The organism is Planomonospora sp. ID82291, assembly GCF_015711645.1.
In the GTDB taxonomy this organism is placed as follows: domain Bacteria; phylum Actinomycetota; class Actinomycetes; order Streptosporangiales; family Streptosporangiaceae; genus Planomonospora.
In genome coordinates, this window is sequence record NZ_JABTEX010000004.1 from 1 (window position 1) to 115,343 (window position 115,343).

The window sequence follows — 115,343 nt, forward strand, 5'->3', positions numbered from 1 at the left end:
GGCTCTCTGCGGTGCCCGGCCCTGAGCTCCTTCCTGACAGAGCGGCCGCAGGCGACGGCGAACCGCCCTGAACGGCCCTGGACGGATCGCTTCAGCGCCGGTGAGGACACCGGGCGGCCGGGAGAGGAAGCCGCTACGGCCCGCATGAGTGTGACGGTGCAGCGGTGCACGGAGGCGGGCCGGTGGTCCTGTCGGCGTATAAAGCACCGAACCCCGCGCGCCCGAGCCCAGGCCGGAGGCCGGAGACCACCAGGGCTCAGCTGAGACGGCCGGCAGGACCACCGGCCCGCCTCCGTGCGCACCCACCCCGGCCACCACGAACCACCGGCCCACCCGCAGCGCACCCCCACCCCGGCGACCGCGCGAACGGGACCCGGCCGAACCACCGCGCGAACGGGACCGGATCCCGGCGAAGGAGGAGGCGGTGGGGTGGTCAGTCGGCGGGGTGGGCGGTGCGGTGGCGGAGGAGGAGCATGGCGGCGTCGTCGGCCAGCGGGCGGCCGACGTGGCGGAGGAGGTCGGCGCGCAGGGCGTCCAGGGCGAGCTGGGGGTCGGCACCGTCCAGCAGGTGGGCGCGGGAGTCCAGGGGATAGAAGCGGCCCGAGCGGTCCCGCGCCTCGATGACCCCGTCGGTGTAGAAGAGGACCTGGTGACCGGGTGCGAACGGGATCTGGTACGGCACCGGCTCCCCGGCCTTCAACGCGCCCATGCCCAGGGGGAGCGCGTCCTCCGGCGGCTCGGCGAACCAGTGGCCGCCGGCGGCGGTGAGCACCATGGGCGGCGGGTGACCGCAGTTCAGGACGGTGATGGAGGCGCCGCCGGTGATCTCGGCGAGCACGGCGGTGACGAACTGCTCGCCCGACAGCTCCCGGCTCAGCGCGTTCTCCAGGCGGGACACCACGCCCTGGAGCTTGGACTCGTCGTAGGCGGCCTCCCGGAAGGCGCCGAGCACCACCGCGGCCGTCTCGACGGCCTCCAGCCCCTTGCCCTGGACGTCGCCCACGATGATCCGGACCCCGTGCGGGGTGGTGACCACCTCGTACAGGTCACCGCCGATCCGGGCCTCGGCCGTGGCGGAGGTGTAGGAGACGGCGACGCCGATCCCCGGCCCGGCGCGGCGCGGCACCGGCCGGAGCAGGACGCGCTGGGCGGCCTCGGCCACCGAGCGGACGTCGGCGAGCCGCCGCTCGTGGCGGAGCCGCCCGGCGCTGGCCAGGACGCTGGCCATGGTCACGCCGAGGATGGCGATGACGGTGACGTTGGTGCGGGAGGTCCAGAGGATGTCGTTGTAGGCGCCGAGGGCCACGCCGAGCAGGAGGGCGATGACGCCGACGAGCGTGGTGCGGGCCAGGCCGCACGCCACGCTGGCGAAGGCGGGTCCCAGGGCGAGCAGGGGGAGGAGCCCGGTCGTCGGGCCCGTACCGAAATCGATCAGGGCCACGACGGCCATCACGATGAACGGCAGCAGCTTCAGGACGGCGTGCGTCTTGCCGGTCTCGACGGAGGAGAGGAGCCTGCCGAGGGCGCGGGCCCTGGCCGAGGAGAGCGAGGCGCCCAGGGAGGCGAGCCGTTTTTCCGGGCGTGGTGGAGAGCGATCCTGGCGGTCGTCTCTCCTGAGCATCTCACCACGTCTCGTTAAACAGCGTGTTTGTTTTTTCCTACCACAGCGATGGGCATCGGCGGTGGACTACACGCGGAGTTCGACGCGGGAACGCATCCGTGGCCGGATGGGTACGCCGGAGCCGGCGTACCCATGAGACGGCCGGGGATCAGAACGAGTCGACGGCGCGGCGCGCCTCGGGGTCCAGGACGCCCCAGTTGATGAGCTCCTCGGTGAGCTCGCTGGGGGACTTGTCGTAGATCACGGCGAGGGAGCGCAGGTCCTCCTGGCGGATGGACAGCACCTTGCCGTTGTAGTCGCCACGCTGGCTCTGGATGGTCGCCGCGTAACGGGCGAGCGCACCGGCCTTCTCCTTGGGAAGCTGGGAGAGGCGCTCAAGGTCGATGACAAGCTTCGGCGTGGGGCCCAGCGGGCTCGGGGCCGCGCCTCCGGGCAGCAACTCCGAGACGGGCACCCCGTAGAAATCCGCGAGCTCGGCAAGCTTCTGCACCGTGACCGCACGGTCGCCACGCTCGTAGGAGCCGACGACGACCGCCTTCCAACGTCCTCGGGACTTCTCTTCGACTCCGTGCAGGGACAACCCCTGCTGGGTGCGAATGGCGCGGAGTCGTGCACCCAGCGACTTGGCGTATTCAGACGGCATCGTGTGGCCCCCCGGCTCTCTAATGTACTGCTTTCACTTGATTGTGCTACCTCACGTCGTATGCTCCGGTCACCGGGTCGGCGCCCAGGGGTAGGCGCCTCGCGCGACCGGAGAGTGAGGACCCGTCCGGCGATGTCACGACGTGTGGTTACGGACAGTGACGGTAAAGGGATGGGCGCAGAAGGTCAAGCTGATTGGAAAAAAGAGGTCGAATCCGATCCGGTGTGATCTGTGCAAAACGTCGCTCTTATCCCTTCTGGAAGGGCGGGCCCTCCCGTCGGTCCGCGGCTCTCATCGTTCCTCCGTCGCCGTCCCGGCGCGGTGGAGGCGGGAGTGGCGGTAGCCGTACAGGAAGTAGACGGCCAGGCCGACCGCGGTCCACAGGGCGAAGGCGATCCAGGTGCTCCCGTCCAGCTGGAGCATCAGCAGGACGCAGAAGCCCGCGCCGAGGAGCGGGGTGAGGGGGGAGAACGGGGCCCTGAAGCTGCGCGGCAGCTCGGGGCGGGTCCGGCGGAGCACCAGGACCCCGACGTTGACCAGGGCGAAGGCGAACAGGGTGCCGATGCTGGTGGCCTCGGCCAGCTGCCCGAGGGGGATGAGTCCGGCCAGGACGCTGACGAACAGGCTGACGATGAGCGTGTTGGCGGCCGGCACCCGGCGGCGCGGGTCGACCCGCTGGAAGATCTTCGGGATCAGGCCGTCGCGGGACATCGCGAACAGGATGCGGGTCTGGCCGTACAGGACGGTCAGGACCACGCTGGCGATCGCGATGACCGCGCCGAAGGAGACGACGAGCGCCGGCCAGGTCGCGCCCGTCGCCTGGCCGGCGATCAGGGCGAGGGAGGCCTCGGTGCCGTCGGAGTCGAACTCCCGCCACGGCATGGCCGCGACGGCGGCCAGCGCCACCAGCACGTAGACGACGGTGACCAGGGCGAGGGAGATGATGATCGCCCATGGCAGGTCCCGGGTGGGGTTGCGGGCCTCCTCGCCGGCGGTCGAGGCGGCGTCGAAGCCGATGTAGGAGAAGAACACCTGGCCGGCGGCCGCGGTGACGCCCGCGACGCCCATCGGGGCGAACGGCGCCAGGTTGCCGGCCCGGAACGCGGTGAAGGCGACCGCGCAGAAGAAGAGCAGCACCGCTATCTTGACGAGGACGAAGAACGCGTTGACCGCGGCGCTCTCCGAGGCGCCGCGCAGCAGCAGCCAGGTCGCCAGCGCGACGATCAGGACGGCGGTGACGTTGACCACGCCGCCCTGGTCGCCGGGGGAGTGGATGATCGCCGCGGGCAGCCGCAGGCCGGACACGTCCTCGATGAAGCGGTTGAGATACTCTCCCCAGCCGACCGCGACCGCCGCCACCGAGACGGCGTACTCCAGCATCAGGCACCAGCCGCACACCCACGCGGTGAACTCGCCCAGCGTCGCGTAGGCGTAGGAGTAGGAGGAGCCGGAGACGGGGATCGTCCCGGCCAGTTCGGCGTAGGACAGGGCGGAGAACAGCGCGGTCAGCGCCGCCAGCGCGAACGAGGCGACCACCGCGGGCCCGGCCAGGGGAACGGCCTGGCCGAGGATGACGAAGATGCCGGTGCCGAGCGTGGCGCCGACGCTGAGCATGACGAGCTGCCACAGGGTCATGGTCCGGCGCAGCCGGGCGCCCTCGCCCTGACCGCCCTCGGCGACGAGGTCGGCGATGGGCTTGGTACGGAGCAGCCGGTACGGCACGGCGGACGGGTCCTTTCTCTCGGGGGGCGTGGAGTGGTCCGCCGCGGGGGGACGGCGGGACCGGTGGATCACAGGATGCTGGTCGGCGGCCGGGTCGCGTTGGGCGTGGTGACGGTGCCCGCGGTCCCCTCCAGCCCCGCTGGGGCGACCCGGACGCGCATCGCTCAGCTCCCCAGGGTGGCGACCATGACGGCCTTGATCGTGTGCAGCCGGTTCTCGGCCTGGTCGAAGACGATGGACCGCGGCGACTCGAAGACCTCCTCGGTCACCTCCAGCGCCTCCAGGCCGGTCTTGGCGTACAGGTCCTCGCCGACCTGGGTCTCCCGGTTGTGGAAGGCCGGCAGGCAGTGCAGGAACTTCACCGCCGGGTTGCCGGTCGCCTTCACCAGCTCGGCGTTGACCTGGTACGGCAGCAGCAGCCCGATGCGCTCGTCCCACACCTCCTTCGGCTCTCCCATCGAGACCCACACGTCGGTGTAGAGGAAGTCGACGCCCCGCACGCCCCCGGCGACGTCGGCGGTGAGGGTGAGCCGGGCGCCGGTCTGCTCGGCGAGCTCGCGCGCCGGGCGCACCACCGTCTGCTCGTCCGGCCACAGCGCCTCGGGCGCGACGATCCGCACGTCCATGCCGAGCATCGCGCCGGTGACCAGCAGCGAGCTGCCGACGTTGTTGCGGGCGTCGCCGAGGTAGGCGTAGGAGATCTCCCCCAGCGGCTTGTCGCTGTGCTCGCGCATGGTGAGCACGTCGGCGAGCATCTGCGTGGGGTGCCACTCGTCGGTGAGGCCGTTCCAGACCGGGACCCCGGAGTAGGCGGCCAGCTCCTCCACGTGCGCCTGCCTGCGGCCGCGGAACTCGATGCCGTCGTACATCCGGCCGAGCACCCGTGCGGTGTCCTTGACCGACTCCTTGTGGCCCATCTGCGAGCCGCTCGGGTCGAGGTAGGTGACGTGCGCGCCCTGGTCGTGGGCGGCGACCTCGAACGCGCAGCGGGTGCGGGTGGAGGTCTTCTCGAAGATCAGCGCGATGTTCTTGCCCGTCAGCCGCTGCCGCTCGGTGCCGGCGTACTTGGCGGCCTTGAGGCCGGCCGCCAGATCGATCAGGTGGCGGAACTCGTCGGGAGTGAAGTCGAGCTCCTTCAGGAAGCTCCGGTTGCGAAGGTTGAATGCCATGGTGCGTCGTCCTTAGGTGATGGTGGGGAGCCGGTCGGCCGGGCGGGACTAGATGCCGTCGCGCTCGATCGGGCAGCTCATGCAGCGCGGTCCGCCGCGTCCCCGGCCCAGTTCGCTGCCGCGGATGGTGATGACCTCGATGCCGTTGGCGCGCAGGTGGTTGTTGGTGGTGGTGTTGCGCTCGTAGGCCACGACCACGCCCGGCTCGATGGCCAGCACGTTGCAGCCGTCGTCCCACTGCTCGCGCTCGGCGGCGTGCACGTCCTGGGTGGCGGTCAGCACCTTGATGTCGTCCAGGTCCAGCGCGTCGGCGATGGCCTTGTGCATGTCCTCCGGCGCGTGATCGGTGATCTTGAGTTCCTTCTCGCCGCCGCCCGGTTCGATCGTGTAGGACGGCAGCATGCCGAGTCCGGCGTACTTGGTGAACACGTCGACGTCGACCTGCGTCATGACCGTGTCCAGGTGCATGAACGCGCGCGCCTTCGGCAGGTCCAGCGCGACGATCTTCTTGGCCCCGCCCCTGCCGAACAGGCTGCAGGCGAGCATCTCCACGGCCTGGGGCTGGGTGCGCTCGCTCATCCCCACCAGGACCGCGCCGCGGCCGATGACCAGCACGTCGCCGCCCTCGATGGTGGCCGGGGCGACGGCGGTGCCGGGCATCCACACGTGGTAGCCGTTCTCGGCCTCCGGCCGGTCGTAGCCGCCGGCGAACATCGGGTGGTAGCGGTAGAGCGCCTCGTAGTTGACGGTCTCGCGCCGGCGGGCCTTCTTGCGCATCGCGTTGATCGAGACGCCGTCGTAGATCCAGCACGAGGTGTCGCGGGTGAACAGGTGGTTGGGCAGCGGCGGCAGGATGAAGTCGTCCATGTCCATGGCGTGGAAGGTCAGGCTCCGGGGCTCGGGGGAGAACTCCAGGAACTCGCGCTTGGTGAGGCCGCCGGTGAGGAAGGGCTGGAGCGTGGCCGGGTCCATCGCGTCGAGCGTGTTGCGGACGGCGTCGGTGGCCAGCGGCCCGAACCGGTGCGCGTCCACGCTGCCGTCGAGGATGTGCTTGCGCGCCTCGGGCAGCTCGGTGATCGTGCGCATCAGGTCGGAGAGCATGTGGACCGTGACGCCGCGGTCCCGCAGGACCTGCTGCCACTCCTCGTGCTCCTCCATGGCGCGCTGCACCCACAGCACGTCGTCGAAGAGCAGGTCGTCCTTGTTGGTCGGGGTCAGGCGCTTCAGGGCCAGCGCGGGCCGGTGCAGCAGCACCTGGCGGAGCCTGCCCACCTCGGAGTCGACGTGGAAGGTCATGTCCGGGCTCCTCGTTCGGTGTGAGGCGGGTCAGGAGGACGGAGCCGGAGCCCCGCCCCGCGGGCCGCACCCGCCTCGTCCGGCCTCGGCCCAGGGGGAGCCCGGGGTTCCGGCGAGCGTCGTCGGGAGGCCGATGGCGATCGTTTCGGTGCCGGTGCCGGTGCCGGTGCCGTCCGTCGTCCGGGAGGCGGCCGGTACGGCAGGGACGGCCGGGACCGCGGTGACGGGGGCGGCCGTCACGGAGCCTCCGGCGGACCGGCCCGCGGTGTCCCCGGCGCGTGCGGCCGGTCCCCGCCGGTGCGAACCGGATGTCTCCCCCATCGCGCGCCCCCTGACGCAGATTTGCGGCATTGTCCGTATTCACGGGCAATGCTGGCTGAGATTCCCAAGCGGGGACGGGGCGAAACGTACGGCCTCCGCCGGGGCGGAGGCCGTCGATGCGGGGGAGGCCGGGGAGCCGGGGATCAGGCCCGGGGCAGGGCGTGCGAGGTCGCCGCGGAGGCGTTCCCGGTGTTCCCGAGAGCCGGGACGGCCACCGCCAGCACGACCAGGACCACGGCCAGCATCGCCACGAGGAACAGGTGGCGGCGGGAGGGCAGGACTTCCGCGGTGATGGCGCCGCCCGCGAAGGAGCGGAGGGAGTGCGCCAGGTCGGGCTCCTCCGCCCGGATCAGGCCGGCGATCCCGGCGAGGGCGCGCTTCTCGCGAGCGGACAGACCCATGCGTGCTTCCTCCAGGCGGTAGGCGGGGTCCAAGTTTTTTACCTCTTCTCCTGATTTTTTCCAAGCGGGGGCACGGTAGATCTTTCCTCCGGTCCGCCGGGTCCTCGGTCCTCGGTCCGCCGGGTCCTCGGTCCTCGGTCCGCCGGGTCCTCGGTCCTCGGTCCGCCGGGTCCTCGGTCCTCGGCCCTCGCCCGGCAGGGCCGGCGCCGCTGTACCGCCGGTGATCCCGCCCGGCGCGGCGGCGGTCCCCGTTCGCGGGCCGGCGCCGGCCGGCGAACGGGCGCCGGGTTCGGGACGGTGCCGGCGGCCGGCGTGATCGTGATCACGTTTTGTGACTATTAGTGCAATAAACGCCCGATTCTGAGCGGCCGTCCTCCTGCTGATACCTTGAGGGCGTCGACTCCCTTTAAGACCCGTCCCGTGAGGCGGGAAAGGTGGTGTTCCCTTGACCGATGCCGTTTCGCATGCCCGCGACCAGATCCGCGGCCCCGCGCACGCGGTCCTCGAAGGCCCCGACATCAACCGGGCGCTGATCCGCATCTCCCACGAGATCCTCGAACGCACCAAGGGCGGCCAGGACGTCGTCCTGCTCGGGATCCCCACGCGCGGCGTCCACCTGGCCCGCCGCCTGGCCGAGCACATCCGGCAGTTCGAGGGCCGCGCCGTCCCGGTCGGCTCCCTCGACATCACGATGTACCGCGACGACCTGCGCACCAAGCCCGCCCGCCCGCTCGGCCGCACCGAGCTGCCGGCCGACGGGGTCGACGACAGGACGGTCGTCCTGGTCGACGACGTGCTCTACTCCGGCCGCACGGTCCGCGCCGCGCTCGACGCGCTGGGCGACCTGGGCCGCCCGCGGGCCGTGCAGCTCGCCGCGCTGGTGGACCGCGGCCACCGGGAGCTGCCCATCCGCGCCGACTACGTGGGCAAGAACCTGCCCACCTCCAAGAGCGAGATCGTCAAGGTCTACCTGGAGGAGAACGACGGCCGGGACGCGGTCGTGCTGCTGAAGGAGGGCGACAAGTGAGACGGCACCTGATCTCGGCGGCGGACCTGAGCCGCGACGACGCCCTGCTGATCCTGGACACCGCCGACGAGCTGGCGAAGATCTCCGAGCGCTCCATCAAGAAGCTGCCGACCCTGCGCGGACGCACGGTGGTCAACCTCTTCTTCGAGGACTCCACCCGGACCCGGATCTCGTTCGAGGCCGCGGCCAAGCGCCTGTCGGCCGACGTGATCAACTTCTCCGCCAAGGGCTCCAGCGTCTCCAAGGGCGAGTCGCTCAAGGACACCGCGCTGACCCTGGAGGCGATGGGCGCCGACGCGGTGGTCATCCGGCACGGGGCCTCCGGCGCGCCGCACCGCCTGGCCGGCTGGGTGCGCGGCAGCGTGGTCAACGCCGGCGACGGCACGCACGAGCACCCCACGCAGGCCCTGCTCGACGCCTTCACGATGCGCCGCCGCCTGGGCCCGCTGGACGGCCGGCGGGTCACGATCGTCGGCGACGTGCTGCACAGCAGGGTGGCGCGCTCCAACGTGCTGCTGCTGGCCACCCTCGGCGCCGAGGTGACGCTGGTGGCCCCGCCGACCCTGCTGCCGGTGAGCGTCGGCTCCTGGCCGTGCGCGGTCTCCTACGACCTCGACGCGGTGCTGCCCAAGTCCGACGTGGTGATGATGCTGCGCGTGCAGCGCGAGCGGATGAACGCCGCGTTCTTCCCCACCGAGCGGGAGTACAGCCGCCGCTACGGCCTCGACCGCGACCGCGTCGCCAAGATGCACGACGACGCCATCGTGATGCACCCCGGGCCGATGAACCGGGGCATGGAGATCGCGGCGGAGGTGGCCGACTCGCCGCGCTCGACGATCGTCGAGCAGGTCGCCAACGGGGTGACCACCCGCATGGCCGTTCTGTACCTGCTGCTCGGCGGCGCCAACCTCGGGGGAGAAGACCTGTGAGCTCGGAGACCAGCGTGACCACCGTCATCAAGGGCGCCCGGATCCTCGGCGGCGAGCCGGCCGACATCCTGATCGACGGCGGCGTCATCGCCGCGGTCGGGCCGGACCTGAGCGGCGAGGCGACCGTCGAGGCGGCGGGCCTGATCGCCCTGCCCGGCCTGGTGGACCTGCACACCCACCTGCGCGAGCCGGGCCGCGAGGACGCCGAGACCGTCGAGAGCGGCACCCGCGCCGCGGCCCTCGGCGGCTTCACCGCCGTGCACGCCATGGCCAACACCTCCCCGGTCGCCGACACCGCGGGCGTCGTCGAGCAGGTCTGGCGGCTGGGCCTGGCGGCCGGCCACTGCGACGTGCAGCCGGTCGGCGCGGTCACCGAGGGCCTCGGCGGCGAGCGGCTGGCCGAGCTCGGCGCGATGGCCGACTCCGCCGCCCGGGTCCGGGTCTTCTCCGACGACGGCAGGTGCGTCTCCGACGCGGTGCTCATGCGCCGCGCCCTGGAGTACGTCAAGGCCTTCGACGGCGTGGTCGCCCAGCACGCCCAGGAGCCGCGGCTGACCGAGGGCGCGCAGATGAACGAGGGCGCGGTCTCCGGCCGGCTCGGCCTGACCGGCTGGCCCGCGGTCGCCGAGGAGGCGATCATCGCCCGCGACTGCCTGCTCGCCGCGCACGTCGGCTCCCGCCTGCACGTCTGCCACGTCTCCACGGCGGGTTCGGTGGAGATCATCCGCTGGGCCAAGTCCAAGGGGTGGAACGTCACCGCCGAGGTGACCCCGCACCACCTGCTGCTCACCGACGACCTCGTCGAGGACTCGCCGGTCGGCGCCTACAACCCGATCTACAAGGTGAACCCGCCGCTGCGCACCCGCGCCGACGTCGAGGCGCTGCGCGCGGCCCTGGCCGACGGCACGATCGACGTGGTGGCCACCGACCACGCCCCCCACCCGGTCGAGGACAAGGAGACCGAGTGGGCCGCGGCGGCGATGGGCATGATCGGCCTGGAGACGGCGCTGGCGGTGGTCCAGGAGGCCATGGTGGAGACCGGCCTGCTCGACTGGGCCGGCGTGGCCGAGCGCATGTCGTACGCCCCGGCCAGGATCGGCCGGCTGTCCGGCCACGGCCGTCCGCTGGAGGCCGGCTCGCCGGCCAACATCACCCTCTACGACCCGTCGGTGCGCGCGCAGGTGGACCCGTCCTCCTACGCCTCCAAGAGCCGCAACACCCCCTATGAGGGCCGGTCCCTGCCCGGCCGGGTCGTGGCCACCTTCCTGCGGGGCCGCCCGACCGTCCTCGACGGCAAGCTCGCGTGACGATCGCGCCCGCCCGCGCCGGGCTGGCGGGCGTCCCACATCGTGGAGGCGCCCCCCGCCCGCGCGCCGGATATTTCATACTTTCAGAAGTATTGACCGAGATGAGTGGGATGTTCTGTGAGTGAGCGAAGCGAGCGGACCGGAGGCCGCGCGGCGGACGACGGCGGGGCCGGGACCGCGGTCCTCGTGCTGGAGGACGGGCGCGTCTTCCACGGGACCCCGTACGGCGCCCGGGGCGAGACCTTCGGCGAGATGGTCTTCAACACCGGGATGACCGGCTACCAGGAGACCCTCACCGACCCCTCCTACCACCGCCAGATCGTCGCGATGACCGCGCCGCACATCGGCAACACCGGCGTCAACGACGACGACCCCGAGTCGTCCCGCGTGTGGGTGGCGGGCTACGTGGTCCGCGAGCCCGCCCGGGTGCACTCCAGCTGGCGCGCCACCCGCTCCCTGGACGACTACCTCGCCGACTCCGGCGTCGTCGGGATCGCCATCCCCGGCACCCGCGCCCTCACCCGCCACCTGCGCGAGCGCGGCGCGATGCGCGCCGGGATCTTCTCCGGCGGGGCGCTGGCCCCGGCGGAGGAGCTGCTGGAGCGGGTCCGCCTCAGCCCCCCGATGGAGGGCGCCGACCTGGTCGGGCAGGTCTCCACCGCCGAGCCGTACGTGATCCCGGCCGTCGGCGAGAGGAAGTACACGGTGGCGGCCGTGGACCTGGGCATCAAGTCCATGACCCCGCACCGGATGGCCGAGCGCGGCTGCGAGGTGCACGTCCTGCCCGCCACCGCCACCGCCGCCGACATCCTCGCGCTCGACCCCGACGGGGTGTTCTTCTCCAACGGCCCCGGCGACCCGGCCACCGCCGACGGGCCCGTCGAGGCGCTGCGCGGCGTGCTGGACGCGGGCCGGCCGTTCTTCGGCATCTGCTTCGGCAACCAGATCTTCGGCCGCGCCCTGGGCCTGGGCACCTACAAGCTGCGCTACGGGCACCGCGGGGTCAACCAGCCGGTCCAGGACCGGCGCACCGGCAAGGTGGAGATCTCCGCGCACAACCACGGCTTCGCCGTGCGGGCCCCGCTCGACGGCCCGTTCGACACGCCGTACGGCCCGGCGGAGGTCAGCCACGTCAACCTCAACGACGACTGCGTCGAGGGGCTGCGGCTGGTCGGCCGGCCCGCCTTCAGCGTCCAGTACCACCCCGAGGCCGCGGCCGGCCCGCACGACTCCGCGGGGCTCTTCGACCGGTTCTGCGCTCTGATGGAGCGGTCGAGGGGACGAGCGAGCGGAGTGGCCGGCGAGGGACGAGCGGTCCGCGCAGCGAGCGAGGAGCCGGGCGCGACCACGGACACAGGGGAGAACGAGAGTGCCTAAGCGCACGGACATCCAGTCGATCATGGTGATCGGCTCCGGGCCGATCGTGATCGGGCAGGCCTGCGAGTTCGACTACTCCGGCACCCAGGCGTGCCGCGTGCTGCGCGCCGAGGGCTTCCGCGTGATCCTCGTCAACAGCAACCCCGCGACCATCATGACGGACCCGGAGTTCGCCGACGCCACCTACGTCGAGCCGATCACCCCCGAGTTCGTCGAGAAGATCATCGCCAAGGAGCGCCCCGACGCGCTGCTGCCCACCCTGGGCGGCCAGACCGCGCTCAACACCGCGATCGCCCTGCACGAGGCGGGCGTGCTCGCCGCGTACGGGGTCGAGCTCATCGGCGCCGACGTGGACGCCATCCAGGCCGGCGAGAACCGCGAGAGGTTCAAGGAGATCGTCGCCAAGGTCGCCGCCGAGCGCGGCCTGAACGCCGAGTCGGCCCGCTCGGTCGTCTGCCACACCATGGACGAGTGCCTGGCCGCGGCCGGGGGGCTCGGCTACCCGCTGGTCGTGCGGCCCTCCTTCACCATGGGCGGCGTCGGCTCCGGCTTCGCGCACGACGAGGACGGCCTGCGCCGCATCGCCGGCGCGGGCCTGGACGCCTCGCCGACCACCGAGGTGCTCCTGGAGGAGTCCATCCTCGGCTGGAAGGAGTACGAGCTGGAGGTCATGCGCGACCGGGCCGACAACGTCGTCATCGTCTGCTCCATCGAGAACATCGACCCGATGGGCGTGCACACCGGCGACAGCGTCACCGTGGCCCCCGCGCTGACGCTGACCGACCGCGAGTACCAGAACATGCGCGACGTCGCCATCGCGGTCATCCGCGAGGTCGGCGTGGACACCGGCGGCTGCAACATCCAGTTCGCGGTCGACCCGAAGACCGGCCGCATGGTCGTCATCGAGATGAACCCGCGCGTGTCGCGCTCCTCGGCGCTGGCCTCGAAGGCCACCGGCTTCCCGATCGCCAAGATCGCCGCCAAGCTCGCCGTCGGCTACACCCTCGACGAGATCCCCAACGACATCACCCGCGAGACCCCGGCGTCGTTCGAGCCGACGCTCGACTACATCGTGGTGAAGGTGCCGCGCTTCGCCTTCGAGAAGTTCGCCGGGGCCGACCACACGCTGACCACCCACATGAAGTCGGTCGGCGAGGCCATGGCCATCGGCCGCTCCTTCCCCGAGGCGCTGCAGAAGGCGCTGCGCTCGCTGGAGAAGAAGGGCGCGCCCTTCTCCTGGACCGGCGAGCCGGCCGGCAAGGACGAGCTGCTGGCCGCCTGCCGCACCCCGCACGACGGCCGCCTGACCACCATGCAGCAGGCCATCCGGGCCGGGGCCACGGCCGCGGAGCTGTTCGAGGCCACCGCGGTCGACCCGTGGTTCATCGACCAGCTGATGGCGATCGACGAGGTCGCCGCCGAGCTGCGCGAGGCGCCCCAGCTGGACGCCGCCGCGCTGACCAGGGCCAAGCGGTACGGCTTCTCCGACGCGCAGATCGCCGGGATCCGCGGCATGGACGAGGCGCGCGTGCGCGACCTGCGCCACGCGCTCGGCGTGCGCCCGGTCTACAACACGGTGGACACCTGCGCCGCCGAGTTCGCCGCCCGCACGCCGTACCTCTACTCCACCTACGACGAGGAGACCGAGGTCCCCTACGGCGACCGGCCGAAGGTCCTCATCCTCGGCTCCGGCCCCAACCGGATCGGCCAGGGCATCGAGTTCGACTACGCGTGCGTGCACGCCTCCTTCGAGCTGTCGCGGGCCGGCTACGAGACCGTCATGGTCAACTGCAACCCCGAGACGGTCTCCACCGACTACGACACCTCCGACCGGCTCTACTTCGAGCCGCTCACCCTGGAGGACGTGCTGGAGGTCGTCCACGCCGAGCAGCAGACCGGCCCGGTCGCCGGCGTCATCGTCCAGCTCGGCGGGCAGACCCCGCTCGGGCTGGCCCAGGCGCTCAAGGACGCGGGCGTGCCGATCGTCGGCACCTCGCCCGAGTCCATCCACCTGGCCGAGGAGCGCGGCGCGTTCGGCCGCGTGCTCGCCGCGGCCGGGCTCCCGGCGCCCAAGCACGGCACCGCGGCGACCGAGGCCGAGGCGCTGGGGATCGCCGCGGAGATCGGCTACCCGGTCCTGGTGCGGCCGAGCTACGTGCTGGGCGGCGCGGGCATGGCCATCGTCTACGACGACGCCACCCTGGTCACCTACATGGCCAGGGCGGGCGCCGCCAGCGACCACCCGGTGCTGGTGGACAAGTTCCTCGACGAGGCCGTCGAGATCGACGTGGACGCGCTCTTCGACGGCGAGGAGCTGTACCTCGGCGGCGTGATGGAGCACATCGAGGAGGCCGGCATCCACTCCGGCGACTCGGCCTGCTCGCTGCCCCCGATGACGCTCGGCGGCTTCGACATCAAGCGCATCCGCGCCGCCACCGAGGCCATCGCCCGGGGCGTGGGCGTGCGCGGCCTGCTCAACGTCCAGTACGCCATGTCGGCCGGGGTCCTGTACGTGCTGGAGGCCAACCCGCGCGCCAGCCGTACCGTGCCGTTCGTCTCCAAGGCCACGGCGGTGCCGCTGGCCAAGGCGGCGGCCCGGGTGATGATGGGCGCGACGGTGGCGCAGCTGCGCGCCGAGGGCATGCTCCCGGCCTCCGGCGACGGCGGCACGATGCCGCTGGACGCGCCGATCGCGGTCAAGGAGGCGGTGCTGCCGTTCAACCGCTTCCGGGGCGTGGACACCATCCTGGGCCCGGAGATGCGCTCCACCGGCGAGGTCATGGGCGTCGACGCGTTCTTCGGCACCGCCTACGCCAAGTCGCAGGCCGCGGCCTACGGCTCGCTGCCGACCAAGGGACGGGCCTTCGTCTCGGTCGCGAACCGGGACAAGCGGGCCATGATCTTCCCGGTGAAGGCCCTGGCGGACCTCGGCTTCGAGATCCTGGCCACCGAGGGAACGGCGGAGGTGCTGCGCCGCAACGGCGTCCATGCCAAGATCGTGCGCAAGCAGAGCGACGGAACGGGTCCCGACGGCGAGCCGACGATCGGCAGGCGGATCCTGGACGGCGAGGTGGACCTCATCGTGAACACGCCCTTCGGCAGTCCCGGCCAGGCCGGGCCGCGGCTGGACGGCTACGAGATCCGCACCGCGGCGGTGCTGCGGGGCGTCCCCTGCATCACGACCGTCCAGGGGCTGGCCGCGGCCGTTCAGGGCATTCAGGCCATCGTCCGCGGCGACATCGGCGTACGGTCCCTTCAGGAGCACGCCCACAGGCTGCGGGGATGATGCCCTGAGCGGGAGGTGAGCAAGACGCCTGTCACTCCGGTACAGGTCACGGGCACGGTGCTGACGACGCGCCGGGTCGACGCCTACCATGCGCTGACCGTGGTCGCGCCCGGCATCGTCGAGCGGTTCCGCCCCGGCCACTTCGTGGGGGTGGCCGTGGGCGGACCGGGGACGTCGATGCTGACGCGCCGCGCCTTCTCCGTCCACGACGTCAAGCCCGACTACGGCGGCACGGTGGAGTTCGTCTTCACCGCCGGCGGTCCGGGCACGACCTGGCTGGCCGAGCGCCGCGCCCGCGACACGCTGGACCTGGTGGGCCCGCTCGGCCGCCCGTTCCCGCTGCCCCGGGACCCGGTGACCTGCGTCCTGGTCGGCGGCGAGTACGGCTCGGCGATGCTCTTCGCGGTCGCCGACGCCCTCCAGCGGCGCGGCTGCCGGGTGGACTTCGTGCTCGGCGCGGCCTCGGCCGACCGGGTCTTCGGCGCGCTGCGCGCCCGCCGGATGGGGGAGACCACCACGCTGACCACCGAGGACGGGTCGCTGGGCATGCGCGGCCGGGTGACCGACGTGCTGCCCGGGGTGATCGCCGACGTCCGCGCCGACGCGGTCTACGCCTGCGGCCCCATGGAGACGCTGCGCGGGGTGACCGCCGTGGCCGTCGAGTTCGACATCCCCGTCCAGGTGGCCGTGGAGGAGCGGATGGCCTGCGGGATCGGCGTGTGCATGACGTGCGTGCTGCCGGTCATCGGGGACGACGGCGTCACCCGGATGGTCCGCGCCTGCGTCGAGGGCCCGGTCTTCCGGGGCGAGCGCGTCCGCTTCGACGACGTGGGAACGATCCCGTTCGACGCGCTGGGGGCGCCCGGTGGAGGCACACGGCATGCCGGTTGACATGCGGACCTACCTCGGGCACGTGGAGCTGGCCAACCCGATCACCACCGCCGCCGGGTGCGCGGCCTCCGGCGCCGAGCTGGCCCAGTTCTTCGACCTGGGCCGGCTGGGGGCGGTGACCACCCGGTCGATCACGATGGCGCCCAGGGCGGGCCGGCCGACCCCCCGGATGGCCGAGACCCCTTCGGGCCTGCTGTCCGCCGTGGGGCTGCAGGGGCCCGGGGTGGACGCGTTCCTGGCGCGGGAGCTGCCCTGGCTGGCCCAGCGCAACGTCAGGACCGTGGTGTCCATCGGCGGCGGCACCGTCGCCGAGTACACCGCGCTGGCCCGCAGGCTCACCGACGCCCCCGGCGTGACCGCCGTGGAGGTCAACCTGTCGTGCCCCAACATCGAGGATCGCGGGCGCGTCTTCGCCCTCGACGGCGCGGCCTCGGCGGAGGTGGTCGCCTCGGTGCGCTCGGTGATGCGCTACGACGTGCCGGTGGTGGCCAAGCTCTCCCCGGACGCGCTGGACGTGGTGGCCGTCGCCCGCGCGTGCGTGGACGGGGGCGCCGACGCGCTGTCCATGATCAATAATCCGCTCGGCATGAGCGTCGACACCGACGCCATGCGTCCCGCGCTCGCCGCGGTCACCGGCGGCCTGTCGGGACCGGCGATCCGGCCGCTGGCCGTACGATGCGTCTGGCAGGTCCACGCGGCGCTGCCCGGCGTGCCCATCATCGGCATGGGCGGCGTGCTGACCGGCCGGGACGCCTTCGAGTTCGTCCTGGCCGGCGCCTGCGTCGTCGCGGTGGGCACCGCGCTGTTCCACGACCCCTACGCCGGTCTGCGCGTCGTGCGCGAGCTGGAGGAGATCCTGGCGGCGCGGGGGTTCCACCGGCTGGCCGACGCGGTCGGACTGGCCCACCGCCCGCCGGGGGCGACCACCCGGCACCGTACGGACTTCGAGGAGAGCCCGCTGTGATCCCCGCCCCCATCGCCGTCGCCCTGGACGCGCCCGACCTGGAGACCGCGGCCCGCTGGGCGAGCCTGGTGACCCCGCACGTCAGCACCGTCAAGATCGGTCTGGAACTCTACCTGCGCTACGGGCCGGACGTCATCGCCTCGGTGCGGGGGGCGAGCGGCGTGCAGGTGTTCCTCGACCTGAAGCTGCACGACATCCCCAACACCGTGGCGGGCGCGGCGCGGTCGGTGGCCCGGCTCAAGCCCGCCATCCTGACCGTGCACGCGGCCGGGGGGGCCGCGATGGTCCGCGCGGCGGTGGAGGCCGCCCCCGCGGCGCGCATCGCGGCCGTGACGGTGCTCACGTCGCTCTCAGAGGCCGATCTTGAGCGGGCCGGTGTCGCGGGACCCCCCGGCGACGCCGTGCGCCGTCTGGCGGTCCTGGCCGTCGGGGCGGGCGCCCAGGCGCTGGTGTGCTCCCCCCGGGAGGTGGCCGCGGTGCGGGCGGAGGTCGGGCCGGGCGTCACGCTCATCACGCCGGGCGTGCGCCCGGAGGGGGCCGACACCCAGGACCAGGCGAGGGTGGCCACGCCCGAGCGGGCGCTCGCCGACGGCGCCGACCTCCTCGTGATCGGCCGTCCGATCACCGGTTCGGCGGACCCCGGCGCCGCGGCCGCCGGCATCGCCGCGGCGCTCCGCAAGGCCTCCGCCGGCGCGGTCCGGAACCTGTGATCTTCGTCGCGGAAAACCCCGGGCCGGGCGTCATTCGACCGACAATGAGCGATCCATCTACTACGCAGGGTGAAGAACGGGGCTTTCTGGGCGCGGAAACCGGGGTTGACGTTGCTTGGATCGCGATGACCAGCTAGTTTCCCTTCCCGTCCGAGTACATCGACAGGAAATTCGAGGTGACCCGGCGTGGCTCTTCCTCCCCTTACCCCCGAGCAGCGCGCCGCAGCCCTGGAAAAGGCTGCCAAGGCCCGCCGAGAGCGTGCCGAGGTCAAGAACCGCCTGAAGCACGGTGCGGTCTCTCTGACTGAGGTGCTCAAAGACGGGCAGGCCGATGACGTCATCGGCAAGATGAAGGTGTCGGCCCTTCTGGAGTCGCTCCCCGGCGTGGGCAAGGTCCGCGCCAAGCAGCTCATGGAGCGGCTGGGCATCGCCGAGTCCCGCCGCGTGCGGGGCCTGGGCGCCAACCAGCGCGCCTCCCTGGAGCGTGAGTTCGGCGGGGCCGAGAGCTAGGACTAGTCTCGGTTCCACAGTTCGCACGCTTCGCCCCGCCCAGGCGGGGACCGCACCACGGGGGGTCTGGAGTGACCGGAACGTCAACCGGAGCATCGCGGCCCGACGGAGGCCGGGTTCCGGATGAGACCGCGCAGAGCGGATCCGGTGGCTCCACACCCCCGGCCGGGGACCCGGAGGAGGCGCGAGCCTCCGCCGGGCCGACCGGCAACCGCCTGACGGTCCTGTCCGGGCCGTCGGGCGTCGGCAAGTCCACGGTCGTCGCCGAGCTTCGGCGGGCGCACCCCCAGGTGTGGCTGTCGGTCTCGGTGACCACCAGGAAGCCCCGCCCCGGCGAGACCCACGGGGTGGAGTACTTCTTCGCCGACGACGCCGAGTTCGACCGCCTCGTCGCCTCCGGAGGGCTGCTGGAGTGGGCCGAGTTCGCCGGCAACCGGTACGGCACGCCCCGCGCGCCCGTCCTCGACAAGCTCGCAGCCGGGATCCCCACCCTGCTGGAGATCGACCTGCAGGGCGCCCGCCAGGTCCGCGCGACCATGCCGGAGGCGCTGCTGGTCTTCCTGGCCCCGCCGAGCTGGGAGGAGCTGGAGAAGCGCCTGCGCGGGCGCGGCACCGAGCCGGAGGACGTCATCGCCCGCCGGCTGGCCGCCGGCCGGATCGAGATGGCGGCCGAGCGGGAATTCGACCTGACGCTGGTGAACACGTCGGTCCAGGACGTGTGCCGGCGGCTGATAGCCTTGCTGGCTGGTGCTCCCGAGGCTTCGAGCCCCGGACGTTCAACTAGCTAGGGGGACACGACGTGGCAACCAACGCCGCATACAGCGAAGGCATCACCCACCCGTCGATCGACGCGCTGCTCGACATCGTCGACAGCAAGTACAGCCTGGTGATCTTCGGATCCAAGCGGGCCCGCCAGATCAACGCCTACTACTCCCAGCTGGGCGAGGGCCTGCTGGAGTACGTCGGCCCGCTGGTGGAGACCCACGCGCAGGAGAAGCCGCTGTCCATCGCGCTGCGCGAGGTCAGCGAGGGCCTGCTCACCGCCGAGCCCATCGAGGGCTGACGACCCGCCCGATGCGAACGTCCCAGGGCGCGCCCGCCCGGCCGAGCGTCGTGCTCGGGGTGAGCGCCGGCATCGCCGCCTACAAGGCCTGCGAGCTGCTCCGCCTGTTCACCGAGTCCGGCCACGACGTCCGCGTCGTCCCGACCCGGGAGGCGCTCCGCTTCGTCGGCGAGCCCACCTGGGCGGCGCTCTCCGGCAACCCGGTGACCGCCGACGTCTGGGACTCCGTGCACGAGGTGCCGCACGTGCGCATCGGCCAGGGCGCCGACCTGGTGGTGGTGGCCCCCGCCACCGCCGACGTGCTGGCCAAGGCCGCGCACGGCATCGCCGGCGACCTGCTGACCACCACCCTGCTGACCGCGCGCTGCCCGGTGGTGTTCGCCCCGGCGATGCACACCGAGATGTGGGAGCACCCGGCGACGCAGGCCAACGTGGCCGTCCTGCGCGAGCGCGGCGCGCTCGTCCTCGACCCGGCCGTGGGACGCCTGACCGGCGCCGACACCGGCCGCGGGCGGCTGCCCGACCCCGCGGAGATCTTCGAGGTCTGCCGCCGGGTCCTGTCCGGCCGCCCCCTCGACCTGGCCGGGCGCCACGTGGTCGTCTCCGCGGGGGGCACCCGCGAGGCCATCGACCCGGTCCGCTTCATCGGCAACCGCTCCTCGGGCCTGCAGGGGTACGCCCTGGCCCGGACGGCCGCCGCCCGCGGCGCCCGGGTCACGCTGGTCGCCGCCAACGTCGCGCTGGCCGACCCCGCGGGGGTCGCGGTGGTCCGGGTCGAGTCGGCGCTCCAGCTGCGCGAGGCCGTGCTGGAGGCGGTGGCCGACGCCGACGCCGTGGTCATGGCCGCGGCGGTGGCGGACTTCCGGCCCGCGGCGCGGAGCGGTTCGAAGATCAAGAAGACCGCGGCCGAGCCCGACGCCGTCCACCTGGTGAAGAACCCGGACATCCTCGCCGAGCTGGGGGAGCGCCGCCGCGCGGGCGCCGCGCCGTACCCCGTGGTGATCGCCGGGTTCGCGGCGGAGACCGACGACGTGCTCGCCAACGGGCGGGCGAAGCTCGCCCGCAAGGGCTGCGACCTGCTCGTCGTCAACCAGGTCGGAGAGGGCCTCGCCTTCGGCACCCCCGACAACGCGGCGGTGGTCCTGTCCGCGGACGCGGAGCCGGTGGAGATCCCGCGCGGGCCCAAGGAGGCGCTGGCCGACGCGGTCTGGGACCTGGTGGCCGAGCGGCTTCCCTGAGCCGCTTGCCGGAGATCGCCTCCCGGCGGATACTGCCTGCGACAGAGCGATCCGCGACGCCGTGTCAGGGAGGGGTCCGAGATGCCGGTGCCGGCCTCCGTCAGGGCGCGCTGCCGCGCGCTGCTCCCTCCCGGGCAGGACATCCGCTACGTCCTGCCGGCGCTGTCGGTGGGGCCGCCGGGGACGGCGGCCTTCCTGGTCGTGGTCTCCGACCAGGCGATCCACGTGCTGTCCACGGCCTTCTTCGACCGGAACGTGCCGACCGCGATCCACTCCACCCACGCCCGGCGGACCCGGATCGGTCCGGTGGAGTTCGCCGCGGGCGCGGCCATCGAACTCGGCGGCACGGTGTTCGAGATCGACGAGGAGTACGCCGCGGTGGTCCACGCCGCCGACGCCGAGGTCTTCGCGCCCGAGACGCTGCCGCCCGACCCGCTCCCCGACCTGTGACCGGTCGGCCCGCTCCCCGACCTGTGACCGCCCGACCCGCTCCCCGACCTGTGACCGGTCGGCCCGCGCAGGGCGGGGCCGTGCGATGAGCGCCCGGGAGCGGTTCGGGTGCGAAGACCTCGGCGTCGGGAGGGCGGATCCCCCGGGCGCACCGCCTTCCCGCGGGCCGGAGGCGGGAGGGAGAATCGCGGACGGCCGGTGAGCGGCTAGACTTCGGCGAAGCGCTCGCGGTGCGCCCCCGCACCGGAGCCCCGTCGCCAGCAGCCGCTGCATGAGGAGCCACTGACTTGTCCCGTCGCCTGTTCACCTCCGAGTCGGTCACCGAGGGCCACCCGGACAAGATCGCAGACCAGATCAGCGACGCGATTCTCGACGCCATGCTCAAGGGAGACCCCAAGAGCCGGGTCGCGGTCGAGACGCTGATCACCACCGGTCAGGTCCACGTCGCCGGAGAGGTGACGACGGAGACCTACGTAGACATCCCGGGTCTCATCCGCGAGAAGATCCTCGAGATCGGCTACGACGCCTCGCACAAGGGCTTCGACGGCGCCTCCTGCGGTGTGTCGGTGTCCATCGGCGCGCAGTCCCCCGACATCGCGCAGGGCGTCGACGCCGCCTACGAGGCCCGCGAGGGCGAGGCCGGCGACGAGTTCGACCGCCAGGGCGCCGGCGACCAGGGCCTCATGTTCGGTTACGCCTGCCGGGAGACCCCCGAGCTGATGCCGCTGCCGATCCAGCTCGCGCACCGCCTGGCCGAGCGCCTGTCGCAGGTCCGCAAGGACGGCACGGTCCCCTACCTGCGCCCCGACGGCAAGACCCAGGTCACCATCGAGTACGACGGCGACACGCCGGTCCGCCTCGACACGGTGGTCGTCTCCACCCAGCACGCGGCCGAGATCGACCTCAAGGAGATGCTCGCGCCGGACATCAAGGAGCACGTGGTCGACCCGGTCCTGGCCGGGCTGGAGCTGGAGACCGAGGGCTACCGGCTGCTGGTCAACCCGACCGGTCGCTTCGAGATCGGCGGCCCGATGGGCGACGCCGGACTGACCGGTCGCAAGATCATCGTCGACACCTACGGCGGCATGGCCCGCCACGGCGGCGGCGCCTTCTCCGGCAAGGACCCGTCCAAGGTCGACCGCTCGGCCGCCTACGCCATGCGCTGGGTCGCCAAGAACATCGTGGCCGCCGGTCTGGCCGACCGCGCCGAGGTCCAGGTCGCCTACGCCATCGGCAAGGCCCACCCGGTCGGCGTGTTCGTCGAGACCTTCGGCACCGAGAAGACCGACGTCGCCGCGATCCAGGCCGCCGTGCTCCAGGTCTTCGACCTGCGCCCGGCCGCGATCATCCGCGACCTCGACCTGCTCCGCCCGATCTACTCGGAGACCTCTGCCTACGGCCACTTCGGCCGGCCGGAGTTCTCCTGGGAGGCCACCGACCGCGCCGACGCCCTGCGCGCCGCCGCCGGCCTGTAGTCCCTGTACGGCCAGAGCCCCCGGTGGAGCCGTTCCACCGGGGGCTCTGGCCGTGTCACCGCTCCCGCCGGCGGACCACGGGCCGGCTCGCGCCTAGTCTCTGGCCATGTCCTCTCTGCTGCTGCGCAACGCGCGGATCGGCCCCGGCGGCCCGCTCCGCCACGTCCTGATCGCCGCCGGCCGGGTCGAGCAGGTGCTCCGGCCCGGTGACGGCGCCCCTCTCCGCGAGGAGTCGGCCGACCTGGAGGGGGCCACGCTCCTGCCCGGCCTGTGGGACGCGCACGTGCACTGCGTGCAGTGGGCGCAGGCCCGGCGCCGGATCGACCTGAGCGGCGCCCGGTCGGCGCGCGAGGCGGCCGCCCTGGTGGCCCCGCACGCCGGGGAGGCCGGCGTCACCACCGGCTACGGCTTCCGCGACGCCCTGTGGCCGGACGCGCCGCACAAGTCGCTGCTGGAGGCGGCGGCCCCCGGCCGGGCGGTCGTGCTGGTCGGCAACGACCTGCACACCGCCTGGTTCAGCCCCGCGGCGCTGGCGGTGATCGGCCGGGGCGGGCATCCCACCGGGGTGCTGCGGGAGCAGGACTGCTACAACGCGATGGCGGAGCTGCCCGCGCCGCCGCAGGAGGAGCTCGACCGCCAGGTGGCCGAGGCGGTCACCGCCGCCGCGGCCAGAGGCGTGGTCGGCCTGATCGACTTCGAGTTCGCCGACAACGTCGCCGACTGGACGCGGCGGGCACGGCGGCACCGGATCGACGCCCGGGTGCGCTGCTCGATCCCGGGGGACCGGCTGGAGGAGGCGATCGGGCGGGGGCTGCGCACCGGGCAGGAGGTGGCCGGATCGGGCGGGTTGCTGGAGGTCGGGCCGGTGAAGATCTTCACCGACGGCTCGCTGAACACCCGGACCGCCTACTGCGAGCACCCCTATCCGGGCACGGACTCCCACGGCCTGCTGGAGACGGCGCCGGACGAACTGCACCGCCTGATGGCGCGGGCCGCCGCGCACGGCCTGCATCCGGCCCTGCACGCCATCGGCGACCTGGCGGTGGGCATCGCGCTGGACGCCTTCGAGCGGGTCGGCTGTCCGGGCCGGATCGAGCACGCCCAACTGGTCCGCCCGGCCGACTTCGCCCGGTTCGCCCGTCCCGGCCTGGTCGCGGGCGTGCAGCCCGCGCACGCCCCCGACGACCGGGAGGTGGCCGACCGGCACTGGTCCGGCAGGACCGGCAGGGCCTTCGCCTACGCCGGTCTGCTCGCGGCCGGCGCGACGCTGGAACTGGGCTCCGACGCCCCGGTGGCGCCGCTGGACCCGTGGGACGGGATCGCCTCCGCCGTGGAGCGCACCGACGACGGGCGTCCGCCGTGGCACCCCGAGCAGGCGATCGGCCTGCCGGAGGCGCTGGCGGCGGCCTGCGGGGGCCGCAGCGGCGTACGGCCGGGCGATCCCGCGGATCTGGTGATCGTCGAGCGGGACCCGGCCGCCCTGCGCGGGGAGGAGCTCCGTCGCACGGAGGTCCTGGGGACCCTGCTCGGCGGCCGGTGGACCCACCGGCGGTCCGTCTGAGGCGCGGCGGCGGTGATCCGGGTGGCGGTCCCGGCGGATCGGTGAGAGGCGCCCGCGAGGTCTGGTAGGACATGGGGGTGACCCACACGACCCTCTCCCCGGACGACGGCGCCCTGCTCCCGCTGGACGCCGTCCGCGAGCGGCCCGCCCCCGCGCCGCGGAGCGCCGGGCCGGTGCGGGGCGTGCCGGAGCCGGCCGCGGAGCTGCCGGTCGCGCGGGTCGCCGTGGACACGCCGCTGCCCCACCTGGACCGGCCGTTCGACTACCTCGTCCCGGCACCCCTGGACGCCGCGGCCGTCCCGGGCTGCCGGGTCCGGGTGCGCTTCGCGGGCAAGCTCGTCGACGGGTTCCTGCTGGAGCGGGCGGAGACGAGCGGGCACCCGGGGAAGCTGGCCCGGCTGGAGCGGGTGGTCTCCGCCGAGCCGGTGCTGACCCCGGAGATCGCGGCGCTGGCCCGCGCCGTCGCCGACCGCTACGCCGGGACCCTGGCCGACGTCCTGCGCCTGGCCGTCCCGCCGCGCCACGCCAGGGTCGAGGCCGAGCCGTGCGCCCGCGAGCCGGAGGAGGCGCCTCTGGAGGCCGCCGGGCCGGGTCCGTGGGCGCACTACCCGGGCGGGGAGGCGTTCCTGGCGGAGCTGGCCGCCGGGCGCGCCCCGCGGGCGGTGTGGACCGCGCTGCCGGGGACCGGCCCGCGCGGCCCGGAGTGGCCGGAGGCGGTGGCGGTGGCGGTGCGCGAGACGCTGCGCGGCGGCCGGGGCGCGCTCGTGGTCGTCCCCGACGGCAAGGACGTGGCGCTGGCCGGGGCGGCGCTGGAAGAGGTCCTGGGCGCGGGGCGGCACGTGGCGCTCACCGCGGACCTGGGGCCCGCCGAGCGCTACCGGCGCTGGCTGCGGGTGCTGCGCGGCCAGGCCCGGGTGGCGCTGGGCACCCGGGGGACCGCGTTCGCCCCGGTGCGGGACCTGGGCCTGGCGGTCGTCTGGGACGACGGCGACGACCTGCACGCCGAGCGGCTGGCGCCGTACCCGCACACCCGCGAGGTCCTGGCGCTGCGGGCCCACCGGGGGGCGGCGGGCCTGCTCGTCGGCGGCCACGCCCGCACCGCCGAGGCCACCCGGCTGGTGGCCACCGGCTGGGCGGCCGCCCTGGCCGCGCCGCGCGAGGCGGTCCGGGCCCGGGCCCCGCGGGTACGGCCGGCCGGCGACGACGCGGAGCTGGCCAGGGACGAGGCGGCGCGGGCGGCCCGGCTGCCCAGCCTCGCCTGGCGCACGCTCCGGGCCGGTCTGGAGGACGGCCCGGTGCTGGTGCAGGTCCCCCGGCGGGGCTACCTGCCCGCGCTGTCGTGCCAGGACTGCCGGGCCGCGGCGCGCTGCGGGCACTGCGCGGGACCGCTCGCGCTGCGCGGCGGCCACGCGGCGCCGTACTGCCGCTGGTGCGGGCGGATCGCGGGGGAGTGGCGCTGCGCGGCCTGCGGCGGGAGGCGGGTGCGGGCCCGGGTCGTGGGCGCCCGCCGGACGGCCGAGGAACTGGGGCGGGCCTTTCCCTCGGTCCCGGTCAGGACGTCGGGCCGGGACGGCGTGCTGGCCGCGGTCGGACCGGCCAGGGCGCTGGTGGTGGCCACCCCGGGGGCCGAACCGGTGCCGGAGGGCGGTTACGCGGCGGCGGTGCTGCTGGACGGGTGGGCCCTGCTGGGCCGGCCGGACCTGCGGGTGGCCGAGGAGACGCTGCGCCGGTGGTTGAACGCCGCCGCCCTGCTGCGGCCCGGGGCCGAGCTGGTCGTGCTGGCCGACTCCTCGCTCTCCGTCGTGCAGGCGCTGCTGCGCTGGGACCCGGTCACGCACGCCGAGCGGGAACTGGCCGACAGGACAGAACTCGGTTTCCCCCCGGCGATGCGGATGGCGACGCTGACCGGGTCCCCGGCGGCGGTCAGGGAGATGCTGGGGGAGACCGCGCTGCCGGAGGGGGCGCGGGTGCTCGGCCCGGTGCCCGTGGAGACGCCCCGGGGCGATCAGGTGCGGGAACGCGCCATCGTGCGGGTGCCGTGGGGGGCCGCCCCGGTGCTCGCCTCGGCGCTGAAGGGGGCCGCCGGCGTGCGGTCGGCGCGTAAGGCGCCGGAGGTGGTCAGAGTATGCATCGACCCTATGGACGCCATTTGAGCAGTTTCCCCGATTCGCGGTGCTGACAGTAAGCCGTTAATTTCTCCCTGTGTCGATTGAATGGGTGAATCGGGCCATCGACGATCTTCGGGCGTGGGGGCGTGCGCACGGCCGCGAGGTCGACGCGGACGAGGCGCGTCTGCTCTGCGACTACGCCAGCGACTACCTGGATGTGAACGAGCTGGGGGATTTCACCTCGGTCACTTTCGAGGAGCTGCTGCTCAACATCTATCCGCGCAAGGTCATCGCCCCTCCGGAAAGCGCTCCGGAGACGGTCGCCGCCGCCCGGACCCTCGTCGACTTCCTCCTGGAGACCGAGGAGATCGGCGGGAAGATGGCCGCGCGCATGCGCGCCACCCTGGACCGGATCGAGCCCGAGATGCCCGTCGCCCTGGCCGACACCTCCCGGTTCGGCATGGCCAAGAGCCTCTTCAGCGCGATGGGCGCCGACGCGCTGGACGGCGAGCCGGACTCCCCGCCCGCCGAGGACGGCCGGCAGGGGGAGTTCTGCGAGTGCCCGGGCTGCTCCCCCCTGCCGCCGGTACGGCTGGCCCCCCGCGAGGCGCTGGCCGAGGCCGCGCTGCGGGTCCCCCTGCTGACCGACGTCCGCCGCCTGGTCCAGTGGATGCTGGCCGGAGGGCGCACGCCGACCCGCAAGGGCGCCCTGCGGGTGCGCGACGCCGCCGAGGCGAGCGCGCAGCTGGCCGTCGGCGACCCCGCGTTCCTGTGGGACCTGGCGGTGCACACCGGCCTGGTCGAGACGGAGGGCACGGCGGTCTTCGACGGCGAGGACCCCGACCCCCTGGAGGTGTGGGCCGCGACGGTGCGGTTCGCGGTGGAGCAGGAGACCGGCGGGGCCTTCAGCGGCGACCGGCTCGTCGACGAGGAGCTCTACACCCTGCTGGACCTGTTCTACCGGGTGCAGGCGCCGGTGCCGGTGCCCGTCGTCCAGGAGTACCTCGAAGACGAGATCGGCCTGGCCGACGAGGGCGCCGAGATCGACCTGGAGGAGGCCGGGCGGCGGCTGGCCTACTGCGGGCTGCTCCGGCAGGGCGAGGGGACGCTGGAGCTGACCCCGCTGGCGGTCTGGGGCCTGCACGAGCTCTACGACGTCTTCGGCATCGACGCACCCGAGGCGCCCGACCTGGCCGCGGCCGACGCGGACGGGCTCATCGAAGGGCTGCTGGCCGGCGTGCTCCCCGAGGTGGCCGAGTCCGACATCGCCGGCTGGCTGGCCCGCCGGAGTCCCGCCGAGGCCGCCGCCGAGCTGCTGGCGGCGGCCTCGGGCGCGCCCGCCGCCGCCCGGGGGGTCGCGGTCACGATCGTCGACCGGCTCGGCGCGGAGGCGGAGGAGTCCGTCCGGGACTTCCTCCAGGACGCCGAGCTGCGCCCGCACGCCGTGCACTGGCTGTCGGCGCGCGGCCTGGCCGCCCCGACGCTCACCCCGGACGAGCTGCTCTGGATGAGCGTGGACATGCTCGCCCTGGCCCTGCCCGCGGCGGAGGAGGACCCGGAGGGGTTCGCCGAGAACATGGCCGCCTCCGGCCCTCCGTCGCACGTGATCGAGGAGATGTGGCGGGTGGACCACCCCGACGCCGTCGACGTGCTGGAACTCCTCGGACGCTCGCTGCCGGACCAGAACGCGGCCAAGGCCGCCCGCAAGGCGGCCTTCAAGGCCCGTTCGCGCGCGATCGGCTGAGCCGTACATCCGTGGTGCTCTTGTGGAGTAAGTTTCACGGGTGGCAAAGAGCGGGAACACCGGCAACGTCTTCGATCTCGGCGAACTGCGGAGGCTGGTCGACGAGTTGGGGACCGCGCCTCAGGAGGCGCGGGCGGCCGTGCTCGGCGAGGCCGTCGCGGAGGACGCGGGGTCCGCTGGAGACGCCGACTGCGACTGCCCGAGCTGCGGCGCCGAGGCGCTGAGCTTCCCGCCGGTCGAGCTCGCCCCCGACGCCGAGCTCGCCCGGGCGGTGCTCGCGGTCCCCCTGGTGCGGGACGCCCAGCGGCTGGCGGCCTGGACCGGCACCCGGCAGGTGACCCCCGAGTGCCTGCTGCCCGACCCGTTCCTGGCGGCCGCCGAACTCGGCCTGCCCGATCCCGCCCGGCTCCACCTGCTCTGGGTCGTCGCGGTCAACACCGGCATGCTGCGGATCTCCCGGGGCACGGCCGCCCCCGGGCCGCTCGTCCTGAGCGGTGACCTGCCTGCGCGGGCGCTGCTGGAGTTCTGGGACGGCGTGGTCATGGACGTGCTGGACCGGGCCGACGAGAGCCTGACGGGCTCCGCCGTGGTGGACGAGCACCTCGCCGAGATGCTCGCGACGATGTACGCCATGAGCGACGGGCTGTCCCCCGCCACCCTGGTCAAGGGCATCCTGCAGTCGCACGAGGTGGCCTGCGAGGCCCGCCCGGCGCAGATGCGGCAGCTGGCGGCCTCCCTGCCGGCAGAGCTGGGAGCGGCGCTGGACCTGCTCGGCTACTGCGGCCTGGTCGAGCGGTCGCCGGTGGGCTGGCCCCGGCTGACCCCGCTCGGCGTGTGGGCGGTCCGCCAGGACCTGATGCGGGAGGGCCACGACGCGCCCACCGGCGCGGAGGTCGCGGTCTTCGCCGACCTCGGCGCGGGCGAGCTCGTCGAGGCGATCGTCAAGGGCTCCGCCGCGCCCAGCGCCGTCACCGTGTGGCTGGAGTCGCGCACCCCCGAGGCCGCCGCCCGGGAGCTGCTCGGGGTCGCCGCCTCCGGCGCGGCCGGGCAGCGCGGCGTGGTGAGCACGATCCTGGAGGAGCTCGGGCCCGAGGCCGAGGCCCCCGTCCGGGAGGCCCTCGCCGAGCCCTCGCTGTGGCGCTACGCGGCCTCCTGGCTGCACATCCGCGACCTGCCCGCGCCCACCCTCACGCCCGCCGACAGCACCTGGATCGCGGTCGACACGCTCGCCTCGCTGATCCACCAGGGCCGGGCCCCCGAGGGGATGGGCGAGTTCGCCGCGCTCGAACCGGGTGAGGACCTGGTCCGCCTGGTCGAGGAGATGGCCCTCGTCGAGCACCCCGACGCGATCGTGGTGCTCGACATGCTCGGCGCGCACCACGCCGACGCCGCCGTGGCCAAGGCCGCGCGCAAGGCGGTCATGAAGGCCCGCTCCCGGTAGACCGGCTCCGGGGCGGTCCTGCGGCGGTGCGGGGCGGTCCCGCAGCCGGCCGGGGGCGTCCGGAGGGCGGTCCCGCAGCCGCCGGGGGGCCGTCCGGTCGCGGGCGCGAGCGCGGTCCGCACCGCCGGGGCCCCTAAACTGGGGGGATTCCGTGGAAGGAGCCCAGTTGGCCATTCAGTCAATCCGCCTCTTCGGCGACCCGGTGCTGCGCACGCCCGCGGAGCCGGTGAAGGACTTCGACAAGGAGCTGCGCAAGCTCGTCAAGGACCTCACCGACACCATGATGGACGCGCCCGGCGCGGGTCTGGCCGCACCGCAGATCGGGGTCGGGCTGCGGGTCTTCACCTACTACGTCGACGACCGGCTCGGTCACCTGATCAACCCGAACCTCGACCTGTCCGAGGACATGGACGAGGAGGGGGAGGAGGGCTGCCTGTCCTTCCCCGGCCTGTCCTATCCGACGCCGCGGGCGATCCGCGCGGTGGCCAAGGGCTTCGACATGTACGGCGAGCCGGTCACCCTGGAGGGCACCGACCTGATGGCCCGCTGCTTCCAGCACGAGACCGACCACCTGGACGGCATCCTGTTCATCGACCGGATGGACGCCGCGCAGCGCAAGCTGGCGATGCGGGAGATCCGCCAGGCCGAGTGGAGCGGGCTGTCCGCGCCCGCGTTCAAGTTCTCCCCGCACGCCACCCACGGGAAGGCTCTGTAGGAACCGTGCGCCTGGTCTTCGCTGGAACCCCGGACACCGCCCTGCCCTCGCTGCGCGCGCTGCTCGACTCGCCGCGCCACGACGTCGTCGCCGTCGTCACCCGCCCGGACGCCCCGTCGGGCCGGGGGCGCAAGGTCCATCCCAGCCCCGTGGCCGAGCTGGCCGAGGAGGCGGGCATCGAGGTCCTCAGACCGCCGAAGGCGGGTGATCCGGCGTTCCTGGAGCGGCTGCGCCGGATCGGGCCGGACGCCTGCCCGGTGGTCGCCTACGGGGCCCTGCTGCCCCAGTCGGCGCTGGACGTCCCGCGCCACGGCTGGATCAACCTCCACTTCTCGATCCTGCCCGCGTGGCGGGGGGCCGCCCCCGTGCAGCACGCCGTACTGCACGGTGACGAGATCACCGGCGCGAGCACCTTCCAGATCGTCAAGGAGCTGGACGCCGGACCCGTCTACGGCGTGGTCACCGAGAAGATCCGCGCCACCGACACCAGCGGTGGGCTGCTGGCCCGGCTGGCCGAGTCCGGCGCCGAGCTGCTGGCGGCCACCCTCGACGGGATCGAGGACGGCACGCTGGCGGCCCGGCCGCAGCCCGCCGAGGGGGTGAGCCTCGCCCCGAAGATCAACGTCGAGGACGCCCGGATCGACTGGACCGCCCCGGCGATGCGGGCGGACCGCCTGATCCGCGCCTGCACCCCCGCCCCCGGCGCGTGGACCGAGTTCCGCGGTCAGCGGATCAAACTGGGCCCGGTGCGGCCCGCGCCCGATGCGCCGGCGCTCGCCCCCGGCCGGATCTCGGCGGCCAAGGACTCCGTCCTGGTCGGTACGGCCACGCATCCGGTGGAGCTGGGCGAGGTGCAGCCGCAGGGCAAGCGCCTGATGACCGCGGGGGAGTGGGCCCGCGGCGTACGGCCCACCGACGAGGATCGGCTGGTCTGAGCGGATGAGCGATCGGGGGAGCGGCGGAGCTCCGCGCGGCGGAGGCCGTGACGGGAACCGGGACGGTGTCTCCGGCGGGAGCCGGGGCGGAGGCCGTCCGCGCGGTGGGTCCGGCGGCGCGGGGCAGGGCTCCGGCGGTGGCGGTGGCCGGGGCCAGGGGCCGGGCGGTCGCGGCCGGGGGCCCGCGGGGGGCCGCGGCGGCGGCGGGAACCGGGGCGGACGTCCGTCCCGGCCGGTCCACGACGAGGCCCGCAACACCGCCTACGACCTGCTGCGCGCCGTGGACGAGCGGGACGCCTACGCCAACCTGCTGATGCCCGCGCTGCTGCGCGAGCGCCGCCTGTCGGGACGCGACGCGGCGCTGGCGACCGAGCTGGCCTACGGCACCCTGCGCGGACTGGGCACCTACGACGAGGTCATCGCCGCCTGCAGCGACCGGGCCCCGGAGGAGCTGGACCCGCCGCTGCTGGACGCGATCCGGCTGGGCGTGCACCAGCTGCTCAAGACCCGTGTGCCCCCGCACGCGGCCGTCGGCACGACCGTCGACCTGGTCCGGCTCCGGGTCGGCGCGGGCCCGGCGAAGTACGCCAACGCGGTGCTGCGCAAGGTCTCCACCCGCTCCCTGGAGCAGTGGCTGCCGATCGTCGCGCCGGACGCGGCCGACGACCCGGTCGGCCATCTGGCGGTGGCGCACAGCCACCCCCGGTGGATCGTCACCGCGCTGCGCGACGCCGTCGGCGGGGACGCAGGGGAGACGGCCGCCCTGCTGGCCGCAGACAACGAGCGCCCCCGGGTCGCCCTGGTCGCCCGTCCGGGCCGGTCGTCGGTGGAGGAACTGCTCGACTCCGGGGCCGAGCCGGCCGCGTTCTCCCCCTACGGGGCCTACCTGCCCGAGGGCGATCCGGGCGCGGTCCGCGCCGTGGCCGAGTCGCGCGCCGCCGTACAGGACGAGGCGAGCCAGCTCGTGGCGCTCGCCCTCACCCGGGTCCCGGTGGCGGGCGGCGACTCCCGCTGGCTCGACATGTGCGCCGGACCGGGCGGGAAGGCGGGTCTGCTGGACGCCCTGGCCGCCGAGGGCGGCGCCCGGCTGCTCGCCGCCGAGCTCCAGCACCACCGCGCCCGCCTGGTCCGGCAGACCACCCGGGACGCCGCGGTGGTCGCCGCCGACGGGCGGGTCCCGGCCTGGCGGCCCGGGGTCTTCGACCGGGTCATGCTCGACGCCCCCTGCACCGGTCTGGGCGCCCTGCGCCGCCGCCCGGAGGCCCGCTGGCGGCGCGATCCCCGCAGCCTCCCCGAGCTGGGCCGGCTCCAGCGCGCGCTGCTGGCCTCCGCCCTCGACGCCGTCCGCCCCGGCGGCGTGGCGGCCTACGTGACCTGCTCGCCGCACCTGGCCGAGACGGTCGCCGTGGTCGGCGACGTGCTGCGCGACCGCGACGACGCCGAGGCGCTGGACGCCCGCGCGTACCTGCCGGAGGTCGAGGGGCTGGGCGAGGGCCCGTACGCCCGGTTCTGGCCGCACCGCCACGGCACCGACGCCATGTTCCTCGCCCTGCTGCGCCGCCGCTGACCGACCGCCCGCCCGCGGGCGCGCCTCCGCCCCGCCGGAGGGATCCGCCGGTTCCGCTCCCGGGCGGTGTCCGCCGGGTCCGCGGCGCGGCGGGCGGGTTCACTCCCGGGCGGTGTCCGCCGGGTCCGCGGCGCGGCGGCTGCGGTAGGAGCGCATCGCCACCTGAGCTCCGCAGCGCCTCGGACTGCAGTACGCCGCCGAGCAGTTGCGGGTGCGGTCGTAGAACCCGAGATGGCAGGGCGGGTTCCGGCAGGCCTTCACCCGCGTCCAGGTGCCGTCCCTGGCGAGCTCGGCCACGGCCGCGAGCAGGCCGCCGAACGCTCCGGGCATGCCCTCCCGGGCCGGGACGAGCCGTACGTCGTGCGCCGTGACGACGGGCGACAGAGGGTACAGCGCGCCGCTCCGCCGCAGGTGGGCCTCCGCCTCCTCCAACGCCGTGCCGCTCTCGCCCGGCCCGCCGCCGACAGGCTCCCCGGCGTGGGCGAGCAGGACGACGACCAGCGCCTGCCGCAGCTCCCGGGCGGCCGCGGCGTCCGCCTCGGTGACCAGGGCCCCGTCGTGGAGCAGGCCGGTGGCGTGCAGCCACCGGGCCGTCGTCGAGGCGTCGGCCAGTCGCTCCTCCCGTCCGTCGATCGGGCGGGTGTTGACGAAGTCGAGCACGAGATCCGCCGCCTCGAGCGGGCTGAGCGGACTGTGCCGTCCCTGATCGGTGGCCACGCCCACATGATAGTCGGACATTGAGTGAAGCAATTTAGTCCATAACATCGCCCGGTGATCACGTTTGATAGTTATGAGCAAACGTTGTACGGTCACAACCATGTCGACCAACACAGAGATCAACGCGGAGATCAACGCGGAGACCGTGACCACTCCCGCCCCCCGTTCCTGGTTCGTCACCGGAGGCTCCTCCGGCATCGGCCGGGAGCTGGCGCTCGCCGCCCTCGGCCGCGGTGACCGCGTCGCCGCCGCGGCCCGGCGCGTCGACGGCCTGGCGGATCTCGCCGAACGCTTCCCCGGCAGGTTCCTCGCCCTGGAGCTCGACGTCCGCGACGAGGCCGCGGTGCACCGCGGCGTCGAGCGGGCCGTCGCCGCGTTCGGCCGCCTCGACGTGGTGGCGAACAACGCGGGGTACGGGCTCTTCGGGGCCGTCGAGGAGGTGACCGACGCGCAGGCCAGGGCCGTCTTCGACACGAACGTCTTCGGCGTCCTGAACGTGCTGCGCGCCGTGCTGCCGGTGCTGCGGGCCCAGCGCTCGGGGCACGTCCTGCAGGGCTCGTCGGTGTACGGGCAGGTGGCCCATCCGGGGGTGGGCCTGCTGGCCGCGACCAAGTACGCGGTGGAAGGCCTGTCGGACGCCCTGGTGGCCGAACTGGCACCGCTCGGGATCAAGGTGACGCTGGTCGAACCGGGCTACGCGGCCACCCCGTTCCTGTCGAACCTCGCCTTCGCCGAACCGGTGGCCGACTACGACCCGACGGTGCGCGCCGTGCAGACCTCCCTCGGCGGCCTGCCGCCGGAGGCGTTCGCCGACCCGGCCGAGGTGGCCCGGGCCGTGCTGGCCGTGGTGGACGCCGACCGTCCTCCGCTCCGTCTCACGCTGGGCGGCCAGGCGGAGGGCGACGTGCGGGCCGCCCTCGCCGCGCGGCTGCGCGACCTGGACGAGTGGGCGGCCGTGACCCGGGAGGTCGGCCGGTCGCAGGTCGCCTCCTGACCTCCGGCGGCGCGGCGGCGGTGATCCGGTGCGGTGCCGGATCGGCGGGTGGAGGCCGGAGCCGCCGCCGGGGTGCCTCGTGGGGAGGCGTCCCGGCGCGACCGGTCAGGCACGGGTGAGGGTGAAGGCGATGCCGTCACCCAGGCCCCGGCCGTAGGCGAGCTGGATGAGCAGTTCGACCGCCGGCTCGGTGTAGCGGGCGTTGGCCAGCGGGCCGGCGTCCACGGCGTCGAAGCCGAGCTGCGCGCCGAGGTCGAGGACGGCCTGCTTGGCGGTCTCGTCGTCTCCGGCGACCGGCAGGAAGCGGCCGGCGCCGTCCTGGCCCAGGTGTCCGGCGAAGACGGTGTTGAAGGCCTTCACGACACGGGCGCCCGGCAGGGCGGCGGCCACCCGCTCGCCGCCGGAGACGGTGTGCCCGACGGTCAGCGACATGAAGTCGGGGGCCAGCGGGTTCGTGGCGTCGACCACGACCTTGCCCGCGAGCGCGGCCCTGACCCGGGTGTCCAGGGATTCGACGGCGGCGAACGGCACCGCCAGGACCACGACGTCGGCCTGCGCCGCCTGTGCGGCCGTACGCTCCGGGCCGGTGGAGGTGTCGGCGGTGACGACCTCGTGCCCGACCGCGGTGAGGCGGGAGGCCAGGGCGGAGCCGACGTTGCCGGAGCCGAGAATGCCGATCTTCATGGGGAGCGCCTTTCCATGATGCTTCGAATTCGAAGCATGCGGTCACTTTGCTTCGAATTCGAAGCATGGGGGGACTGTACATGTGCTTCGAATTGGAAGCAACCGGGTATGGTGAGGCGCATGGGCGAACCGCGCTGGCTGGACGAGACCGAACTGCGTGCCTGGACCGGGTTCCTGGAGACCTCCGACCTGCTCCACCGCACGGTCGAGCGGCAGCTTCGCGAGGTCGGCGGGATCACCACGGTGCAGTACGACATCCTGCACCGGCTCAACGAGAGTCCCGAGAAGCGGTTGTGCATGACCGACCTGGCCGAGCGCCTGGTCTCCTCCCGCAGCGGCATCACCTATCAGGTCGCCCAGCTGGAGAAGGCGGGCCTGCTGCGCCGCGAGGACGCCCCCGACGACGAGCGCCGGGTGCTCGCCGTCATCACCGAGGAGGGGCGCCGGGTGCTGGAGAGGACCGCGCCCGGTCACGTCGAGGCGGTCCGCGCGGGACTCCTCGACGCCCTGACCCCCGACCAGGTCGCCCGGCTGGCCGACATCATGGACGCCGCCCGGGCGCACCTGCGCGGCACCGTCGAGCTCCATCCGCCGCGCAGGACGCGTTCCCGGTGAACGGTCCCGCGGCCGCGGCCGCGGCCGCCCCGGCGCGCCGGCGGGCCGAGGAGCCGGGAGGGCGCGCCGCGGGCGGCCGGTGGAGGCGGCCGGAGGGGCGCCCCATAGACTCGGGAGCACCATGGCCGTACAGATCTCGCCCAGCATCCTGTCCGCCGACTTCGCCCGCCTCGCCGAGGCGGCCGCGGCGGTGTCCAACGCCGACTGGCTGCACGTCGACGTGATGGACAACCACTTCGTGCCCAACCTGACGCTCGGCCTGCCGGTCGTCGAATCCCTGCTCAAGGCCACGTCCCTGCCGCTGGACTGCCACCTGATGATCGAGGACCCGGACCGCTGGGCCCCCGCCTACGCCGAGGCCGGCGCGGGCAGCGTGACGATCCACGCCGAGGCCGCCCGGGCCCCGGTCCGCACGCTGCGCCAGATCCGAGCCGCGGGGGCCCGCTCCGGGTTCGCGCTGAACCCGGCCACCGCGATCGAGCCGTACGAGGACCTGCTCGGCGAGATCGACATGCTCCTGCTGATGACCGTCGAGCCCGGGTTCGGCGGGCAGCGCTTCCTCGACGTGGTCCTGCCGAAGATCCGCCGGGCCCGCGCGCTCATCGAGCGGCACGGCGGGCAGATCTGGCTCCAGGTCGACGGCGGGGTCGCGGCCGAGACCATCGAGCGTTGCGCGGAGGCGGGCGCCGACGTGTTCGTCGCGGGCAACGCCGTCTACGGCGCCGGCGACCCGGCCGCCGCGGTGGACGCCCTGCGGGCCCTGGCCGCCGGGGCCTGAGCGCCGGCGCGGGATCCGGCGGGCCGAGCCGGGGCGCGGATCCCGGGTTCGGGCGCGGGTCCGGGGAAAGGCGTGCGGGGCGTTCCGTCGTTCCAGCGGGTCCGGGGATGCGGCCAGGCCGTGACGGGCCCGCTGCTTTCATGTCCGGATGATGTGGCTTTCATGGTAGGTGTCGCGGTAGAAGGGTAGGGTAACCAGTCACTTACAAGGGAGGTGGCCCATGGACCACGGACTCTTCGGGCCGGGCTCGGTGACCTGGCGGGTGATGGGCGAGCCGATCCTGCTCGTCGGCGGTTTCCGGGCGCTGCTCATGCAGGGGTTGCACCCGCGCGCCATGCGCGGGGTCGCGCAGAACTCCGCGCTGATGGACCCCAACGAGGCCTGGGCCCGCTTCCAGCGGACCACCGAGTTCGTCCGGGTGCGGACCTACGGCACGCTGGAGGAGGTCGAGCGGGCCGGCGCCCGGGTCAGGAAGATCCACTCCATGCTCACCGCCGTCGATCCCGACACCGGGGAGACCTTCCGGCTGGACGACCCCGAGGCGCTGCTGTGGGTGCACGTCGGCGAGGTCGACTCCTACCTGTCGGTGGCCCGGCGCGCCGGGGTGCGGCTGACCGACGCCGAGGCCGACCGGTTCGTCGCCGAGTGGCGCCGCGCCGCCGAGGTGGTCGGGCTGCGGGCCGACGACGTGCCGGGCTCGGTCGGCGAGATGCGCGACTACATCCGGGCCTGCCGGCCGGGCCTGTACTTCGCCCCCGAGGTCCCGCACCCGATCCGCCAGTCGTTCAGCGCGCCGCTCCCGCTGTACCTCCTGCCGCTCAAGCCGGTCTTCCCGGGATTCGTCCTGTTCGCCTTCGCGACGCTGCCGCGCTGGGCCCGCAGGCTGTACGGCCTGCCCGCCACGCCGCTGGAGGACCTGTGGGCGACGGCGGCGCTCAGGACCCTGCAGACGGGCATCGGCCTGGTCCCCGAACCGGTCAGGTACCCTCCGGACGCCCGCCGGGCCCGGCGCCTGGACGCGGCCTGAGGCACGCCCGCCGGGCGCGGGCCCGTCCACATGCCGGATGGGGTCCCGCCCGGTTTGCCGGGCATGGCACACTGATGTACGGGAGCCGTGCCGTACGGCCGGCGACCCGTGAGACAGAGCAGCGTGCTCCGGGGTCGGTGAAAGTCCGAACCGGCGGTTACAGTCCGCGACCCGGTCGAAGCCATCGACCGGTTGACCCGGTGGAATTCCGGGACCGACGGTTAAAGTCCGGATGGGAGGAAGCGCGCGAGCGGACAGTGCCGTCGAGGCACCCTCCGCTGACGGGTCCGTGGACCCGTCATCCCCGGGGCCCGCCGTGGCAGGAAGCTACTGGCGAGGAGGAGCCCCCCGGATGTTCACCGGAATCGTCGAGGAACTCGGCGAGATCGCGGCGATCGAGCCGCTCAGGGACGCCGCGCGCATGTCGGTCCGCGGCGCGATCGTCACCGCCGACGCCGCGCACGGCGACTCCATCGCGGTCAACGGCGTCTGCCTGACCGTGGTCGGCGTCGACGGCGCGGTGTTCACCGCCGACGTCATGAAGGAGACGCTGGACCGCAGCTGCCTGGGCGCGCTGCGCCCCGGCTCCCCGGTCAACCTGGAGCGCGCCGTCCGCGCCGACCAGCGGCTCGGCGGCCACATCGTGCAGGGCCACGTGGACGGCACCGGCGTGCTGCTCTCCCGCGAGCCCGGCGCGCACTGGGAGGTCGTGCGGATCTCCCTGCCGGCCGGCCTGGACCGCTACGTGGTGGAGAAGGGCTCCATCGCGGTGGACGGCGTCAGCCTGACCGTGGTGGACACCGGCGGCGACGCGTTCTCGGTCAGCCTGATCCCCACCACCCTGGGACTCACCACCCTCGGCGCCAAGCGGCCCGGCGACCCGGTGAACCTGGAGGTCGACGTGATCGCCAAGCACGTGGAGAAGCTCGTCGGCGCCTACGCGCGGGGAGGCCGGGCGTGAACTGGGCCGAGGCGGGATTCCACCTGTTCGGAGTGAAGGTCCTCTGGACCGACCTGGTCGGCAACGCGGCCGCGCTGGCCACCGTGCTGCTGGCCATCCGCAAGTCGATCTGGACCTGGCCGGTGCAGCTGACCGGCGCGGTGCTGCTGCTCGTCGCCTCGATCGGCGCGCAGCTCACCGGCAACGCGCTCAAGCAGGTCATGTTCGGCGTGCTGGCCGTCTACGGCTGGTGGAGGTGGTCGCGCGGCACCGCGGGCGGCCAGGAGCTGGCCGTACGGCCGGCCACCTCGCGCGAGCGGCTCGGGCTGGTCGCGGCCATGCTGGCGGGCACCGCCGTGGTGGGCGTGCTGTTCTTCGTCACCGGCCTGTCGTGGGGGGCGCACGCCCCGCTGCCCGACGGCTACTTCCTGGTCGCGGCCGACGCCTACATCTTCGTGGGCAGCGCGGTGGCGACCTGGGCGCAGGGCCGGGCGCTGGTCGACTTCTGGATCATCTGGGTCGCGGTGGACCTGGTCGGCGTGCCGCTGGCGTTCAGCTCCGGGCTGGTCGTCTCCGGCGCCGTCTACGGGATCTTCTTCGTGCTCGTCCTGATCGGGTTCGCCAACTGGCTCAGGGAGTACCGGTCGCAGGCCGTGCTCGTCCCCGGGGAGGCCGCGTGAGCACCGTGCTGGACCCCGTCGAGCGGGCGATCGCCGACATCCGCGAGGGCAGGCCCGTCGTGGTCGTCGACGACGAGAACCGCGAGAACGAGGGCGACGTCATCTTCGCCGCCGCCAAGGCCACGCCGGAGCTGCTGGCCTTCACCATCCGGCACACCAGCGGCGTCGTCTGCGTCTCCCTGCCCGGCGAGGACCTCGACCGGCTCGGCCTGCCGCTGATGGTGCACGACAACCGCGAGCGCATGCGCACCGCCTACACGATCAGCGTGGACGCCCGCGACGGGGTGACCACCGGCATCTCGGCGGCCGACCGGGCCAAGACGATCCGCACCCTGTGCGACTCGGCGACCGAGCCGTTCGAGCTGGTCCGGCCCGGCCACGTCTTCCCGCTCCGCTACCGGGAGGGCGGCGTGCTGGTCCGGCGCGGTCACACCGAGGCGGCCGTGGACCTGGCCCGGCTGGCCGGGCTGCGCCCGGCGGGCGTGCTCGCCGAGGTCGTCAACGACGACGGGACCATGAAGCGCCTGCCGGAGCTGCGCGCCTTCTGCGACGAGCACGACCTGGCGCTGGTCTCCATCGAGCAGCTGGTGGAGTTCCGGCGCAGGACCGAGCGGATGGTGGCCCGGGTCGCCGAGACGCGCATCCCGAACGCCCACGGGGTCTGGAAGGCCTACGGCTACTCCAGCGCGCTGGACGGCGGCGAGCACCTGGCCCTGGTCTACGGCGACCTCGGCGACGGCGAGAACGTCCTGGTCCGGGCGCACTCCGAGTGCCTGACCGGGGACGTGCTCGGCTCGCTGCGCTGCGACTGCGGGGTGCAGCTGGACCACGCGATGGCCGAGATCGCCGCGGAGGGGCGCGGGGTCGTGGTCTACCTGCGCGGGCACGAGGGCCGCGGCATCGGCCTGCTGGCCAAGCTCCGGGCGTACGGCCTGCAGGACGCCGGGAGCGACACCGTCGACGCCAACCTGGAGCTCGGGCTGCCGGTGGACGCCCGGGAGTTCTCCAACGCCGGTCAGATCCTCGCCGACCTGGGCGTGAAGTCGGTCAGGCTGCTGACCAACAACCCGGCCAAGCTGCGCGGCATGGACGGCTACGGGATCAAGGTGCTGGGCCGGGCGCCGATGCCGGTGGCGATGAACCCGTACAACGAGAAGTACCTCGCGGCCAAGCGCGACCGCCTCGGCCACGACATCCACGAGGAGCCACGAGGAGACCGGATGCGCGAGCGGGACGGGGCGGCCGGATGAGCGGGCAGGGACGGCCGGGGGCGGAGGCGGTCGACGCCGGCGGGCTGACGGTCGGGATCGTGGCGGCGCGCTGGCACGAGAAGATCACCGACAGGCTCCTGGAGCGGGCCGTGCGGGCCGGCGAGGACAGCGGCGCGACCGTGACCGTGGTCCGGGTGGCCGGGTCCCTGGAGATCCCCGTGGTGGCCCAGGCGCTGGCCCGGCGCTGCGACGCGGTGGTGGCGCTGGGCGCGGTGATCCGCGGTGAGACCGCGCACTTCGACTACGTCTGCGACGCGGTGACCTCCGGTCTGACCCGGATCGCGCTCGACGAGGAGACGCCCGTCGGCAACGGCGTGCTGACCTGCGACTCGGTGGAGCAGGCCCTGGACCGGGCGGGCCTGCCCGGCAGCCACGAGGACAAGGGGTACGAGGCCACCGTCGCGGCGCTGGAGACCGCCGTGCTCCTGCGCGGCCTGCGCGGCTGACCCCGCGCCGGGCCGGCCCGGCCGCCCTCCCCGTCCGGCGCCGCCCGAGGGGGCGCCCCGCCCGGTACCGGGCCGCCCCACGCCCGGCACCGCCCGAGGGGGCGGCCGGGGCGTGCGGTAGGTTGCGACCGCGGGCGTCCGGCGGCCCTCCGCGCGGCGGCCCCCGGTACGGCGGCCGGTCGGACCGGCGGTCCGGCGACCCGTCCGACCAGCGGTTCCCCGAGGGAAAGTGATCGTCAAGTGAGCCCGGAGAACGTCGTCCCGCCCCCGCTGCCCGTCGTGTGGCGGCCGAAGACGGGGCGGATCGTGGCCTACGGCTTCGCGGCCGTGCTCATGGCGGGCGCGGTGGTGATGGCGGTCCTCCTGCCGCCGCCGTTCACCCTCGCCGACAAGGTCGCGGTGGTCGCGCTGGCCGGGGCGGTCGCCGGGGTGCTGCACCTGCTGGGGCGGTGCCGGGTGGAGGCGGACGAGCAGGGGATCACCCTGGTCAACGCCCTGCGGGTGCACCGCTACGCGTGGCCCGAGGTGATCGCCGTCACCCTGGTCGAGGGTGAGCCGTGGGCGCGGATCGACTTCGCCGACGGGACGGCCATCGGAGCCATGGGACTGCAGGGATCGGAGAAGGGGCGCACCGTGCGCCAGGTGCGCGAACTCGCCGCGCTCATCCGTGAGCGCGGCGAGGCCGAGGAGCACGGCTGACGGGTCCGTCAGCCGGCCAGGGCGGGCGGCTCCCACGAGGCCGCGCCGAGGTTCTCGCGGCGGCCCTCCAGGATCTGCTCGATGTTCCCCGGGGAGAGCGGCGGCGCGAAGTGGAAGCCCTGCGCCAGCCGGTAGCCCAGCTCGTGCAGCCGCTCGGCCTGGGCCGCGGTCTCCACGCCCTCGGCCACGGCGCTCAGCCGCAGCGCCCGGGCGATGTGCAGCAGCGAGGTGGCGATCGCCGCCTGCTCGGTGTTCCCGGTCACCCCGTCGATGAACAGCTTGTCCACCTTGAGCACGTCCACCGGGCAGGTGCGCAGCAGGCCGAGCGAGGAGTGCCCGGTGCCGAAGTCGTCCAGGGCGATCGCGACGCCGAGCTCCTGGACGGCGTGCACGGTCTCCACCGCGAGCCCCCCGTCGAACACGGACGTCTCGGTGATCTCCACCACCAGGTCGGCCGGGCTCAGCCCGGTCTCGGCCAGCACCTCGGCGACCGTCTCGGCGAAGGACTGCTCCCGCAGCTGCCGCGCCGAGACGTTCACGCTCATCTTCACCGGTGCGGCCGGGCCGTACCGGTGCTTCCAGTCGGCCATCTGGCGGCAGGCCTCCCGCAGCACCCAGGCGCCGAGCTCGACGATCATCCCGGTGCGCTCGACGACCGGGATGAACTCCGCCGGGGAGACCAGCCCGCGCTCCGGGTGGCGCCAGCGCACCAGCGCCTCCACTCCGGACAGCTCGCCGCCGGGCAGCGTGACGACCGGCTGGTACAGCAGGAACAGCTCGCCCCCGTCCAGAGCCCGCCGCATCTCCGCCTCCAGCCGGGCGTGCTCGAGGGCGCGGACGTCCAGGTCCGGGGTGTAGCGCACGTACCGGCTCTTGCCCCGCTCCTTGGCGGTGTACATGGCCACGTCGGCGCAGCGCAGCAGCTCGCTGGCGCCCGCGTCCCGCGCGCTGTCGACCAGGCCCACGCTGGCCTGCACGAGCAGCTCGTGGCCGTCGACGCCGACCGGCGTCCGGAGCGTCCGGATGATCCGCTCGGTGATCTGCCCGGCCTCGGCGGGCGTGACGTCGATCAGCAGCACGGCGAACTCGTCGCCGCCCAGCCGGGCGACCGTGTCGTACCACCGCACGCACGCCCGGAGCCGGTGGGCGACCGCCACCAGCAGGGCGTCGCCCACCGCGTGCCCGAGCCGGTCGTTGACCGCCTTGAAGTCGTCCAGGTCGATCAGGGCCAGCGCGGAGCCGCGGAGCCCGGTGTCGGCGAGCGCCTCGGCGGTGCGCTCGGCGAACAGGGCCCGGTTGGCGAGCTGGGTCAGCGTGTCGTGGGTGGCCTGGTGGGACAGCTGCCGCTGCAGGCTGGCGTTGTCGCGGAAGGCCACGATCTGGCGGATCACCACCAGGGTGGTGAGGGCGATCGTCGCGGCCGCGATCACGCGGATCTCCGGCTCCGGCCGCTGGGCGGAGACCAGCAGCAGGACGTCGACCGCCGCGATCGCGCCGTACGGCAGCAGGCTGAACGACCGCCGTCGCGGAGCGGCGGCCGACCTGGACGTGGCGTGCTTCTGCCGCTCCACGGCCAGGCCGATGCAGAAGGCGATGAGCGGGAGGCTGAAGTGGGTGGTGGTGAGGTGGGTCTCGTCCTTGATGAGCGGGGAGAGCCCGCCGCTCAGCGCCGCCACGACGAACGACATCCCCAGGGCCACCAGGACGTTGCGGGGCAGCGGCCCGGCCCCGGCCAGCGCCACCTTGACCGCGGCGAGCACCTCGACGAAACCCAGCGCGGCCAGCAGCGGGGCGGACCAGGACGAGTGCGCGACGTCGAGCAGGTGCGGCGCGGTGCGCAGCATCAGGTACCAGGCGAACAGCACCGCCGCCAGCATGACGATCCCCGCGTCCAGCCCCAGCGTCAGGAGCGCCTGCCGGGAGCGCCGCCCGATGGGCAGCCGCAGCAGGGCCCAGATGGTGATCAGCAGGGCGACCAGGTACAGCGCCAGGGCGAGCGGCCCGATGTACGGGGCCGTCCCCCCGGTCAGGGCGAGCATGTCGTGGGCGTTGCTCGCCAGCCCGGCCGTGAGCAGGCCCACGGCCAGGCTCAGGTGCCGCCAGAACGACCGCGCGGCACGCGACAGCTCCGCGGAGCGGGAGACGTCCGCGCAGGCGAGCGTGGCGAGCGCGCTGGAGCCGACCACCGGGATCCAGGGCACGACGGGCCAGGGGGGAACGCTCACCATCCCGAGGGCGAACCAGCCGAGGCCGAACACGGCGAGCGCACCGAGGGCGATCTGTATCGGCTGGCGCCGGACGCGCTCCGGGACGATGCGCGACAGCGCAGTCCGGCCTTGCAGGTCACCCGCCATCGCGTGTTCTCCGTCGTCTCTGGGCGTCTCGGTGCGGACACACCCATCGGCGGGAGGACCCCGGTCCTGAGGCATTCGCCCTCCCGGCCGGGCCGAGGGCTCAGGTCTCCTCGGAGAAGCGCTCCGCCTGGTCGGTGTCGCCCGCGACGAGCAGGGTGTCGCCGGAGCCGATGACGGTCTGGGAGGTGGCGTAGGTGAACTTCTCGCCGGGCTTCTTGACCGCCACCACGGTCACGCCGTACTCCGTGCGGATGCCGAGGTCGCCCAGCGTCCTGCCGGCCGCCCAGCCGGGGGCCTTGGTCTTGATCAGGGCGTATTCCTCGTCGACCTCCACGTAGTCGAGCATCCGGCCGGTGACCAGGTGCGCGACCCGCTCGCCCATGTCCGCCTCGGGCTGCACCACGTGGCGGGCGCCGACCCGCTGCAGGATCCGGGCGTGCTGGCGGCTGATCGCCTTGGCCCAGATGTCGGACACGCCGAGGTCGGTCAGGATCGAGGTGGTCAGGATGCTCGACTCGATGTCGGTGCCGATGCCGACGACCGCCCGGCCGAACTCGGCCACGCCCAGCTGGGTCAGCGCCTCGGGGTCGGTGGAGTCGGCGCAGACGACGTGGGTGAGCCGGCCGGAGAACTCCTGCACGTTCCTGGAGTCGCTGTCCACGCCGAGCACCTCGACGCCGCGGACGACGAGCTCGGCCGCCAGCGACCCGCCGAAGCGGCCCAGGCCGATGACCACGACGGCGGCGTCGTGGTCGACGCGGTTCTTCTTCTCAGCCAACGAGGGGACGCTCCTCCGGGTAGCGGAACCTGCGGGTCTGGACGTGCAGGGCCAGCGCGGCGCCGAGGGTGACCGGGCCCAGCCGGCCGATGAACATCAGGACCGTCAGGACCAGGTGCCCGGCGGTGCCGACCTGGGCGGTGATCCCCGTGGAGAGCCCGACGGTGCCGAACGCGGAGATCACCTCGAACAGTACGCGGTCGAGCGCGAACGGGGTCAGCATCATCATCACCAGCGTGCCGGTGACCACCGACGCCACGCTGACCAGGGCGATGGTGAGCGCCTGGCGCTGCAGCTGCTCGGAGATGCGGCGGCGGCCCGCGGTGACGTCGGGCTCGCCGCGCAGCTCGGCCAGGATGACGTAGCCCAGCAGGGCGAACGTGGTCACCTTGATGCCGCCGCCGGTGCTGGCGCTGCCGGCGCCGATGAACATCAGCACGTCGCTGATCAGCCAGGAGTTCTCGTGCATCTGGGAGGTGTCGACGGAGTTCAGGCCGCCGCTGCGGGTCATCGCGCTGTGGAAGAAGCCGGCCAGGATCCGCAGGCCGGGGGAGAGCGGGCCGAACGTCGCGGGGTTGCTCCACTCGGAGATCGTGATGGCCAGGGCGCCGCCGAACAGCAGGATCGCGGTCATCCCGAGTGTGATCTTGGCGTGCAGGGACCACCGGGACGGCCGCCGCCAGTGCCGCCGCAGCACGGCGTAGACCGGGAAGCCCAGGCCGCCGACGACCACGGTCAGCGCCAGCGGCAGGCAGACCCACACGTCGCGGACGAACCGCATCACGCTGTCGGGCCAGAGCGCGAACCCCGCGTTGGTGAACGCCGAGACCGCGTGGAAGACCCCGTGGTAGACGGCGCGGCCGAACGGCTCGCCGTACCCGATCATGAAGCGGCCGGCGAGGATCGCGGCCGTCACCGCCTCCACCGCCAGCGTGACCTTGACGACGCCCACGATCACCTGGCGGATGTCACCGGGGCCGAGGGACCCGGTCTCGGCCTGGGTGCTGAGCCGGGTGCGCAGCCCCAGCCTGCCGGAGACGAGCAGCGCGAGGACCGAGGCCAGCGACATGATCCCGAAGCCGCCGATCTGCATCAGCACCAGGATGACGACCTCGCCGAAGGTCGTCCAGTGCCCCGCGGTGTCGAGCACGGCCAGGCCGGTGACGCAGACCGCCGAGGTCGCGGTGAACAGCGCTGCGGTCCACGAGGCCTCCTGGCCCGGCGCGACGGCGATGGGCAGGCAGAGCAGTCCGGTGCCCGTGCAGACCACCCCGAGGAACGCCAGGACGACCACTCTCGACGGCGAGGTGACCCGCCCGGCCGGATTGCTCACCGGGAGAGGATACCGGCGTCCGGGACCGATCATCAGGACCCGGGCGTCCGGACGGCCGCCGCGCGGTGATCGCGGTGCGGCCCTGGATTCCCCGGTTCTCCGGCGCGTAGTCTGAGGCGGTGCTGAGGCGGACAATCACGGCATCGGATCTCGCCTCGCCCGGGCAGCTGGCCGAGCTGCTCGACCGGCGGGCCTACCTGGCCGACGAGGGTCTGGCGACGGCGGCGTTCCTCGCGCTGCGGATGGGCCGCCCGCTGTTCCTGGAGGGCGAGGCGGGCGTCGGCAAGACCGAGCTGGCCAGGACGCTCGCCGACGTGCTGGACGCGCCGCTGATCCGGCTCCAGTGCTACGAAGGACTGGAGGCCTCCCAGGCCCTCTACGACTGGGACTTCGCCCGGCAGCTGTTGCACCTCAAGGCCGCCGAGGCGGGCGGGGGCGCCGACGCGGCCCGGCTGGAGGGCGAGGTCCACGACCGGCGCTTCCTGATCGCCCGGCCGCTGCTGCGGGCGGTCGAGACCCAGCCCAGCGTGCTGCTCGTCGACGAGATCGACCGGGCCGACGTGGAGTTCGAGGCGATCCTGCTGGAGGTCCTGTCCGACTTCGCGATCTCCGTCCCGGAGCTCGGCACGATCCGCGCCCGGACCCCGCCGGTGGTGGTGCTGACCTCCAACCGCACCCGTGAGGTGCACGACGCGCTCAAGCGGCGCTGCCTCTACCACTGGCTGGAGCACCCCTCCTTCGAGCGGGAGGTGGAGATCCTGCTGCGCCGGCTCCCCGAGTGCTCCCGGACCCTCGCCGAGCAGGTCGCCGGGGCGGCCGGCCGGCTGCGCGGGGCCGGCCTGGTCAAACCGCCCGGTGTCGCCGAGACCCTCGACTGGACCGAGGCCCTGCTCGCCCTGGGCGCGCGGGAGCTGGACCCCGGGGCGGCGGCGGCCACGCTGGGCGCGCTGCTCAAGCACCGGGAGGACCACGAGGCCGTGCGCGGGAACGGACTGCTCGGTGCCCCCTGAGGCCGGGGCGGCGCCGGAGGCCGCGCCAGGGGGGCTGGTGGCGGTCATGACGGGGTTCGCCAGGAGCCTGCGGGCCGCGGGGGTCCCCGCCGACCACGAGCGGACCCGGAACCTGCTGCGCGCCCTGACCCACCTGGACGCCGCCCGCCCCGGCGACGTGTACTGGGCGGGCCGCGCCACCCTGTGCGCCTCCGCCGACGACCTGCCCCGCTACGACCGGGTCTTCCGGGCCTACTTCGGCGGGGCGCGTCCGGGCCGCGCGCGGGGGGAGGCGGTCACCGTCACCCGGCACACGGCGCTGCCCGGCGGGACCTCCGGCGAGCCCGGCGGCGACCCTCCCCTGGCCGCCGGGGCGAGCGCGACGGAGGTGCTGCGCGGCCGCGACGTGGCCGGGCTGACCGCGGCGGAGCTGGCCGAGGTGCACCGGCTGCTCGCCCTGCTCCGGGCCGGGCGCGAGCAGCGCGTCTCCCGCAGGTTCCGGCCGGCGCGCCGGGGGCGGATCGACGTCCGGCGGACGGTGCGCGAGGCCCTGCGCCGGGGCGGGGACCCCGCCCGGCTGCACCGCCGCGCCAGGAGGACGCGGCCCCGGCGGGTCGTGCTGGTGGTGGACGTGAGCGGCTCCATGACCCCCTACGCCGACACCCTGCTGCGCCTGGCCCACGCCCTGGTCGCGTCCGAGCCGGGGGCCACCGAGGTGTTCAGCGCGGGCACCCGCCTGACCCGGCTCACCGCCGAACTGCGCCACCGCGACCCGGACCGGGCCATGGAGGCCGTCTCGCGGGCGATCCCCGACTGGAGCGGCGGGACCCGGCTGGGGGAGGAGCTGCGGGAGCTGCTGCGCGGCGGCGACGCCCGGGGCGCGACCGTGGTGATCGCCTCCGACGGCTGGGAGCGCGGTGACGCCTCGCTGCTCGGGGCGCAGATGGCCCGGCTGTCGCGGACGGCGCACCGGGTGGTCTGGGTCAACCCGCACCGGGGCCGGGAGGGCTACCGGCCGCTCACCGCGGGGATGCGCGCGGCCTGGCCGTCCATCGACGACTTCGTGGCGGGGCACAGCCTGGCCGCGTTCGAGGAACTGGCCCGGCTGCTGGGAGGCGCCCGTGCGTGACGTGCTGTCGCAGATCGTCCGCTGGTGGGAGGCGGGGGAGACCTTCGGGCTGGCCACCGTGGTGGCCACCTTCCGCAGCGCGCCCCGCCCGCCCGGCGCGTCGATGGCCGTGCTCGGCGGGGAGGCCGAGGGCAGCGTCTCGGGCGGCTGCGTGGAGGGGGCCGTCTACGAGCTGGCGGGCGAGGTGGCCGCCTCCGGCGCGCCGGTTCTGCAGCGGTACGGCGTGAGCGACGACGACGCGCTCTCGGCCGGCCTGACCTGCGGCGGCGTCCTCGACGTGTTCGTGGAGCCGGTCTCCCGGCGGACCTTCCCCCAGCTGGGGGAGATCGCGGCCTCCGTGCGCGGGCACGAGCCGGTGGCGGTGGCGACGGTGCTGTCGGGGCCCGGCCGGATCGGGGCCCGCCGGGTGGTCTGGCCGGACCGCTCGTCGGGCTCACTGGGTCCGGCCCGGCTGGACGAGGCGGTCGACGACGACGTGCGGGGCATGCTCGCGCAGGGCCTCACCGGCGTCAGGCGGTACGGCGCGCACGGCGAGCGGCGCCTGGACGAGCTGGCCGTCTTCGTGCACTCCTTCGCCCCGCCGCCCCGCATGCTGGTCTTCGGGGCGATCGACTTCGCCGCCGCGGTGGCCGGGATCGGGAAGTTCCTCGGCTACCACGTGGTGGTGTGCGACGCCCGGCCGGTCTTCGCCACGGCCAAGCGCTTCCCCGAGGCCGACGAGGTGGTCGTCAGGTGGCCGCACGACTACCTGACCTCGGCCGCGGTGGACGAGCGGACCGTGATCTGCGTGCTCACCCACGATCCGAAGTTCGACGTCCCGCTGCTGGAGGTGGCGCTGCGCACCCCCGCGGGCTACGTCGGGGCGATGGGGTCGCGCCGTACCCACGCCGACCGGCTGGAGCGCCTGCGCCGGGCGGGGCTGACGGAGGCCGAGCTGGCTCGGCTCCGCTCGCCGATCGGCCTGGACCTGGGTGCCCGGACCCCCGAGGAGACCGCGGTCTCCATCGCCGCCGAGCTGATCCAGCTCCGCTGGGGCGGCTCGGGCCGGCCGCTCACCGGTGGATCCGGCCGCATCCACGGTGCGGGGCACGGTGGCGGTCACGGTGAGGGGCATGGTGAGGGCGCGTGAACCCGGCCGACCGCGGAGGCGGGTGCGCGGGGCTGCTGCTGGCGGCCGGGTCGGGCTCGCGGCTGGGCGGGCCGAAGGCGCTGGTGGAGTTCGGCGGGGAACGGCTGGTGGACCGGGGGGTCCGGACGCTCCGCGACGGCGGCTGCCGTCCGGTGGTGGTGGTGCTGGGCGCGGCGACCGCGCAGGTGCGCGGGGCCGTGACCGTGCGCAACCCCGGCTGGCGCTCCGGGATGGGCTCGTCGCTCCGGCTGGGTCTGGAGGTGCTGCCGCCGGACGCCGGGCACGTGGTGGTGGCGCTGGTGGACCAGCCGCTCATCGGGGCGGCCGTGGTCGGGCGGCTCGTCCGGGCGGGGCGGGACGGCGCCCCGATCGCGGTCGCCACCTACGGCGGCGCGCGGCGGAACCCGGTGCTGATCGCCCGGGAGCACTTCGCGGGGGTCGCGGAGCTCGCCGTGGGCGACGTCGGGGCCAGGCCGTTCCTGCGCGCCCACCCCGAGCTGGTCGTCGAGGTGCCCTGCGACGGCCTGGGCGACCCCGCCGACATCGACACCCCCGCCGACCTCGAGAAACTGTCGGCGCCGCGACAGGCCCCGAGCCGCGGCGCGTCAGCGTCGCGATAGACGCAGCGAGGCGACCGCCGCACGGTGGTCGCTGCCGACGGCGGGCTCGACGCCCGCGCTGGTCGCGGTGAGTCCCCGGTAGAGGATGTGGTCGGGGCGGGTGATCGGGAACGAGGAGGGCCAGGTGAACCCGAACCCCGTCCCGGCCTCCTCCTGGGCGTCGGTGAGCGGCGGGACCAGATCGGCGCGCTTGCGGTCGGTGGTGGCGGTGTTGAGGTCGCCGAGCAGCAGCAGGCGCTCGCTGTCGTCGGCGTCGACGAGCCGCCGGGCGTGGGCCAGCGTCCGGTCGCGCTGGGTCGTCTCGCCGGGCCGCGCCGAGGCCAGGTGCACGACGTAGACGGTCACCCTCCCCTTGGGGGTCTCCACCACGGCCCGCAGCGCCCGCACCCAGTCCAGGCCGATGTCGGCCTGGCTCCGCTCGACGATGGGGAAGCGGCTCCACAGCCCGACCGTGCTGATCTGCACCTTGTGCGGGAAGAGGGCGTCGAGCTCCGCGGCGGCCGGGCCGCCGGGGGTCAGCTCCTGGGCGGCGAACAGGTCCCGGCCCTTGGCGACGGTCCGCACGGCCAGTCCGGAGGAGCCGTTGACCACGCCCACGTTGAGCGTGGCGACGGACAGGTCGCTCGGCCCGCCGGGCGCGGTGCGCAGCAGGTCCGGACCGAACAGGACGCCCCAGACCGCCGCCGGGAGCAGGGCCGCGGCGGCGGCCGTCCGGGATCTGGCGAGCAGCGCGCCGAGGAGCAGGACGGGCACCGCGGTCCCCAGCCAGGGGAGCAGGCTCTCCAGCACCGGGGTGAACCCGCCGAACTCCGGCAGCAGCCCGTGCCCGCCGAGGACCAGGGCCACCGTCACCGCCACCGTCACCACCACCGCGACGATCACCCGTCTCAGCACACCGCTCCTCATCCGCCCGCCGTTCGGGAAAGGCGTTCCATGCCCCGGAACGCGTAGGGTACTCGCCCCGGGCCCGGGGGTTGGTGTGCGGCGGCGGAGTCGATAGCCTTTGTTGCGGAGACAACGGAACAACATTCGGTTTCGTCGGCGTGCGGAAGGACGATCTCACGATGCGTATCGGTATGGCCCTGAACTACTCGGGGGGCTTCAAGGAGACGGTGGCCGAGCTGGCCGACTACGAGAAGGCCGGTCTCGACATCGTCTTCGTCGCCGAGGCCTACAGCTTCGACGCGGTCAGCCAGATGGGCTACATCGCGGCCAGGACCGAGCGGCTGCAGATCGCCTCGGGCATCCTGCCCGTCTACTCGCGGACGCCGACCCTGCTGGCGATGACCGCCGCGGGCATGGACTACGTCTCCGACGGCCGCTTCACCCTCGGGCTGGGCGCCTCCGGACCGCAGGTCATCGAGGGCTTCCACGGCGTGCCGTACACCGCGCCGCTCGGCCGGACCCGCGAGGTCATCGAGATCTGCCGCCAGGTCTGGCGCCGCGAGCGCGTCGAGCACCAGGGCAGGCACTACACGATCCCGCTCCCCGCCGACCAGGGCACCGGCCTGGGCAAGCCCCTCAAGCTCATCAACCACCCGGTCCGCGAGCGCATCCCCGTCGTGATCGCCGCCATCGGCCCCAAGAACGTCGAGCTCGCCGCCGAGATCGCCGAGGGCTGGGAGCCGATCTTCTACATGCCGGAGAAGGCCGCCGACGTCTGGGGGCCCTCGATCGCGGCGGGCAAGGCCAAGCGCGCCCCCGAGCTCGGCGAGCTGGACGTCATCGCCCAGGCGAGCCTCGCCATCGGCGAGGACGTCGCGGGCTGGCTGGAGCTCGGCCGCCCGATGGCCGCCCTCTACATCGGCGGCATGGGCGCCAAGGGCAAGAACTTCTACAACGACCTCGCCCGCCGCTACGGCTACGAGAAGGAGGCCGAGCAGATCCAGGAGCTGTACCTGTCCGGCAAGAAGGACGAGGCCGCCGCCCTCGTCCCGCAGGAGCTGCTGGAGTCGATGTCGCTGATCGGCTCGGAGGGCTTCGTCCGCGACCGGCTCCAGGCGATGCGGGAGTCCGGCGTGACGACGATCAACGTCACCCCGCTCGGCCGCACGCACGACGAGCGCATCCGGCTCATCGAGAAGGTCAAGGAGCTCGCCTCCTGACGGAGCGTCCCGGGGTCCCGGCCGCGACCGGGACCCCGCTCCCGTCTTTCGACGGACTCCGCACGACGGGGGTCCGGACCCTTCCGGGGACCCCTGTGACCTATGTCACCTGACATGGGAGGAATGTCCCCGTGGCCGGGGATGTTCCCACCCTCCGTGAGGTTCTCCCTGACGTCCGTGCGGCTGGTCGAGCGGCTCCACGTCGACCTGTGCCGCCTCAACGGCGATCTCTGTCGCTAGAACGCGCCTTCGAGTCCTTTTCCTCACCCGCATGACCGTGTCCGCTCCGGCATGCCCTTTCTCGGAAGTCACGTTCGTGAAGAGATTCTCCTTCTCCCTGCAGCTCCTGCTGGGTCTCGTCGTCGGCGTCGCCCTGGGCCTGGTCGCCCGCGCCGGCGAGGTCGCCTGGCTCGCCACCACGCTGACCCAGGTCGGCTCGATCTTCGTCCAGCTCCTCAAACTCGCCGTCCCGCCGCTGGTCTTCACCGCCGTCGTGGTCAGCGTGGCCAACCTGCGCAACGTCAGCGGCGCCGCCCGGCTCGCGGGCAGGACGCTCGGCTGGTTCATGGTCACCTCGCTCGCCGCGGTGGCCGTCGCCATCGGCCTCGGCCTGCTGATCGACCCCGGCCGGGGCGTCACCGTCGCGCTCGACGGCGCCAAGGCCGTGGACCTCGAAGGCGCCGGAACCTGGACCGACTTCCTGACCGGCATCATCCCGACCAACATCGTCACCGCGTTCACCGAGCTCAACGTCCTGCAGATCGTCTTCCTGGGGGTCGTCCTCGGCGCCGCGGCGATGGCGGCCGGGGAGAAGGCCGAGCCGTTCCTCGCCCTGAGCCGCTCGGTCCTGGAACTGGTCCAGAAGGCCCTGTGGTGGGTCATCCGGCTGGCCCCGATCGGCACCGCGGGCCTGATCGGCAAGTCCGTGGCCACCTACGGCTGGGACCTGCTGGCCCCGCTGGCCAAGCTCAGCGCGGGGGTGTACGCCGGCTGCCTCGTGGTCCTGCTGGTGATCTACCCGGCGCTCCTCGCCCTCGTCGGCAGGGTCAACCCGCTCACCTTCTACCGCAACGCCTGGCCCGCGATCGAACTGGCCTTCGTCTCCCGCTCCTCGGTCGGCACCATGCCGCTGACCCAGCGCGTCACCGTCGAGCGCCTCGGCGTCGACCGCGACTACGCCTCCTTCGCGGTGCCGTTCGGCGCCACCACGAAGATGGACGGCTGCGCCGCCGTCTACCCGGCGCTCGCCGCGATCTTCGTGGCCCAGGTCTTCGGCGTCCCGCTCGGGATCGGCGACTACCTGCTGATCGCGTTCGTCTCCGTGGTCGGCTCCGCCGCCACCGCGGGCCTGACCGGCGCGATCGTGATGCTCACGCTGACCCTGAGCACGCTCGGCCTTCCGCTGGAGGGGGTCGGCCTGCTGCTGGCCATCGACCCGATCCTCGACATGATCCGCACCGCCACCAACGTCGCCGGCCAGATGGTCGTCCCGGTCCTAGTGGGCAGGTCGGAGGGGCGGCTGGACGAGGAGGTCCTGAACGCCCCGCCGCAGTCCCTGGAGGAGCCGCCCGCCGCGGCGCGCGGGAGCCGGGAGGCGACCCCCGAGCCCGCCCTGGCCTAGCGGCCCGCACCGGCCGTGCGGCCCGCGTCCGATCGGGGCGCGGGCCGTACGGCGGCGCGGAGTCCGGTGGGTCCCGCGTCCGACCGGGGCGCGGGCCGTACGGCGGGTGCGGAGCCAGGAGGTCCTGCGGCGGAACCGGGGCGCGGGTGCGGGCGCGATGGAGAACCGGAGCGCGGGTGCGGGCACGGTAGACTAGACGATCGAGTTCCGATCACCGATCCGCCCCGGGTCCGCCCCGAGGGACAGGACCCGCGGGGGACCCCGCAGTGCCCCTGAGGGACCCTGCGGGGACAAGGCGCTCAGGGCGCCCCCCGCGGGGGAGGCGCCCCTGACGCGTGAGGACGGGCCGGAGCTCCCCACACCGGACGACCAAAGAGCTGCTCGTCCCCAAGAGCGGCCGTACGCAGGAGAAACCAGTGGCGACGACGAACGACCTCAAGAACGGTCTCGTGCTCAAGCTCGAGGGCGGTGAGCTCTGGACGGTTGTGGAGTTCCAGCACGTCAAGCCCGGCAAGGGCGGTGCGTTCGTTCGCACCAAGCTCAAGAACGTGCTGTCCGGCAAGGTCGTCGACAAGACCTTCAACGCCGGCGTCAAGGTCGAGGTGGCCAACGTCGACAAGCGCGAGATGCAGTTCTCCTACATGGACGGCGAAGAGTTCGTCTTCATGGACACCGAGACCTACGACATGCTCCACGTCTCGCGCGCCGCGGTCGGCGCCGCCGCCGACTACCTGCTGGAGAACATGCTCGCCACCGTGGCGATCAACGAGGGCAACGTGCTCTACGTCGACCTGCCCGCGGCCGTCGAGCTCACCATCGCCGAGACCGAGCCGGGCCTGCAGGGCGACCGCTCCACCGGCGGCACCAAGCCCGCCAGGCTGGAGACCGGCGCGGAGATCAAGGTCCCGCTGTTCATCACGACCGGCGAGAAGGTCAAGGTCGACACCCGCACCGGCGATTACCTCGGCCGCGCCTGATGTCGGCACGCGGCAAGGCGCGCAGGCGCGCGCTGGACGTCCTGTTCGAAGCCGAGGCGCGCGGCGAGGACCCGCTCCGGGTGCTCGCCGAGCGGCTGGAGCGGGCCGACCCGCCGGTCAACGAGTACACCTCGACGATCGTCGAGGGCGTGTGCCGGCACCGGTCGCGCATCGACGAGCTGATCACCACCTACGCCGAGGGCTGGACGCTCGACCGCATGCCCGCGGTCGACCGCAACCTGCTGCGCGGCGGCACCTACGAGCTGCTCTGGATGCCGGACGTCCCCGAGGGCGTCGTCATCAGCGAGTGGGTCGGCCTGGCCTCCGAGCTGTCGACGGACGAGTCCCCGCAGTTCGTCAACGGCCTGCTGGCCCGGTTCAAGCAGCTCAAGCCCTCTCTGGCACTGTAGGTTCCGCGGCTCCGCAGGGGGTTTCGCCCCTCCTGCGGACGGGCGGGCGCCCGGGCGCGTCGCCGGTTGCACCGGCGCGGCGTAGGCTGGGCTCGTCACCGACGAAGGAGGCGATCGGAAGTTGCATGCCGTAGGCACCTCACGGCAGCCGGGGGCTCCGGCGGTCCGCACCGCCGTCGTCTGGGACGTCCTGCGGACGGCGCTGGCCGATCGCGTGGCCGTGACCGGCCGCACCCGTCTCGACATCGTCGACGCCGGCGGCGGCACCGGGGGCTTCGCCGTGCCGCTCGCCGCACTCGGGCACGCCGTCACGGTCGTGGACCCCAGCCCCGACTCGCTGGCCGCGCTGGAGCGCCGCGCGGCCGAGGCGGGCGTGGGCGTCCGCGCGCTGCAGGGGGACGCGTCCGACCTGGGAGACCTCCTCCCCGCAGACGGCACCGACCTGGTGCTCTGCCACAGCGTGCTGGAGTACGTCGAGGACCCCGGCGGGGCGCTGGCCGCGATGTCCCGCCTGCTGCGGGAGGGCGGCATGGTCAGCGTGCTGGCCGCCAACCCGCTCGCCGCCGCGCTGCACCGCTCCGTCTCCGGCCGGTTCGACGAGGCCCTGACGGCGCTCGGCGACCCCGAGGGCCGCTGGGGCGACCGCGACCCCACGCCCCGGCGCTTCACCCGGGAGTCCCTGGTGCGGCTCCTCGGCACCTCGGGTCTGCGACCGGGCGAGGTCCACGGCGTGCGCGTCTTCGCCGACCTCGTGCCCAGCCGCCTGCTCGACGGCGAGCCCGGAGCGGCCGCCGCGCTGATCGCCCTGGAGCAGGCCGCGGCCGAGCACCCCGTCCTCCGGGACATCGCCTCCCAGCTGCACATCCTCGGCCGCCGATGAGGTCCGCGCCGAACGGGTGTTCGCATAGGATGGCGCCGTGTCGAGGAAACAGCAGGTGCCCCGGCCCGGTGGCGACCTGGGCGGGGACGACAGCGGCTGCCCGATCCTCCATGTCGACATGGACGCCTTCTTCGCGAGCGTCGAGCTGCGCGAGCGGCCCGACCTCGTCGGCACGCCCGTCATCATCGGCGCCCCCGGCCCGCGCGGCGTCGTGCTCAGCGCCACCTACGAGGCGAGGAGGTACGGCGTGCACTCGGCGATGCCCATGACGCGGGCACGTCGGCTGTGCCCGCGGGCCACGGTCATCCCGCCGAGCCACGGCAGGTACTCCGAGGTCTCCCGGGGCGTCATGGAGATCTTCCGGACCGTCACCCCCGAGGTGGAGCCGATCGCCTCCGACGAGGCCTTCCTGGACGTCTCGGGGGCGCGCCGCCGGCTCGGCCCGCCGGCCGCGATCGCCGCCATGATCCGCGAGCGGGTCGCCGCCGAGCACCGCATCACCTGCTCGGTCGGGGTGGCGAGCAGCAAGTTCGTGGCCAAGCTCGCCTCGCAGCACTGCAAGCCCGACGGGTTGTTCGTGGTGCCGGCCGACAGGGTGGTGGACTTCCTGCACCCGCTGCCGGTGGCGGTCCTGTGGGGCGTGGGGGAGCGCACGGAGCGCTCCCTGGCACGGCTCGGCGTCGCGACCGTCGGCGACCTGGCCAGGACCCCGGTGGAGACCCTCCAGCGCGAGCTGGGCCGGTCCTCCGGCGCCCACCTGGCCGCGCTGGCCTGGGGCCGCGACGACCGGCGGGTCACCCCGCACGTGCCCGACAAGAGCATCGGCGCCGAGGAGACCTTCGCCGCGGACGTGGACGACCCGGTGGAGATCCGCAGGGAGCTGCTCCGCCTGTCGGAGCGGGTCGCCGCGCGGCTCCGGGAGGGCGGTCACGCCGGCCGCACGGTCAGCGTCAAGCTCCGCCGCGCCGACTTCACCACCCTCTCCCGGTCCCGGACCCTGGCCGAGCCCACCGACGTCGCCCGGGAGCTGTACTCCGTCGCCTGCGAGCTGTACGCCGCCTCCGGCCTGGAGGGCGCCCTGATCCGCCTGGTCGGGGTGCGGGTGGAGAACCTCCTCCCCGCCGACGGCGCCCCCCGGCAGCTCGCCCTCGGCGAGCGGGAGACGGGCTGGCGGGAGGCCGAGCGGGCGATGGACCGGGCGGCGCGGAGGTTCGGCCGCGACGCGGTGCTGCCCGCCTCGCTCGTCCGCCCCCGACCCGAGGAGGGAAGGCCGTGATCGCACCTCCGGTTTGGACTACGTTGGACGTTTTCTTTCGTCTACGTCTACAGCCTCGTATTCTGGGGATAACCGACCGCGAGGTTCGGACACCCCGTGTCGTCCGTCACCGTTTTCCCCGTCCTGGGGCTGTCCTTGGGAGGCGCCGTGCCGCTCTCTGAGCACGAGCAGCGCCTGCTCGACCAGATCGAGCAGGCCCTCTACGCCGAGGACCCGAAGTGGGCCAATACCGTAAGGATCAGTGATCCGCGCAGTCACTACAAGCGGCGTCTGGTGAAGGCCTCCATCGGCTTCGTCCTCGGCGTCGTCCTGTTGATGGTCGGCGTTGTGATCAACCTCATCCCCCTCGGCGTCGGCGGTTTCGTGGTCATGCTCGCGGCGTGCTTGTGGGGTCTGTCCAGTTGGAAGCGGATGAACGGGTTCGGTGAGGGCTCCTCGTCCCCGGCTCCCCGCGGGCAGCGGGGAGGCAAGGCGGCCGGCCGCGGCGGCTCCCGTCAGAGCTTCATGGAGCGGATGGAAGAGCGCTGGCGCCGCCGCCACGACGAGCGCTGACCTCCGCCGCCGGGTTTTCGCGGGCCATCGGATGAGCCGCCCCTCACGGGGCGGCTCACGGTTACCGGGACGTCTCCGCGCGCCCGGTGACCGGATGACGGTTCCTGACCGGATGACGGTTCCGCCGTTCCCCGCAGGTGGAAAGACCCCTGGCGGGCCGGTGGATACGGACCCCTGACGGGCCTCTGACGGTGGGAAGGCCCTCTGACGGGCCTCTGACGGGCCTCTGACGGCGGGAAGGCCCCGGCGACGCCGGGGCCTTCCCCTTTCCCGGGCCTGCCTCGCTCCCGCCGGGTGCCTCCCCGTCAGGCGTCCCTGCGGGCCGGGAGCCTGATCCGGATGTTCCCCAGCCGGTCGAACCCGTCGAGCATCCGCGCTCCCGCCGTCCGGATCCGCAGCAGCGTGGACGGGGGGAACAGCACGGCCCGGATCCGCCTTCCGCGCGACACGGCGGCGGCCAGGGCCCGCCGGACGCGCCGGACGTCCTCGCCCAGGGGGCCGGTCTCGCCGGGCGTCCTGGCGAAGAGCAGGCGCTCCACCGCCGCGGCGATCCTCGTCACCGAGGCCGTCGCCTCGGCGTCGAACCCGTACTGCCGTGCCAGGCGCCGGGCCAGCGCCCGCGGGCTCTCGCTCGGCTCCCGCACCATGCCGTAGTCGCACAGGGCGTCGTCGAGTTCCGCCCAGGCCGCCGACACCGCCGCCTCCGCGGTCCTGTCCCGGTCGGCCCTGACCGCCGTGACACCGGCCGCCGCCGAGGACTCCCGGACCGGCCCGGACGGACGGGAGTAGAGGCGCCGGCGCCGCCGCCGCGTCATGTGGCCGATCAACGCCGGGATCAGGAGGGTCAGCACGGCGAGGGCCGTCCCGATCCCCGCCTTCGCGGCGGTCGGCATCCCCTCGTCCACCAGCAGCGGCGCGCCGCCGGACTCCCGGTCGAACGCGGGGTTGCGGCGGGCGGCGGACGGCCCGCTCGACGCGCCGGCGCCGGTGGGGCCGGCGCTGGGGGTCGCGGACGGCTCGTCGCCGGCGTCGGTGAGGACCTCGGGGTAGGTGTAGAAGGGCCGGGAGGCGCTGGCCTGCCCGGTCGGGCCCGCCGGAGTGGGCTCGAAGCGGAGCCAGCCCGCGCCCTCGAAGTAGAGCTCGGGCCAGGCGTGCGAGTCGTGCGCCCGCACGTTCCACCGGCCGGAGAGGCTGGCGCCGCCGGTGTAGCCGATGGCGACGCGGGAGGGGATGCCCAGGGTCCGGGCCAGCACCGCCATCGAGGCGGCGAACTGCTCGCAGTAGCCGGACTTGCTGAAGAACAGGAAGTCCAGCAGGGCGGAGCCGTTGTGACCCTGCGTGGCCAGGCTGTAGGTGAACCCGCCCGTGGTGGTGAAGAACTCCTGGAGCAGGAGCGCCTTCTCGTAGGGGGTGGTACCCTCCCCGGTCTGCTCCTGGGCCAGCCGCCGGAGCTCCGAGGGCAGGTCGTCCGGGAGCGCCAGGTACCTCCTCCGGATCTCCTCCGGCGCCTGCCCCGCGGACTTGAGCATGGCCGCCGTGGGCTTGGGTTCGGTGCTGACGACCTCGTAGTCGACTCCTCCGGCGGTGTCGCTGTGGGAGAACACCATGAGCGTGTCCCGGTCGGGCCGCCAGTCCCCGTCGATCCGGATCGTGCCCGGCGGGTACGGCAGCGGCAGGAACTTCAGGTCCCTGACCTCGTCGCTCACCGAGATCCGGGTGGTGACCGGGGCGGCGGGCACGCTCGGGCTCTGTCCCGGGGCCGGAGGCAGGGGCCCCTCGGAGGTGCGGTCCTCGGGCCGCCCGGTCGGCTTCGTCATCGTCCACTGTTCGCCGTCGAAGACGTCCAGCGAGTACAGCCGCAGATAGCGGGGGGCGTTGTCGCTGGTCAGGTAGGTGAGGACGGTGGAGTTGGCCGGCAGCTCCAGCTCCCGGCGCAGGTTGGCCACCGGGTCGGGGAAGCTGATCGCGCTGCCGCTCCCGCCCTTGCCGCCGCCCACGCCGAAGCCGAACAGCGGGTCGGGCTCCAGGGTGGGCAGCAGCGAGGGCAGCAGGATGGCCAGGGCGATCGCGGTGAAGCCGACCCGCTTGCCCGACAGCCGCAGGGCGGAGGGGTCGTCGGCGGGACGGGGGGCCACGAAGGAGGGCGCCCGGCGCACCAGCACCGTCCGCCCCCAGTGGCCGACCCGTTCCCGCCCGTCGGCGACCAGCAGCCCCAGGAAGCCCAGTGCGCCGAGGACGACCGTCCACCAGCCGAGCGGGTCGTCGAGGAACGAGGCGGGGACCACGAACAGCGACAGCAGCGGCAGACCCGCCAGTGCGGCCCGCCGGAGCCGTACCGCGAGGAAGTCCACGCAGATCGCGATCAGTCCGACGCCGCTGCAGGTCAGCAGGGTGATCCCGGCGCCGGCGGGGACCGGGACCGCGAACCGCTGGATGTCGGTGAACCCGTCGGCCGCCAGTCCCGCCAGCCCGAGGAGCGCATCCTTGGTGGGCACCACCCGGGCCCAGGCCTCCCTGCCGGTGAACACCGCCGTCAGGTAGACCCCGACGGCCGCCAGCTGCGCCACCGGGACCAGCCGGGACGGCAGCGCGTAGCGGGTGGCCAGCATGCCGACCCCGGTCACCGTGAGGATGATCCCGAGGCTCGTCCAGAACCAGGCGCCCCCCTGGAAGAGGGGATGGAGCGCGATCGCCACCGCTCCGGTGGCCACGCCCGACATGATGGGAAGTCTCATGAGCCGCCCCCGGTGAGTGCGAATCGCCCGCGCTGCGCCGCGTCCGGCCACACGTCCGCGATCGAGGCGCCCGCGGGCAGCCGGACGATGCGCCAGCCCGCCCCGGCGAGCACCGCCTGCGCGGCCCGGTACTCCCGGCCGTCGCCGAGATCGGGCCGCTCCCAGCCCGCCACGTCCAGCAGCACGGCCACGCCGGTGACGTTGCCGTGCCTGAGCCGGGCCAGGGACTGCGCCTCCTGCAGGGTGACGCCGCCGAGCACCGCCACGATCAGCCCGTCTCCGCCGCCCTGGCGCAGCGCGGTGACGCCGTACTCCAGCGACCGCGCCGAACTGGCCCGGATCACGGAGAGGGCGTCCAGCAGCGACCAGCTCAGCCCGGTGTCGGTGAGGTGCCCGATGCCCTGCGCGGTCTCCTGCGCGGTGCCCTGGTCGGTGACCAGGCGCAGGCCCAGTCCCTCGTGGGCCAGGTGGACGCCGATGGAGGCCGCGGCCGAGACCGCCGTCTCGAAGGAGGACCGGGGCCCCTCGCCGCGGTGCGCGTGCCTGCGGGTGTCCAGCAGCAGGGCGCCCCGGCTCTGCCACTGCTGCTCCTCGCGCCGCACCATCAGCTCGCCGTGCCGGGCGGTCGAGCGCCAGTGCACCCGCCGCAGGTCGTCGCCCTGCCGGTACTCGCGCGGCGCGACGTCGTCGTCGCCCGCCGCCGCCACACTCCTGGTACGGCTGTCGCCGCCGCCCGTCCACTCGCCGGACAGGCGGACGTGGGGCAGCGGCACCACCTGGGGGATCACCACCAGCGTGTCGCTGACGGTGAACGACCGGGTCAGCTCCACCAGGCCGAAGGGGTCGCTGATCCGGATCGAGAGCGGCCCGATGGGGAAGCGGCCGCGCAGGTCGGAGCGGACCCGGTAGTCGATCTCCCGGACGCCCCGCGGCTCCACCTGGTCCAGGACGAACCTGGGCCGGGCGCCGAGCGCGTAGGGGACGGTGTCCTCGATCATCAGCAGGCCGGTGGGCAGCCGGGTGACGTTCTCCAGCCGGAGGGTCACGGCGGCCTCGCTGCCGACCTCGGCCCGGGGCGGGTCGAGACGCCGCGCGCAGCTCAGCCGGTAGCGGGTGCGCGCCACCACCGCGGCCGCGACCAGGGGGAGGGAGACGACCAGCACTCCGACGCGGAGCAGGTCGTGCTCCCCGATGAAGAAGGCGCAGGCCAGCGCCGCGGACCCGGAGGCCAGGAAGGACCGGCCGCGCGTGGTGAGCGCCCTGAGCCCGGTCATCGCGTCACCCTCCCGTGCGGCCGGACGGCCGCGGGCGCCCGGCCGCGTCGGCCGCCGGGGGCGCGGGCCCGCCCGTCCCGCGGGCTCGTCGGGCTCATCGGGCCTGCGCCTCGGGCACGGGCACCCGGCGGACCAGCTCGGTGATCACCTGCTCGGGCGGGCGGCGCTGGCCCTGGGCCTCGACGCTGGGCAGCAGGCGGTGGGCCAGCACGGGCAGGCACAGCTCCTGCAGGTCGTCGGGGATGACGTAGTCGCGCCCGGCGAGCGCGGCGTGCGCCCGGGCTGCGCGGACCAGCTGCAGGGTGGAGCGCGGGGAGGCGCCGAGCCGCAGGTCGGGGGAGTGGCGGGTGGCGGTGACCAGGTCGATCGCGTACTTCTTGATCGGCTGGGAGACGTAGACCCCGCGCACCGCCTCGATCAGGGCGCGGACCTCGGCGGTGGTGGCGACCGGCTCCAGCTTGTCGATCGGGGAGGCGGCGCCGTGCACGTCGAGCATCTCCAGCTCGGCGGCCGGCTCCGGGTAGCCCATCGCGATCCGTGCGGTGAAGCGGTCGCGCTGCGCCTCGGGGAGGGGATAGGTGCCCTCCATCTCGATCGGGTTCTGGGTGGCGATCACCATGAAGGGCGCGTCGAGCGGATAGGTGGTGCCGTCGACGGTGACCTGGTGCTCCCCCATGCACTCCAGCAGGGCCGACTGCGTCTTGGGGGAGGCGCGGTTGATCTCGTCGCCGACCACGATGTTGGCGAACACCGGTCCCGGCTTGAACTCGAACTCCCTGGTCTGCTGGTTGTAGGCGCTCACTCCGGTGATGTCGCTGGGCAGCAGGTCGGGGGTGAACTGGACACGACGCACCGGGCAGTCGATGGACCGCGCCAGGGCCTTGGCGAGCATGGTCTTGCCGACGCCGGGCACGTCCTCGATGAGCAGATGGCCTTCCGCCAGCAGGACGGTCAAGGTCAGGCGGATGACGTCGCTCTTGCCCTCGATGACCGATTCGATCGCCTCGCGGATCCGGTGCGCGGTGGCCACCAGGTCGTCGAGCCGAGGTGAGACGTCATGGGTTACTGCCACCAGGCCTCCATGAGGGTGCGGCGGTTGCGCGCCGGGGGTACGTGTTGCGGGGGGCCGATGTGGCCCCTCTCCCATTGTGAGTGCCGACACTACGTCTCCGCGGGTTCCTCGGCGACTTTATGCGGTCATTGAGGTCTATTTCGGGTGAATAGCCCACAGTGTGTGCGGCGAATGTTTGTTTTCCGGGCACCCCGGGTCCGCGTCCCGTGCCGATCCGCGACCTCTTCTGGATGCGTTCTCCTCTCCGTGCCTCCCGCTCCTTCGGCCGCTGGTCCATCCGGCGTGCCGTGCCGGTCCGTGTGTCCGGCACGTGCGTCCGTGCCGTGCCGGTCCGTGTGTCCGTCCTGTGGACCCGTCCGGGTTCCGCCGCCCCGTCGACACGCCCGCGGCGCTTGACGGCCCGCTCGCCCGCTCCACTCTGCTCCACCCCTGCTGACCTGCGAGAACACTGGCCGATCCGAGCGGGGATCCGGCTGGAATCAGTTGACGGTGGGGAGAAGTGGAGTATGGTGGTGCGCAGTGGAGGGCCGAGCTGTGGAGAGAGTGCAGCGCCGAGCGTTCCACTGGGTACGGGAGGTGGGGGCCGATGTTCCTCGGCACTCACCATCCGCGCCTCGATGACAAGGGACGGCTGTTCCTGCCGGCGAAGTACCGTGAGGAGCTGGCGGAGGGTCTGGTGATCACCAAAGGCCAGGAGCGCTGCCTCTACGTATTTCCCGTAGAGGAGTTTCAGCGCATCACCGAGGCTCTGCGAACCGCGCCGGTGACCGCGAAGGCGGTCCGCGATTACAGCCGTGTCTTCTTCGCCGGTGCGTCCGACGAGTTCGCTGACAGACAAGGCCGGGTCACCATCCCGCAGGCTCTGCGTGAGTACGCCCGCCTGCAGCGCGACTGCGTGGTCATCGGAGCCAACACCCGGTTGGAGATCTGGGACGCGCAGGCCTGGGACGTCTATCTGGCCGATCAAGAGCAGGCCTTCGCCGATCTGTCGGAGGAGGTGCTGCCAGGGATTCTGTGATTCCACGGTCGACTCATCGGTGAACACGTCGTTCGGCGAGGTCTCCACCCGCAACCAGCCGCGCACCAGCTGATGCACCTTCCCCGGTGTCAGGTGGCGCGCGGACACGCGGGTGCGGATGGGGACCTGGCCGGACGGCCCGGGGTGGGGGCCTGTCAGAGCCTGCTTCGCAAACCCCGTACTCTGCGGTGGCGGCGCCGGGACGGCGTCCCCCCGCGTTGCCACCTCGCTCCACCAGAAGCCTCGCCCGGCCCGCGCCCGTCGCGGGCCGGGCGAGGCTGGTCGGCGTCCGGGCCGGGGCGCCCCGTCGCCGTGCGGCGGACCCGTCCGGGACGGCCGGGTGAGGCGGGCGAGGTCCGCGAAGCAGGTTCCACGACACCGATGAACGTCCGCCGCGTATCCGCGAGCGGGGCGGCGAAGGGGGGGTGTGCTCCATGCACGCCGAGAACGACAGGAACGATCCTCAGGAGCCGGGCGGGCACGTGCCCGTGATGCTCGAGCGCGTGCTCGAACTGCTGGCCCCCGCACTGGACCGGCCCGCACCCGTGGTCGTCGACGCGAACCTCGGCCTCGGCGGGCACGCCGAGGCCCTGCTGGCCGCCCACCCCTCGCTCCACCTCGTCGGGATCGACCGCGATCCGACCGCGATCGAGCGCTCGGCGGCCAGGCTCGCGCCGTACGCCGCCCGGACCACGCTGGTCCGCGCGGTCTCCGACGAGCTCGCCGACGTGCTGGCCGGGATCGGCCGCCCCCGGATCGACGGGGCGCTGTTCGACCTCGGCGTCTCCTCGCCCCAGCTCGACGAGGCCGAGCGGGGCTTCGCCTACTCCTACGACGCGCCGCTGGACATGCGGATGGACCGGGAGGAGGAGCTGACGGCCGAGAGCGTCGTCAACACCTATCCCGTCGCCGAGCTGATCCGGATCCTGCGTGACTACGGCGAGGAGAGATTCGCCCCGCGTGTCGCGCACCTCATTGCCAAGGAAAGGGCCAGGGAAGCCATAACGTCTACCAAGCGGCTTGCGGAGATCGTTCGTACGGCGATCCCCGCGGCCACGCGGAGGACCGGAGGGAATCCCGCAAAAAGGACTTTCCAGGCGTTGCGAATCGAGGTGAACGCGGAGTTGACGGCACTGGAGAGGGCGCTGCCCGCGGCACTCGACGCGCTGACGCTCGGCGGCCGCGTCGTCGTGCTCGCCTACCACTCTCTTGAGGATCGGTTGACCAAGCAGATCCTCACCGCACGAACCCGGGACACCAGCCCTCCGGGGCTGCCCGTCCCGCTCCCGGCTCACCAGCCGAGGTTCGCCCTGCTGACGAAGGGAGCCGAGCTCCCGAGCGAAGAGGAGGTGGCCCGCAACCCGCGGGCGGCCTCTGCCCGGTGCCGGGCGGCAGAAAGGATCCGTGAGGCAGTTGACGAGAGCTGAGCCAGACGTCCGCCGCGCCGCTCCCGGCCGTGACAGGCGGCCCCCGCGGATCCCCCGCGTGGCGCCGCACGGCCGCAGGCCCGGGTCCGCCGCGGCCCGGACGGCTCGGACGGCCGAGGCCCAGGCGGGCTCCCCGCAGGGGCGCGCGCCGCGGGCCCCCTTCGTGCTGCTCGTGGTCGGCCTGCTCTGCGGAGGCCTGGTCACCCTGCTGCTGCTGAACACCGTCCTGGCCCAGAACTCCATCCGGGAGAGCGACCTGCGCAAGGAGCTCCAGCAGCTCAGTCTGCAGAAGCAGAAGCAGAAGATCGAGAACATGCAGTTGGAGATGCCCCGCCAGGTCGCCGACGCGGCCGACCGGCAGGGGATGGTCCCCGACGACTCCGCCCGTGTGATCACCCCTGACGGCTTCCCCGGGGGCCGGGTCGCCAGCGAGGACCAGACGCCCGTCGGGCAGGAGCGAGTGCCGGGCACGGATCGATGAACGACAGCGGTGGGCGCGGCGCCGGCCGCGGTGGCTCCGGCCGCCGCGGCCCTCGCCGTCCCGCCCGTCCTGAGGGACAGGACGGGCAGGCGGGCGCGGAGGGCGCCGGCGGGCCCGGGGCCCGGGGAGGGGCGGGACGGCCCGTGCCCCCCGGCGGGCGCGATGGGACGGACGGACGGGGGAAGCCCGCCCGTCCCGACGGTCTCGGGCGCTCCGACGGTCCGGGCCACTCCGGCAGGACGGGAAAGGCCGGCGGCTCCGCGCGGTCCGGGGGGCGCGGAGGCGCGGACGCGCCCGGCGGCCCGGCACGCACCCGGGGACAGACCGGAGGCGGCGGCCGGGACGCATCGGAGCGGCCGGGCGGAGCCGCAGGGCGCAGCTCCGAGAAGCCGGGCGGGGGCGGCAGGCAGGGCCGGTCCGGGAAGCCGGACGGCCCCGGCAGGCCGCCGCGCCCCGCGACGCCCGGTCGGCCGGCCCGCCCCGACGCATCCGGCGGGCCGGGCCGCACCGAGGCGCGCCCGGGGGCCCAGGGAAGACCGGGGGCCCAGGGAAGACCAGGGGCCCAGGGAAGACCAGGGGCCCAGGGGAGACCGAGCCGTGGTGAGCAGGCCGCTCCCCGGCCGTCCGGGAGGCCGGGCCGTGGTGGAACCGTACGCCCGGACGCGTCGGGGAGGCCGGGCCGTGCCGAGTCGGCGCGTCCCGGGGCGCCCGGCGGGCCCGCCCGCCCGGAGGGGGCCCGTCCCGGATCCGGGCGTCCGGGTCCGCGTCCCGCACGTGAGCGCGACGGCGAGCCGACCGATCCCGGACGCACGATCCGGAAGCGGGCCGCGGCGCCCGGCGGGCCGCGCGGACCCGTGCGGCGACCGGGGGAGGGCGCCCCGCCCCGCCCGCCGCGGCCTCCGGCGCGCGCGCCGATGGTGCTGCACCTGGGCAACCCCGGCAGGCGGATCAGCATCGGCCTGATCGCGATGACCTTCGTGCTGTCCGTCTTCGCCGGTCGACTGGTCCAGCTGCAGGGGCTGGACTCCAAGGTGTACGCGGCCGAGGCGGCCCGGCAGCGCGTCCAGGAGGAGCGGATCCCCGCCCGGCGCGGCTCGATCACCGACGTCAACGGGTACGAGCTCGCACTGACGGTCGAGGCACGCGAGATCTTCGTGGACCCCCTGGAGGTGACGCCCGCCAAGCGCGACCAGGTGGCGGCGATGCTGGCCGCCGAGCTCGGTGAGCCGAAGGAGCGGATCGCGGCCGAGATCGCCGACACCGGCAAGCGCTACGTCCCCATCGGGACCGTCGACCCGATCCACGCCCAGAAGGTGCTCGCGCACGGCTTCAAGGGGGTCGGCAGCAAGCACGAGTACCGCAGGGACTACCCCGGCGGCGATCTGGCGGGCACCCTGATCGGCTTCGTCGGTGACGACGGCGGCGGGCTGAGCGGCCTGGAACTCGTGCACGACAAGCTGCTGGCCGGGCGCGACGGCCAGCAGAGCATCGAGACCGGGCGCGACGGCCAGCGGATCCCGATGACCCGCAGCACCCGGCGGCAGCCGGTGGAGGGCCGGAACGTGCGGCTCACCATCGACCGGGACATCCAGTGGGCCGCGCAGAAGGCGATCACCGAGCAGGTCGCGGCCACCGGGGCCCGCACCGGCAGCGTCATCGTGATGGACGTGCAGACCGGCCAGGTGGCGGCGATCGCGAACGCCCCCGAGCTGAACCTGAAGGACTGGGGGAAGACCTCCGCGGAGAGCTGGGTCAACCGCGCCGTGGCCGACGTGTTCGAACCGGGCAGCACGAACAAGGTGATCACGGCGGCCGCGGCGCTGGAGTCGGGGGCCGTGCGCCCCGAGACCGTGTTCACGGTCGCGGACGACATCCGGTGCGCCGACAAGGTGCTGCGCGACTCCCACCCGCATCCGACCGAGCGCCTGACCTTCTCCGGCGTGGTCGCCACCTCCAGCAACGTGGGCACGATCCTCGCCGCGCAGAAGGTGGGGGACGCCAAGCTCCACGAGATGCTGCGGCGCTTCGGGTTCGGCGCCAAGCCCGGGGCGGGCCTGTACCGGGAGGAGGCCGGACTGCTGCCCTCGTGGCAGGAGTGGTCGGGCAGCCAGCGCTGCACGATCGCCTACGGCCAGGGCGTGTCGGTCACCGCGCTGCAGACGGCCAGCGTCTACCAGACCATCGCCAACGGCGGCGTGCGGATCGCCCCGTCGGTCGTGGCCGGCACCACCGGAGCCGACGGCGCGTTCGTGCCGGCCGCGCCGGCCACGCGCACCCGGGTGGTCGGCGAGCGCACGGCCCGGGAGGTCTCGCTGATGCTGGAGGCCGCGGTGAGCGCGGAGGGCACCGGCAACCTCGCCTCGATCGACGGCTACCGGGTGGCGGGCAAGACCGGCACCGCGATGCGCTATGACGCCGCCTGCCAGGGCTACTGCGGCTACACCGCGACCTTCGCGGGCTTCGCCCCGGCCGACAAGCCGCGCCTGGTCGTCCTGACGGTCATCCAGGACCCCAGGAAGGGCCACTACGGAGGGGAGATCGCGGCCCCGGTCTTCAAGAAGGTGATGACGTTCGCGCTGAAGAGCAGGAAGATCCCGCCCACCGGCACCGAGCCGCCCGTGGTGCGGATCCGCGCCGGGGAATGAGCGGGGACGGTACGCTCTCGCCGTGCGTCCCCCGTCGTCCATGCGACCTTCAACCAGTTCACCCCGGCCGCTCTCCGGGCTGGCGAGCCTGCTCGGCGCCCCCTCGGGCACGTCGCGCGCGCCGCTGGCCGCGGTCTCCGGGGTCACGATCGACTCCCGCCAGGTCCGGCGCGGCGACCTGTACGTCGCGCTGCCCGGAGCCGTCTCCCACGGTGCGGACTTCGCCGCGCAGGCGCTGGCCGCGGGGGCGGCCGCGATCCTGACCGATCCGGCGGGCCGCAAGGCCGCCGTCGCGACCGGGCTGCCGGTCCTCGTCGTCCCGGACCCGCGGGCCGTGCTCGGGCAGGTCGCCGCCTGGGTGTACGGCCGGCCCGCGCACGACATGACGGTCGTCGGCGTCACCGGCACCAGCGGCAAGACCACCACGACCTTCCTGCTGGAGGCCGGGCTGCGCGCCGCCGGCCACACGACGGGCCTGGTCGGCGGGGTGGAGATCCGCGCCGGCGGGCTGCGCTTCACGCCTCGGCTGACCACCCCCGAGGCCAGCGAGCTGCAGGGACTGTTCGCCCTCATGCGCGAGCGGGGCGTCACCGCCGCCGCCATGGAGGTCTCCAGCCACGCCCTGGCCCTGGGCCGGGTCGACGCGGTCTTCTACGACGTGGCGCTGTTCACCAACCTCTCCCAGGACCACCTGGACTTCCACCGCGACCTCGACGACTATTTCGCGGCCAAGGCCCGGCTGTTCACCCCGGAGATGAGCCGGGTGGGCGTCGCCAACCTCGACGACGCCCACGGCCGCGAGCTCCTGAGCCGCGCGAAGATCCCGATGGTCTCCTTCTCCGCGCTGGGCGCCCCGGAGGCCGACTGGAGGGCTCTGGACGTGCGGCTGGGCTCCGACGGGAGCGCCTTCCGCGTGGTCGGCCCCGGCGGCGTCGAGGAGGACGCCGCGGTGGCCCTGCCCGGTCCCTTCAACGTGGCCAACGCGCTGGGCGCGATCGTGGCGCTGGTCGAGGCCGGGGTCTCGCTGCGCGCCGCGGTGACGGGCGTGGGCACGCTGGCCGGGGTGCCCGGCCGGATGGAGCGCGTCCCCGGCGGAGAGGGCTTCGAGGCGGTCGTCGACTACTCGCACAAGCCGGGCGCGGTGGAGTCGGTGCTGCGCTCGCTGCGCGAGGTGACGGCCGGCAGGCTGACCGTGGTGCTCGGTTGCGGCGGTGACCGAGACCGGGGCAAACGCCCGATGATGGGGGAAGCCGCCGCACGCCTGGCGGATGTGGCTATTCTCACCAGCGACAACCCTCGCTCGGAGGACCCCCTGCGGATCCTGGCCGAGATGATGGACGGAATCCTCGGCGTGCCCGAGGAGGAGCGCGCGCATGTGATCATTGAGCCGGACCGGGCCGCGGCCATCGAGCTGGCGATCGGCCGGGCGGGCTCCGGCGACGTCGTCGTCGTGGCGGGCAAAGGCCACGAGCAGGGTCAGTACGTCGGAGACCGGGTTCTCCCGTTCGACGACAGGCAGGTGGTGGCCGACGCGATCGCCGGACGGCGGAGCCGTACCGGGCGCCGAAGCACGGACGAGAGTAGGGAAGACGCATCATGATCCCGTTGCCGCTGGCGAGGATCGCCGAGATCACCTCGGGCGCCCTCACGGGCATGGCCGATCCCCGCGCGGTGGTGCGCGGCCCGGTCGTCATCGACTCCCGGGCGGCCGAACCGGGGTCGCTGTTCGTCGCGATCAAGGGCGACCGGGCCGACGGGCACGACTTCGCGGCCCAGGCCGTGGCGGCCGGGGCGGTCGCGGTGCTCGCGGAGCGGCCCGTCGAGGCTCCCGCGGTGATCGTCGGCGACGTCCTGGCCGCGCTGGCCGCCCTGGCCACCGCCGTCTGCGCCGAGCTGCCCGACTGCACGGTCGTCGGCGTCACCGGCTCGGCGGGCAAGACCAGTACCAAGGACCTGCTGGCCCGCCTCACCGCCCGGATCGGCCCGACGGTCGCCCCGCCCGGCTCCTTCAACAACGAGATCGGCCACCCGCTGACCGTGCTGCGGGCCGACGAGACCACCCGCTACCAGGTGCTGGAGCTCAGCGCCCGGAACGTCGGGCACATCGCCCACCTGGCGCGCATCGCCCCGCCGAAGATCGGCGTGGTCCTCAACGTCGGCACCGCGCACCTGGGCGTCTTCGGCAGCCGCGAGACGATCGCCCGGGCCAAGGGCGAGCTGGTGGAGGCGCTGCCGGCCGACGGCGTGGCCGTGCTGAACGCCGACGACCCGCTGGTGGCCGCGATGGCCGGCCGCACCCGCGCCCGCGTGACCTGGTACGGCCGCGCCGACGGCGCCGACGTGCGGGCCGAGGACGTGACCGTGGACGAGCGGGGCCGCGCGTCCTTCACGCTGCGCACCCCGTCGGGCTCCGCGCCGGTCGGCCTGCGCCTGTACGGCGAGCACGCGGTCGACAACGCCCTGGCCGCGGCGGCCGCCGCCTACGAGCTCGGCCTGCCGGTCGCCGTCATCGCCCGGGAGCTGTCGGAGGCCGAGCCCCGCAGCCGCTGGCGGATGGAGGTCAGCGACCGGGCGGACGGGGTCACCGTGATCAACGACGCCTACAACGCCAACCCCGACTCCATGCGCGCCGCCTTCAACGCCCTGGACGCGCTCGCCGGTCCGCGCCGGCGCTTCGCGGTCGTCGCCTCCCTGGCCGAGCTGGGCGAGCATAGCGACGCCCTGAACGAGGAGGTCGGCCGGCTGGCCGGCGGGGCGGGGCTGGCCGGGCTGGTCGTCGTCGGCGAGGACGCCGGCCCCATCCTGGCCGGGGCCCGCGCCGCGGTCGAGGAGGCGGCCGGGGCGGCGGCCGGGGAGCCCGCGTCCGGCGCGCCGCCGGGACCGGAGCCGCGCCCCGCCGTCCGCGTGCTGCACGCCGCCGACACCGCGCAGGCCGCGGCCCTCCTGGAGGGCATGCTCGCCCCCGGTGACGTGGTCCTGGTCAAGGGCTCGCGCGCCGCCGGGCTGGAGCGCGTGGCCCACGCCCTGACCGGGGGTGACGGCCAGTGAGGGACATCCTCATCGCGGCGGCGGTCTCCCTGCTGCTGTCGATGTTCGGCACGCCGCTGGCGATCCGGCTGTTCTCCCGGCGCGGGTACGGCCAGAGCATCCGCGAGGAGGGCCCCTCCGGCCACCACGACAAGCGCGGCACCCCCACCATGGGCGGCACGGTGATCGTGATCGCCGCGCTGATCGGGTACGCCTGCGCCCACCTGATGTCGTGGACCACGCCCACGGTCTCGGCGGTGCTGGTGCTGTTCCTGATGACGGGCCTGGGCGCGGTCGGCTTCCTCGACGACTTCATCAAGATCTACAAGCAGCGCAGCCTCGGCCTGCGCAGCGGCGCCAAGGCGCTGGGCCAGCTCATCGTCGGCGCGGTCTTCGCCGTGCTGGTGGTCCGCTTCCCCAACGCCTACGACATCACCCCGGCCGAGACCCGGCTGTCGTTCCTGCGGGACTTCGGCCCGTCGATCACGATCGTCGGGTTCACCGTCTGGGTGCTCATCATGATCGTGGGCTTCTCCAACGCGGTGAACCTCACCGACGGCCTCGACGGCCTGGCCAGCGGCGCCACCGGCGCGGTGCTGGCCTCCTACATCCTGATCGGCAACTGGCAGCTCCGCAACAGCTGCACCACCCAGCTCGGCCCCAACTGCTACTGGGTGCGCGACCCGCTGGACCTGGCCGTGGTCGCCGCCGCCGTGCTCGGCGCGCTGATCGGCTTCCTGTGGTGGAACGCCCCGCCCGCCAAGATCTTCATGGGCGACACCGGCTCGCTCGCCCTGGGCGGCGTGATCGCCGGACTGGCCATCACCACCCGCACCCAGCTGCTGCTGATCATCCTGGCGGGCCTGTGCGTGATCATCACGCTCTCGGTCATCATCCAGGTCGGGTCCTTCAAGCTGACGGGCAAGCGGGTGTTCCGGATGGCCCCGCTCCAGCACCACTTCGAGCTGGCGGGCTGGGCCGAGACCACCATCGTGGTCCGGTTCTGGATCATCGCCGGCCTGTGCGCCGCGGCCGGCCTCGGACTGTTCTACATCGAGTGGATGCCCAAGTCCTGAGCAGGACTCCGCGCCACTCCACCGCCCCTGGAAGGACTCGCTGGTTTCGATGATCTGTGTGCTGGGCGCCGGGCTCTCCGGCGCCGCCGCCGCCCGCCTGCTGGCCGCCCGCGGCGAGAGGGCGGTCGTCCTGGAGGGCCGCGACGGCGAGCGCCAGCGCGCCGTCGCGGCCGAGCTGGCCGAGGCGGGCGTGGAGGTGCGCTTCGGCGAGCCCGCCGGGCTCCCCGAGGGCACGACCCAGGTCGTCGCCACCGGCTGGCCGCCTCACCACCCGCTGCTCGTCGCGGCGGAGCGGGCCGGGATCGAGGTGATCGGCGAGGTCGAGCTGGCCTGGCGGCTGCGGCCCGAGGGCGCGGCGCCGTGGCTGGCGCTGACCGGGACCAACGGCAAGACCACGGTGGTGCGGATGCTCACCTCGATGCTGCTCGCCGCCGGGCACCGGGCGCTGGCGGTCGGCAACGTGGGCGTCCCGGTGGCGGAGGCGGTCGCGGAGCCGTACGACGTGCTGGCGGTGGAGCTGTCGAGCTTCCAGCTGCACCGCGCGCCGAGCATCGCCCCGCTCGCGGCGGCCGTGCTCAACGTCGCGCCGGACCACCTCGACTGGCACGGCTCGATGGAGGAGTACGCGCGCGCCAAGGGGGAGATCTTCGCCCGGGCCGGGACGGTCGTCTACAACGCCGACGACGAGTGGTCCGCCCGGCTGGCCGCGCCGTACGGCGGCGCGGTCGGCTTCACGCTGCAGGTGCCCCGGCCGGGGCAGGTGGGCGTGGTCGAGGACCTGCTGGTGGACCGGGCGTTCACCGCCGACCCCGTGCGCGAGGCGGCCGAGCTGGCCTCGCTCGACGACGTCCGGCCCTTCGCGCCGCACAACGTGGCCAACGCGCTCGCCGCCGCCGCGCTCGCCCGGGCCTACGGGGTGCCCGAGGAGGCCGTACGGCGGGGGCTGCGGGACTTCGTCCCCGACCCGCACCGCATCGCGCACGTCGCCCGGGTGGGCGGGGTGGACTACGTCGACGACTCCAAGGCCACCAACCCGCACGCCGCCGCGGCCTCGCTCGCCGCCTACCCCTCGATCGTCTGGGTGGCCGGCGGCCAGCTCAAGGGCGCCGACGTCGACGACCTGGTACGGCAGGCGGCCCCCCGGTTGCGCGGCGCGGTCCTCCTGGGCGCCGACCGCGAGCGGATCCGGCGGGCTCTGGCGCGACACGCCGAGAATGTCCCGGTCGTGGAGGTCGCGGGGCACGACACTGGGGTCATGGACCGTGTCGTCGCCGAAGCCGCCAGGCTCGCCGCCCCCGGGGACACCGTGCTGCTGGCTCCGGCGGGGGCGTCGCTGGACATGTTCACCGGATACCCGGCCCGGGGGGAGGCGTTCGCGCGGGCCGTGCGCCGCCTGGAGGCCCCGGGGGACGGGAGCGGGACGTGAGCCCGCGGGCCGCCGAGGCCGGGACCGGGGGCCGCAACGGCGTACGGACCGGCTTGCGCGCACGGATCGGCTCGTGTGCACGGACCGGTGTACGCGCACGGATCGGCTCGTGTGCACGGACCGGCTCGCGGGCCGGCCGGTGACCGCCGCGGAGCCGCCGGCGGGCCCGGTCCCGCTGGAGGGCCGGCTCTCCCGCCTGCGCGAGCTGCTGGAGCGGCCCCTCCTCTCCTACCACCTGCTGCTGGGCGTCAGCGGGCTGCTGATGGCGCTGGGGCTGATGATGGTCCTGTCGGCCTCCAGCATCTCGGCGCTGGAGACGCGGAACTCGGCGTTCGCGCTCTTCGGGCGGCAGTTCCTCTCGATGGCGCTGGGCCTGGTCATCATGTGGGTCTGCTCCCGGCTGCCGCTGCGCTTCTTCCGGCTGGCCGGGTACCCGCTGATGGTCCTGGCCGCGCTCGGGCTGGTGCTGGTCATCTTCATCGGGCAGTCGGAGCTGGGCGCGCAGCGCTGGATCTACATCGGGGAGCTGACCATCCAGCCGTCGGAGCCGGCCAAGCTCGCACTGGTGGTGTGGGGGGCCGACCTGCTGGCGCGCGGGGTGCGGGGCGGGATGATCGAATGGCGCCACCTGCTCATCCCGCTCATGCCGGGCACCGCGATCCTGGCGCTGCTCGTCATGGCCGGCAGCGATCTGGGCACCACCATCGTGCTCATGGTGATCTTCCTGGCGCTGCTGTGGGTGGTGGGGGCCCCGCTGCGGCTGTTCGGCGGGATCCTCGCGGTGGCGGTGCTCGCCACCGTCGTGATGATCAGCACCGAGGGCTACCGCGCGGAGCGGATCGAGGGCTGGCTCAACGCCTGGGGCAACGCCCAGACCTCGGGCTTCCAGGCGGTGCAGGGGCAGATCGCGATGGGCAGCGGCGGCTGGTTCGGGCTCGGCCTGGGCTCCAGCCGGGCGAAGTGGAACTGGCTGCCGCACGCCGAGAGCGACTTCATCTTCGCCATCATCGGCGAGGAGCTCGGTCTGATGGGCACGCTGGTGGTGATCGCCCTGTTCGGCCTGCTCGGCTACGCGGGGCTGCGGGTGGCCACCCGGGTCAGGGACCCGTTCGTCCGGCTGGCCTCGGCCGCCGCCGTGGCCTGGATCGCCGGGCAGGCGATCGTCAACATCGGCGCGGTCATCGGCGTGCTGCCCATCACGGGCATCCCGCTCCCGCTGGTCTCCTACGGGGGCTCGGCGCTGCTGCCGACCCTGGCCGCGCTCGGCATGCTGCTCTCCTTCGCCAAACTGGAGCCCGGAGCGCGCGAGGCTCTCCTCGAGCGTGGCCCCGGACCGGCGGCGCGGGCTCTAAGCTGGCTTGGCCTGGGCGGTCCGAAACAGGGAAGACGGCCGGGCCGCGGAAGACGTTGAGCGGACGAGAGCGAAAGGACCCGGCATGAGAGTGGTCCTCGCCGGCGGCGGGACAGCCGGTCACATCGAACCGGCGCTGGCCCTGGCCGACGCGCTGCGCCGGCTGGACCCGGGCATCGGGATCACCTGCCTGGGCACGGAGCGCGGCCTCGAGACGCGGCTGGTGCCCGCCCGGGGCTACGAGCTGCAGCTCGTGCCCGCCGTACCGCTGCCCCGGGCCATCACGCCCCAGCTGCTGACCGTTCCCGGCCGGCTGGCGGGCGCGATCAACGCGGCCGCCGCCGTCATGGACCGGGTCCAGGCCGACGTCCTGGTGGGCTTCGGCGGCTACGTGGCCACCCCCGCCTACCTCGCGGCGCGGCGGCGCGGCGTGCCCATCGTGGTGCACGAGGCCAATCCGCGCCCCGGCCTGGCCAACCGGCTGGGCGCGCGGCTGACCGACCACGTGTTCACCAGCCACCCGGACACCGCCCTGCCCCGGGGCGAGTACGTCGGGATCCCGCTCCGGCGCGAGATCGCCCAGCTGGACCGGCTGTCCACCGGCGACAAGGCGCGCTCCTGGTTCGGGCTGGAGGCCGACCTGCCCACCCTGCTGGTCACCGGCGGCTCCCAGGGCGCCCGCTCGCTCAACCGGGCGGCCCTCGGCGCCGCCGCGGCGCTGCGCCGGGCCGGGGTGCAGGTGCTGCACGTCATCGGACCGAAGAACACGCTGGAGGAGGAGCCCCCGCCGGGCGACCCGCAGTACGTCGTGCTGCAGTACGTCGACCGGATGGACCTGGCCTACGCGGCCGCGGACTTCGCGCTCTGCCGGGCCGGGGCCATCACCTGCGCCGAGCTGACCGCGGTGGGCCTGCCGGCCGCCTACGTCCCGCTCCCGCACGGCAACGGCGAGCAGCGGCTCAACGCCTCGCCGATCGTGCAGGCGGGCGGCGGGCTGCTGGCGGAGGACGCCGACCTGACGCCCGAGTGGATCATGCGCAACGTGCTGCCGATCCTGTCCGACCCCGAGCGGGTGGTCGCGATGTCGGAGGCCGCTGCCAGGATGGGACGCAAGGACGCCGACGTGACGCTCGCCCGCCGGGTGATGCAGATCGCGGCACAGGGGCGGGTGTGACGGCGGGCGGCGGACACGACGGCCGCCCGCACGGCGGGCGGAGAGCGATGGACGACCGATGACCGGGGAGCGGATCCGGCGCGGTGAGCGGGGCGGCCGGTCGACGACCGGGACCGCCCGCACGGTTGATGGGGAGTGGTGAGCGACCGGTGAGTCTGGTCAAGTTGGTGGAGCCGGTCGCGGCGGAAGAACTGGGGCGGGTCCACTTCATCGGGATCGGCGGCGCCGGCATGTCCGGCATCGCCCGCATCCTGCTCAAGAGGGGCGTCGCGGTCTCCGGCAGCGACGCGCGCGGATCCGACATGGTGGCCGCCCTGCGGGAGCTGGGCGGTGTGATCCACATCGGCCACGCCGCCTCGCACATAAAGAACGTGGACACCGTGGTGGTCTCCACCGCGATCCGCGACTCCAACCCCGAGCTGGGCGAGGCGCTCCGGCAGGGGCTGCGGGTGATCCCCAGGGCCGCGGCGCTCGCCTCGGTCATGGCGGGCCGGAACGCGGTGGCCGTGGCGGGCACGCACGGCAAGACCACCACCACCTCGATGCTCACGGTGGCGCTGCAGAAGTGCGGGGTCGACCCGTCCTACTGCGTCGGCGGGCAGCTGGTCACGACCGGTCTGGGCGCCGACGAGGGCGCCGGGGAGGTGTTCGTCGCCGAGGCCGACGAGAGCGACGGCTCCTTCCTCATGCTGGCTCCGGACGTCGCCGTGGTGACCAACGTCGAGCCGGACCACCTCGACAACTACGGCGACCCGCGGGCCGTCTACGACAGCTTCGCCAGGTTCGTCGAGCGGGTCGGGCGGACCCTGGTGGTCTGCGCCGACGACCCGGGCTCGGCGGCGCTGGCGCCGATCGCCCGGGCGCGCGGTCTGCGGGTGGTCACCTACGGCGAGGCCGCGGAGGCCGACGTCAGAGTCGGCGAGATCACCCCCGACGGCATGGGTGTCTCCTTCACGGTCCACGGCCACGGCGGGGTACGGCTGGCCGTCCCCGGCCGGCACAACGCGCTCAACGCCGCGGCCGTCATCGCGGTCGCCGCGGAGCTGGGCGTCCCGTTCGCGGCCATCCGCGACGGCCTGGCCGCCTTCACCGGGGCCAAGCGGCGCTTCGAGGCCAAGGGCGAGGCCGGAGGGGTGGCCGTCTTCGACAGCTACGCCCACCACCCGACCGAGCTGGCCGCCGACCTGCGCGCCGCCCGGGACGTGGTGACCTCCTTCTCCGGATCCGGCCGGGTGATCGCGGTCTTCCAGCCGCACCTCTACTCGCGCACCCGGTTCTTCGCCGACGAGTTCGGCGCGGCCCTGGGCCTGGCCGACGAGGCCGTCGTCCTGGACGTCTACGGCGCCCGGGAGGATCCCGAGCCCGGGGTCTCGGGAGCGCTGGTGGCGCAGAAGGTGCCGCTCCCGCCCGAGCGGGTGGAGTACGCGCCCCGACGCGAGGCCGTGCCCGCCCTGGTGGCCGGTCGCGCCAGGCCCGGCGACATCGTCCTCACCATGGGCGCGGGCGACGTGACGGAGCTGGGCCCCCGGATCGTCGCGGAGCTGGCCGCCCGGTGAGCACGGCGCGCGGCGTCGCCATGAACACTGTGAGGGGGCTCCGGTGTCTGGACTGAGGAGCGCGCGCAGCGGAGCGAGCACGCGACGAGGGAAGGCGCCGGTTACCGGTCCCCTCGCTGCGGCGCGCGGCGTCGCCATGAACAGGGCCTGGCGCACCGTGTTCCTGGCGCTGCTCACCGCGGGAGTGGTGGGCAGCGCGGTCTGGCTGGTGTTCCTCTCCCCGGTGCTGGGGGTGCGCGACGTCCGGGTGACGGGCAACGTCGACGTCCCCGCCGCGCAGATCCGGCAGGCGGCGGGAGTGGCCGACGGCACCCCGCTGGCCACCGTGGACGCCGCGGAGGTGGAGGGCCGGATCCGCGGGATCCGGCGGGTCGAGTCGGCCGCGGTCAGCCGCACCTGGCCCGGCACCCTGGTGATCGAGGTCGTCGAGCGCGAACCGGTCGCGGCGGTGCCGGCGGGCGGCGGGACGGCGCTGATGGATCGGCACGGCGTGCTGGTCGAGGTGCGGGAGACGGCGCCGCCGACCCTGCCGGTGCTGCGCCTGGACCGTCCGGGGCCGGGTGATCCGGCGACCGCCGCCGCGCTGGCGGTGATCGGTGCGCTGCCGGAGGACCTGGCCCGGCGGGTGGCGGAGGTGCACGCCCCCTCGGCCGAGACCGTGACGCTGCGGCTCAAGGACGGCCGGGCGGTGGTGTGGGGCGGTCGCGACCGTCCCGCCGACAAGGCGAGGATCCTGGTCACTCTCCTGCAGCGACCGGCGGACACCTATGATGTGAGCTCGCCGGACGTCGTGACGGTGGATTGACGGGACGGGAGCGATCGCCCGCCCGCGTGCTCCGGAGCGCCCCCTGGGGCGTCTCACGAAAAGGACAGGCCGCGACACGCCGGGCACGCTTGCGGCGCGGTTAGTTGACCCACCTGGAGCGTAGCTCCTACTGTCCGTATCAATCCTCAGGTTGACATAAACCTAAATCTCAACTTGAGGGTGAGAGTTAAAGAAACGACGGCACGGCCCCGTGCCGCATGAAATTGCAAGTCAACGAGCGGAAAGGCCCCTCGTCGTGGCAGCACCGCAGAACTACCTCGCGGTCATCAAGGTTGTAGGGATCGGCGGAGGCGGAGTCAACGCCGTCAACCGGATGATCGAGGAGGGACTCAAGGGCGTCGAGTTCATCGCCATCAACACCGACGCCCAGGCGCTGCTCATGAGTGACGCCGACGTCAAACTGGATGTCGGGCGCGAGCTCACCCGCGGCCTCGGCGCGGGAGCCAATCCCGAGGTCGGGCGCAAGGCGGCCGAGGACCACCGCGAGGAGATCGAGGAGGTCATCAAGGGCGCCGACATGGTGTTCGTCACCGCCGGAGAGGGCGGCGGCACGGGCACCGGAGGAGCCCCGGTGGTCGCGAACATCGCGCGCTCCCTCGGGGCGCTCACCATCGGCGTGGTGACCCGGCCCTTCAGCTTCGAGGGCCGGCGCCGGGCGATGCAGGCCGAGGCGGGCATCGAGACGCTGCGCGAGGAGGTCGACACCCTCATCGTGATCCCGAACGACCGGCTGCTGTCGATCTCCGACCGCCAGGTGAGCGTGCTGGACGCCTTCAAGGCGGCCGACCAGGTGCTGCTCTCGGGTGTCCAGGGCATCACCGACCTCATCACCACCCCCGGTCTGATCAACCTGGACTTCGCCGATGTGAAGTCGGTCATGTCGGGCGCGGGCTCGGCCCTGATGGGGATCGGCCACGCGCGCGGAGACGACCGGTCGGTCGCGGCGGCGGAGATGGCCGTCTCCAGCCCGCTGCTGGAAGCCAGCATCGACGGTGCCCACGGGGTGCTGCTCTCGATCGCCGGCGGTTCCGACCTGGGGCTCTTCGAGATCAACGAAGCGGCGCAGCTCGTCTCGAACGCCGCGGCACCGGACGCCAACATCATCTTCGGCACGGTCATCGACGACGCGCTCGGTGACGAGGTGCGGGTCACGGTGATCGCCGCGGGGTTCGACGAGCCCATCGCGGGGGACAAGGCCGCGGCCCCGCAGCCGGCCGCCCGGCCGCAGCCGGTCCGCCCGGCCGCCGTCCCTCCGGCGAGCACGCCGCTCCGACCGGCGGCGCCGCCGCCCGCCAGGGCCGAGCAGCGGCCGGAGCCCCGCCCCGAGCCCCGCGCCGTGCAGCCGCCTCCTCCTCCGGTGCGCCCGGTCTCGTCTCCGCCGCCGCTGCCGGCTCCGACCGCGGCGGAGATTCCGGCGCCCGCGCCGCAGCCGGTCCAGCCCGCGCTCCAGCCGGTCGAGCAGCAGCCCGATCCGGTGCGGGCGGAGGAGCCTCCTCCGGTGTCGGTTCCGCGGCCCGCACCCGAGCCGCCGCAGCCGACTCCGATCTCCGCGAAGGTCTCCGACCCCGCCCGCCGGCGCCCGGTGGTCTTCGAGGAGCAAGAGGAGGAACTGGACGTGCCCGACTTCCTGAAGTGAGGTTCGTCACCCCGGTGCGGGTGACGGCCCGCCCTGCGAGAACCGTCAGAATGGATTCCGCCGGTTTGTCGGAATTTGGGCGGCGGGAACGTGACAAACAGAACACGACAGGACGAGATCGCGGCCGGTCTGGCCGAGGTCGAGGCGCGGATCGCGGAGGCCTGCCGGACGGCCGGACGCGCCCGTGAGGAGCTGACCCTCGTCGCGGTGACCAAGACCTACCCGGCGTCGGACGTGCGGCTCCTGGCCGGGCTGGGCGTGCGCGACGTCGGGGAGAACCGTGACCAGGAGGCCTCGGCCAAGGCGCGCGAATGCGCGGATCTCGGGCTCACCTGGCATTTCATCGGCCAGTTGCAGACCAACAAGGCCCGCTCCGTGGCCCGCTACGCCGACGTCGTCCACTCCGTGGACCGGCTCCGCCTGGTCGCCGCACTCGGCCGGGAGGCGGTCGAGGCGGGCCGGGAGGTCACCTGTCTGATCCAGGTCGCGCTGGACGACGATCCGACCCGGGGCGGCGCCCGGCCGGGGGACGTGCCCGCCCTGGCCGACGCCGTGGCCGCCGCGGAAGGACTCCGGCTGGGCGGCGTGATGGCGGTGGCCCCGCGGGAGGAGGAGCCCGGCCGGGCGTTCGCCCGGCTCCGGGAGGTCGCGCGGGCCCTGCGGGAGGATCATCCGGATGCGGGCGTCGTCTCCGCGGGCATGAGCGGTGACTTGTCCGAAGCTGTGGCGAATGGTGCGACACACCTGCGCGTCGGTACGGCGTTGCTCGGTCGCCGGAAGCCCTTCGTCAGGTAATGTCCCTCCAAGTGGGCCTTGGCGCCCACGTATCCGGTGAGTGGTCGATCGGCGGTGAGCGTCAAGGGGGGATGGCTCCACCCCGAGTCAATCGAAGTAAGACGGAGGAAGAAGAGCGATGGCCGGCGCGATGCGCAAGATGGCGGTCTACCTCGGTCTTGTGGAGGACGACCGCTACGAGAGGTACGACGTCTACCCCGACGACGAGTACGACGAGTTCGACGAGTCGCGGCGGACCGGTGAGGAGCGCCTCGGCGCGACCGGAGACCCCCAGGACGAGACGGAGGCCGGCGTGCCGGTCCGTCCCGCGACGGCCGTCCTGGAGCGCCGTACGACCGACCTGGCCCGCATCACCACGCTCCACCCCCGTACCTACAACGAGGCCAGGACCATCGGCGAGCACTTCCGCGAGGGCACGCCCGTCATCATGAACCTGACGGAAATGGTTGACAGTGATGCGAAGCGACTCGTCGATTTCGCGGCAGGTCTCGTCTTCGGCCTACACGGAAGCATCGAACGTGTTACCAACAAGGTGTTCCTGTTGTCCCCAGTCAATGTCGAGGTGACCGCCGAGGACAAGGCCCGAATCGCGGAGCGCGGGTTCTTCAACCAGAGCTAGAGTTCCACTATGCACACCGAGTCGAAGCCCACCCCGTCCTTCCGGGGGTCGCGGACCAGGACGGAGGCAGGACAGCGCCGTGGGGATCGTTAGCGACATCGTGGTCGTCGTCCTGTGGATCTACCTCCTCCTGCTGATCGGAAGAATGATCTTTGAGACGGTGCAGGCGTTCGCCCGCCAGTGGCGCCCCACGGGGGTGGTCCTGGTCCTGGCGGAGGCCATATACACGGTCACCGACCCACCTCTCAAGTTCCTCCGCCGTTTCATTCCGCCACTCCGGTTGGGTACGGTGGCCTTTGACCTCAGCTTCACAGTCCTGTTCATTGTGGTCTGGGTCTTGATCCAACTCGTGTCCGCGCTTCGTTGATCGGGTACCGTCCTCCGGACAGACTCCAAGCGCGCCAAGGAGACCGAAATGCCGCTGACGCCCGCAGATGTGCGGAACAAGCAGTTCAGTACGACCCGACTCAGGCCGGGTTACGACGAGGAAGAGGTAGACGCCTTCCTCGATGAGGTGGAGTCCGAGCTGGACCGCCTCATCCAGGAGAACGAGGAGCTCCGCGCCAAGCTGTCGGAGTGCATGCGGGGCAAGGTGCCCGGCGGGATGGGCATGGCCATGGCGCCGGCCCCCGTCGCCGAACCCAAACCCGAGATGATGATGCCGCCGCAGCCGGAGCCGATGCGGGCTCCCGAGCCGGTGCAGCAGCAGCCGGTCCCCGTCATGGGCATGCCCCCGGCCGAGGACAACATGGACACCGCCGCGCGTGTGCTCGCGCTGGCCCAGCAGACCGCCGACCAGGCGATCGCCGATGCCCGCCGGGAGGCGGACGAGACGGTGACCCGGGCGCGGCGCGAGGCCGACGACATCCTCGGCAAGGCCCGCCGCCAGGCCGAGCAGGTCATCGGTGACGCCCGGGCGCGCGCCGAGACGCTGGAGCGCGACGCGCAGGAGCGCCACCGGCAGGCCATGGGCTCGCTGGTGCAGACCCGTGACGAGCTCGAGCGCAAGGTCGAGGAACTGCGCAGCTTCGAGCGCGAGTACCGCAGCCGGCTCAAGCTCTACCTGGAGAACCAGCTCGCGGAGCTCAACGTCGCCGCCGAGGGCAGCGGGGGCTTCCCGATCGTGGGAGGTCCCGTGGGCGGGCCCCCGGTCATGTCCCACGCCTCGGCTCCGGGCGGGCAGCAGCCTCTCCAGGGCGGTCCCGGTCCTTTCGGCGGTGAGCCGTCGCAGCACTCCGGAGCCTTCCAGGGTGCCGACGGCCCGCACAACGACCGTCGCTAAGGTGTCGGGTCATTCCCTCTGACCCGTAACCGGGAGTCCCTTCGTGATCCTTATCAGCGCTGGTCTGGTGTTGACGGCCGTCGTCCTGCTCATCGCGGGGGTCGTGATCGCCAAGCCCTTTCTGGTCATGTGGTCGATCGCGGTCAGTGTGCTGTCCGCGGTCTTCCTGGTGATCGGGGCGTTGCTGCGACGCCATGAGCTCTTCCCCGGCGGTGGACGCGCCGGGGTGGCTCCGCCGTCCCCCTTCAAGGGACCGGCTCCGGCCGGTCCGATGCCCGTGCCCCCGATGGCCTCCCACCGGCAGCCCGTCCCAGGGACATCCGCCGGCCCGCCCGAGGCGGGGCCGCAGGGCGCGCGGCGGACGGCCGCCGCCGTGACTCGTCCCCGGCCCGCTCCGGCGGCCGGACCGGCCGCGCGGCAGGGCGTGCCGGATGCCGAGGCGATCGTGCTGGTGATCCCCGGGCGCAGGCGCTACCACATCGCAGGGTGCCGCCAACTGGCCGGCAGGGAACACGAGGAACTCACCCACGAGGAGGCACGGGAGGAGGGCTTCACGCCCTGCACCACCTGCCTTCCCGAGTTCAGCGGCGGGATCGCGCCGCAGGACGCCCCCGAGGAGCAGGACGCCGCTCCGACCCCGTTGCCGCTCCCCTCGTCTCCGACCTCCCGGGCCGCCCAGTCCTTCCAGGAGTCCGGCTCCTCCGGCGCGGCCGGAGCGGACAGCGGTGAGGCGGACAGCGGTGAGACCGTACGGTTCACCCCTCCGTACCGTCCCGTCGGCGCCGCGGGGACCCCGGTTCCGCGGCCCCACACGCCGCCCCGGCAATCGGAGGACCCGCTCCGGGAGTCCCCGGAGCAACCGGTTCCCGCACCGTCTTCCGCGTCTTCTCCTGCGTCTTCCGCTGTGCCTCCTGGGGGGTCCGCGGTCCCCTTCGCCGCCCCCTCGTTCCCCCGCCAGACGCCTCCGCCCGCCTCGGCGGCGGAGGACGCCTCGGCCACCAGCTGGTTCAGCCGGGAGCCGGTCTCCCCTCCGGCCGCCGCGCCGGAGCCCGAGGAGCGAGCGGAGACGGAGTCGCCTGCCGAGTCCTCTGCGGAGTCTCCTGAGCCGGCGTCCGCAGCCCCCGCCGAGGCCTCCGAGCCGATGGAGACGGCGGTGAAGGCCGCCGCGGAGCCTTCCTCGGCAGGATCCGAGACCGACGAGTCCGAGACCGACCGGTCCGAGACCGACGAGTCCGAGACCGACCGGCCGGAACCGGAGTCCGACGGACGGCCTGGGGCGGAGCCCGCCCCGGCCCGGTCCGAAACCGCCGCCGAGTCGGTCGCCACGGGGCCGGTCGTCGCGGTGGGCACCGCGGAACCCGCCGAGCCGGGGGAGCCGGCCGGGACCGAGCAGCCCGGGCGCGCCGGGCGGCCGGTGTCGACCGGCTCCACTGCGGACGAGCCGGAGGACGAGCCGGGGGAGCCGACGGCGGCCGTCCCCGAAGAGGACGACACCCGGGACGACGCCCCGGACACCCCTCAGGACGACGACACCTCGCCGCACGGGATCCCCGCGGTGAAGACCGGCGACGACGGTTCCGATACGGTCACGGTCATCTCCGGCACCCGTCGCTTCCACGGTGAGGCCTGCCCGCTCGTCAGAGGGGTCGACGACGAGGGCCTCGAGACCATGTCCCGGGCCGAGGCCGAGAAGGCGGGTCTGAGCGGCTGCGCCGTCTGCCAGGGAGACCTGCCCGACCGCGGCTGATCGGTGCGTCCGCCGGTCTCGCCTGGGACGGTCCGCGCATGGTCGGCCGGTGCGTCCGCCGGTCTCGCCTGGGACGGTCCGAGCGCGGGGCCGGTACGTCTTCCGGTCCCCTCCGGTGGGGCCGGGCCGCGCGGTCGCCGCCCGGCCCCACCGGGTCAGGCGGAGGCGCCGCGGCGGAGCTGGAAGGAGAGCCCCAGGTCGGCGTCCTCGTGGACCGCGGGCCCTTCCTCGGTGAGACCCTCGGTGAGGGAGAGGGCGAGGACCTCGTCGGCCACCGTACGGCCCTGGGCCCGCAGTGCTTCGGCCAGCTCGGTGTCGGCGGCGGACCACCACAGGTCGATCCGGTCGGTGATGGACAGCCCCGAGGACTTGCGGGCGTCCTGGACCAGTCGGACGACGTCGCGGATCAGACCGGCCCGGCGCAGTTCGTCGGTGATGGCCAGGTCGAGGGCGACGGTCTCGCCCGTACCGGTGTCGACGGCCCCCGTCTCCACCGCCCAGCCGGACTTCGGCTGCTCGGTGACGATCACGTCCTCGGCGGTGACCTCCACCGTGCCCAGCTCGCCGGCGTCCAGCGCGACGGGCGATCCGGAGCGCAGGGTACGGGCCAGCTCGCCGGCGTCCGCGGTGGACACGGCCGCGGCGACCAGCTTGGTCTGCGAGCCGAACCGCTTGCCCAGGGCACGGAAGTTGGGCTTGACGGTGAAGGAGACCAGGTCGGCGGAGAACCCCGACATGTCCTCCAGGGCCTGCACGTTGAGCTCGTCGGCGATCAGCTCGCGCAGCTCGGGCGAGAGCGCGGCCCAGCCGGGGGCGCCGACCAGGGCCCGGCCCAGCGGCTGACGGGTCTTCACCCCGCTGGAGGCGCGGGCCGAGCGGCCCAGCTCCACCAGGCGCCGGACCAGCGCCATCTGCTCCGACAGGGCCGGGTCGAGCAGCGCGGAGTCCACGGCGGGCCAGGAGGCCAGGTGGACCGAGGCGGGGTCGCCGTCGGCGCGCAGCACGTCCCAGACGTAGTCGGTGATGAACGGCACCACCGGCGCCATCAGGCGGGTCACGGTCTCCAGGCACTCGTACAGGGTGGCGAAGGCGGAGGCGTCGCCCGACCAGAACCGGCGGCGGGAGCGCCGCACGTACCAGTTGGACAGGTCGTCGAGGAACTCGGCCAGCCGCCGCCCGACCCGGGCGGTGTCGAACTCGTCCATCGAGGCGGTGACCTCGGCCACCGTCCGGTGCAGCTCGGCCAGCGCCCACCGGTCGATCAGCGGGCGCTCGCCGGGGGCGGGGGCCGCGGACGTCGCCGCCGGGCTCCAGGACTCGGCGCCCGCGTACAGGGTGAAGAAGGAGACGGTGTTCCAGTAGGTGAGCAGGACCTTGCGGACGATCTCCTCCAGGGCGGCGTGCCCGACCCGGCGGGCCGCCCACGGCGAACCGGAGCAGGCCATGTACCAGCGCAGGGCGTCGGCCCCGTGCCGGTCCATCAGCGGGATCGGCTCCAGCACGTTGCCCAGGTGCTTGCTCATCTTGCGGCCGTCCTCGGCGAGGATCAGGCCCAGGCAGAGCACGTTCTCGTAGGAGGTGCGGCCGAAGACCAGGGTGCCGACCGCCATCAGCGAGTAGAACCAGCCGCGGGTCTGGTCGGTGGCCTCGCAGATGAACTGCGCGGGGTAGGCCGCCTCGAAGATCTCCTGGTTCTGGTAGGGCGCGCCCCACTGGGCGAACGGCATGGAGCCCGAGTCGTACCAGGCGTCGATCACGTCCGGGACCCGCCGGGCCTCGGCCCCGCAGGAGGGGCAGGGCAGCGTGACGTCGTCGACGTAGGGGCGGTGCGGGTCGAGGGCGGAGACGTCCTGGCCGGACAGCTCGCCGAGCTCGGCCAGCGAGCCGACGCAGGTGATGTGGGACTCGTCGGCCGAGCAGACCCAGAGCGGCAGGGGGGTGCCCCAGTAGCGCGACCGCGACAGCGACCAGTCGACGTTGTTGCGCAGCCACTCGCCGAAGCGGCCCCACTTGATCGTCTCGGGGTACCAGCCGACCTTCTCGTTCTCGGCGAGGAGCCGGTCCTTGATCGCGGTCGTGCGGATGTACCAGGCGGGCAGCGCGTAGTACAGCAGCGCGGTGTGGCAGCGCCAGCAGTGCGGGTAGCTGTGCTCGAAGTGGCCGCCCCGGAACAGCAGCCCCCGGTCGCGCAGGTCCGCGGTCAGGGACTCGTCGGCGTGCTTGAAGAACTGCCCGCCGACCAGCGGCACGTTCTCGGCGAACCGGCCGTCGGGTCCGATCGGGTTGACCACGGGCAGGCCGTACCGCTTGCAGGTCGCCATGTCGTCGGCGCCGAAGGCGGGCGCCTGGTGGACCAGGCCGGTGCCGTCCTCGGTGGTGACGTAGTCGCCCAGCACCACGTAGTGCGCGCCGGGGATGTCGACCAGGTCGAACGGCCTGCGGTAGGGGGTGCGCTCCAGCTCCGTGCCGGCGAAGGTGGCCAGCACCTCGGCGCCCTCGCCCAGGACCGCGGTCAGCAGCGGCTCGGCGACGACCAGCACCTCCTCCGAGCCGGCCGGGCGGGCCGCGACGTAGGTCACCTCGGGGTGCACGGCGACCGCGGTGTTGGAGACCAGCGTCCACGGGGTGGTGGTCCAGATCAGCAGCGAGGCGCCGAGCTCGGCCAGCGGGCCGGAGGCGGCGGGCATGCGGACGTAGACCGACGGGCTGGAGACGGTCTCGTAGCCGCCGGGCTGGCCCAGCTCGTGGTCGGACAGGCCGGTGCCGCACCGCGGGCAGTACGGCGTGATGCGGAAGTCGCGGAAGAGCAGGCCCTTGTCGAAGACGACCTTCAGCGACCACCAGACGGACTCGACGTAGGCCGGGTCCATCGTGCGGTAGGCCGCCGACAGGTCGATCCAGTAGCCCATGCGCTCGGTCATCTCTTCGAACGCGTCCACGTGCCGCAGCACCGACTCGCGGCACTTGGCGTTGAACTCCGCGATGCCGTACGCCTCGATGTCCTTCTTGCCGGTCAGCCCGAGCTCTTTCTCGATGCCGACCTCGACGGGCAGGCCGTGGCAGTCCCAGCCGGCCTTGCGGGGCACGCTGTAGCCGCGCATGGACTTGTAGCGGGGGAAGACGTCCTTGAAGACGCGCGCCTCGACGTGGTGGACGCCGGGCATGCCGTTGGCGGTGGGCGGGCCCTCGTAGAAGACCCAGGCGGGACCGCCGGCGTTCTGCTCGACCGAGCGCTCGAAGACCTTGCCGTCCCTCCAGCGGTCGAGCACCTCGTGTTCGAGCGCGGGCAGGTCGACCTGCGCGGGAAGGGGACGGAAATGGGCGGACATGACGGGCGGAACCTCCACGCTGGTGCTGGCTGGCAGTGGCGCGGAGGGACGAGACCTGGCGGTCCCGCGGTACCACCCTCCTTGGCCTCCCGGGTGGGGAGACCCTCTTCTTTTCGGTTCGCAGCCGGGTCTACCGGGTATCCGCTGCACGCGGAGACCGTTCTTCCGGCGGCTCGGGGGTGATCTTCTCTCCGGGCCTCGCCCCGGGCTCGCACCGTCCCCGGGTCGCTCCTGCGAGGGGGGCCGGAGGTACTCGTCCCCGTCAACGCCTTGCGGACTCAAACGATAACGCACCGGGTACGCCGAGGGCTTCCCGATATCCCCGGCTCCCGACATCCGTAGGTCCGGGGATTGAGAGGTGAAGGGCGGGATAGTACGGGATCGGTAAAGACGCCGGTGGGTCGTTTGCCGTTCTGTTATGAGCGACCTAAGCTGCCCGCACCGTCTTACCGCATCGGTAGGGGTCCCACCGAGTGAGGAGGCCGACATGGCCACGACCATTCGCGCAGACAAGAGCGCGGTAGCGCCGTCCCAGAACGGCCTCGCCGCGCAGTGGACCGAGGAGGAGCTCGCGGAGGTCCGCGGGCGGCTGGCCTCCGAGATCGAGGAGCTGACCCTGGAGATCGCCCGGGCGGAGTCGGAGATCGCCTCCAGCGACGTCACGGACGGCGCGGGCGACGACCAGGCCGACGCCGGAGCCAGGACGTATGCGCGGGAACGCGAGATCGCCCTTACCCTGAATTCGCGCGACCTGGTCGCGCAGAACGAGCGAGCGATCGCCCGGATCGACGCGGGGACCTACGGAGTGTGCGAATCGTGCCACCAGCCGATCGGAAAGGAGCGCCTGCAGGCGTTTCCGAGGGCGACGCTGTGCGTGGCCTGCAAGCAGCGGGAGGAGCGCCGCTGACCGACGACGGTGCCCTGGGCGGCGCCGGCGGTGCCCCGGACGGCGCCGCGGGCGGCACGGCGGGCGGACCCACGGGCGGTACGGCGGGCGGATCCGCGCGCGACAGGTCGGGCGGTGAGCCGGGCGGCACGGCGGGCGGACCCGCGGGTGACGAGGCGCACGGCGCGGCGGGCGGCGCCCCGGACGGCATCGTGACCGGCGGGACGGACGGGGCCGCGCCCGGCGGGACGGACGGGGCCGTGACCGGCGGGACGGACGGGGCCGCGGGAGCGGATGCGCCGGCCGCCCCCGCCGGAGCGCGGCGCATCGCCGTGCTCGCGACGATCGCCCCCATCGTCTACCTCCTCGACCTGGTCACGAAGACGGTCGTGCTGAAGGCCCTGGAGGGCCGGGATCCGCTGGTGGTCATCCCGGACCTCCTCCAGTTCCGGGTGATCTTCAACTCCGGTGCCGCCTTCAACATCGGCACCGGCATGACGATCGTCTTCACGTTCGTCGCGGCGGCGGTGGTGGTCGCCATCCTGCGCACCGCGCGGCACCTGCGCAGCCTGCCCTGGGCGGTCACGCTCGGCCTGCTGCTCGGCGGAGCGCTCGGCAACCTGACCGACCGCGTCTTCCGCTGGCCCTCGGGCTTCGGCCGGGAGGCGCCGTTCCAGGGGTACGTCGTCGACTTCATCGAGACCTTCCCCGGTCGCTTCCCCGTCTGGAACATCGCCGACGCGGGGATCGTCTGCGGCGGCATCCTCGCGGTCTTCCTCGCCTGGCGGGGCTACCAGATCGACGGAACGCGCGACACCGGCCGAAAGGAGCAGAACGACAATGGCTGACCAGCGGAGCCTCCCGATCCCCAACGGGCTGGAGGGCGAGCGCCTCGACGCCGCCCTGTCCCGGCTGTTCGGCCTCTCCCGCACCCGCGCGGCGGAGCTGATCGCCTCCGGCGACGTGCTGGTGGACGGATCCACCGCGGCCAAGTCCGACCGGGTCCAGGGCGGGGAATGGCTGGACGTGACGCTGCCGCCGCCGCCCGCCGCGCCGATGCCGGTCGCCGAGCCCATCCCCGGCATGGCGATCCTCCACGAGGACGACGACATCATCGTCGTCAACAAGCCCGTCGGCGTGGCCGCCCATCCGACCACGGGCTGGACCGGGCCGACCGTCATCGGCGGCCTGCTGGGCAGCGGGCACCAGGTCGCCACCAGCGGCGCCGCCGAGCGCCAGGGCATCGTGCACCGCCTGGACGCCAACACCACCGGCGCGATGGTCGTGGCCAAGAGCGAGCACGCCTACTCCCACCTGAAGCGGGCCTTCAAGGAGCGCACGGTCGACAAGCTCTACCACGCGCTGGTCCAGGGGCACCTCGACCCGCTGCGCGGCACCGTCGACGCGCCGATCGACCGCCACCCCTTCGGAGACGGCCGGTTCGCGGTCGTGGCGGGAGGCAAGGAGTCGGTCACCCACTACGACACGATCGAGGCGTTCCGCGCCGCCTCGCTGCTGAGCATCAAGCTGGAGACCGGCCGGACGCACCAGATCCGGGTCCACATGTCGGCGCTGCGCCACCCGTGCGTCGGCGACATGCTGTACGGCGCGGACCCCACGCTGGCCGCGCGGCTGGGCGTGACCCGGCAGTGGCTGCACGCGGTCTCGCTGGGCTTCGAGCACCCGTCGACGGGGGAGTGGGTCGGCTTCACCGCGGACTACCCCGCCGATCTGGCGCACTCCCTGAAAGTCGTCAGCGGCGACTCCTAGGGGCGGTTCTTCGGCTTCTTGACCTTCTTCACGGCCGCGCCCGGCGGGTCGGCGCCCATGGCGTTCGCCCCGTTGCCCGGAGCGACCTGGCCGGGCGGGTCCGCACCGCCGTCCTGGCCGTCGCCGTCATTCCGCTCGTTGCCGTTGCCGTTGCCGTTGCCGTTGCCGTTGTCCTGGCCGTCGCCGGGCGGATCCTCTTCCGCTGTGTCCCCGCCGTCCCCGCCGTCCTCGCCGTTCCCGGAGGGCTTCTGGGAGGGTTTCCGCGAAGGCCCGGCGGTGGGGCCGTCCGACGGTTTCCCGGAAGGCCTCTCGGACGACTCCTCCCGGGGATCCCCCGTCGGGTGGACGGCGGGCCGTGTGCCGCCGGACCCGGCCGGGTGGGGATCGGTTCCCACCGTGTCGGCGGCGGGCGGCGCGGTGCGCTCCTTCGCCGGGACGCTGGCCCGCACGCTGGTCTGCACGGTCGGGCCCGCCGGGCGCGCTTCTCCCGCCGGCCCCTGCGCGGTGACCCACGCCATCCCTCCGGCGGACAGGGCGATCGCGATCGCGGACGCGACGGCTCCGGTCATGACCGAGCGGCGCCGGGCGGAAGGGACGGCCCGGGGAGGCGGTAGCCGTCCGGCGGGTGATCCGGTCTGCGGCGGGTTCGGCGGCGCCCCGGCCGGCGCGGTCCCCGCCGGCCCGGTTTCCGCCGCCCGCGCCTCCGCCGGCCAGGGGGGCGCCACGGGCACGGCGTGCGGCGCCGGCCCCGCCGGGAGCGCGGCGGGGACCGCCGGGCCGGGACCGCCCCCCGGCTCTTCGGCGGGGCCGCGGTCGCGGGCCGTCAGGTCGATCGGCATGGTCGGGTCGGGCGCGGTCCCGTCCACGATCGCCCGCAGGGACACGCACGCCTCCTGGGCGGACATGCGCAGCCGGGGATCCTTCCGGAGCAGGCCGGAGATCACCGGTCCCAGGGATCCGGCGTACCGGAGCGGAGGCGCAGGCTCGTGCATGACCGCGGCGAGCGTGGCCAGGGGATGGGCGCGCTGGAAGGGGGAGCGCCCCTCGACCGCCATGTACAGCGTCACACCCAGCGACCACAGGTCGGAGGCGAACTCCGCGGGACCGCCGCCCGCCCGTTCCGGTGCGATGAAGGCCGGGGTGCCGATGAGCGCCCCGGTCCGGGTCACGGAGGAGTCGCCCTCCAGCATCGCGATGCCGAAGTCGGTCAGTACCGCTCTGCCGTCGGCGGCGAGCAGCACGTTGTCCGGCTTGACGTCGCGGTGCAGCACGCCCACCCGGTGCGCGGCGACCAGCGCGCCGAGCATCTCCAGTCCGATCCTCGCCACCCGGGCCGGCGGCAGCGGCCCGTCCTCCCTGATCACCGCGCCGAGCGTGCGGGAGTCCACCAGCTGCATCACGATCCAGGGACGGCCCCGCTCCTCGACCACGTCATAGACCGTCGCGACGCACGGATGGCCGACCCGGCCGGCCGCACGCGCCTCCCGGAGCGTGCGGACGGTGAAGACCTCGCGTTCGGGTCCCGTCAGATCAGGGGAGGGGACGACCTCCTTGACGGCCACGTTCCGGCCGAGCACCTCGTCCCGGGCCCGCCAGACCGTGCCCATACCCCCCCGGCCGATGTGTTCCAGCAGCCGATACCGGTCAGCGATGAGCTCCTGAGAATCGGACATGGGCTCGGACTACCCTGGATCGAAGGGGGTAATCGGGACGTTTCACGTGGTCCGCTGCCGAGCACCGCCGTCGCGGAAGGCCTCGGTCCCGGCCGTGGACCGCGCGGTGGGCCCGACCCGCAGCGGCGAGGGCTCCACCCGCAGCAGCCGGGCCGCCCAGTCGGGCAGCCACCAGTTCCAGGGGCCCATCATCGCGACCACGGCCGGGACGAGGACCCCCCGGATGAGGGTCGCGTCCAGCAGGACGCCCAGCGCCAGGCCGCTGGCGAACACCTTCACGTCCAGTTCGGGCGTCATGGCCAGGGCCGCGAAGGAGGTGAACAGGATCAGCGCGGCCGAGGTGACCAGGCGGCCGGTCCGGCCGACGCCCTCGACCACCGCGCGGGCGGTGTCGCCCGTCCTGTCGTACTCCTCCCGCATCCTGGCCAGGATGAACACCTCGTAGTCCATGCTGAGCCCGTACAGGAAGGCGAAGACCGTCAGAGGGACGAACTCGCCGATCGAGCCGGTGGGCTGGATGCCGAGCAGTTCGCGGGTGCCCCAGCCGTACTGCCAGAGCAGGACCATCGCGCCGATCACCGCGCCCAGCGAGAGCAGGTTGAGCGCGATCGCCTTGAGCGGCAGCAGCAGGGAGCGGAACGCCCGGGCCAGCATCGCGAACGTGGCCAGCGCGATCAGCGCGAGCATCCACGGGAAGGCCCCGTAGGCGTGCTCCCGGAAGTCCATGCTCTGCGCCGCGCCGCCGCCCACCCGGACGGTGCCCGGTACGGCCCGGCGGACCCTGGCGATGGTCTCCTGGCCCGCGTCGCTCCCGCTCTCCGCGACGGGGAGCACGGTGACGACCGCCGTGCCGGCCCGCCGCCAGGACGGGTTCTGCGGGGCGAGCACGGTGGAGACCCCCTCGACGGCCCGGATCCGCTCGACCGCCCGTGCGGGGTCGCCGGTGACCAGCACGTCGAACGGGGTGAGGGAACCGGCCGGGACGCCGGCCCGCCGGAGCGCGGCCAGCCCCTCGTATCCGGGCCCCGAGGTGCGCAGGTCGCCGCTCTCGGGCAGGCCGAGGTCGACGCCGAACGCGGTCACGGTCAGCGCGACCAGCAGGCCGCCGGAGAGCAGGGCGGCCGGCACGCGCAGCCGCACGACCCCGCGCGCCCAGGCCGACCAGGCGCGCCCGGCCTTCGCCTCCCGGCGGTACGGCGTGCCCGCCGTGTCCGCTGTGTCCTTCGCGTCCGCCGTGTCCGCCGTGTCCGCCGTGTCCGCCGTGTCCGCCGTGCCCGTCGTGTCCGTCGCGTTCTTCGTGTCCGCCGGGTGGGAGGCGTCCGCCGCGTCCTCCATCTCTGGTGCGCCGGATGCGCCCGCCGTACCCGGCGGAGGGACGGGGGCGGGTCGGGCCCGCCGGCGCTCCAGCCGCCGCCCGGTCAGGGCGAGCAGGACCGGGAGCACGGTCAGCGTGACGGCGACGCTGACCGCCGCGATGACCATCCCGGCCAGGCCGAGGCTGCGCAGGAACGGCACCGGCAGGACGACCATGGTCACCAGGCCGATCGCGACCGCCGCCCCGCTGAACAGCACCGCGCGCCCGGCGCCGCGCATCGCCCGGTGCACGGCCTCGTCGCCGCGGTGACCGCGCGCCTGCTCCTCCCGCCACCGGGCCACCAGCAGCAGCGAGTAGTCGATGGCGATGCCCAGACCCAGCAGCGGCATGGTGGTGAGCGCCACGTCGTGCACCGTCGTCACCAGCGTCAGCAGCAGGATCACGGCGAACGAGGTGAAGACCGCCAGGACCGAGATCAGCAGCGGCACGAGCGCCAGGGCGGAGCGGAAGACGCCGAGGAGCACGAGCACGGCGGCGGCCGCACCGACGCCGATCTTGGCGGGGACGTCCACGCCGCCCGCGTCCACGCTCGGCGCGAGGGCGTCCAGTCCGGTGACGTGGACGGTGCTGCCCGCCGGCAGGACCGGGGCCATGGCCGCGGTGATCACGGGGCTCTCGTCGGGCGTCTCGCCCAGTCCGCCGCCCGGCGGGCTGCCGTCGGAGGAGGTGCCGGGGAAGACCAGCCCGAAGACGGTGCGGCCGTCCGCGCCGACGAGCCGGGCGTCGCCGGTGTCGGCGTAGGAGACCACGCGGGCCTCGGGCAGTTCCGCCGAGACGGCCGCGAACGCCCTGCCGATCACCTCCCTGTTCTCCTCCGCCCGCATGCCGCCGGGCAGGACCACGACCGGGACGAAGGGGCGCTGGTGGCCGCCGTTGCCGTAGAGGCGGACGATCTCCTGGTTGGCCTCGAAGGCGGGCATCCCGGGGTGGGCGTACTCCTCCGACAGGCGCTGGATCGCGAACGGGGTCGCGGCCAGCCCCGCCAGGAACGCGCACACGGCCAGCAGGGTCACCAGCCGCCTGCGCCGCAGGACGAATGCCGAGAGTCTCTCCATGGCCCCAGTGCAGCAGAATGATCTTCAGTGGCCGTGCGGCCGTTCTGGGAGAACCCTGTGGATCGCGGTTTCACAGGGTTCTCCCAGAGCTTTCGAAGATCGATCGCGGGAGACTGGCGGGGTGAGCCGGATACTGGTCGTGGACGATGAGCCCTACCTCGCCGATCTCGTGGCGACCGCCCTGCGCTACGAGGGGTTCGCGACGGAGACGGCGGGCACGGGCGCGGCGGCGGTGTCGCTGGCGGAGACCTTCCGCCCCGACCTGGTCGTCCTGGACGTGATGCTGCCCGACGTGCTCGGCACCGAGGTGTGCCGGCGGATCCGGGCGGCCGGGTCGGAGGTCCCCGTGGTGTTCCTCACCGCGCGGGACGCCACCGAGGACAAGATCGGCGGACTGACCGCGGGCGGGGACGACTACGTCACCAAGCCGTTCAGCCTGGAGGAGCTGATCGCCCGGATCCGGGCGGTGCTGCGCCGGACCCGGCGCACCGGGCCGGAGACCGGCCGCCTGGCCTTCGCCGGCCTGGTCGTCGACGAGGACGCCTACGAGGTCCGGCGGGACGGCCGGCGCATCGACCTGACCCCCACGGAGTTCAAGCTGCTGCGCTTCCTGACCGCGAACGCGGGCCGGCTGGTCTCCAAGCGGCAGATCCTCGACCACGTGTGGGAGTACGACTTCGGCGGCAACGACGGCGTCGTGCAGACGTACATCAGCTACCTGCGCCGCAAGGTCGACTCCTGCGGGCCGCCCCTCATCCACACCGTGCCCCGCGTGGGCTACGTCCTGCGGCTGCCCCGGGAGGACTGATGCCCGACCGCGCCTTCCGGGTCGACCGCGCCTCCCGGGTCGACCGCGCCTCCCGGGTCGACCGCGCCTCCCGGGCCGACCGCGCTGGGAGGCGCTTCCGCCCGGTCGCGTCCCTGCCTGTGCCCCTGCCTGTGCCCCTGCCCGTGTCCCTGCGCGCCCGGCTGGTCGTGACGGTCGTCGGCCTGGCCGCCCTGGCCCTCGCCCTGGTCGCCGGAGCCGTCTTCGGGGCGCTGCAGGACTGGCGCGGACACCACGGCGCCCGGCTGCTCGCCCTGGACACCCCGGAGGCGCTGCTCGCGGCCTCCGAGGAGCTGACCGGGCGCGTCGCCCGCGTCCTGGCCGTCTCCTCGGCGGTGGCCCTGGCGGGCCTGACCCTGCTCGCGGCGCACCTGGTCCGCCGGGGCCTGCGCCCGCTGGACCGGATCGTGGAGGCGGCGGCGGACATCGGCGCGGGCGACCTCGACCGCCGGATCGAGGCGGCCCCGGCCGGGAGCGAGGTGGGCCGCCTCGGCCACGCGCTCAACGCGATGCTCGGTCAGCTCGAACGGGCGTTCCGGCAGCGCGAGGAGTCGCAGGAACGGCTGCGCCGCTTCGTCGCCGACGCCTCCCACGAGTTGCGCACGCCGGTCGCCACCATCCGGGGCTACGCCGAGCTGTTCCGGCGCGGCGCGGCCGGCCGGCCCGAGGACCTGGCCAAGGCGATGAGCAGGATCGAAGCGGAGGCGACCCGGATGGGCGCGCTGGTGGACGAGCTGCTGCTGCTCGCCCGCCTGGACCGGGGGCGCCCGCTGGAGCGCGCCCCGGTCGAGCTGACCGCCCTGGTGGCCGACGCGGTGGCCGACACCCTGGCGATCGAGCCGGACCGGCCGCTGCGGACCGAGCTCCCGGGGCCGGTCGAGGTGGCCGGAGACGCCGCCAGGATCCGCCAGGCGGTCGGCAACCTGCTGGCCAACGTGCTCGCCCACACTCCGCCGGGCGCCCCGGCCGTGGTCCGGGTGCGCCGGGACGGCGGCGAGGCGGTCATCGAGGTCGCCGACGAGGGGCCGGGCCTGACCGAGGAGCAGCGGGCGCGCGTCTTCGAGCGCTTCTACCGCGCCGACCACGCCCGCGGCGGGGAGCGCCACCGGGGCGGGGCCGGGCTCGGGCTGGCGATCGTGGCCGCGGTCGCCGCCGCCCACGGAGGCCGCGCCGAGGCGGACTCCCGGCCGGGGCGGGGCGCGGTCTTCCGCGTGCGCCTCCCGGGGGTCACACCGGGGGTCACACCGGGGATCACAGCCCCGCCTGACGGAGCAGGGCCGTGACGGCCGCCGCCGCCACCAGCACCACCAGGAACGGCGCGCGCAGCAGCAGCGCGACCACGGCCGCGCCCAGCCCGGCGGTGCGCGGCCAGTCGAGCTCCAGCGCCCGGTCGCCGGTGAAGGTCTGCACCGCGATGAGCGCGGCCAGCAGCGCCACCGGGACCAGCGCGGCGAAGCGCTGCACGCCGGGGTGGTCGAGCACCCGGCGCGGCGCCGAGAGCCCGGCCAGCTTCAGCGCGTAGCAGCCCAGGCTGACGGCCGCCACGGCCTGCCACACGCTCATCGGCACCCCTCGCGTCCGGAGCGGCGGAGAGGGAGGCCGCCACGTCCGGAGCGGCGGAGGGGGAGGCCCCCGTGGCCGGAGCGGCGGCGCGGGCGGTCCTTTCGGCCGTCCCGGTGGCGGGGGGACAGGGGGGTGCGGGTCAACTCGGCCTCCTCAGCAGTACGGTGAGCACGGCCACGGCGGCCAGCAGCACGGGTACGCCCGCGGGGGTGAACGGGGTCGCGGCCAGTGCGATGGCCGCACCGCCCGCCGCGATCATCCGGAGCTCCCGGGCCTCGGGGCCGGAGCCGGTCAGCCGGGGCCAGAGGATCGCCAGGAACGTCGCCGGACCCACCACGTCCAGCCCGAACACGGCCGGATCGGCCACCCGCGAGGTGCCCAGCGCACCGAGCAGGGTCGTGGCGTTCCAGGTCAGGTAGAGGCTGGCGAACGTGACGAGGAACCCGGTCCGGGCCGACTCGGCGTCCGGCTGGGCCAGGGTCACCGCCGTCGTCTCGTCGATCACCCCGTGGGCCAGCGGGAGGCGGCGCCAGCCGCGGGCGCCGAGCAGGCCGGACAGACGCAGGCCGTACAGGCCGTTGCGGACGCCGAGCAGCAGCGCGCCCACCGCGCCCGCGGCCAGGTTCCCGCCGCCCGCGACGACTCCGGCCAGGGCGAACTGCGAGGCCCCGGTGAAGGCGAACAGGCTCAGCACGCACGCCTGGGCCGTGCTCAGCCCGGCGGTGACGGCGGCGGCGCCGAACGCGATCCCGGAGAGCCCGACCGCGATCCCCACGCCCAGCCCGTCCCGGATCGCCGGGGAACGAGTGGTCATCTCCATGCCCGTGAGGCTATGCGCGGTTCAGCGGTGGTTCTTGTACGTTCCTGCGCGCTGGTAGGCGCCCGGCGGCACGCCCACGACCCGCTTGAAGTGCCGGTTCAGGTGGGCCTGGTCGGTGAACCCGACCTCGGCGGCGACCTGCGCGGCGGGTGTGCCGGCGTCGAGCAGGGCGCGCGCCCGCCGGACCCGGAGCGCGTTCAGGTACGTGTGCGGGGGCAGGCCGGTGGCGGCCTTGAAGGCCCGGAGCAGGGCGAACGGCCGTGCCTGCACGGCCAGGGCCAGGTCCTGCAGGGTCGGCGGGTCGACGAGGCGCGTGTGCAGGATCTCCCGGGCCAGCCGCACCGCGCGGTCGCCGGCGGGCAGCGGCGGCCGGGCCGGGCGGCGGGCGGCGTGGTCGCGCACCAGCGCGCCGAAGGCGGTGCGGGCCAGGGTGGAGGAGGCCAGGTCGTCGCCGCGCTCGGCGGCCCGGTGGGCGGCGCGCAGCAGGGCGGCGGCGTGCGCGCCGGAGGCCCCGGAGACGACGGCCTCGGGGAAGTACGGCGTGCCCCGCCCGGCCAGCAGCTCCGCCGCGACGCCGGCGATCACCTCCACGGACGGGTAGAGCATCCGGTAGGTCCAGCCGCCCGGCACGCCCGCGTGCCCGTCGTGCGCCTGCTCGGGGTCGACCAGGACCAGGGACCCGGCCCCGGCGCGGTGCCGGGCGCCCCGGTAGCCGAACTCCTCGACCCCGGACAGGATCACCCCGATCGCGTACTGCTCGTGCACGTGCCGGGTGAACCGGTGCGTGACGTAGCGGGCCGTGAGCAGGTCCACCCCGGGCAGCGCCGGGCTCCGCCAGAAGCGCGCCGCCTCCGCCGGAGCCGTTCCGGCCGCCGGGTCCGCCGGGTCCGCGGACGACGCCGGGTCCGCCGGGTCCGCGGACGACGCCGGGGTCACGGCTGGAACGTCTCGGTGAACCGGTCGAAGTACGCCCGGTTCCACCGCGCCGCCGGGCTCTCCCAGTAGATCGCGTACGGCGTGCCGTCCACGGTGCGGAACCCCCGGTCCACGACCCGGGTCGGCACGCCCTTGCTGGTGTAGGTGAACTCCCAGTCGGCGGCGGCCAGCCCCCGGTAGTTCAGCGGGCTGATGCCGATCCGCCGGTAGCCCGGCCGGATCTTCCGGATGACCTTCTCGACCTTCTCCCAGTGCCTGACCGGGTCGAGCTCGGGGTCGTCGGTCGACTCGACCCACAGGAAGCTCGCCGCCCCCGGCGCCCGGAACTCCACCCGGTCGCGGTCGGCGGCGCGGACGGCGGTCCAGTTCTTCGGGACGGCGATGCGGAAGCCCATCTCCGGGTCCTCGTACCACCGCCAGCCCTTCGGGAGCCGCGGCGCGGAGGGGGTGGGCGCGGCCGTGGAGCCGTCGGACGGCCCGCCGGTCGGCCGGTCGGCCGGTGCGGTGGGCGCGCCGGACTCCACGGCGCCCGCGGGCCGGGTCGCCGCCGCCGGGGTCCGGCCGTCCGGGAGCACCAGCCAGCCGCCCACGCCGAGGACCACCGTGAGCACCGGTACGCCCACCATGAGCGCGATCTGCCCGGTCCGGGGCCGCGCGGGAGACGCGGGGCCCCCGTCGCGTCCCCGGCGGCGGGCTCCGCCGGAGCGCGTGGGCTGGGCCTGGTAGGCGGGTTCGCCGGGGTGCCCGGGGTGGCCGGGGTGGCCGGGGTGGCCGGGGTGCGGGTGCTCCACCGGGGCGCCCGGATGTCCGGAGGGTTCGGCGTATCCGGGCTGCGCCGGGCCGCCGGGGTGTGCGGACTGTCCGGGGTGTGCCGGGCCGCTCAGCCGCCCGGACTGCGCCGGGCCGCCGGGCGCGGGCGGTGCGCCGTACGGCGGCGCCGTCTCGGCGCGCGTGGGCCGGTCCGCGGGGGAGGGGCGCCCGGCGGCCGCGCGGCCGGACCGCGACGGGCGCCCGCCGCGCGGCGGACGCGCCGCCGGCGCGGGCGCGGAGGGGGCCGCGAAGGAGGCCGGGTAGGACGGCTCCACGGAGGGCGGCGGGGGCGGCGGCGCGCCGTCGGGCACGGTGCGACCGGCGGCGGCGAGGGTGAGCAGGGCCTCGACCTCGTCGGCGCCCATGCGGGCGGCCGGCTCCTTGGCCAGCAGCCCCAGGACGGCCGAGGCCAGCGGGCCGGCGTGGGTCAGGGGCGGCGGCTCGCCGGCCAGGACGGCCATCATGGTCGCGGCGGGGGTGGCCTTGTGGAAGGGCGGGTGGCCCTCCAGCGCCGCGTACAGCGTGGCGCCGAGCGACCACAGGTCCGACTCCGGCGTGGCGGGCAGGCCGTGGAGCCGCTCGGGCGGCAGGAAGGCGGGGGTGCCGACCATCCCGCCCGTCCGGGTGATCCCCGGCTCGTGCGAGGTCGAGGCGATGCCGAAGTCGGTCAGCACCACCCGGCCGTCGTGGGCCAGCAGGACGTTCTCCGGTTTGACGTCGCGGTGCAGCACGCCGGCGGCGTGCGCGGCCAGCAGCGCGCCCAGCACGCTCAGGCCGACGGCGGCCACCTGGTCCGGGGGGAGCGGTCCCCGCTCGCGGACGGCCTCGCCCAGCGAGCGCGAGCGCACCAGCTGCATGACGATCCAGGGCCGCCCGCCCTCCTCGACCACGTCGTGCACGATGATCACGGACGGGTGGTCGAGCCGGCCGGCGGTCTTGGCCTCCCTGACCGTCCGCTGGTTCAGGTCGGCCCGCGCCTTCTCGTCGACGCCCCGGTAGCGGACCTCCTTGACCGCGACGACCCGGTCGAGAAGCTCGTCATGGGCGCGCCAGACGACGCCCATCCCGCCTTCACCGATGGGTTCGAGCAGGTGGTACCGGCCCGCGACCCTCCGTTCGGTCATTGTTCTCGACTCCCTCCCCGGCTCACGAATCGTAGCCGGTCGGGCGGGACTTCACTTTTTCGACGAGAAGGTCGCCGCGAAGCCCTCGAACAGCTTCAGGTTCTTCTTCCACTTCGAGGCGGGGGTGTGCCAGTAGATCGCGTACCCTCGGCCGCCCTTGGTGATGAACCCCCGGTTGAGCACGCGGACCTTGCCGTAACCCGGCTCCCAGGTGAACTCCCAGTCGGCGGCGTCCTCCATGTAGTCGACCTTCTCGATCCGGATGCGCTTGTAGCCGGGGAATCCGCCGCGGGCCTGGGGCTCGTACACGTCCCAGTCCTTCTTCGAGTCGGGCCCCGGGCTGTCGGTGTACTCGATCATGAGATAGCTCCTGCGGTCGTCGGGACCGCGGAACCGCACCTGGGTGCCCTGCCGCCTCTCGACCTTCCAGCCCTTGGGCAGGCCGACCGAGAACCCGTTGGGGTCCTTGTGCATGCGCCAGCCGGAGGGGAGCTTCGACCCGTCCTTCTTCTTCTCCTTCTCCTCGGTCTTCTCGCTCTTCGACGGGGAGGGCGTGGGAGAGGACGGGGTCTGCGAGGAGTCCCCGCCGCCGGGCTCGCCGGACTCGCCCGATCCTCCGGGCTCGGTGGGGCTTCCGGCGGGCGCGGACGCGCTCGGCCGGCTCCGCCCGGCCGCGCCGCCGTCGTCACCGCTGTTCATGCCGATCCAGACGCCCACGCCGCCCACGAGGACCAGGGCGCCCACCACGATCGGCAGGGCGCGCCGGATCCCCGGGGGCGCGGTGAGGCCGGTGCCCCCGGCGAACGCGCCGGTTCCCAGCCGCGTCCGCTCCTGGTCGGCGGGGTCGGCCTCCCGGACCGGCTCAGGCCGGGGCGCGGGCGCGGGTACGGCCGGCGGCCCGGAGTCGGCGGACTCTTCGGGGACCAGGCTCCTGACGTACTTCCTGATGTCCGGGGACGGGGACGGGGACGGGGGCTCGGAGGCGGCGGACGGGTCGCCGGAGGCCGCCGGAGCCTCCTGGGCGGCGTCGCCGGACGGGGGCGCGTCGCCGGAGTCGGCCGCGGGGGCCGGGGGGACGGCGGGCGCCCCGCCCCCGGCGGGAGCGGGGCCCTCGGCGGGGCCGGCGGCGGGGCTCGCGGCGTCCCGGGCGGAGGACGCGGCCCCGGCGGCGGACGGCGGCACGACCTGCCCGGTCTGCGGGATCACCGCGGCGGCGCTCGCGGACACGGCTCCCGCCTCCCGCTGCTGCGCGGGCGCCGCACGCTCGGCGGCGTCCTTCTCGGCGTCCCCCTGCTCCCGGGACGGCGTCCCCCGCGGCGCGGGAGCGTCCGTACGGCCGCCGCCGGGCGGCGGGACGGGTCCCTCCCGCTCGGGCGGGGTGACGGGTCGCTCGCGGGCGGGCGGCACGGCCGGGCCCCCGGCGGGCCGGGCGGGCGGAGGCGGCGTCGCGGGCGGGCGGGGCGCCGGGGTCCCGTAGGGCTTGCGCCGCTCGGGAGGCGCGGGCGGGCCGTCCCCGGCGGGAGCGGCGCCCGCCGGGGAGGACGAGGAGGAGGCGGCGGGGCGGATCAGCCACGGCTGCGTGGGGGAGCGGCCCTCGGTGACCTTCCGCAGCATGGCGGAGGCCTCGGCGTAGGTGAGCCGCTGGACGGGCTCCTTGCGGAGCAGTCCCTCCAGCACCGGCAGCAGCGGGCCGGCGTTGCGCGCCGGGTCGGGCGGGTCGGTCATGACCGAGTGCATGGTGGCCAGCGGCATCTTGCGGTCGTGCGGGGACCTGCCCTCCACGGCCGCGTACAGCGTCGCGCCGAGCGACCACAGGTCGGACTCCCGGCGGGCGGGCAGGCCGCGCAGCCGCTCCGGCGCGATGAACGCGGGGGTGCCCGCCACGCCGGTCATGGTCAGCGTGCTCTCCGAGTCGAGCTTGGCGATGCCGAAGTCGGTGAGCACGACCCTGCCGTTCGGGGCGAGCAGGACGTTCTCCGGTTTGACGTCGCGGTGCAGCACCCCGGCGTCGTGCGCGCTCTGCAGGGCCCCCAGCAGGGCCAGCCCGATCTCGGCGACCCGCCGGGGGGGCAGCGGCCCGTCCTCGCGCAGCACCTGGCCCAGCGAGCGGGACGGCACGAGCTGCATGACGATCCAGGGCTGCGCGTTCTCCTCGATGACGTCGTAGACCACCACGACGTTCGGGTGGGTCAGCCGGGCCGCCGCGCGGGCCTCCCGCAGGAGCCGCTGGTTGAGCGTCTGGACGTCCTCACCGAGGGCGGCGGAGTAGCGGACCTCCTTGATGGCGACGGTCCGGTCGAGGAGCTCGTCGTGCGCCTTCCAGACCGTGCCCATCCCGCCGCGCCCGATGGGCTCCAGGAGATGGTAGCGGCCGGCGACGCGTCGCCCTTCCTGGTTCCCCTCCGACTGCATCACCCGCGTTGACCTCCCTCACAGTGGAGAAGATCCTCCCATAAACGGGGATCCGCCCCGACCCTCCGCGCGGCTGTAGTGCCCTACCTGCCGGGAGGGCCGGACCGGCGCGTGATGTGTCCGCCATCCGAGACGGCCGTCCCGTCCTGTGGCGAATCGGACGGAGGTGGCCTAAACTCGTCGGTATGAACCGCTGTTCCGCGTTTATCAGGCCGGCTCCGGAGAGCCGGTCGCCCGACGCGTGACCCAGCGACCCTCCTGAGCCGGCGCAGGCAGAGACGACCCGTCTCTGCCTTTTTCGTTTCTTGCACCTCGCCGGCCCGCGGGACGCGCGCCGGCTTGAGCATCGGGGAGCCGAGATGTCGTTGACCGCACAACCGACCGCACAACCGACCGCACGCGCGGAGCGCGCAGCCGTACGCCTGGGGGCCCTCGTGCTGGGCGCCGGCCCGGCCGTGGTGATCGGCGGGCCCGGCGCGGACGCGCGCTGGATCGACCTGCGCGGGCGCCGGGGCGGGCCCGCCGCCGGCACCGCCGCCGAGGCCCTGGCCGAGGTCCGCGCCCGCTGGTCCGGGCCGGTTCTGGTGGAGCCGGCCTGCGCCGACGACCTGCCGCAGATCGCCGCCGGGGCCGACGGCGTCGTGGTCGGGGCGGCCTGGACGCGCGACCTCCGGCTGGTCAGGGGGGTCTCCCGGCTCGGACTGCCGGTGATCGTCCAGCGCGGTCCGACGTCCGTGGAGGAGTGGTTGGCCGTCGCCGACTACTGCGCCGCCGACGCCGGGGACCGGATCGTGCTCTGCGAGGGCGGCGGGCGCGGGCGGCCGGGCCCTGCGGCGGCTCCCGACCTGGCCCTGCTGCGCGAGGCCCGGGAGCGGTCCGGCCGCCCGGTCCTGGCGGGGCTGGGCGACGATCCGGCGCTGGCCGCCGCCGCGGTCGCGGCCGGGGCCGACGGGCTGCTGCTCTCCCCGGACCCGCCGCGGGAGGCCACCGCCGCCGCCCAGGAGGCGGTGCGGATCGTCGGCGCGCTGACCCGCAGGGAGGAACCCGCCTCCGTGCCGGACGCCCGGAGCGCCATCGACCGCGTCGACGCGGCCCTGGCGGTGCTGCTGGAGCGCCGGGCCGAGCTCGCCGGGACGATCCAGCGGCTCAAGCCGGTCGGCGGGTTCGCCGGACGCGACCCGGAGCGGGAGCGCCGCCTGGTGGCGGAGATGGCCCGGTGGGCCCCGTCCCTGGGCGAGGCGCGCCTGGCGCCCATCATGAAGGCCGTGATCGAGGCCGGGCTGCACCTGGCCGAGGAGCGCCGCGGCGGGGGGCGGTACGGCGGGGCGGCCGGCGGGCAGGACCGCGGGCGGAGCGCCCCGGGGCCGGCCGGACGCGCGTAAGCTTCCCTTCGCCGACGCGGGACAAGGGGAGAGGCGGGGCCGCATGTCAGACTCGTTCGTGCACCTTCATGTTCACACGGAGTACTCCATGCTCGATGGAGCCGCCCGTCTGAAGCAGATGTTCAAGCAGGTCGGCGATCTGGGCATGCCCGCCATCGCGATCACCGACCACGGCAACATGCACGGCGCGTACGACTTCTACAAGCAGGCCACCGGGGCGGGGATCAAGCCGATCATCGGCATCGAGGCCTACGTCGCCCCCGCCTCCCGGCACCAGAAGAAGCCGGTGCTGTGGGGCGAGCCGCACCAGAAGAAGGACGACGTCTCGGCGGGCGGCTACTACACCCACATGACGATCTGGGCGCGCAACGAGCGCGGCCTGAAGAACCTCATGAAGCTCAGCTCCCGCGCCTACACCGAGGGCTTCGTCCGCAAGTGGGCCCGGATGGACGCCGAGATCCTCGCCGAGCACGCCGAGGGCCTGATGGCCACGACCGGCTGCCCGTCGGGCGAGGTGCAGACCCGCCTGCGCCTGGGCCAGTACGACGAGGCCCTGGCCGCCGCCGCGAAGTACCAGGAGCTGTTCGGCAGGGAGAACTACTTCCTGGAGATCATGGACCACGGCCTGGAGATCGAGCGCCGGGTCCGCGACGGGCTCACCCGCATCTCCACGGAGCTCGGCATCCCGCCGCTGGTCACCAACGACTCGCACTACACCTACGAGTCGGACGCGACCTCCCACGACGCGCTGCTGTGCATCCAGACCGGCAAGCAGCTGTCCGATCCCGACCGGTTCCGCTTCGACGGCAGCGGCTACTACATCAAGACCGCCGACGAGATGCGCGCCGTCGACTCCTCCGACCTGTGGGCCGAGGGCTGCCGCAACACGCTGCTGGTGGCCGAGAAGGTCGAGCCGGAGGGCATGTTCGGGTTCAAGAACCTGATGCCGACCTTCCCGATCCCGGACGGCATGACGGAGGAGGAGTTCTTCCGCCAGGAGGTCTGGGAGGGCATGAAGCGCCGCTTCCCCGGCGGCGTCGACGACGAGCACCGGGCCTGGGTCGAGAAGGAACTGGCCGTCATCGTCCAGATGGGGTTCCCGTCCTACTTCCTCGTGGTCGCCGACTTCATCATGTGGGCCAAGCGCAACGGCATCCGGGTGGGGCCGGGCCGGGGCTCGGCGGCGGGCTCCCTGGTCGCCTACGCCCTGGGCATCACCGACCTCGACCCCATCCCGCACGGCCTGATCTTCGAGCGCTTCCTCAACCCCGAGCGCGTCTCCATGCCCGACGTCGACATCGACTTCGACGAGCGCCGGCGCGGCGACGTGATCCGCTACGTGACCGAGAAGTGGGGCGCCGACAAGGTCGCCATGATCGCCACCTTCGGCACCATCAAGGCGAAGGCGGCCATCAAGGACGCGGCCCGCGTCCTGGGCTACCCGTACGCGCTGGGCGACAAGGTCTCCAAGGCGTTCCCGCCGGCGGTGATGGGCAAGGACATCCCGCTCTCGGGCATCTTCGACAAGGACCACCCGCGGTTCAACGAGGCCGGCGAGCTGCGCAAGCTGTACGACGAGGACGTCGACGTCAAGGCGGCCATCGACCTCGGCAGGGGCCTGGAGGGCCTGATCCGGCAGACCGGCGTGCACGCCGCCGGCGTCATCATGTCCTCGGAGGTGCTGACCGACTACATCCCGATCATGCGCCGCGACTCCGACGGCGCGATCATCACGCAGTTCGACTACCCGACCTGCGAGACGCTCGGCCTGCTGAAGATGGACTTCCTGGGCCTGCGCAACCTGACGATCATCGACGACTGCCTGAAGGCCATCGAGGCCAACACCGGCACCATGATCGAGCTGCTGGACCTGCCCCTGGACGACGCCAAGACCTACGAGCTGCTCTCGCGGGGCGACACGCTCGGCATCTTCCAGCTCGACGGCGGCGGCATGCGCTCGCTGCTGCGCCTGATGCGCCCCGACAACTTCGAGGACATCTCCGCGGCGCTCGCGCTCTACCGGCCCGGTCCGATGGGGGCCAACTCCCACACCAACTACGCGATGCGCAAGAACGGCCAGCAGGAGATCACCCCGATCCACCCCGAGCTGGAGGAGCCGCTCCGGGAGATCCTCGACACGACCCACGGCCTGATCGTCTATCAGGAGCAGGTCATGGCGATCGCGCAGAAGGTCGCCAACTACTCCCTCGGCGGCGCCGACCTGCTCCGCCGCGCGATGGGCAAGAAGAAGAAGTCCGAACTGGACAAGCAGTTCGAGTTCTTCGAGAAGGGCATGAAGGACAACGGCTTCTCCGCCGCGGCCATCAAGGCCCTGTGGGACATCCTGCTGCCGTTCTCCGACTACGCCTTCAACAAGGCCCACACCGCCGGCTACGGCCTGGTCTCCTACTGGACCGCCTACCTCAAGGCCAACTACCCGGCCGAGTACATGGCCGCGCTGCTCACCTCGGTCAAGGACGACAAGGACAAGTCGGCGCTCTACCTCAACGAGTGCCGCCGCATGGGCATCACGGTGCTCCCGCCGGACGTCAACGACTCCGACTTCGACTTCACCCCGCGCGGCACCGACGTGCGCTTCGGCCTGTCGGCCATCCGCAACGTCGGCGGCAACGTCGTCGACGGGATCATCTCCGCGCGCAGGGAGAAGGGCCGCTTCACCGACTTCAAGGACTTCCTGCGCAAGGTCCCGGCGATCGTCTGCAACAAGCGGGTGATCGAGTCGCTGATCAAGGCCGGCGCGTTCGACTCCTTCGGCCACGTCCGCAAGGGCCTGGTGATGGTCCACGAGCAGGCGGTGGACGCGATCATCGACATCAAGAAGAACGAGGCGATCGGGCAGGACTCGCTGTTCGGCGCGGTGGACGGGGCCGAGGACCAGACCTTCGACGTGCAGATCCCGCCGGGGGAGTGGGACAAGACCACCCTGCTGGCGTTCGAGCGGGAGATGCTCGGCCTGTACGTCTCCGACCACCCGCTCTTCGGCGTCGAGCACATCCTCGCCGCCGGCGCCGACTGCTCGGTCGCCGCGCTCCAGGACGACGGCCGCCCCGACGGCCAGATCGTGACGGTCGGCGGCATCCTCTCCGGCGTCCAGCGCAAGGTCACCAAGAAGGGCGACACCTGGGTCCTGACCATGCTGGAGGACCTGGAGGGCGCCATCGAGGTGATGATCTTCCCGTCGGCCTACCAGCTCTGCTCGACGATCCTGGCCGAGGACGCCATCGTCTTCGTCAAGGGCCGCCTGGACAAGCGCGAGGACGTCGGGAAGATCATCGCGATGGAGGTGACGGCGCCCGACCTGACCACCGAGGCGGGCGGGCCGCTGCTGGTGAGCATGCCGCTGAACCGCTGCACGCCCCCGGTGGTCGGCCGCCTCAAGGAGGTCCTGACCACCCATCCCGGCACCACCGAGGTCCGCCTGCAGATCCACAACGGCCCGCGGACCACGGTGATGCGCCTGGACGACCGCCTGCGCGTCGCGCCGTCCCCGGCCCTGATGGGCGACCTCAAGCAGCTGCTGGGCCCGGCCTGCCTGGGGGCGTGAGCCGCCGCCGGACCGGCGGACGACCTCGACGGCCGCTCGGGCGGCGCCGGCCCGCGCCGCCCCGCCCGGCCCGGCCCGCGCGTCACTCCCCCTCCGGAAGCCAGGTGTCCTTGGCGCCCCCGCCCTGCGAGGAGTTGACGATCATGCTGTCGGCCGGGGCGACGCGGGTCAGCGCCGCCGGGGGCACCTGCGCCGTCTCGCCGAGGCAGACGAAGGCCCGCAGGTCCACCACGCGCGGGCTCAGCCGCTCCCCGTCGAAGACCGGGTGGGTGGAGAGGCGGACCGTCTCCTGGGCGACCCACCGGTCGGGGTCGGCGAGGATCCGCCCGCGGACCTCGCGCAGCTCCCGCGGGGAGGCGTCGGGGCCGATCACCACCCCCTGTCCGCCGAACCCGTCGACCGGCTTGACGACCAGCTCGGCCAGCCGGTCCAGCACCTCCCGGCGGTCCTCGGGGTCCCGGCACAGGTAGGTGGTGACGTTGCCGATGAGCGGCTGCTCGCCCAGGTAGTACTCGATGAGCCGGGGCACGTACCGGTACAGGGACTTGTCGTCGGCGACGCCGTTGCCCGGCGCGTTGGCCAGGACCAGCGCCGAGCGCTCCACCGCGTCCAGGATCGCCTCCCCGGCGGGAGCGGCCAGCAGCTCGTCGGTGTCGATGCGGCGGTAGAGCACGTCGACCGGGCGGCCGGCCGCCGCCACGCGCCCGTCGCGGACCTCCAGGTCGGCCGGGCCGACCAGGACCGCCCCCAGTTCCTCGGCGAGCATCCGGTGCTCGTAGAAGGCGGAGTCGCCCGGTCCGGCGGAGACCACGGCCAGGGACGGCGAACCGCCCCCGCCGGCCGCCTCCAGCGTCTCCCGCAGCAGGCGCAGCGCGCCGGCCGGGTCGGCGAACCCCGGTCCGGGGACGAGCTCGGGCAGGACCTCGGCCGTCAGCCGCCGGTTGGCGACGGCGTAGCCGAGGCCGGAGGGCACCCGCAGGTTGTCCTCCAGCACCGTCCAGCGGCCCACCTCGTCGCGGACCAGGTCCAGCCCGGCCACGGCGCAGCGCACGGCCTCGCGCGGCACCCGCCGCCCGGCCTCCCGGTAGCCGGGGGACTCCTCGACCACCCAGGCGGGGAGCACGCCGTCGGCGATGACGCGGCGCTCGCCGTACACGTCGTGCAGGAACGCCTCCAGGGCGCGCACCCGCTGCGGCAGGGCCCGCCGCAGGCCCTCCCACTCGGCGGGCGGGACCAGCCGCGGGACCAGGTCGAAGGGGAGGATCCGGCGCTCGTCCTCGCCCTCGACCGGGAAGGTCATGCCGTGCTCGCGCTGGTGGCGGTCGCGCCGCTCCTCCCGCGCGCGCAGGCCGCGCGCGCCCAGCCGGTCGAGGACCCGCAGGACCGGCTGGTACGGCTCGCGCACCGTGCCCTCGATGACCACCTCGTCGCCGACGGCCGCGTAACCGTCGAGCAGGCCGGTGCGCATCCGGGGCGACGGGCCGCCGAAGGCGGTCTCCCACTCCTCCGAACGGGTCTCGGCGAGCACCAGGTCGACCACGTCGGAGAGCCGGCCGGCGCGGGCGAAGGCGGCGCGCTGGCGGGCCGCGGAGCTGCCCCGCGCCAGCGCCTCCTCGGCCAGGGAGGTCACGAGCTCCCAGTCGCCGGTCTCCTCCAATTGCGGCCGCAGCCCGGCGACCATGTCCCGCACCACCTCGGCGGCCGGCCGGGGCAGCCCGTCGGCCGGGTCGACCAGCGCGCCCTCCAGCCCCGAGCGGGCCGCCCGCCACGTCGCGGCGCGCACCATCTCCAGCCGGACCCGGCCGCCCGTCCCGGCCGCGATCGCCTCCAGCTCCCGGGCCACCAGCGCGCGGAACAGCCCCGCGATCAGCACGATGTCGCTCACCAGGGGGCAGGCGTCGCACAGCCGCAGCTCGACCGTGGGCACGTGGGCCGAGGGCCGGACGTCGAAGTAGACCATGCCGGGATCGCTGATCACCCCCGAGCGCACGAGTTCGTCGACCACCCGGTCGTACTCCGCGGCGGAGGAGAAGGCGGCCACCGGCCCGGCGGTGGGCCAGCGCTGCCAGACGAGCGGGCGGTAGCCGGCGTAGCCGGTGTCGGACCCCACCCAGTACGGCGAGCTGGTGCTCAGGGCCAGCAGCGGCGGCAGCCAGGGGGCCAGCCGGTGGGCCACGGCGACCGCCAGGTCCCGGTCGGCGACCTCGGCGTGCACCTGGGTCCCGCAGATCAGCTGCTCCCGGGTGAGCAGCTGGTAGTCGGCGAGCATCTGCTCGTAGCGCGGATCGGGGGAGATCTTCAGCGCCTCCAGGTCCACCAGCGGCACGGTCCCGGCCGCCGCGATCCCCAGGCCCGCCCCGTCGGCGGCGCGGATCACCGTACGGCGCAGCGCGGTCAGGTCGTGGCCGAGGTCCTCCAGGCGGACGAAGGGCCGGCTGTTGGCCTCCACCACCGAACGCTGCAGCTCATGGGTGAAGCGGTCCTCGGGTAACCGCTCCAGCAGCACCTGCGCCCGGGGGACCAGGTGCCGGGTCCCGGCGTCGACGACGTGGAACTCCTCCTCGACGCCGACCGCGATCGGCTCCGCGAGACCCGCCATGGTGACCACTCCTGAAGTGCGCAGGCTTACCGAAGATTGACCGGCCTTTGCCCAGAAAACGGGCCTCTGCACTTCAGGAGCGGTCGCCATGACGGTCCGGTCCCTCCCGCCGGACGATCCTCCGCGGTCGGGGACGATCCTCCGCGGTCGCGGGCGGTGGTCGGGGCGGTGGTCGGGGCGGCGGGTCAGCGGTCGGGGTCGCGCCAGCCCCGGCCGCGCTTCCACGGCCGTTCCGGGAGGTGCCACCCGCGGCCGGGCCGCTGCCAGCCGTGGTCGCGCCTGCGCGCCCGGTCCGGCCGCTGCCGGCCCCGGTCGCGCGTCCAGGAGCGCTCCGGCGGCTGCCAGGTCCCGGCGCGGTCCCGCCCGCGCCCCGCGCCCCGCTTCCGGGGGCCCTCGGCCGGCGGCGGGACGTAGCCGGGGATGCTCCCGCCGCCGAAGCGCTTCAGATCCGGGGCGGGGAAGGGGAGGGCCGGCCGGCCCCGCAGCGCGGCGGACACGGAGGCCGTCCAGATCGGGCCGGGCAGGGAGGCGCCCTGGACGCTGCCGTAGTACCGGCCGCCGATCACCACGTTCCGCAGCGGGTGGCGGTAGGAGCCGCGGATGTCGCCCACGCTGACCGCCGCGGCCAGCTGGGGGGTGTAGCCCGCGAACCAGGCCGAGGTGTACCCGTTGTTCGTCCCCGTCTTGCCCGCCGCCGGGCGGCCGATGCCCTGGCCCCGCATGGTGCCCCGGCTGAACACCCCGCTCAGCACGCGGTTCACCGCGTCGGCCACCCCGCGGTCGATCGCCTGGTGGCAGGCCGGCGGGACGGCGACCGGCCCGCCGTCGCGGTCGACGATCGCGGTGATCGCCGTCGGGCGGCAGTAGCGGCCCCGCGCGGCGAACGCGGCGTACGCCCCGGCGACCGTCAGCGGGTCCATCTCGTTGATCCCGAGGGTGAACGTGGGGACCTCCCGCAGCGGGGCGCCGTCCGCCCGGACGACGCCCAGCGCCCTGGCGGTCCGCACCACCGGGCAGAGGCCGACCCGCCGCTCCAGCATCATGAAGAAGACGTTCACCGACTTCCACGTCCCGCTGGAGAGGCTGAACGCCCCGCCCCGCCCGCCGCCGTCGGCGTTGAAGACCCTGGCGCCGGGGTCGTTGACCGGCCGGCCCCGGCAGTCGGTGAACCCCTGGCGGGGCACGAACCGGCCCGGGGTCACGAAGCCCCGGCCGAACCGCCAGCCCTGGCGCAGCGCGGTGGCCAGGGTGAACACCTTGAACGTGGAGCCGGCCTGCAGGCCCATCCCGCCGCCGTGGGCCGCGTCGGCGGGCAGGTTGAAGGTGGTGCGGGGGCCGTTCCTGCGGTCGCCGGGGTTGCGGCCGTAGCCCTTGCTCGCCGCCAGCGCCCGGATCCGCCCGGTGCCCGGCTCGACCATGGCCTCGGCCGCCACCTCGGTGTCGGCGGGGGAGACCCGCGCGCGGATCGCCCGCTCCGCCGCCCGCTGGGCGACCGGGTCCAGGGTGGTGCGGAGCACCAGGCCGCCGGTGGCCAGGCGGCGCTCGCGCTCGGCGCGGGTGTGCCCGAAGACCGGGTTGGTCAGCAGCTCCTGACGGACGTAGACGCAGAAGTAGGGGAAGGCGCTCGCGGCGCAGCCGCCCGGCTCGGGCCGCAGGCGGATGCCCAGCGGGGCCCTGCGGGCCGCGCGGGCCGCGGCCGGGCTGACGGCCCCGATCTCGGCCATCCGGTCGAGCACCAGGTCCCGGCGCTGCTTGAGCCGCCGCCGCTGCCGCTCGCCCAGCGACGGGTCCGTCCCGTACGGCGTGCGCACCGCCCCGGCCAGCGTCGCCGCCTGCGGCAGGGTCAGCCGGGAGGCCGGGACCGAGAAGAACCGCCGGGCGGCGGCCTCCACCCCGAACGCCCCCGCGCCGAAGTAGACGATGTTGAGGTAGCGCTCCAGGATCTGCGCCTTGGTGTACTTCTTCTCCAGCGCCAGCGCGTACCGCAGCTCGGTGATCTTCCGCTGCAGGTTCGGCGCCTGGGCCCGGTCCAGCTCGGCGTCGGTCTCGGCGCCGGCGACCAGGATGTTCTTCACCAGCTGCTGGGTGAGGGAGGAGCCGCCCTGCCGCACCCCGCCCGCCTGGGTGTTGGTGATCAGCGCGCGCAGCGTGCCCTTGACGTCCAGGCCGCCGTGCTCGTAGAACCGGGCGTCCTCGACGGCCACGATCGCCTTGCGCATCACGGGCGCGACGGCGCCCAGGCCCACGACCGTCCGGTTCTCCGTGTAGAACTGGGCGAACGGGCGGCCGCGGGAGTCCAGGAGCACGGTGCGTTCCGGGAGCGGGTCCTCGCGCGGCCCGGACGGCAGCTCCGCGAAGACGCCCGCCGCCTGCTCCGTCGCGAGGTCCGCGGCGCCGACCAGGGGCAGCGCCGCCGCCGTGGTCAGCAGCCCCGCGAGCAGCCCGCAGACCGCCAGGACGCACAGGCACGCGGCGGGGCCGCGCCTGGTGTCGTCGTCTCTCCGGTCACGTCGCGATGTCACAGAGAGTAAGGTGCGATCGGACGATCACCCCCAAACGCCCCGATCGTGAATCCTTACCCGCTCTGCACCTTCTCTCGACTGATCTGCAGTCCCAGCGAGGCGAACTGCTCGAACGGCCGGTGGTAGCCGCGCTCGATGTGGTGGACGCCGCGCAGCGTGGAGGTCCCCTCCGCGGCGGCGGCGGCCAGGACGGCGGAGAAGCCGGCCCGGATGTCGGGCAGCGTCACGTCGGCGCCGCGCAGCTTGGACACGCCCCGTACGACCGCCGAGTGCTTGGCGTTGGTGTCGTGGTAGCGGCACGCCGGGCCGCCGAGGCACACGTCGAAGACCTCGATCTCGCAGCCCATCTTCTGCAGCGCCGGCACGTAGACCAGCCGGTTCTCGAAGACCGTCTCGTGCAGCACCGACATGCCCTTGGCCTGCGTGAACAGGACCATCAGCGGGGTCTGCCAGTCGGTCATGAAACCCGGGTGGGTGTCGGTCTGCACCGCCGCCGCGCGCAGCCCGTCGGGCGCCGAGGCCGACAGGTAGTCGTCGGTGATGTCCAGCTGGGCGCCCATCCTGGCCAGCGTGGTGATCGCGGTGACGAGGCGGTCCTGCGGGCAGCCGTGCACCCGGACCTGACCGCCGGTGATCAGGCCGGCCGCCAGGTAGGAGAACGCCTCGATGCGGTCGCCGTTGAGCCAGGTGGACGCGCCGTGCAGCTTCTCCACGCCCTCGATCACGATGCGCCGGTCCGGGCTGAGCTCGATGAGCGCGCCCATGCGCTGCAGGAACAGGGCGAGCTCGACGACCTCCGGCTCGGTGGCCGCGCCCTTGAGCACGGTCTTGCCCTCGGCCAGCACGGCCGACATCAGGATCGTCTCGGTGGCGCCGACGCTCGGGTACGGCAGCTCGATCCGGGTCCCGCGCAGCCGCTTGGCCTTGGCGTGGATGCCGGTGTCGGTCACCTGGACCTCGGCGCCCATCGCGCGCAGCGCCTCGACGTGGAAGTCGACCGGCCGCCGGCCGATGGGGTCGCCGCCGACCAGCGGCACGAACGCCTCGCCGGCCAGGTGCAGCAGCGGGCCCAGCATCAGGATGGGGATCCGGTTGAGGCCGGTGAACGCCGCCGGCACGTGCGGGTTGATCTCGGGTCCCGGGGCGACGACGATCTCGCGCGGAGTGATCTCCACCTCGATGCCGAGCGCCCGCAGCATCTGCGCGGTGATGCCGACCTCGCCCACGTCGGGGGCGTTCTGGATCATGCTCTCGCCGGACCCCAGCATGGCGGCCACCATGTGCTTGGAGACGCCGTTCTTGGACCCGCGGACCTCGACGTCACCGCGGAGCGGGCCGGAGGGCTCGATCAGCCATACCTCTTCGTTCACCTGGACAGGGTAACGGGATTCGAACCGATGCTTTGGTCTAGACAACCGGAGGACTCCGGATGACCCCGGATGACTGGGTAACATCGGGCAGAGCGTCACATACTGGGGAGGTGCGGATTGCGCCACGCGCGTGACTTCGCCGTCACCGTGCTGATCCTGGCGGCGCTCGGAGTCGTCGCCGGCGTCCTGTGGTCGATCCTCGCCCCGCGCCCGCCGTACGTCGTGACCGGGCAGGGCCCGGTCCTGGCCGACCCCTCCACTCAGGCGCTCATCGCCGCCGACGGCTGGTTCGCCGTCGTCACCGGCGCGTGCGGGCTGGTGTGCGGCGCCGCGGGCTACAGCCTCTCGCGCCGGGGCCGGCCGCTGGCCGTGGTGCTCGGCCTGGCGGCGGGCGGGCTGCTGGCCGGACACCTGGCGACGGTGGTCGGCGGGGCGGTGAACCTCGGCGCGGTGCACGTGGCCGCCTCCGGCCGGAACCTGCCGGTGGTCGCCGGGCCGCTGGAGCTGACCGCGCGGGGGGTGCTGGTGGCCTGGCCGATGCTGGCCGCCGGGCTCTTCGCCGCGCTGGAGGGCCTGGCGGGCTACCGGGACTCGCCGCTGCGCCGTCCCTTCGGCGGCAGGGACCCCTACGGGCCGATCTCCTCCTACGACATCAGCGGCGGCGGACCGGCGCGGTAGCGGCGT

The 115,343-nt window shown here is 73.9% G+C and carries 94 protein-coding genes and 1 riboswitch; of the genes, 67 read left to right on the top strand and 27 right to left on the bottom strand.

Features of this window, described 5'->3' with window-relative positions:
- Positions 1-433 precede the first annotated feature (433 nt).
- The 7 genes from HS045_RS24580 to HS045_RS24610 form a co-directional block, all read right to left on the bottom strand.
- On the bottom strand, positions 434-1,621 hold the full coding sequence (locus HS045_RS24580) for a PP2C family protein-serine/threonine phosphatase (RefSeq protein WP_196453857.1): 1,188 nt from the start codon (positions 1,619-1,621) through the stop codon (positions 434-436).
- A gap of 148 nt (positions 1,622-1,769) precedes the next feature.
- Positions 1,770-2,264 carry a transcriptional regulator gene (locus HS045_RS24585; RefSeq protein ID WP_068894204.1) on the bottom strand — a complete coding sequence of 165 codons (495 nt, stop codon included), beginning with the start codon at positions 2,262-2,264 and terminating at the stop codon, positions 1,770-1,772.
- Positions 2,265-2,555: 291 nt separating this feature from the next.
- Positions 2,556-3,986, bottom strand: coding sequence for an amino acid permease (locus tag HS045_RS24590; protein WP_307827690.1), 1,431 nt, complete (start codon positions 3,984-3,986; stop codon positions 2,556-2,558).
- Between the two features lie 164 nt (positions 3,987-4,150).
- Entirely contained in the window at positions 4,151-5,155 is a 1,005-nt protein-coding gene (gene argF, locus HS045_RS24595) for an ornithine carbamoyltransferase (RefSeq protein WP_196453858.1), read from the bottom strand.
- Positions 5,156-5,203: 48 nt separating this feature from the next.
- On the bottom strand, positions 5,204-6,451 hold the full coding sequence (locus HS045_RS24600; RefSeq protein WP_196453859.1) for an arginine deiminase: 1,248 nt from the start codon (positions 6,449-6,451) through the stop codon (positions 5,204-5,206).
- A gap of 30 nt (positions 6,452-6,481) precedes the next feature.
- Positions 6,482-6,691 carry a hypothetical protein gene (locus HS045_RS24605; protein WP_196453860.1) on the bottom strand — a complete coding sequence of 70 codons (210 nt, stop codon included), beginning with the start codon at positions 6,689-6,691 and terminating at the stop codon, positions 6,482-6,484.
- A 224-nt stretch (positions 6,692-6,915) separates the two neighbouring features.
- A complete protein-coding gene (locus tag HS045_RS24610) occupies positions 6,916-7,173 on the bottom strand; it encodes a DUF3040 domain-containing protein (RefSeq protein WP_196453861.1) in 258 nt (85 codons plus the stop codon).
- Between the two features lie 445 nt (positions 7,174-7,618).
- Between HS045_RS24610 and pyrR the strand changes: the two genes are divergently transcribed.
- The 21 genes from pyrR (at position 7,619) to HS045_RS24715 (ending at position 32,471) form a co-directional block, all read left to right on the top strand.
- Positions 7,619-8,200 carry a bifunctional pyr operon transcriptional regulator/uracil phosphoribosyltransferase PyrR gene (gene pyrR, locus HS045_RS24615; RefSeq protein ID WP_230884801.1) on the top strand — a complete coding sequence of 194 codons (582 nt, stop codon included), beginning with the start codon at positions 7,619-7,621 and terminating at the stop codon, positions 8,198-8,200.
- A complete protein-coding gene (locus HS045_RS24620) occupies positions 8,197-9,129 on the top strand; it encodes an aspartate carbamoyltransferase catalytic subunit (protein WP_196453862.1) in 933 nt (310 codons plus the stop codon). Before pyrR ends, HS045_RS24620 begins: the two co-directional genes overlap by 4 nt.
- Positions 9,126-10,436 (top strand): dihydroorotase, encoded by a 1,311-nt coding sequence (locus HS045_RS24625; protein ID WP_307827691.1) that lies wholly within the window; start codon positions 9,126-9,128, stop codon positions 10,434-10,436. The genes HS045_RS24620 and HS045_RS24625 overlap by 4 nt, the downstream gene beginning before the upstream one ends.
- A 117-nt stretch (positions 10,437-10,553) precedes the next feature.
- Complete coding sequence (gene carA, locus HS045_RS24630) at positions 10,554-11,813, top strand: glutamine-hydrolyzing carbamoyl-phosphate synthase small subunit (protein WP_307827692.1); 1,260 nt, start codon at positions 10,554-10,556, stop codon at positions 11,811-11,813.
- Entirely contained in the window at positions 11,806-15,099 is a 3,294-nt protein-coding gene (gene carB / locus HS045_RS24635; protein WP_196453863.1) for a carbamoyl-phosphate synthase large subunit, read from the top strand. Before carA ends, carB begins: the two co-directional genes overlap by 8 nt.
- Before the next feature lie 15 nt (positions 15,100-15,114).
- A complete protein-coding gene (locus tag HS045_RS24640; RefSeq protein WP_196453864.1) occupies positions 15,115-15,990 on the top strand; it encodes a dihydroorotate dehydrogenase electron transfer subunit in 876 nt (291 codons plus the stop codon).
- Positions 15,980-16,954 (top strand): dihydroorotate dehydrogenase, encoded by a 975-nt coding sequence (locus HS045_RS24645; protein WP_196453865.1) that lies wholly within the window; start codon positions 15,980-15,982, stop codon positions 16,952-16,954. Before HS045_RS24640 ends, HS045_RS24645 begins: the two co-directional genes overlap by 11 nt.
- A complete protein-coding gene (gene pyrF, locus HS045_RS24650) occupies positions 16,951-17,664 on the top strand; it encodes an orotidine-5'-phosphate decarboxylase (RefSeq protein WP_196453866.1) in 714 nt (237 codons plus the stop codon). Before HS045_RS24645 ends, pyrF begins: the two co-directional genes overlap by 4 nt.
- Before the next feature lie 186 nt (positions 17,665-17,850).
- Entirely contained in the window at positions 17,851-18,174 is a 324-nt protein-coding gene (gene mihF, locus HS045_RS24655) for an integration host factor, actinobacterial type (RefSeq protein ID WP_068894195.1), read from the top strand.
- 215 nt (positions 18,175-18,389) lie between these two features.
- On the top strand, positions 18,390-18,962 hold the full coding sequence (gene gmk, locus HS045_RS24660) for a guanylate kinase (RefSeq protein WP_196454451.1): 573 nt from the start codon (positions 18,390-18,392) through the stop codon (positions 18,960-18,962).
- Positions 18,963-18,973: 11 nt separating this feature from the next.
- Positions 18,974-19,237, top strand: coding sequence for a DNA-directed RNA polymerase subunit omega (gene rpoZ / locus HS045_RS24665; RefSeq protein ID WP_196453867.1), 264 nt, complete (start codon positions 18,974-18,976; stop codon positions 19,235-19,237).
- Between the two features lie 11 nt (positions 19,238-19,248).
- Positions 19,249-20,475: a bifunctional phosphopantothenoylcysteine decarboxylase/phosphopantothenate--cysteine ligase CoaBC gene (coaBC, locus tag HS045_RS24670; protein ID WP_196453868.1), complete on the top strand. Its 1,227-nt coding sequence runs from the start codon at positions 19,249-19,251 to the stop codon at positions 20,473-20,475.
- A gap of 81 nt (positions 20,476-20,556) precedes the next feature.
- Positions 20,557-20,925: a hypothetical protein gene (locus HS045_RS24675; RefSeq protein ID WP_196453869.1), complete on the top strand. Its 369-nt coding sequence runs from the start codon at positions 20,557-20,559 to the stop codon at positions 20,923-20,925.
- A 287-nt stretch (positions 20,926-21,212) separates the two neighbouring features.
- Positions 21,213-22,400 carry a methionine adenosyltransferase gene (gene metK / locus HS045_RS24680; protein ID WP_196453870.1) on the top strand — a complete coding sequence of 396 codons (1,188 nt, stop codon included), beginning with the start codon at positions 21,213-21,215 and terminating at the stop codon, positions 22,398-22,400.
- Between the two features lie 106 nt (positions 22,401-22,506).
- Positions 22,507-23,961 (top strand): amidohydrolase, encoded by a 1,455-nt coding sequence (locus HS045_RS24685; RefSeq protein ID WP_196453871.1) that lies wholly within the window; start codon positions 22,507-22,509, stop codon positions 23,959-23,961.
- A 71-nt stretch (positions 23,962-24,032) separates the two neighbouring features.
- Entirely contained in the window at positions 24,033-26,114 is a 2,082-nt protein-coding gene (locus HS045_RS24690) for a primosomal protein N' (RefSeq protein WP_196453872.1), read from the top strand.
- Positions 26,115-26,163: 49 nt separating this feature from the next.
- On the top strand, positions 26,164-27,813 hold the full coding sequence (locus tag HS045_RS24695; RefSeq protein ID WP_307827693.1) for a hypothetical protein: 1,650 nt from the start codon (positions 26,164-26,166) through the stop codon (positions 27,811-27,813).
- Between the two features lie 40 nt (positions 27,814-27,853).
- A complete protein-coding gene (locus HS045_RS24700) occupies positions 27,854-29,254 on the top strand; it encodes a hypothetical protein (protein ID WP_196453873.1) in 1,401 nt (466 codons plus the stop codon).
- Positions 29,255-29,420: 166 nt separating this feature from the next.
- Entirely contained in the window at positions 29,421-29,969 is a 549-nt protein-coding gene (def, locus tag HS045_RS24705; RefSeq protein ID WP_196453874.1) for a peptide deformylase, read from the top strand.
- Between the two features lie 5 nt (positions 29,970-29,974).
- Positions 29,975-30,904 carry a methionyl-tRNA formyltransferase gene (gene fmt / locus HS045_RS24710; RefSeq protein ID WP_196453875.1) on the top strand — a complete coding sequence of 310 codons (930 nt, stop codon included), beginning with the start codon at positions 29,975-29,977 and terminating at the stop codon, positions 30,902-30,904.
- A gap of 4 nt (positions 30,905-30,908) precedes the next feature.
- Positions 30,909-32,471 carry an RsmB/NOP family class I SAM-dependent RNA methyltransferase gene (locus tag HS045_RS24715; protein ID WP_196453876.1) on the top strand — a complete coding sequence of 521 codons (1,563 nt, stop codon included), beginning with the start codon at positions 30,909-30,911 and terminating at the stop codon, positions 32,469-32,471.
- Between the two features lie 99 nt (positions 32,472-32,570).
- Here HS045_RS24715 and HS045_RS24720 read toward each other — a convergent pair whose 3' ends face one another.
- Complete coding sequence (locus HS045_RS24720) at positions 32,571-33,188, bottom strand: ABATE domain-containing protein (protein ID WP_196453877.1); 618 nt, start codon at positions 33,186-33,188, stop codon at positions 32,571-32,573.
- Between the two features lie 100 nt (positions 33,189-33,288).
- Here HS045_RS24720 and HS045_RS24725 point away from each other — a divergent pair, with 100 nt between their 5' ends.
- A complete protein-coding gene (locus HS045_RS24725) occupies positions 33,289-34,182 on the top strand; it encodes an SDR family NAD(P)-dependent oxidoreductase (RefSeq protein WP_196453878.1) in 894 nt (297 codons plus the stop codon).
- Positions 34,183-34,287: 105 nt separating this feature from the next.
- On the opposite strand, the gene HS045_RS24730 is transcribed toward HS045_RS24725, so the two are convergent.
- Entirely contained in the window at positions 34,288-34,866 is a 579-nt protein-coding gene (locus tag HS045_RS24730; RefSeq protein ID WP_196453879.1) for an NADPH-dependent F420 reductase, read from the bottom strand.
- A 120-nt stretch (positions 34,867-34,986) separates the two neighbouring features.
- On the opposite strand from HS045_RS24730, the gene HS045_RS24735 reads away from it, so the two are divergent.
- From HS045_RS24735 to HS045_RS24770, 8 genes are all read left to right on the top strand, one after another.
- Positions 34,987-35,481, top strand: coding sequence for a MarR family winged helix-turn-helix transcriptional regulator (locus HS045_RS24735; protein WP_196453880.1), 495 nt, complete (start codon positions 34,987-34,989; stop codon positions 35,479-35,481).
- 121 nt (positions 35,482-35,602) lie between these two features.
- Positions 35,603-36,259: a ribulose-phosphate 3-epimerase gene (rpe, locus tag HS045_RS24740; RefSeq protein ID WP_196453881.1), complete on the top strand. Its 657-nt coding sequence runs from the start codon at positions 35,603-35,605 to the stop codon at positions 36,257-36,259.
- A gap of 220 nt (positions 36,260-36,479) precedes the next feature.
- On the top strand, positions 36,480-37,286 hold the full coding sequence (locus HS045_RS24745) for an oxygenase MpaB family protein (protein WP_196453882.1): 807 nt from the start codon (positions 36,480-36,482) through the stop codon (positions 37,284-37,286).
- 119 nt (positions 37,287-37,405) lie between these two features.
- Positions 37,406-37,536: riboswitch (FMN riboswitch) on the top strand.
- Between the two features lie 102 nt (positions 37,537-37,638).
- A complete protein-coding gene (locus tag HS045_RS24750) occupies positions 37,639-38,247 on the top strand; it encodes a riboflavin synthase (protein WP_196453883.1) in 609 nt (202 codons plus the stop codon).
- Positions 38,244-38,906, top strand: coding sequence for a nicotinamide mononucleotide transporter family protein (locus HS045_RS24755; protein WP_196453884.1), 663 nt, complete (start codon positions 38,244-38,246; stop codon positions 38,904-38,906). Before HS045_RS24750 ends, HS045_RS24755 begins: the two co-directional genes overlap by 4 nt.
- Complete coding sequence (locus tag HS045_RS24760) at positions 38,903-40,156, top strand: bifunctional 3,4-dihydroxy-2-butanone-4-phosphate synthase/GTP cyclohydrolase II (RefSeq protein WP_307827694.1); 1,254 nt, start codon at positions 38,903-38,905, stop codon at positions 40,154-40,156. Before HS045_RS24755 ends, HS045_RS24760 begins: the two co-directional genes overlap by 4 nt.
- Complete coding sequence (gene ribH / locus HS045_RS24765; RefSeq protein WP_196453885.1) at positions 40,153-40,623, top strand: 6,7-dimethyl-8-ribityllumazine synthase; 471 nt, start codon at positions 40,153-40,155, stop codon at positions 40,621-40,623. The genes HS045_RS24760 and ribH overlap by 4 nt, the downstream gene beginning before the upstream one ends.
- Before the next feature lie 240 nt (positions 40,624-40,863).
- Positions 40,864-41,322 (top strand): PH domain-containing protein, encoded by a 459-nt coding sequence (locus HS045_RS24770; protein ID WP_196453886.1) that lies wholly within the window; start codon positions 40,864-40,866, stop codon positions 41,320-41,322.
- Positions 41,323-41,330: 8 nt separating this feature from the next.
- Here HS045_RS24770 and HS045_RS24775 read toward each other — a convergent pair whose 3' ends face one another.
- From HS045_RS24775 to HS045_RS24785, 3 genes are all read right to left on the bottom strand, one after another.
- Positions 41,331-43,676 carry a bifunctional diguanylate cyclase/phosphodiesterase gene (locus HS045_RS24775; protein ID WP_196453887.1) on the bottom strand — a complete coding sequence of 782 codons (2,346 nt, stop codon included), beginning with the start codon at positions 43,674-43,676 and terminating at the stop codon, positions 41,331-41,333.
- A 100-nt stretch (positions 43,677-43,776) separates the two neighbouring features.
- Positions 43,777-44,454 carry a TrkA family potassium uptake protein gene (locus tag HS045_RS24780; protein ID WP_196453888.1) on the bottom strand — a complete coding sequence of 226 codons (678 nt, stop codon included), beginning with the start codon at positions 44,452-44,454 and terminating at the stop codon, positions 43,777-43,779.
- On the bottom strand, positions 44,447-45,787 hold the full coding sequence (locus HS045_RS24785; protein ID WP_307827695.1) for a potassium transporter TrkG: 1,341 nt from the start codon (positions 45,785-45,787) through the stop codon (positions 44,447-44,449). Before HS045_RS24785 ends, HS045_RS24780 begins: the two co-directional genes overlap by 8 nt.
- 119 nt (positions 45,788-45,906) lie before the next feature.
- Here HS045_RS24785 and HS045_RS24790 point away from each other — a divergent pair, with 119 nt between their 5' ends.
- The 4 genes from HS045_RS24790 to HS045_RS24805 are packed head-to-tail and all read left to right on the top strand — an operon-like array spanning position 45,907 to position 49,654.
- Complete coding sequence (locus HS045_RS24790) at positions 45,907-46,797, top strand: MoxR family ATPase (RefSeq protein ID WP_307827696.1); 891 nt, start codon at positions 45,907-45,909, stop codon at positions 46,795-46,797.
- Positions 46,787-47,905, top strand: coding sequence for a VWA domain-containing protein (locus tag HS045_RS24795; RefSeq protein WP_307827697.1), 1,119 nt, complete (start codon positions 46,787-46,789; stop codon positions 47,903-47,905). The genes HS045_RS24790 and HS045_RS24795 overlap by 11 nt, the downstream gene beginning before the upstream one ends.
- The gene (locus HS045_RS24800) at positions 47,898-49,034 is read left to right on the top strand and encodes an XdhC/CoxI family protein (RefSeq protein ID WP_196453890.1); all 1,137 of its coding nucleotides are present in this window, start codon (positions 47,898-47,900) and stop codon (positions 49,032-49,034) included. Before HS045_RS24795 ends, HS045_RS24800 begins: the two co-directional genes overlap by 8 nt.
- Positions 49,031-49,654 (top strand): NTP transferase domain-containing protein, encoded by a 624-nt coding sequence (locus HS045_RS24805; RefSeq protein WP_196453891.1) that lies wholly within the window; start codon positions 49,031-49,033, stop codon positions 49,652-49,654. Before HS045_RS24800 ends, HS045_RS24805 begins: the two co-directional genes overlap by 4 nt.
- Here the strand turns inward: HS045_RS24805 and HS045_RS24810 are convergent.
- Complete coding sequence (locus HS045_RS24810) at positions 49,640-50,548, bottom strand: endonuclease/exonuclease/phosphatase family protein (protein WP_196453892.1); 909 nt, start codon at positions 50,546-50,548, stop codon at positions 49,640-49,642. The two genes, HS045_RS24805 and HS045_RS24810, sit on opposite strands and share 15 nt — an antisense overlap.
- 170 nt (positions 50,549-50,718) lie before the next feature.
- Between HS045_RS24810 and HS045_RS24815 the strand changes: the two genes are divergently transcribed.
- The 7 genes from HS045_RS24815 to HS045_RS24845 all read left to right on the top strand — a co-directional run bounded on the left by HS045_RS24815 (position 50,719) and on the right by HS045_RS24845 (position 57,475).
- Positions 50,719-51,759, top strand: coding sequence for an LLM class F420-dependent oxidoreductase (locus tag HS045_RS24815; RefSeq protein ID WP_196453893.1), 1,041 nt, complete (start codon positions 50,719-50,721; stop codon positions 51,757-51,759).
- Positions 51,760-52,075: 316 nt separating this feature from the next.
- On the top strand, positions 52,076-53,380 hold the full coding sequence (locus tag HS045_RS24820) for a dicarboxylate/amino acid:cation symporter (protein WP_307827698.1): 1,305 nt from the start codon (positions 52,076-52,078) through the stop codon (positions 53,378-53,380).
- Positions 53,381-53,796: 416 nt separating this feature from the next.
- Complete coding sequence (gene efp, locus HS045_RS24825) at positions 53,797-54,357, top strand: elongation factor P (RefSeq protein ID WP_196453895.1); 561 nt, start codon at positions 53,797-53,799, stop codon at positions 54,355-54,357.
- Positions 54,357-54,767, top strand: coding sequence for a transcription antitermination factor NusB (nusB, locus tag HS045_RS24830; RefSeq protein WP_068894171.1), 411 nt, complete (start codon positions 54,357-54,359; stop codon positions 54,765-54,767). The genes efp and nusB overlap by 1 nt, the downstream gene beginning before the upstream one ends.
- Before the next feature lie 121 nt (positions 54,768-54,888).
- Positions 54,889-55,647 carry a bifunctional 2-polyprenyl-6-hydroxyphenol methylase/3-demethylubiquinol 3-O-methyltransferase UbiG gene (locus HS045_RS24835; RefSeq protein WP_196453896.1) on the top strand — a complete coding sequence of 253 codons (759 nt, stop codon included), beginning with the start codon at positions 54,889-54,891 and terminating at the stop codon, positions 55,645-55,647.
- A 37-nt stretch (positions 55,648-55,684) separates the two neighbouring features.
- Positions 55,685-56,923 (top strand): DNA polymerase IV, encoded by a 1,239-nt coding sequence (gene dinB / locus HS045_RS24840; protein ID WP_196453897.1) that lies wholly within the window; start codon positions 55,685-55,687, stop codon positions 56,921-56,923.
- Positions 56,924-57,070: 147 nt separating this feature from the next.
- Positions 57,071-57,475, top strand: a complete 405-nt coding sequence (locus HS045_RS24845) for a DUF3040 domain-containing protein (RefSeq protein ID WP_068894447.1) — start codon at positions 57,071-57,073, stop codon at positions 57,473-57,475.
- Positions 57,476-57,780: 305 nt separating this feature from the next.
- On the opposite strand, the gene HS045_RS24850 is transcribed toward HS045_RS24845, so the two are convergent.
- From HS045_RS24850 to HS045_RS24860, 3 genes are all read right to left on the bottom strand, one after another.
- Entirely contained in the window at positions 57,781-60,210 is a 2,430-nt protein-coding gene (locus tag HS045_RS24850; RefSeq protein WP_196453898.1) for a DUF3488 and transglutaminase-like domain-containing protein, read from the bottom strand.
- Positions 60,207-61,484, bottom strand: coding sequence for a DUF58 domain-containing protein (locus HS045_RS24855; RefSeq protein ID WP_196453899.1), 1,278 nt, complete (start codon positions 61,482-61,484; stop codon positions 60,207-60,209). The genes HS045_RS24850 and HS045_RS24855 overlap by 4 nt, the downstream gene beginning before the upstream one ends.
- A 94-nt stretch (positions 61,485-61,578) precedes the next feature.
- Positions 61,579-62,556 carry a MoxR family ATPase gene (locus HS045_RS24860; protein WP_196453900.1) on the bottom strand — a complete coding sequence of 326 codons (978 nt, stop codon included), beginning with the start codon at positions 62,554-62,556 and terminating at the stop codon, positions 61,579-61,581.
- A 586-nt stretch (positions 62,557-63,142) separates the two neighbouring features.
- Here HS045_RS24860 and mraZ point away from each other — a divergent pair.
- From mraZ to HS045_RS24950, 18 genes are all read left to right on the top strand, one after another.
- Positions 63,143-63,574: a division/cell wall cluster transcriptional repressor MraZ gene (gene mraZ, locus HS045_RS24865; protein ID WP_196453901.1), complete on the top strand. Its 432-nt coding sequence runs from the start codon at positions 63,143-63,145 to the stop codon at positions 63,572-63,574.
- 434 nt (positions 63,575-64,008) lie between these two features.
- Entirely contained in the window at positions 64,009-65,001 is a 993-nt protein-coding gene (gene rsmH / locus HS045_RS24870) for a 16S rRNA (cytosine(1402)-N(4))-methyltransferase RsmH (RefSeq protein WP_196453902.1), read from the top strand.
- Between the two features lie 58 nt (positions 65,002-65,059).
- Positions 65,060-65,482 (top strand): hypothetical protein, encoded by a 423-nt coding sequence (locus HS045_RS24875; RefSeq protein ID WP_196453903.1) that lies wholly within the window; start codon positions 65,060-65,062, stop codon positions 65,480-65,482.
- A gap of 914 nt (positions 65,483-66,396) precedes the next feature.
- On the top strand, positions 66,397-68,127 hold the full coding sequence (locus HS045_RS24880; RefSeq protein ID WP_230884803.1) for a penicillin-binding protein 2: 1,731 nt from the start codon (positions 66,397-66,399) through the stop codon (positions 68,125-68,127).
- Positions 68,128-68,167: 40 nt separating this feature from the next.
- Entirely contained in the window at positions 68,168-69,727 is a 1,560-nt protein-coding gene (locus HS045_RS24885) for a UDP-N-acetylmuramoyl-L-alanyl-D-glutamate--2,6-diaminopimelate ligase (RefSeq protein ID WP_196453905.1), read from the top strand.
- A complete protein-coding gene (gene murF / locus HS045_RS24890; RefSeq protein WP_196453906.1) occupies positions 69,724-71,175 on the top strand; it encodes a UDP-N-acetylmuramoyl-tripeptide--D-alanyl-D-alanine ligase in 1,452 nt (483 codons plus the stop codon). The genes HS045_RS24885 and murF overlap by 4 nt, the downstream gene beginning before the upstream one ends.
- On the top strand, positions 71,172-72,230 hold the full coding sequence (gene mraY, locus HS045_RS24895; RefSeq protein ID WP_068894159.1) for a phospho-N-acetylmuramoyl-pentapeptide-transferase: 1,059 nt from the start codon (positions 71,172-71,174) through the stop codon (positions 72,228-72,230). Before murF ends, mraY begins: the two co-directional genes overlap by 4 nt.
- Positions 72,231-72,279: 49 nt before the next feature.
- Positions 72,280-73,656 carry a UDP-N-acetylmuramoyl-L-alanine--D-glutamate ligase gene (gene murD, locus HS045_RS24900; RefSeq protein WP_196453907.1) on the top strand — a complete coding sequence of 459 codons (1,377 nt, stop codon included), beginning with the start codon at positions 72,280-72,282 and terminating at the stop codon, positions 73,654-73,656.
- A 109-nt stretch (positions 73,657-73,765) separates the two neighbouring features.
- The gene (gene ftsW, locus HS045_RS24905; RefSeq protein WP_307827699.1) at positions 73,766-75,067 is read left to right on the top strand and encodes a putative lipid II flippase FtsW; all 1,302 of its coding nucleotides are present in this window, start codon (positions 73,766-73,768) and stop codon (positions 75,065-75,067) included.
- Between the two features lie 25 nt (positions 75,068-75,092).
- The gene (gene murG, locus HS045_RS24910; RefSeq protein ID WP_196453908.1) at positions 75,093-76,181 is read left to right on the top strand and encodes an undecaprenyldiphospho-muramoylpentapeptide beta-N-acetylglucosaminyltransferase; all 1,089 of its coding nucleotides are present in this window, start codon (positions 75,093-75,095) and stop codon (positions 76,179-76,181) included.
- 149 nt (positions 76,182-76,330) lie between these two features.
- Complete coding sequence (gene murC, locus HS045_RS24915) at positions 76,331-77,737, top strand: UDP-N-acetylmuramate--L-alanine ligase (protein ID WP_196453909.1); 1,407 nt, start codon at positions 76,331-76,333, stop codon at positions 77,735-77,737.
- A 136-nt stretch (positions 77,738-77,873) separates the two neighbouring features.
- On the top strand, positions 77,874-78,542 hold the full coding sequence (locus HS045_RS24920; protein WP_196453910.1) for a cell division protein FtsQ/DivIB: 669 nt from the start codon (positions 77,874-77,876) through the stop codon (positions 78,540-78,542).
- Positions 78,543-78,798: 256 nt separating this feature from the next.
- Positions 78,799-80,199, top strand: a complete 1,401-nt coding sequence (gene ftsZ, locus HS045_RS35935; RefSeq protein WP_196453911.1) for a cell division protein FtsZ — start codon at positions 78,799-78,801, stop codon at positions 80,197-80,199.
- Positions 80,200-80,289: 90 nt separating this feature from the next.
- A complete protein-coding gene (locus HS045_RS24930) occupies positions 80,290-80,994 on the top strand; it encodes a YggS family pyridoxal phosphate-dependent enzyme (protein WP_196453912.1) in 705 nt (234 codons plus the stop codon).
- A gap of 118 nt (positions 80,995-81,112) precedes the next feature.
- Positions 81,113-81,613, top strand: coding sequence for a cell division protein SepF (locus HS045_RS24935; protein ID WP_196453913.1), 501 nt, complete (start codon positions 81,113-81,115; stop codon positions 81,611-81,613).
- A 79-nt stretch (positions 81,614-81,692) separates the two neighbouring features.
- Positions 81,693-81,980 carry a YggT family protein gene (locus tag HS045_RS24940; RefSeq protein ID WP_068894150.1) on the top strand — a complete coding sequence of 96 codons (288 nt, stop codon included), beginning with the start codon at positions 81,693-81,695 and terminating at the stop codon, positions 81,978-81,980.
- A 48-nt stretch (positions 81,981-82,028) separates the two neighbouring features.
- Positions 82,029-82,895 (top strand): DivIVA domain-containing protein, encoded by an 867-nt coding sequence (locus tag HS045_RS24945; protein WP_196453914.1) that lies wholly within the window; start codon positions 82,029-82,031, stop codon positions 82,893-82,895.
- Between the two features lie 43 nt (positions 82,896-82,938).
- Positions 82,939-84,642, top strand: a complete 1,704-nt coding sequence (locus HS045_RS24950) for a hypothetical protein (RefSeq protein ID WP_196453915.1) — start codon at positions 82,939-82,941, stop codon at positions 84,640-84,642.
- Between the two features lie 155 nt (positions 84,643-84,797).
- On the opposite strand, the gene ileS is transcribed toward HS045_RS24950, so the two are convergent.
- Positions 84,798-87,971 carry an isoleucine--tRNA ligase gene (gene ileS / locus HS045_RS24955; protein ID WP_196453916.1) on the bottom strand — a complete coding sequence of 1,058 codons (3,174 nt, stop codon included), beginning with the start codon at positions 87,969-87,971 and terminating at the stop codon, positions 84,798-84,800.
- A 499-nt stretch (positions 87,972-88,470) separates the two neighbouring features.
- On the opposite strand from ileS, the gene HS045_RS24960 reads away from it, so the two are divergent.
- From HS045_RS24960 to HS045_RS24970, 3 genes are read left to right on the top strand one after another with little or no spacing between them, the layout of a single operon-like run.
- Positions 88,471-88,878 carry a TraR/DksA family transcriptional regulator gene (locus tag HS045_RS24960; RefSeq protein ID WP_374191420.1) on the top strand — a complete coding sequence of 136 codons (408 nt, stop codon included), beginning with the start codon at positions 88,471-88,473 and terminating at the stop codon, positions 88,876-88,878.
- A complete protein-coding gene (locus HS045_RS24965; protein WP_307827700.1) occupies positions 88,842-89,705 on the top strand; it encodes a signal peptidase II in 864 nt (287 codons plus the stop codon). The genes HS045_RS24960 and HS045_RS24965 overlap by 37 nt, the downstream gene beginning before the upstream one ends.
- Complete coding sequence (locus HS045_RS24970; RefSeq protein WP_196453918.1) at positions 89,698-90,627, top strand: RluA family pseudouridine synthase; 930 nt, start codon at positions 89,698-89,700, stop codon at positions 90,625-90,627. The genes HS045_RS24965 and HS045_RS24970 overlap by 8 nt, the downstream gene beginning before the upstream one ends.
- On the opposite strand, the gene HS045_RS24975 is transcribed toward HS045_RS24970, so the two are convergent.
- Together HS045_RS24975 and HS045_RS24980 are read right to left on the bottom strand one after the other, a co-directional pair.
- Positions 90,624-92,300, bottom strand: coding sequence for a serine/threonine-protein kinase (locus HS045_RS24975; RefSeq protein ID WP_196453919.1), 1,677 nt, complete (start codon positions 92,298-92,300; stop codon positions 90,624-90,626). The two genes, HS045_RS24970 and HS045_RS24975, sit on opposite strands and share 4 nt — an antisense overlap.
- Positions 92,301-92,342: 42 nt before the next feature.
- Positions 92,343-94,730, bottom strand: a complete 2,388-nt coding sequence (locus HS045_RS24980; RefSeq protein WP_196453920.1) for an MMPL family transporter — start codon at positions 94,728-94,730, stop codon at positions 92,343-92,345.
- 121 nt (positions 94,731-94,851) lie between these two features.
- Between HS045_RS24980 and HS045_RS24985 the strand changes: the two genes are divergently transcribed.
- The gene (locus HS045_RS24985) at positions 94,852-95,538 is read left to right on the top strand and encodes a response regulator transcription factor (RefSeq protein ID WP_307827701.1); all 687 of its coding nucleotides are present in this window, start codon (positions 94,852-94,854) and stop codon (positions 95,536-95,538) included.
- A complete protein-coding gene (locus tag HS045_RS24990) occupies positions 95,538-96,839 on the top strand; it encodes a cell wall metabolism sensor histidine kinase WalK (RefSeq protein ID WP_196453922.1) in 1,302 nt (433 codons plus the stop codon). Before HS045_RS24985 ends, HS045_RS24990 begins: the two co-directional genes overlap by 1 nt.
- On the opposite strand, the gene HS045_RS24995 is transcribed toward HS045_RS24990, so the two are convergent.
- The 5 genes from HS045_RS24995 to HS045_RS25015 all read right to left on the bottom strand — a co-directional run bounded on the left by HS045_RS24995 (position 96,808) and on the right by HS045_RS25015 (position 103,221).
- The gene (locus HS045_RS24995; RefSeq protein WP_196453923.1) at positions 96,808-97,119 is read right to left on the bottom strand and encodes an AzlD domain-containing protein; all 312 of its coding nucleotides are present in this window, start codon (positions 97,117-97,119) and stop codon (positions 96,808-96,810) included. The genes HS045_RS24990 and HS045_RS24995 overlap by 32 nt on opposite strands.
- Positions 97,120-97,258: 139 nt before the next feature.
- Positions 97,259-97,939 carry an AzlC family ABC transporter permease gene (locus HS045_RS25000; protein WP_196453924.1) on the bottom strand — a complete coding sequence of 227 codons (681 nt, stop codon included), beginning with the start codon at positions 97,937-97,939 and terminating at the stop codon, positions 97,259-97,261.
- A 21-nt stretch (positions 97,940-97,960) separates the two neighbouring features.
- Positions 97,961-98,875 carry an AraC family transcriptional regulator gene (locus tag HS045_RS25005; protein ID WP_307827702.1) on the bottom strand — a complete coding sequence of 305 codons (915 nt, stop codon included), beginning with the start codon at positions 98,873-98,875 and terminating at the stop codon, positions 97,961-97,963.
- Positions 98,872-100,809 (bottom strand): serine/threonine-protein kinase, encoded by a 1,938-nt coding sequence (locus HS045_RS25010; protein ID WP_196453925.1) that lies wholly within the window; start codon positions 100,807-100,809, stop codon positions 98,872-98,874. The genes HS045_RS25005 and HS045_RS25010 overlap by 4 nt, the downstream gene beginning before the upstream one ends.
- A 51-nt stretch (positions 100,810-100,860) precedes the next feature.
- Positions 100,861-103,221, bottom strand: a complete 2,361-nt coding sequence (locus HS045_RS25015; RefSeq protein WP_230884806.1) for a serine/threonine-protein kinase — start codon at positions 103,219-103,221, stop codon at positions 100,861-100,863.
- Positions 103,222-103,580: 359 nt separating this feature from the next.
- Here HS045_RS25015 and HS045_RS36440 point away from each other — a divergent pair, with 359 nt between their 5' ends.
- Both HS045_RS36440 and dnaE read left to right on the top strand, forming a co-directional pair.
- The gene (locus HS045_RS36440; RefSeq protein ID WP_196453927.1) at positions 103,581-104,603 is read left to right on the top strand and encodes a chorismate mutase; all 1,023 of its coding nucleotides are present in this window, start codon (positions 103,581-103,583) and stop codon (positions 104,601-104,603) included.
- A gap of 43 nt (positions 104,604-104,646) precedes the next feature.
- Entirely contained in the window at positions 104,647-108,168 is a 3,522-nt protein-coding gene (gene dnaE, locus HS045_RS25025) for a DNA polymerase III subunit alpha (RefSeq protein ID WP_196453928.1), read from the top strand.
- 82 nt (positions 108,169-108,250) lie between these two features.
- Here the strand turns inward: dnaE and HS045_RS25030 are convergent, their stop codons facing one another.
- From HS045_RS25030 to murA, 3 genes are all read right to left on the bottom strand, one after another.
- Positions 108,251-110,767: a carboxylate--amine ligase/circularly permuted type 2 ATP-grasp protein gene (locus HS045_RS25030; RefSeq protein ID WP_196453929.1), complete on the bottom strand. Its 2,517-nt coding sequence runs from the start codon at positions 110,765-110,767 to the stop codon at positions 108,251-108,253.
- A 185-nt stretch (positions 110,768-110,952) separates the two neighbouring features.
- Positions 110,953-113,289 (bottom strand): transglycosylase domain-containing protein, encoded by a 2,337-nt coding sequence (locus tag HS045_RS25035; RefSeq protein WP_196453930.1) that lies wholly within the window; start codon positions 113,287-113,289, stop codon positions 110,953-110,955.
- A gap of 53 nt (positions 113,290-113,342) precedes the next feature.
- On the bottom strand, positions 113,343-114,659 hold the full coding sequence (gene murA, locus HS045_RS25040) for a UDP-N-acetylglucosamine 1-carboxyvinyltransferase (RefSeq protein ID WP_196453931.1): 1,317 nt from the start codon (positions 114,657-114,659) through the stop codon (positions 113,343-113,345).
- Between the two features lie 117 nt (positions 114,660-114,776).
- On the opposite strand from murA, the gene HS045_RS25045 reads away from it, so the two are divergent.
- Positions 114,777-115,337, top strand: a complete 561-nt coding sequence (locus tag HS045_RS25045; RefSeq protein ID WP_196453932.1) for a hypothetical protein — start codon at positions 114,777-114,779, stop codon at positions 115,335-115,337.
- Positions 115,338-115,343: the final 6 nt, after the last annotated feature.

Bases quoted from the DNA above. Each gene is read 5' to 3' on its own strand.
- HS045_RS24580 (WP_196453857.1), bottom strand. From the start codon at position 1,621: ATGCTCAGGAGAGACGACCGCCAGGATCGCTCTCCACCACGCCCGGAA.
- HS045_RS24585 (WP_068894204.1), bottom strand. From the start codon at position 2,264: ATGCCGTCTGAATACGCCAAGTCGCTGGGTGCACGACTCCGCGCCATT.
- argF (WP_196453858.1), bottom strand. From the start codon at position 5,155: ATGGCATTCAACCTTCGCAACCGGAGCTTCCTGAAGGAGCTCGACTTC.
- HS045_RS24600 (WP_196453859.1), bottom strand. From the start codon at position 6,451: ATGACCTTCCACGTCGACTCCGAGGTGGGCAGGCTCCGCCAGGTGCTG.
- HS045_RS24610 (WP_196453861.1), bottom strand. From the start codon at position 7,173: ATGGGTCTGTCCGCTCGCGAGAAGCGCGCCCTCGCCGGGATCGCCGGC.
- HS045_RS24645 (WP_196453865.1), top strand. From the start codon at position 15,980: ATGCCGGTTGACATGCGGACCTACCTCGGGCACGTGGAGCTGGCCAAC.
- coaBC (WP_196453868.1), top strand. From the start codon at position 19,249: ATGCGAACGTCCCAGGGCGCGCCCGCCCGGCCGAGCGTCGTGCTCGGG.
- HS045_RS24675 (WP_196453869.1), top strand. From the start codon at position 20,557: ATGCCGGTGCCGGCCTCCGTCAGGGCGCGCTGCCGCGCGCTGCTCCCT.
- HS045_RS24685 (WP_196453871.1), top strand. From the start codon at position 22,507: ATGTCCTCTCTGCTGCTGCGCAACGCGCGGATCGGCCCCGGCGGCCCG.
- HS045_RS24690 (WP_196453872.1), top strand. From the start codon at position 24,033: ATGGGGGTGACCCACACGACCCTCTCCCCGGACGACGGCGCCCTGCTC.
- HS045_RS24715 (WP_196453876.1), top strand. From the start codon at position 30,909: ATGAGCGATCGGGGGAGCGGCGGAGCTCCGCGCGGCGGAGGCCGTGAC.
- HS045_RS24725 (WP_196453878.1), top strand. From the start codon at position 33,289: ATGTCGACCAACACAGAGATCAACGCGGAGATCAACGCGGAGACCGTG.
- HS045_RS24730 (WP_196453879.1), bottom strand. From the start codon at position 34,866: ATGAAGATCGGCATTCTCGGCTCCGGCAACGTCGGCTCCGCCCTGGCC.
- HS045_RS24735 (WP_196453880.1), top strand. From the start codon at position 34,987: ATGGGCGAACCGCGCTGGCTGGACGAGACCGAACTGCGTGCCTGGACC.
- rpe (WP_196453881.1), top strand. From the start codon at position 35,603: ATGGCCGTACAGATCTCGCCCAGCATCCTGTCCGCCGACTTCGCCCGC.
- HS045_RS24745 (WP_196453882.1), top strand. From the start codon at position 36,480: ATGGACCACGGACTCTTCGGGCCGGGCTCGGTGACCTGGCGGGTGATG.
- HS045_RS24750 (WP_196453883.1), top strand. From the start codon at position 37,639: ATGTTCACCGGAATCGTCGAGGAACTCGGCGAGATCGCGGCGATCGAG.
- ribH (WP_196453885.1), top strand. From the start codon at position 40,153: ATGAGCGGGCAGGGACGGCCGGGGGCGGAGGCGGTCGACGCCGGCGGG.
- HS045_RS24775 (WP_196453887.1), bottom strand. From the start codon at position 43,676: ATGGCGGGTGACCTGCAAGGCCGGACTGCGCTGTCGCGCATCGTCCCG.
- HS045_RS24815 (WP_196453893.1), top strand. From the start codon at position 50,719: ATGCGTATCGGTATGGCCCTGAACTACTCGGGGGGCTTCAAGGAGACG.
- nusB (WP_068894171.1), top strand. From the start codon at position 54,357: ATGTCGGCACGCGGCAAGGCGCGCAGGCGCGCGCTGGACGTCCTGTTC.
- HS045_RS24850 (WP_196453898.1), bottom strand. From the start codon at position 60,210: ATGAGACTTCCCATCATGTCGGGCGTGGCCACCGGAGCGGTGGCGATC.
- HS045_RS24855 (WP_196453899.1), bottom strand. From the start codon at position 61,484: ATGACCGGGCTCAGGGCGCTCACCACGCGCGGCCGGTCCTTCCTGGCC.
- mraZ (WP_196453901.1), top strand. From the start codon at position 63,143: ATGTTCCTCGGCACTCACCATCCGCGCCTCGATGACAAGGGACGGCTG.
- rsmH (WP_196453902.1), top strand. From the start codon at position 64,009: ATGCACGCCGAGAACGACAGGAACGATCCTCAGGAGCCGGGCGGGCAC.
- HS045_RS24880 (WP_230884803.1), top strand. From the start codon at position 66,397: ATGGTGCTGCACCTGGGCAACCCCGGCAGGCGGATCAGCATCGGCCTG.
- HS045_RS24885 (WP_196453905.1), top strand. From the start codon at position 68,168: ATGCGACCTTCAACCAGTTCACCCCGGCCGCTCTCCGGGCTGGCGAGC.
- murF (WP_196453906.1), top strand. From the start codon at position 69,724: ATGATCCCGTTGCCGCTGGCGAGGATCGCCGAGATCACCTCGGGCGCC.
- murD (WP_196453907.1), top strand. From the start codon at position 72,280: ATGATCTGTGTGCTGGGCGCCGGGCTCTCCGGCGCCGCCGCCGCCCGC.
- murG (WP_196453908.1), top strand. From the start codon at position 75,093: ATGAGAGTGGTCCTCGCCGGCGGCGGGACAGCCGGTCACATCGAACCG.
- HS045_RS24920 (WP_196453910.1), top strand. From the start codon at position 77,874: ATGAACAGGGCCTGGCGCACCGTGTTCCTGGCGCTGCTCACCGCGGGA.
- HS045_RS24935 (WP_196453913.1), top strand. From the start codon at position 81,113: ATGGCCGGCGCGATGCGCAAGATGGCGGTCTACCTCGGTCTTGTGGAG.
- HS045_RS24945 (WP_196453914.1), top strand. From the start codon at position 82,029: ATGCCGCTGACGCCCGCAGATGTGCGGAACAAGCAGTTCAGTACGACC.
- ileS (WP_196453916.1), bottom strand. From the start codon at position 87,971: ATGTCCGCCCATTTCCGTCCCCTTCCCGCGCAGGTCGACCTGCCCGCG.
- HS045_RS24970 (WP_196453918.1), top strand. From the start codon at position 89,698: ATGGCTGACCAGCGGAGCCTCCCGATCCCCAACGGGCTGGAGGGCGAG.
- HS045_RS24975 (WP_196453919.1), bottom strand. From the start codon at position 92,300: ATGTCCGATTCTCAGGAGCTCATCGCTGACCGGTATCGGCTGCTGGAA.
- HS045_RS24980 (WP_196453920.1), bottom strand. From the start codon at position 94,730: ATGGAGAGACTCTCGGCATTCGTCCTGCGGCGCAGGCGGCTGGTGACC.
- HS045_RS24990 (WP_196453922.1), top strand. From the start codon at position 95,538: ATGCCCGACCGCGCCTTCCGGGTCGACCGCGCCTCCCGGGTCGACCGC.
- HS045_RS24995 (WP_196453923.1), bottom strand. From the start codon at position 97,119: ATGAGCGTGTGGCAGGCCGTGGCGGCCGTCAGCCTGGGCTGCTACGCG.
- HS045_RS25000 (WP_196453924.1), bottom strand. From the start codon at position 97,939: ATGGAGATGACCACTCGTTCCCCGGCGATCCGGGACGGGCTGGGCGTG.
- HS045_RS25010 (WP_196453925.1), bottom strand. From the start codon at position 100,809: ATGACCGAACGGAGGGTCGCGGGCCGGTACCACCTGCTCGAACCCATC.
- HS045_RS25015 (WP_230884806.1), bottom strand. From the start codon at position 103,221: ATGCAGTCGGAGGGGAACCAGGAAGGGCGACGCGTCGCCGGCCGCTAC.
- HS045_RS36440 (WP_196453927.1), top strand. From the start codon at position 103,581: ATGTCGTTGACCGCACAACCGACCGCACAACCGACCGCACGCGCGGAG.
- dnaE (WP_196453928.1), top strand. From the start codon at position 104,647: ATGTCAGACTCGTTCGTGCACCTTCATGTTCACACGGAGTACTCCATG.
- HS045_RS25030 (WP_196453929.1), bottom strand. From the start codon at position 110,767: ATGGCGGGTCTCGCGGAGCCGATCGCGGTCGGCGTCGAGGAGGAGTTC.